Genomic DNA, 115,343 nt, shown 5'->3' with positions numbered 1-115,343 from the left:
ATGGGCCAAGGCCGCGCCGTTCGACGTGCTCGTGGTGGGGGGCGGCCCCGCAGGCGCTGCCGCTGCCGTCTACGCCGCACGCAAGGGCATTCGCACCGCCGTCGTCGCAGAGCGTTTCGGCGGGCAGGTCAACGATACGGTCGCCATCGAAAACTTCGTTTCCGTATTGGAAACCGACGGCGCCAAGTTTGCTGCGGCGCTAGAAGCGCACGTGCGTGCTTACGAGGTGCCGATCTTGCACATGCAGCGGGTGGAACGGCTCCTCGCCCCGGAACAGGACAAGGGCTTGATTGAGGTGGGCCTCTCCAGCGGCACGACCTTGCGCTCCCGCACCGTCATCCTCTGCCCCGGCGCACGCTGGCGCAACGTCAATGTTCCGGGCGAACAGAAGTACCGCAACAAAGGGGTGGCCTATTGCCCCCACTGCGACGGCCCGCTCTTTCGGGGCAAGCGCGTCGCGGTCATCGGTGGGGGCAACTCGGGGGTCGAAGCCGCCATCGACCTTGCCGGTATCACCGCGCACGTCACGCTGATCGAATTCGATACCCGACTCCGGGCAGACGCCGTGCTCGTGCAGAAACTCCAGAGCCTGCCCAACGTGGCGATACTGACCCACGCGCAAACCACCGAAATCACCGGGGACGGCAGCAAAGTCAACGGCCTGAGCTATCTCGATCGCAGCACGCAGGAAACACAACACGTCCCACTGGAAGGTGTCTTCGTGCAGATCGGGCTGGTGCCAAACACCGACTGGCTACGGGGAACCCTCGAACTCAGCCGCACAGGGGAAATCGTGGTCGACACACGCGGCCAGACTTCCCTTGCCGGTGTGTTCGCCGCCGGGGATGCCAGCACCTCCCCCTTCAAGCAGATCATCATCGCCACCGGAGACGGCGCCAAGGCAGCGCTCAGCGCGTTCGACTACCTGGTGAGGATGTAGCGCTCACTCCCCCGCATTCCCCACCGGATTGCGCAGGCGGATATGCAGCTCGCGCAACTGCACTTCCCCGACGGGAGAAGGCGCTTGCGTCAGCAGGCATTGCGCACGCTGGGTTTTGGGGAAGGCGATGACGTCACGGATCGATTCCGCCTGCGTCATCAGCGCAACGATGCGGTCTAGCCCAAAGGCCAGCCCGCCGTGCGGCGGGGCGCCGTATTGCAGCGCTTCGAGCAAAAAGCCGAATTTCTGCTGCGCTTCTTCCGGGGTGATCTGTAGGGCATCGAATACCTTCTTCTGCACGTCCGCACGGTGGATACGCACGGAGCCACCGCCCATCTCCCAGCCGTTGAGCACCATGTCGTACCCCTGCGAAAGGCAGCGTCCGGGGTCGGTCGTCATCCAATCCTCGTGCCCTTCCTTGGGGGCCGTGAAGGGGTGGTGTACTGCCCCCCAGCGGCGCGCTTCCTCGTCCCATTCGAACATGGGAAAGTCCACTACCCACAGCGGCGCCCAGCGGTCTTCGAAGAGGCCGTTTTCCCGCGCATACGCGCTGTGGCCGATCTTGACGCGCAATGCGCCCATCGCGTCGTTGGCCACCTTGGCCTTATCCGCACCGAAAAACAGCAGGTCGCCATTGCATGCCCCGCTGCGGCGCAGGATTTCGGTGATCGCACGGTCGTGCAGGTTTTTGACGATGGGGCTTTGCAGGCCGGGCCAGCGTTGCTCCCCACCTTGCGCAGCAACGTCGTTGACCTTGATCCACGCCAAGCCCTTGGCGCCGTAGATCTTGACGAATTCGCCATAGGCATCAATCTCCCCCCGCGACAGGCCCGCACCTTCGCGCGCACCGCCGGGAACGCGCAGCGCAACCACCCGCCCCCCAGGCAGGTTGGCCGCGCTGGCAAAGACCTTGAAGTCCACGTCGCGCATCACGTCGGTCAGCTCGGTCAATTCGAGCCGGACGCGCAGGTCGGGCTTGTCCGAACCATAGCGCCGCATCGCTTCCTCGTACTGCAGCACGGGGAAAGCGCCCAAATCCACCCCCAGGGCGGAACGGAATACCGTCGTGATCATCCCTTCGGCCAAAGCGCGGATGTCTTCCTCCCGCAAGAAAGAGGTTTCGATATCGATCTGCGTGAATTCGGGCTGCCGGTCTGCGCGCAAGTCTTCGTCACGAAAGCATTTGGTGATTTGGTAGTAGCGGTCGAAGCCCGCGACCATCAGCAATTGCTTGAAAAGCTGCGGCGACTGCGGCAGGGCAAAGAAATGCCCATCGTGTACGCGGCTGGGGACGAGGTAATCCCGCGCGCCTTCCGGGGTGCTTTTGGTGAGCATCGGCGTTTCGATGTCGAGAAAGCCATTCGCGTCGAGGTACTTGCGCGCCTCCATCGCAACGCGGTAGCGCAGGATCAGGTTCCGCTGCATGGGCGCGCGGCGCAGGTCGAGCACGCGGTGCGTCAGCCTCGTGGTTTCCGAAAGGTGCTCGTCGTCGATCTGGAACGGCGGCGTGACGGAAGGGTTCAGCACCGTCAATGCATGGCACAAGACTTCGATCTTGCCGCTGGCAAGCTGGTCATTGATCGTGCCTTCCGGGCGCAGGCGCACCGGGCCGGTGAGCACAATGCAGAACTCGTTGCGCAGCGATTGCGCCACAGCAAAGGCTTCGGCGCGGTCGGGGTCACAGACGACCTGCACCAGCCCTTCGCGGTCACGCAAGTCGATGAACACGACCCCCCCATGGTCACGACGGCGATGCACCCAGCCGCAAAGGGAAACGCTTTGCCCGGTCAAGGCTTCGGTGACCTGGCCGCAGTAGTGGGTACGCATGGACATATCAGTAACTCAACAAATAGCGCCGCTGACTGCGGCGGAAAGAAACGCGAAGAAAAGAAAAAGCAGAACAGGCCCGGTACCGACCGAACCACAATCAAGGAACAAACATCAAGGTGTAAACACAGGCTTGACCGGTACCGCCGGAGTCGTGACAGGCGCCACAGCACCCATCGACAGCACGTAGGTCAACGCCTCGTCGACACTCATTCGCAGTTCGATGACTTCGCTGCGTGCGACGACCAAAAAAAACCCGCTCGTCGGGTTCGGCGTGGTGGGAACGTAGACGCTGATCCGGTCGCTACCCAGATGATCAGCCACTTCCCCAGAGGGAACGCCAGTCTGGAAGGCAATCGTCCACACCCCTTCACGCGGATATTGCACGAGCAGCGCAGTCCGAAAAGCGTGACCATCCCCTGCAAACAGGGTATCCGACACCTTTTTGACGCTGTTATAGATCGTGCGGAAGATCGGGATGTGGGTGAACAGACGCTCCCACCGCGCCAGCCACCAGCGCCCGGCGACGTTGGACACCAGCGCCCCCGTCAGCAGCAGCGCGGAAAACACCAGCACCACCCCCAGCCCGGGAACATTGCGCCAGCGCTCCAGCTCCGCCGCCGTCACCGGTGCCACGACGGCCTGCAACACCGACAGCAGCCCACCAAAAATGGCATCCAGCATACCGACGAGCCACAGCAGGATCCAGATCGTGACCGCCAATGGCAGCCAAACGAGCAGGCCGGTCAGAAGATAGGTTTTGATAGGCACGCCAGGCTTTCAGCAATCATTGGGGACAAAAAAAACGGCGCGCACCTTGGGGATGCGCAGCCGTCGGGGGATCGAAAAACCGTGATGGAGGAAACGCCGGGGCCACTCAGGCCGCGCAGCACCCGCTGCAACAGCTTGGCGTGGCTTTGGCGTCTCCAGACGCAGCGGCAACCTCGCAAGCCGGAGCAGCCTCGCCCGCTTTGCCCGATTTACCCACGCAGCAGCCTTTGAAGTCCGTCGCATACCACCCCGTGCCCTTGAGCTGGAACCCGGCAGCGGTAGGCATCTTGCGCATCGCCGAAGCACCGCAGGCAGGGCAATCGACGAGGGGAGCGTCGGACATTTTCTGCAAAACGTCCTTGGCAAATCCACAGGATTCGCATTGGTAGGCGTAAATGGGCATGTTGTCCTCGTTATGTTGGGGAATGGGGGCAAAAACAGATGGATTTTAGGGGGCGGGTTGGTAGCGCTGCGCTCCAAGAACTCCTGCCAACCGCCTTCAGTCAGCACTTACTGTGCAAGTCGCGAAGCGGCTTCTCGAAGCTCCCCTCGCCCAGCGGGAGAGGGGCGGGGGGGTGAGGGCAACTGCCATGACTTTCCTGATTCAGGATGTCTGTGCATAGTCATGGCAGTGATTCCAGGTACGACTCTCAGGCTTGTTCGGTAGTCAGGGCCATATTCATGGCTGTGGCCCGGAAGCATCGCGCAACAACATCGCCCGGCTGTACTGCAAGAACTCACCCAGATGCTTTTCGATGATGCTGACAGTGATTGGCAGTTGCAATGCCTGATAGTCGTGTACGGCAATATTGCGGAACCCCACCATGCGTTGGAGGCATGCAGCCAACGCCGCGTCAATCCAGCCTGCCTGCGCCAACAGAGCAAACACATCGCGGGCGCTTTGCGGCACGCCCAGCTTTTCACGGCGAATCAGGTGTTGGCCCATGTCCAAAGCTGCTTCACACGCCCGCTGGATATTGAGGATGGCGGCATCCTGGCGGGTGTAATCGGTGGCAAAACCGGCCGGGTTGGCAGCATATTCCTCACGCGAGCGCGCCACACAGCGCTCGATCGTTGCGGCCTTGTTGATCAGCACATCATCAACCATACACCGTCCCCCGTTGTTGAATGTCCGCCAACAGCCCGGCGCGCGTAATGTCCAGTTCGGTCTTCTCGCTCAACACCGCCGCCTCGTACAGCGCCACCTGTGCATCGCGTGCCCACCAGCGCTGGCCGGTGGTGATGATCTGGTACTGCATCACCGTCGAGGCAGCGCGCAGGTCGAGCAGATCGACGGCATAGCCCGCCACATCGGTCAGTGTGCCCGCCAGATCAAACAGGGCCAACGAATCAGCATAGCCCGCCACCAGCACCGCCAGATCGAGGTCGCTGTCCGGCCCCGACGTACCCTGTATCCGGCTTCCGAAGGCGTATATCGCCAGTAGGTTCGGCAGGCGGGTTTGCAGGGCTTGGACGATGGCCTCGCGGTTCATGGTCCCGGGGCGAGTCACCATACCCACACCGACCCCAGCCTTGCCAGAGCCAGCGCAACGCCGATCACAAAGCCAATAAAGCCATAGAGCAAGGCGTGGAGGATGTGGTTGGTTTTTTTCTGTTCGGCGAGCAGGGCTTGCAGGTCGCGGGTGTAGCCGATGGGTTCGGGGCGTTGCAGGAATTCGCACAGCAGGCGGGGCAGGCGGGGGAGTAACGCTGCCCAGCGGGGGGCTTCGCAGCGCAGTTCGTCCCAGAGCTTTTCCGGCCCGACTTGCTGCACCATCCAACGCTCCAGAAAAGGCTTGGCCGTGCTCCACAAGTCGAGATCGGGGTCGAGCTGGCGGCCTAGCCCCTCGACGTTGAGCAGGGTTTTTTGCAGCAAAACGAACTGCGGCTGGATTTCGACGTGAAAGCGCCGCGATACCTGGAACAGGCGCATCAGCAAAACGCCCAGCGAAATTTCCTTGAGGGGCCGGTCAAACACAGGTTCGCAGACCGCACGGATCGCCGCTTCCAGCTCATCGACCCGGGTTTGGGGCGGAACCCAGCCGGATTCGATATGCAATTGGGCCACGCGCTTGTAGTCGCGCCGAAAGAAAGCCGTGAAGTTGTGGGCCAGGTACTCCTTGTCCACCTCGGTCAACGTGCCCATGATCCCGAAATCCAGCGCGATGTAGTGGCCAAAAGTCTGGGGTTCGAGGCTGACCTGAATATTGCCGGGGTGCATATCGGCATGAAAAAAACCATCCCGAAACACCTGCGTGAAAAAAATCGTCACCCCATCACGCGCCAGTTTGGCTACATCAACACCTGCCGTGCGCAGTCGCTGCACTTGGCTGATCGGCACCCCGCACATCCGTTCCATCACGATGACTTCCGGCGCGCAGTAGTCCCAGCACATCTCCGGGACAAGCACCAGCCCGAGGTCAGCCATGTTGCGGCGCAGTTGCGCTGCGCTGGCGGCTTCTCGAACCAAGTCGAGTTCGTCATGCAGATGCTTGTCGAATTCCGCGACGACCTCGCGAGGCTTGAGCCGCTTGCCGTCCGAAGACAGCGCCTCCACCCAGGCTGCCAGCATCCGAAGCAGGCGCAAATCCTTGTCGATGACCGGGAGCATGTTGGGGCGCAGCACTTTGACGGCGACGTCGCGCAGCCTGCCCTTGCGATCCTTGAGCACGGCGAAATGCACTTGTGCGATCGAAGCGCTCGCCACCGGGTCTCGCTCGAAGGACACAAAGATGTCCTCCAGCGATTTGCGGAAAGACCGCTCAATGACCCCCCGTGCCTCGTCGCTAGGGAACGGTGGCACCTGATCCTGGAGCTTGGCCAGCTCGTCAGCAATATCGAGCGGCAACAGATCCCTGCGTGTGGAAAGCACCTGCCCGAACTTGACGAAGATCGGCCCCAGGCATTCCAGCGCCAGGCGAATGCGTTGCCCACGCGGCGCGGAAAACTTGCGCCCCAGCCGGACCACGCGGGCCAGGGTCAGCAACCACGACTTGCCAAAGCCTGTCCAAACAAGCTCATCCAAGCCATAGCGCAACACCACCCAGAGGATGAACGCACCGCGCAGCATGCTGCGTTACCCCTTGTGCGGGGCCGCGTGCGGGGTACCAGCAAAGCCGGGCACACCCTGCACGCTTTGCACGAAAGCACGCAAACCTTGCCCCACTTCCCGCGCCAGGCCCACGACGTTGCGTGCGCAAGTGGGGCCAACCAGGCAAGAGAGGTCTTCCTCCGCATTCCATCGCAGTTGCCGAAAAGCCTCATGCACATCGGAAGCCAAGGCCACGTCGCCTTCGATGCGCAGCGAAGGCTTTTCTCGCCGCGCCACCGCGCATAACACTGCGGGGAGGGAAGGGTCAGCCAGCGTGAGGACAAGGTCGCTGCGCGTGGATTCGGGAACCCACTCGAACATCCCCGCTGTAGAGAGGGACACGGCCACGCGAAATGGCGGCCATTCCACCACCAGCACGCGCCCTGCATGACTACGCAGCCGCTCCGTTGCGACAGGGCAACCGCCCAGCACATGATTGACTGCGGCAATCACTTTGCGCTGCGCTTCCCCCACCAGCCATTCCGGGGGACGAGGCGCTTTATCGATCGCCTTGCGGGCCGTGCCGTCGAGGCGGTAAAGGAGGTCGGCGAACGCTCCGGAGCACAGGTTTTCGAAAGGGTTCATGGTCAACATCGAAAAAGGTTGGTAAAAAAATATGGAAGCGAAGGCAGTCGCGATGGCTGCGCTCACTGCATCGCCTGGAACCCGGCCAGCAACCAGCCTGCACCGGCCTGTTTGGCCATCGTCATCGTCCAGATCTCGCGAAACGGCACGGGGCCTGCTGCTGCATCTTCGCGGATCATTCCGGAAAACTCGACGCTCGCGCGGTATTCCTCCGATTCATCGCGAACACCAATCAGCCGCGCTTCCACAGCAACCACATCCGTAGCGCGGGGCTTACGGCGGTTGGCGCAGTCGGCCAAGGGAGGGCCGATTTCTTCCCGCATCGCCGGGGTCATCATGGCGCGCAGAGTGTCGGTGTCGCAACGATCCCATGCAGCCTGGAGGGAAAGATAATTTTTCTTGGCCAAGGCCAGAAATTCGGCGGTATCAAGGCCGCACGTCCGAAGGTCGCCCATTTGTTCCATACCGCCACCAGTCAGGCAGGCACACCCTGCATTGGAAGCACCGACGCTCACAAAGGCGGTGGTCGTCCGCTCCCAAGGTCGCGCCGACGCATCGTTGCCAACGTTCTCGCTACGGTAGGCATCGGGTGTGGGCACGTTGCGCTGCGCAGCATTGCCAAAGAACCTGGATTCGCCCCCGGCATTTCGCCCTACATGCCCCCCCACATTCCCCCCCATAGTGCCCGTATCGCTCCTATCGCCCGTCGTCCCCACAGCGCCGGATACCTGCGACATCCCGTCCCCATGGCCCTCGCTGGATGCATCGCGACGCTGCTTCCACCGCCAAAGTACCACCAAGTTGATCAGCAGCAGCAATAGCACTAGCACCACCAGCACTTGCCATCGCGCGGCACTGGCCTCGCTCCCATCGCCAAGGGCTACCTCCGTAGCCCACACCGGCACCGCGCTACACAACGCCCCCAGCCCGAACGCCACCATCGGCACACCCGCCCACCTGGTCCACGTATTCCACCTCGCCCACTTTGCCGCCGTAGCGTGTACCGACTCATTCATGCCTGCTCCCTGCTCCCTACGCCTTATGCCTTATCTCATTGCCGCGTCAACACTTGATTCCCACATGCACGGCAACGGTACCGAAACTGAGGTTATGGTAGTGCGCATGCCCAAAACCGCTGCGGTGCATCCGCTCCAGCAGCGCCTGCTGGTCAGGGTGCATCCGAATCGATTCCGCCAAATAGCGGTAGCTGGAAGCATCGTGCGCCACCCACTGCCCTAACCGGGGCAGCACCTGGAACGAATACCAGTCGTAGGCCTTGCGCAGCGGCGGCCACACGCGGGAAAACTCCAGCACCAGCAGCCTGCCCCCATCGCGCAGCACGCGGTGCATTTCCGCCAGCGCACGATCCGGATGCGTCATGTTGCGCAGTCCAAACGCGACGCAGACCACATCGAAATGGCCGGTGGCGAAAGGCAAGTTTTCCGCATCGCAGACCACGGTGGGCAGCCAATGGCCTGCATCCGTCAGCCGATCGCGGCCCAGTCGCAGCATCGATTCGTTGATGTCTGTATGGACCACCTGCCCGGACTGGCCCACCTTGTCTGCAAAGGCGCGGGTCAGATCCCCCGTGCCTGCGGCGATGTCGAGCACCCGTTCCCCCTCCTGCACTTGCGCCAGCATCACCGCGCACGCCTTCCACGCACGATGCAGCCCCAACGACATCAGGTCATTCATCAAGTCATAGCGGGTGGCTACCGAATCGAAAACCCCACGCACGTACCCTGCCTTGTCGCTGTCGCGCACGCGACGGAATCCGAAATGCGTATCTGCCATGGTTGTTTCCTATTGCTTGGCTTGCATCGCATCGTACAGGCATGGCCGCGACGAACGGGTGACGAATAGGTGACGAATAGGGGACGAATAGGCCAAGACAAGGCTACCTCGTACACGCAGCCCCTTCGACCACGATGATCGACTTGTCTTTCTTGGGCTTGGCTGTCTCCACGGGCTTAGCGGATTCTTCCTCCATCTCTTCTTGCACTTGCTCTTGCTTGCGTTCTTCTTCCTCCTCCTGTTCCGAAGTGGGTGCAACATCGGAAGCAGGAGTCGCCGAAGAAGTGTCTTCGACGTCGGGGGTCGACTGCTCCATGGCATAGCGCTCGGCAGCCTCTTCGGCAACGTTCTGGATGATCAGGGCCAACGGCGCTTCCGATTCATACACCTGCACGTCCAGCACTTTGTCGAATGCATCGACGAACGTGACCGCCTCGACCTCAGCCTGTTCGATGTCCTTGGGCGGGGTGCTGGCCACGGCCTGCGTGGGTGGAGGAGCCACCGTTCCTGTCTTGTCGGCATAGGCAACCCGCACGGCGTCGGTCGTCGCCCCCTTGCCTAGGGTAATCGTCCCCGGGGTGCTGACTGCAACGGCCCCGGCAACGGCAATGGCGCTGTTTTGCGTGTAGCTGTCCGCTGCGACCAAGGTGGCGGAACCTGTAGTGGAACGGATCGGGCCGTTGAGGGTCATATTGCCCGCACTGGTGCGGTCGGTGGCCGTCAACACGATGTCTTCGGTGGCCACCACCCCATCCGGTCCGATGGTCAGTGGGCTGTTCGCGGTCAATTGCACCCCGCCATCCTGGGTTTGCACCAAGGCAGTGGTCTGCACGGCGCCGATGTTGTCGACAACGATGTTGCCCGATGCCAGGTCGATGCCCTGGATGTCCAGCGGGCCATCGTGCGCAAGCACCACATCCCCCGGCCCGGTGACCCTCGCCTGGAACCCGCCGAAGCGGTTGCCCATGTTTGGCAACGAAATCCCGGTCCACGATTGGGCAAAGAGCAGCCCCGCCGTGGTCAGCGCGCCAACTTGGGTGATGCCCCCTTGCATCGCGGCCAGGTTGATCGACGCGCCGCGCATCTGCCCGACGACCAGGTTGCCAGCCCGTTGCTCGATGTCGATCGCCCCGGTGAGGTCAATCACCCCGCCCGTCTGCGCAAAGCTGCCCTGCACCGTCATCGACGCAGCGCCGGTCAGCGTTCCGCCTGTCTGGCTGTAACCGGTGGAGCTGATCGTCTGCGCGACGGTCAGGGTGCCCCCAGTCAATGACAACGTGCCCGCGCTATGCAGCGCATCAAGCTGCGTTCCAGAAGCCGTGGTATCAAACGTCACCCATGCCCCATCGGGGATGTACACCGACTTCACGTTGTTCGCATCGGGCAAGGCATCCCAGCGCGTGGGGTCGCTCCAGGCGCCTTCCCCGGCGCGCAGCCATGTCGCCATTTCGCGAATCTCGATGGTTGCGAGGTCGGTGAGGTCTTCGTTGGCCAAGGTGTAGTTCGCCGCGTCCTCGCCTGTCAGCCGAATGCCCGTGATAAACACGATCTTGTCCGCACCCGCATTGCGGTCAGGGAAGAGACCTTGCGCAACGCCTTGTTCGATAGAGACCTCGTCCCCCGCCAATACGCCTTCGACGACGGCAGCGGTGGTATCGACGAAGGCAGTCGTCGTTCCGTCGTATTCCTTGTCGATGGCATCCAGCCCGCGCACGCGAACGACAGAGGTCGGGCGGATGTCGGCGGTCGTCGTGACGGTATCGGAGGGGAGCACGTAGTTGGTCGCATCGTCGCCGGAAAGCGCAAGGCCGGAAATGACGACTGTTTTGCCCGAGCCTGCGTTCGGGTCCTCAAACACTGCTTGACCGTAGGTGAGGGAGACGGTGTCGCCTTCGACCACGCCCGTTGGCGTGGGTGACTGCGCCAGCTCCGCCTGGGTAGTTTGGTCGTAGGACTTGCTAGCCACCCGAATGTCCTCGACCGTCAACACCCTGGGAAGAATGTCGGCCACGATACCCGAGGGTTGTTCGAGCACATAGTTGGCAGCGTCTTCCCCTTCCAGAACCAGCCCTTCGATGACGACGGGTTTATTCGTCCCCGCGTTTTTGTCGACAAACACCGCTACCGGCGCACCGCCGAGCACGACCTGGTCTTCACCCAACGGCTGCACCACGGGTGTGACTGCCAGCGACGCAGTGGATGTGCCGTCGTAGGTTTTGTCTGCAATGACCAAGTCTGCAATGGGGAGGACTTTGGGGGTGATGTTGGCGGTCGCGGTGGCTAGGGTGGGCAGGGCGTAGTTGGCTGCATCGGTGCCAGTTAGCGCTAGGTCTGCCAGCGTCACCGTCTTGTTCGTCCCCGCATCCTTCGTGTCAAACGCCGCAGCGCCATGGGTAAAGGTGACTGCGTCTCCCTCCATCACCCCTGCCAGCGTGCCCGCGCTAACCACAGACGCCACCGTCGTGCGGTCGTATTCCTTGCTCTCCGCCGCAAAGCCCGTCAGCGCCAAGGACTTCGGCGTGATATCCGCCAAGTCTGTGACCAAACCAGGCAAGGCGTAGTTGGATGCATCCGTGCCAGTCAATGCCAGATCGGCCAGCGTCACCGTCTTGTTCGTCCCCGCGTCCTTGGTGTCGAATGCCGCCGCGCCATGGGTAAAGGTGACCGCGTCTCCCTCAATGACCCCTGCCAGCGTGCCCACGCTAACCACCGACGCCACCGTTGTGCGGTCGTATTCCTTGCTCTGTGCCGCAAAGCCAGTCAGTGCCAAAGACTTCGGCGTGATATCCGCCAAGTCGGTGACTGTGGCTGGCAAGGCGTAGTTGGATGCATCCGTTCCAGTCAATGCCAGATCGGCCAGCGTCACCGTCTTGTTCGTCCCCGCGTCCTTCGTATCAAACGCCGCCGTGCCATGGGTAAAGGTAACTGCATCTCCCTCCATCACCCCCGCCAGCGTGCCCGCACTAACCACCGCCGCCACCGTCGTGCGGTCGTATTCCTTGCTCTCCGCCGCATCCGTTCCGTCGTACACCTTGCTCGCGCTGCTTAGTCCACTTACCGTCACCGCCTTCGCAGTGATCCCTACCGTCTCGTCATCCGCGTGTCCCGTCAGCGTGTAGTTCCCAGATTCCGATCCCGTCAGGCTTAGTCCGCCAAACCGCACATACGTCGCATCCGCTACATCCTTGTCGTTGAACTTCCCTGTCGCCGTTCCAGTCAGGCTTACCTCGTCTCCAAGGTATGCCTTCCCATCACCGCTCGTCCCACTCCCCGCCGTGATCGCCGTTTGCAACGCAGCGCTTCCGTTTACCACCGCCGCATCCGTTCCGTCGTACACCTTGCTCGCGCTGCTTAGGCCACTTACCGTCACCGCCTTCGCCGTTATCACTCCCCCCTCAAAACTCGCCGTACTACCCAACCCATACCCATACACCAGCACAGCCCCATGCGTCACGACCGCCCCAATACCAGTCGCATCAATCCGCACGCTGGGCGCAGCGTTTTTGTTGGCATACGCAATGCTGCCGTTCAACGTCACCGTATCGCCATACACCCCCGTTGCCGTAAGGTTCATCCCGAAAACATCAGTTGTCCCGTCATAAATCTTGGTCGCTGAAACCCCAAGTACGGCTTCACCCAGCAACGGTGTCAGCGTTGGTGGGGCGTAGCTGTACAAAAACCCATTGCCTGGCGTGATGGCTTGTACCGCTGTGCTGCCAAAGGTGGCGTCGTACTGACGGAACGCTTCGATCCATTCCCCGGACGTGATGCTGTCAGGGTGGGCAGACCAAACCAGCCAACGACCTTCCTCATCAGTGAACAAAGAACTGGCGCCAGCTTGGTTAACGACGCTGTTCGTCCCTACCAAATTGATGGCATCGCCGGTGGCTGTGGTCGTGATCGTCGTCCCAGGGCGAAGCGTCAAGTCGCTGGCGCTGATGGAGAGCGACGCGGCACCTAGGTCATTGCTGCCACCCAAAGTGATGACGCCATCACTGGCGCCAGTCTTAACAATGGTTGCCGTGCTAACAGTGGTTGTCGTATTGGTCAGATGGAGCCAGCCAGGCAGTGTTCCTGCTGTGCCCAAAACTCCACTTCCGCCTATCGCACCGGGGCTGCTGGCGATTGGCATGGTCTGGTCATCCATGGTGCCGGGAATCATGTCTGGCCCCGGGCCGACGATCCCCACCGCATACCCTGCTACCCCGCCCACGCCCCCAGCGCCACCAACCCCCGCCATACCTACGGCTTGCGACATGCCCACATAGGCTGACAAATCGCCATTCGCAAGGAAATGCACCACGCCAGCATTGCCCCCGCCACCGCCGGCCCCCCCGCTGCCACCCACGCCACCGTTCAACCCAGGGTATGAACCCGGTGCGACTGGCGTCATACCGTTGTTATAGCCCGCCCCCCCCGTTCCCCCAGTTCCCCCAGTGCCCCCTTGCCCCCCCTGCGTATCCCACTGCACTTGAGCATTGGCCGCACCCAGGGCGATCGTGGCGCCTGACAGAGTGACGCTTCCAGCCGCCCCCCCACCGCCCCCATCGCCCCCAGCCCCCCCCTGGCTTGCCGGTGAAGTCAGCATGGAAGCAAGGTACCCCGCCCCCCCCTGACCACCCATCCCGCCATCGCCCCCTTTGGCGCTGAAAACGATGCCGCTGCCCGTCGATGCAATTGAACCGCCGGTGATTTGTATAGCGCCTGCCGCACCACCCGTACCGCCCTGACCGCCAACCATCACGGAAGCATCGCCCCCCTTGCCGCCCGCGCCCCCGTCGGTGCGCAACTGCACATTCGCTGAGAAGGTGATATCGCCGCTTGCCGTCAGCGTGATGTCCCCGCCAGGGTTGCCAGCGCCGCCTTCCATCCCATACGCCCCAGGTGCGCCCTGGTACCCCGATGCATCGATGTTTCCCGTAACGGAAATCGCAGGGGCCGATATCGCCACATCGCCGCCTCTTTGGCTGATGGCGACCACCGCCAACGCCTCCGAATTGGTCAGGCTGATGTCCCCGCTTGCAGTGTTGGTGGCCTGCACACTGTCGAATTGGTTGCTGGCATGAGTCAGCGTCGTTCCAGCACTTGATGAAGTCGTCAGCGCCGCCGTCGTCAGCGCCGCCGATTGGGCAATGCTGCCGTTGTCGGCATGCAGGGTGATCGACGGCGCGCTCAAGCTTCCCACCGTCAAAGTACCACTGGCCTGCTGGATGGCCAAAGCACCACCCAGCACCACGGAACCTGCGTTTTGACTGAAGCCAGCGTTGACATCAAGCGAACCCGAACCAGTGACCGCGCCACCCGTCAACGTCATGCTCTTGACCGCAGACGTGCCACCCAGTTGCAGACTGCCGCCGGACACCGTCAGCGCGCCGGTCGTTCCACCGTTCAGCGCCCCCTGCAAATCGATGCTGCCGCTGCCGGAAACCTGCAAGGTTCCACCCAGCGTCGTTGCTCCCAGAACATCGAGTGAACCGCCAGATACATTCAGGGCATTCGTATTGCCAATCGTCAAGGCTGCAATCGTGTCCGTTCCAGTACTGTGCGTCACCGCATAGCCAGAGCTAATCAATACCGAATTGCTACTCGTCGGCAAATTGCCATAGCTCCAATTGGCAGGCGTAGCCCAATCCAGATTACCGCCTGCATTCGTAAAAATGACTTCGCCAGGGTTGCTGGCATAAATCAAGCGTGCGACTTCCCCAGCAGCCAATCGATACCCCATATCAAAGTCTATGGGCCAGGTCGATGCGGCAGAAAATGTGCCTGTCGAAGAAGCCGCTGTCAAAACAACCATGGCATCGGCATTCGCTGGCGTATAGCCAGTCAACAAACTCGCTGTGGCTGCTCCATTGATGGTCAGGTTGCCGGATACGACCAGTTTGTCCGATAACCCCGCGCCCGTTCCACCCAAATCCAGCAGCAATTGCGATGTGGAACCCATCACTACATTTCCCGTGATGGTCAGCGTTCCCGCAGCTTCGGGCCCACCAGGCGAAATCGTTCCGGCGTTGGTCAAGGTTTTGCTTGAACCCACACTGACCGTTCCAACCCCTTGCAAAATTCCGTTACTGAGAATGTTTCCGCTGGCTTCGATAACAAAGGGATTTACACCAGTGACGTAATCGACCACTATGCCGTTCAAGGTCAGATCACCCGCTGTTAAGAGCTGGACATCGGCGCCATAACCGGTGGTGGCGCCACTGCCCGGTCTGGCGCTCAATTCCAGATTTCCGACCGTTCCGCTACCTGTCAACTTCAGGGTGATGGCCCCAGCATCGCCGCCTACACCTGTTTCATCCTTGGCTTCACCGCCCCAAGCTTTCAGTGAGGCCAGTGACTCCGTTGCTCCTACAACCCCAGCCCCCGCCGTGATGGTGATAGCCCCTGCGTTGCCGCCAAAACCGCCATCCCCGCCATCGGTGGCAATACCGCCCACAGTAGCTGTGGTGTTTGCCCACAAATCAACATGGCCACCCAAGCCACCGTTGCCTGTGACGATGCCAATACCGCCATTGCCACCCCGCACAGTAAGCTGCCCCGTGGCGACTACACCGCTGTTAGCTCTGACATCGACAACGCCTCCCCTGCCACCAACGCCGCCAGCGCTGGAATACACCCAGTTTTGATCTACAAAAATTGCCGCGCCATCGCCCCCTAGCCCGCCGTTAGCACTCATGGTGCCCAAAGCAATATTGCTGCCAACACCGGCAGTGATGGCAATGGTTCCCGCATCGCCGCCCCGGCCCCCGGGAATGTATGCATTGCTGCTGTACGCACCATCGCCACCGTCCACGGATACGGTTCCAAGGTGGGTGATATCTCCCCCTGTCGTCGCCAGCGTGGTGTGGATCGAAATCTTGCCGCCGCGACCACCTTCATTGCCATTCGCCAAGATGTCCAGCAAATAGCCTGTTTCACCCAGCGTGATGTCGCCGCCATTCCCAGTGGTATCCAGTGGTTCGGCTGCGCCTTGCAACGCACCCAAAGCTATTTCGATATTGCCAGCGTCGCTATAGCCACTGGAATCCAAAGTCTGGTTGGGGATACTGGGTACAACATCCACCGACCCATAGCGCGACAACAATATGATGCTTCCGCCTTTGTCACCTATTGCCGAAACATTGCCAGATACATTCAAATTGCCATCAGCTACTAATCGAATCTGGCCGCCTTGGCCAGATTCGTGATTCGCAGATATGTCTCCAGTAGTATTGATCTGGCCGGTGGTACTGGGATCGGGTGTATTCGGATTGATGGCGCGCAGAAGAATGTCGCCGCCATCAGTATTGACCGATGCATCCACTGCAATGTTTCCATCGGATGCACGCATGGAAATCCAGCCGGATGTAAACAAGCTTCCAGCTACGCTTGTGATAGTGATATTGGGCGCATCCAAAATGATGTTATTCCCACTGATCGAACTGGAAATTTCCAACTCGGTGGACGATTTTTCGATGTAATCCCCATTGGGCGCGGTATCCTGATAACTGGTATTTGATCCAATCAGGGTCAATGTGCTATAGCCTGTCTGGGCATACGATTGAAGCGTTGCATATGCAGTTCCTGTCGAATAGAGTAACACATTCCCGCCAACTCCACCAGAAGCCGAAGCGGAGATCATTCCGCTGCCAAGGGTGCCATTCAGGGCATACAACGACACTTCGCCGCCATTTCCGCCGTACCCCTGCACCGAAGCATTCACACCGTTAGTAAAGGAAATTCCTTCTGCAGAACGAACCTTGACCGTGCCAGCGTTACCAGCGGACATCGCGGCATTGGTATGGGTATCTATTCCGCCACTAGTGAATGTGATATGCCCCACATTAGCATACAAAGTGACATCGCCGCCACTTCCCGCCGAGATTTCGTTCGTCACGCTGGAGGTATTGATGCCGCCGGCATTGAGCGCAATCCCCATCCCCGCTTGCATGAAAACGTGGCCACCCATCGCATCCGGGCCATTGGCGCTGGCGTTTACGCTGGCAGTGGTGATATTGCCGCGCAAGGTATCCAGCCAGACATTGCCAACCAACCCACCGCTGTCTACTGGCGTGATGTGGGTATCGATGATCCCCGTGGAAATATCTGTCAGTGCATTAATTTCTACATTGCCTGAATAACTGATCCCCCCCCCCGTCGTTAAATTTCCAGTGTGAACGAACCCCGCATTGGCCGTCAATGCAATTTTTCCGCGATCCAATACCAAGGTATCCGTGAAGATATTTTCTGCCTCGATGGACCCGGCAATCACATTGACATTCGTTCCACCCAATCCGGCGATGTCGCCAAAACTGGCAAGACCACGCACCAGAAAAACGGGGTCCAGGTAGGTGTAATTCGTATAGTCGTAACCAGATTCCAACCACAATGCACCATTCACTGTCAGGTTCTGGGCATGCACCCGACCACCCACATCGATTCCGTGTGCAGACGAAATCGTTACATCCCTATTATCAGCGTGGATAGCACCTGATGCCCCTATCACGATGCCATAACTTGGACTGGTTGTAGCGGTGGTGGTTCCAGTAATCGTGACATCTCCAGTACCATTTGTTGAACCGGCTTCGATGATGCCAAGTAGCCATACAGCAGGATTGGCGAGGGGGCTGCTTGCTGCGGGAATATTGCCTGTTGCCGTGCCCAACAATTCCACATCACCACCAGCGCTGCGGATCGTGGAATACTGATCGATGGCAAGAGCTATGTTGTCGTAATCCATTAGTGGATTGCTGGAAGCCCCTGCTACACCATTCACCGTAATACTGCCTGCCCCCAGGCTTTCCAGCACGGTGTAGTCTTTTTCAGGTGTAGGAACACATAAATAATGAGTGCATACAGTGCTAGAAATTTGCACTCCCATATTATGGTCGCTGGCACTGCTCCCGGCAGTGCCTTGCAAGGACAACGCACCATCCCTTACGCGAAGCGTTGCACCAATCAGTTCGATGCCATGGTGCTCCGATGTTCCACTTCCGCCAATGCCAGTAATAGTCAAATTGCCGTTTCCAGCAGTTTCCAGAACAGGGCGGTGCAAGCAATATCCTGAGCACGAAGAGTAATCATACTCATACATCCCTTCAGCCAATACCCCAACATTGTGAGACCCTGTTCCGTCACCCCCTGTACCCTCAATGGTGATACTGCCTTCTTCATTGGCACGAATCTGCGTGGCCCCAGAGAGATACACCCCAACATTGAAATCTACCCCATCGCCCCCGGTTCCGGTAATTTTGATATTGCCATTGCCGTAGGTATCGACCGTAGAGTTATTGATCCAAACCCCGTGATTATTATCCCCGACAGATGCCAAAATACCACCGCCAGTTCCAGTAATCTCGATATCGCCTTCAGTGGTGTATAGCGTGCTGTGATCCAGAACAACCCCGTGTTTGTTACCCACACCAGCACCATCGGTGCCAGTGAACTCCATATTTCCCGTACCTGAGGAAAAGTAGGTGTATTTCGCAAAAATCCCAGTATACGCCCCACCACTTTCCAGAGTGTTGGAAATACCCGCCATCCCAGTACCCATAATGGTAATGGTGCCACCATGGGATTCCACGGTGACTTCATTAGAATAATTCCCTCCAAAACGAATGCCTTCATTGCCATCACTGTTTTCCCCGCCATATCCAGTCATCGTGATGTCGCCACCTTGGGTGGTCAGGGAAGTTCCAGCCCACATCATGATGCCGTATGCATGCATCAGGCTATCGCTATCCACCCCCTTACCGCGCAAAGTAATGCTGCCAGTTCCCGCATCGATACTGGCGTCAGAAGAAAGTTCGATGCCAGACACCGCAGCCCCATCGCTACGGCCCTGCGCATACCCCGTCCCGGCTACATTCCCACCAGCCAACAAGATATTTCCACCGTTGCTGGCAATCGTTGCTTCATAGCCCAACGAGATTATTCCCCCATTGGCGCCATCGGAATCCGAAATCAAGTTGACATGCAGCGGACCAGCCGTGGAGGAAATACTGGAAGCATTCCCCAACCTGACATCGTTGTGCGCTTTGGCGTTGAACGTGCCACTTTGGGTTCCCGTGTATTCGAAAACATTGTTGAGAACGATATCACCGCCCGTTCCCAGTGCTACCAAATCCAGATTCCTACTGGTGGAGATTTTCCCCGTCGTTGTAATGCTTCCCGTATTGCTGATACTCGTTTGCCCACCGCCAGTCTGGCTGATACCAGCAACCGTAAGCGGAACCGTATTGGTCAAGCTGATAGAGCCGCTTGCAGTATTGGTAGCCTGGAAACTGCTGACTTTGTTACCGGAGTTCGTAAGAGTCGTACCACTAATCGACGATGTGGTCAGCGCCGCAGTGGTTAGCGCCGCTGTTTGGGCAATGCTTCCAGCAGTCGCATGCAAAACAATTGCGCTACCCGCGCCACCTGTTAGCGCCGCATTGACTGCGATATTGTTGGCATAGACCGAAAGAGTGCCACTATTCCATTTCAGTGCATTGTTGAGAGAAATATCGCCGACTGCGCTGCCTGTGTCGGTAATGGTTTTGGTACCAACGGCTATATCGTAGCCATTCTGGTTGCTGTGCAACGTATTGGTAAATGTTGCAGTATAAGTTTCTGCACTCGTTCCGCCTTTCAGGGTTAGCCCCGTGATGGAACCGAAAATCTTGTTGGTGTCAGGTGTGGAAATATTGCTGGTGTAATCAGCGATATTATCCAAAGTTTGCGCCGTTCCGTCATATACCGGCGTATAGGACAGCCGAGTCAAAAAGCCTCGAAGCAAAGGTGCGGACTGCCCTTCGTAAATGCGCCATATGGCACTGCTGCCGCCGGTGTCGACGATGTCAAAACCAGCAAAGCTGGACATCTGTTGCATCGCAACAGATGTCAATGAGGTTCCGCCACTACTAAAAGATTGGGTAGATTTTTCTGTATCCCAATAACTGGATATGACATTATTGCTTCCCGCGTTGTCTCCAATCAATCCGCCGACAAACTTGTCACCTTCCCCTGTAAAACGTACTGTACCGACAGAATAGCTTTTCTCCATATTCCCGGAGGAAATATATCCAACCAGTCCACCTACGTTGGTATACGTTCCACTTGCGCCAGTTGCACTGACCGTTGCACTGGAATAGGTATTGCCAATCGTTCCCCCGCTAAATGACCCGACCAAACCCCCTATCGAATCAGGTGGGTTCCATCCTATAACACTCTGCGAATTTTCTACGCTTACCGATCCCGTACTGTATGACCGTTCAATATTTCCGGCGAGAGATGACCCAACCAAACCACCTAACGAATTGCCTTCGGCGCTGCTTTTGTCAATACCGCTAATATTTCCTGTCGCATAAGAATCAGCAATACTCCCCCAATTTGAACCTACCAATCCACCTAGATCAAATACTGTGTTGTCATTGGCGCTGACATGGGCTGAACTGCTCGAATTGAGAATTTTTCCAGTAGAATTATTGACACCAACCAACCCGCCCAATATGGGAGTTCCCAGGCTATTCGCAACTACACTGACATCGCCAGAACTATGAACATCGCGAATCACCCCATCGTTGATACCAGCCAAAATTCCCGACGCATATCCACCAACAACTATCGTTGCATTTGTTAGATTCAGATTTTCAACAGTCGCACCAATTCCTATTACGCCAAACAACCCGCTCGGATTCCCATATTGATTGACTGTCAACCCTGAAATGGTGTGATAGAGGCCATCAAATTTGCCAAAAAACCCCGAACCAACACCAACACTACCTACTGGTGTAAATCCATGTCCACTGTTCCATAACGTGCTATTGGAAGTAATACTGGCATCAATGTCCCAACCCAACGCATAGTTCCCATCCAGTTTGTTGGCCATTGCCTGCAAACCGCGTGTGCCGCCGGATTCCGCGCCTACGTCATTGACTAGCATCCATGCGATGACCGTACCGCCCGACACCTTGCCACCCGACATCGGAGCGGAATAGTCCGTGGGCGTGGGGTCGGTATATGCCACCGGGTTGTAATAAATATCGACCTGTCCCGCCCCGGCTGAGACGCGGCCATTCGCGCCAAACGTCACCGTTCCGCACCCTGTGGGTGCGTTGTATGCACAGTCCCCAAAAACATCCGCCCGCAATGCCACCTTCGCATCCGTGGCCGTGATCGGCTGATTGACGACCACATCGTGCCCGGATTGCAGGGTCACCGCCCCGCCATGGGTATCGAGCGCGCTCGCAACCGTCAGCGTTCCCGTCGCCGTGACAGAGACCGGGGCCGAGGAACCCGTAGCCAGATTCGTCCCGCCCAATTCGAGCAAACCGATATGCCCCAGATACACCCCGGTGGGTGTGGAACCTGCCGCGCCCAAGGTCAGCGACGTGGTGCCGTTCAGCCCATCGAATGTGCTAGTCATCAACGGGGAATCCGGCGTGCCGATCAACCCGTCTGCGCGCAAATCGATGGCATTGGCCGCCATCGTTCCAGTGCCCGTCAAGTTGCCAGCCGAATCGATGACGAGATGGCCTGACAAAGCAGTCAACGCCATATCGCCCACAACCAGATCGCCCACGGTCGATCGCACTGTGACGATGCCGGGGGTGGCTGGTGACGTAGCGCTGGTATCGATCTCGTAAAACCCCCGCACTGCGCCGGATTCGACGGTCATCGTCACATCGCCACCTTTGCCCGGGGTAGTCGTTCCTACGCCCCCGGCTGCATAAATCGAAACCCCCTCCACCACGCCAGCAAAGCCAACGAAATTCTTGGCGGTGAACGAAATCGCGCCGGCATTGCCGCCGGTCATCGTCCCGCCGCCTCCGGAAGCATCAATCCAGCTTGCCGTCGATCCTGACCTCGCAAGAATGATCGAGCCTTCGGGCGCACCGACCGTGATTGCGCCGCCATGCCCGCCGGTGACTGCTTGCGCGGGGAATGGTGCCCGGGCATACAAATCCCCAACCATGACGTTTCCATGCGTCGCAGAAAGGTGGATATCCCCAGCCTGCGCGGATGCTTCAACGCCATAAATGCCGGTGTCGATCTGCTCCGCCACCACAATGCCCTGCGTGGCGGTAACGGTGACATCGCCCCCCGCAGTTCCTGGACTCGACGCATCGATGGTGTCGATCAGCACCGTTCCACCATTGGCGGTCAAAGTGACATTGCCTGCGCTTCCCGACGTGACCGAGGTATCCAAATAGCCCTGGCTGGCATCAATGCCTTGCGTGGCGGTAACGCCCAAATCACCGTAGGTGTACACATCCCCCAGCACGACTTGCTTGCCTGTGATCGTGACACCGGGCACTGGCGTAGTTGCAGCGGACAAGCTGTTGAAGAGGTTCGAACCCAGCAAATTCACATTGCCAGTTGCGGTGATACCGATGGGCGCATTGGTATTGACATAGCCTTCCTCCATGTACAAGCCATGCGCTACGTCGATCGAAACCGTCCCACCCGTCCCTTTGGCCCCTGCTGGGGTACCCGTACCCCCATCTCCACCATGGTTATAGAAATAGAACAGGTTGCTGGTTCCCGTTGCGCCGTTGGCTTCGATCGTGACGTTGCCCCCCTGGCCGCCAGACTGGCCTACCCCCCCCACCGTCCCACCTTTCCCGCCATAGGTGTAGGCAGATTCCATATCGATAGTGCCCGCAGCATTCAGGGTCACATTGCCCCCATTCCAACCAGGACCATCGCTGCGATCCATGCCATAGGCATAAATCACTGGAACCACGATATTCCCGGTCGATGCGGTCAACTGCACCAAACCCGCATTACCCCCGGCAGGGGCAGGGATATGTGTATCGATGCAATGATTGGAATCGACGACCATCTCGATCCCGGCGCTGCCCCCCGCTGTCATCGTCACATTGCCGCCCAGCGTGATCAGCGACGCATCAATAGCTATTCCCCCCGCCGTCGCCGTCAACGTCACCCCCAACGGTGCTCCCGTCGTCAAAATCTCGGCATTGACGTTGACATTCCCCGCATCCGAAGTCAGCGTCAAAGTACTAGGCGTAGCACCAGTCTTGGTAATGGCCGAAGCCACCGTCACATCCCCCGTTGCCGCCAGCGAGAGGTCTGCGCTATCCAACAAAGTCGATACCTGCGTAGCGGTAATCTGGCTCACCACAGCGCCATATTCGCCCGACGTGAACCCCGCCGACACATCGTCCCCCGTCGTCGCATCCCCATTCACATCCGCCGTCACGCCAATCACGATGCTTGCCGGGTCGAGCAACAGCCCCCCCGTCTTGCCCATCGGCGCCCGCAAATCCACCCCACCACGAAAGTCGAGGTACTGCTTGCCGGAGACTTCGACCTGCCCGCCGTCGCCGCCCTGAGCGCCGCCCTGGGCTGTAATGCTGCCTGCGTAGGAGGTCACGCCATCCGCCCAGACGGCCACCGATCCGCCATCGCCCTGCTGCGTCGCCCCGGCGTGGATTTGCGCTCCTTGGGCAACGGTCGTTTGTTGGGCGTTATGCAGCGCGGGGTCTTTGCCCTGCCAGCCGCCGCCGATGCGCACTTCTCCCCCGCCCGCAGCGCCGCTGACATCGATTTGCGCCGTGGCATCGATCTGCACTGTGTCGCCGGTCACATGTACGGTGCCGCCGGTGTCGCTGGTTCCACTGGTATCGCCGGCGTTGCCGGTACTGGCGCTATTGCCGCTATTTCCGGTACCGTCAGAACGTTGTGCAGCAATGCTGCCCGCCACTTCGGCATGCTCCACGGCCCGGAGCACCACTTTGCCGCCTTCCACCCGCACGGCATTCGCCTGGATCGCCCCACTGTGCTGGAGCGTCGATGCGAACATGCCGACTGCATCACCTTGCAAAGTACCGAGGTTGCGCGCCTGGTCTTTCGGCGCTTGCACGACCATGTGGATGCCTTCCAGCCCCCGGCCGGTGATTTCGACCTGCTGCCCTGCGGCCAGGATCGTGCTGCCATTCGGTGCCTGCACCAGCGCGGGTTTTTGGACATCGACCTGCCCGCCGAGCAGCACCACATCGCCGCTACGCGCCAGCACCTGGCCGGATACCGCCACAGCCCCCGCCGTGGCGTTGGCCGCAGCGTTTGCATCACCAAAGCGCATCCGCGCAAGCATGGCGTCGGCGTCTTTCATCTGCATCGCAGACGCGGTAAACCCCGCTGTATCGACGACCGCGCCCGCGCCAACGGTGATCCCCGCCGGGTTGACGAGCACCAGGTGCCCGTTGCTGCCGAGCGTGCCAAAAATTTGCGAAGGGTTGGGGGTGACGACGCGGTTGATCGACGTGCTTCGCGCATCCGGCTGCTGGAAGTACGTCGTGCTGCCCTTGGGAATCGAAAAACCCTGCCAGTCGATGGCCGAGTGTTGAAGGCCCGGGCCGTTCTTGGTGACGACGGTGAGTTTGTTGCCCTGCGCCTGCAAGGTGGCCTGCCCCACGATGGGAACCGCCCCCGTGGGGTTGGCCATGACCGCGCCGGGAAGCCACCCCGCCACGACGGCCACCGCAACGGCCAGTGGCCGCATCCCCAGCACCCGCCACAGCCCTGCCAGTACTGCGCCTTTCCCCACGCTGGGCGCACCGCCCGCCGGGTTGGTCTCGAATTCGGCCACCGCCACCATAGCGCCCAAGGCGCGGTTCCAGACGGATCGATAAATGTGGTTCATGATGCGAACCCTTCCTTTTCTTGCCCAACGCTGCAAAGCGCGAACATTACGCTGACATTCCACACGAGACAACCCCCGGCATGCAAGGCAATGTCCCCATTACTGCAAACCCGCCCACGGCTGGTTACGGCATACCCTGATTTATCCCACAAAAAAAGCGGCCCGCAGCCGCTTTGACAACCAATAACTACCATGACTTTGCGCAGATGCCCCGTATCAGAAAAGTCATGGCAGTTTCCCTCACCCCCACCCTCTCCCAGAGGGAGAGGGAGCAAATACCTACGCGCTGAACTGGCCGTTTGCACTGGCTGTTACTCCCTCTCCCTCTGGGAGAGGGCTGGGGTGAGGGCCACCACCAACGCTGCGACCCCCCAACCTAACTTTCATGCCCGTTTTGCCACCCCAAATGATGAAATACGCCCTGGGAGCGCGGGTGTCCCACCCGCCAAATGCGGGCAAGATGCCCGCGCTCCCAAGAGTGGCGCTATGATTTTTGAGGTATTTCACGTTAAAACCGCGCCTGCAAATTCCAATGAATCTTCTGGTCGCCTGATCGGGGGACGGTCGATCCTGCTGTCTCCGGCTGGCTGCTGCCTTTGACGAGCACCCCCCAATCCAGGTTCACCGCATACGGCCCGTTGACGTAACGCAACCCCAGGCCCACGCTGGTGAGCTGGTCGTTGCGCAATTTGCTGGGGTTGACCTCTTCCGCGCGGTTGTGTACCCAGCCGGTATCGAAGAACCCAATCGTTCGCACGCCTTCCCACCATTCGGGGCTGGTCAATTCCACGCCGAAGCTGGCACCACTGTCGCCAGAGACGGGCCGCTCGTCGGTACCGCGTACCGAGGTGGTTCCGCCAATGCCAAACTGTTCGCCGGAAATCAGCGCGGTCGGGCTGTATTGCAACTGCCCTTTCGCGCTCCACAGCCAACCCTTGCTCAGCGCGGACATCAAATTCGCCCCGGCGCGCAGCGCCTTCCATCGGGTTTTCTGGACGCGGGGGTCTTCGGCCTGGTACGCCGCCAGACTGCCCGCATCGCCTTGGGAGGTGTTGAACGCCATGTCCACATTGAAGCCCCAGACCATGGCATCGGACTCCACCTTCGCGGTATAGCCCACCGTCAACGGCTTGCTCACCCGTTCCACCTGCCCGGGTAGAACGATTTTGTTGATCTTGGTAGGCGCAAAGGTTTTTTGATCCAACCCGACCGTCCAATAGCTTTTCCAGCCCCCAACGGGCGCGGCGTAGTAGCTGTAATTCAACCCCGCAGTGCGCCCGGCGCCCGTGCTGTGAAAGGTGCCAAAGCTACCGACCACATCCGATTCGGTATAGCTCAACCCCAGCACCCCACCGTAGGCATAGAACGGAATCCGGTAGTTCAGCCCAAGCTGCTGCACGTCCTTGCCACGTTCGAGCGAGGTGGTGAACGCCCCAGAAAACTGGTGATCGATACCAAAAAGATTCGCGTGGTTGCCTATCAAGGTATAGCGATCCTTGCCCGTCGCCTCGGTTCCCGTGTTCGTCAACCCCGCAGCCAGACCCCAGGATCGGCTTTCCTTGACCAGCAGCTTGACGTCGATCTTGTCTGCTTCTTCCGACTCCTTCAGCGACACCTGCATCTGCTTGCCGGGGTTTTCGTTGCTGATGGCGGTTTGCACAGACAGCTTGGTGAAGTTCGGCACCGCGCCGGATTGCAATTCGGGAACGCTGGCGCGGATATTGGCCTCGCTGTACTGCTGGTTGCCTTCGACCGTGACCTTGCCGATCACGAACTTGACGATGACGAGCTTGACCCGCCCGCCCAAATCTTGCGGCGGCAGCGCGACGCGGTGCAAGGGGTAGCCGCGCTCTTTCATCGCCGCCTCGAACGTCGCCGTGGCCTGCTGCAAGGTCAGCAACGTCGCCTGCTCGCTGACGAAGGGCGCCATGATCCGCTCCGATTCGGCGACGGGGATCGGGTTGTCGCCTTCCACGTCGTACCCCAAGATACGGAACTTCGCCGTCGCCCCCGTCGGCTGCGCCAACGCGGGTTCTTCGGGGGCGGCAGCCCCCTGCGGTGCGGATACCGCTGCGGTAGGCGGCGCAACAGGGCTGGGAGCGACGGGTTGCGCGGAAATGTTCTGCGCCTGCGCAGCCCAGGGAAGCGCCCCCAGGAACAGGGCAAGAGTGCAAAGGGAAGATCGATTCATGGTCGTCCTACGTCAAAAAAACTGGGGAAAAACAAAGCCCCTACCGGCATTGGTTGCTGGATGGCTTGTTGACCTCGCTCAACACCGTGTAGAGCATCGGGTTGGCCTGGTTCGGCATCGGCACTTTGTCGAACTGGATGAACAGCGGCGTGACTGCCGGGCGGCCAGTGTTGCCGCTTGCCCCTGCAAACCCCGTCTCCCCGCGCCCCAGGTGGAGCTTTTGCTCGGTCTTGGAAATGACTTCGATATGCCCGTCACGCACGTAGACGAACAACCCTTCGTCTTCAGCCTTCACGTCCCCACTCGTAAACAATTGTTTGAGATCGACGGGCACCTTGTCGGGCCTCGGGATGCTCTCCAGCGTCGGGGCAGTCAGTGGCTTATGGTGATCGCGGCCTATCTGCACCCCCTGCCCCACTTGCAGCACATGCGCTGCATCCATGCCCACGGGCCGTACTTCTACCGTGCCCTGCCACGCATAGAAGTTGCACAGCGGGTCTTTCGATTGTGCTGTGTCCGGGCATTCCAAATCCAACCCCGTTCCACGGATGCCGATCGTCGCGGTCGGCGTCTTGAACTGGACACTTTTTTGGTTGGCTTTGCCAATCAGCCCCGTCAATGCACGCAGCGAACCCCGCACGAGCGAGACGAGGAAATTCCCCTCTTGCGGGTTCTTTTCGTCGTAGACAAAGCTTTCCACCCGGAACCGCGTGTTCCCGCCCAGCGTCATCCGGCTGTCATCCCGAAACACCAGCACCGCACGGCCATCGGCGCCCGTTACCAGCGTGTCCCCTGCATACACGCTGGCGCCTTCCACCACGACCCGCTGCTTTCCGCTGGCATCCACCGCGTGGAGCGTTCCCGTCGCCGTCACCACCTTGGCGCTGGCGTGAACGTGGTTGGGCCGGGCCGACACCTTCACTTGCGCGGATTCCTCGCGGCATTCCGCGCCGCACAGCCGTGCGTCGAAGTCCGTTCCGCGTATGCCGACCGTCGCCGTCGCCGTTCGCACCCTGGCTGCATTGGGCGCGTTTTTGCTGATCAGCCCGGTGATGGCGCGGAACCCCCCGCGCAGCAATTGCATCACCATGCCGTTTTCGGCATTGCCTTCGCGGTACTGGTATTTCTGCACCACCATTTCGGTGTTGGGCCGCAGCGTCATCCTCGTTCCATCTTCCATACGGATGATGGCCGCCGCGCCGTCGGAAGTCGTCAGCCGGTCGCCTTCGCTCAACGCCATGCCCTTACCCAGCGTGCGCGGCGTTTGCTCCTTCGTCTGCGCAAAACCGACCCCGCGCGCGAACTCCACCACGCCAGCCGGGGTGGCTGGCGCAGCTTGCGGCACAGCAGTCGCCGCAATTGCCAGCATTGGCAACGCCGCGATGCACCCTGCCAGCCCGCGCAGCGTGCTGCGTAGTCGGCTGTCCCACTTGCTTTCCAGCTTAGTTAGCGCGTGCATGTTGCCCCCTCTACCACGATGATGGATTTGTCTTTTTTGGGTTTGGCCGGGCCACTGGGTGGGGCCTCGTCAGGTTGCGCATCGTGCAGTGCGCGTTCTTCGTCTTGCAGCGCGGGTTCCCCATCGCCCTGCATCACCGGGCGTTCCTCCCCGGGCTGCCTGGGGTCATCCGGCCCCAAGGGCGGCCCCAACAGCGGATCAAATCCTTCGGCCAACTCCGGCATGGCGCGCCCCATCGCAAAGTCTTCTGCAGCCAGCATCGCCAATTGCTCGGTCAACACCGCCAAGGGAGCCATCGGCTGGAAGACCTGCATATCGAGCACGTCGCGGAAATGGTCGGTGAACGTAACCGTCTCCGCCTGGGCTTGTTCCACCGCCGGCGTAATCACCGAAGCCTGTTGCGATGGTGGCGGAGTGACCACGACCCCGGCCTGTACATAGCTGACGAGCTTCGCATCCGTCATGGCCAGCGGCCCGAAGGTCATGGCCCCCTGCGCGCTGACCCGCACCGCCGATGCAGCAGATACCGCGCTGTTCTGCGTATAACTGGCCGCCGCATCGAGCACGACGGAACCGAGTAGCGAACGCACCGGGCCATTGATGCGGATGTCGCCCGCACTGGTGGTATTCGTCGCAGTCAGCGTGATGTCCCCGCTCGCTTGCAGCCCACCTGTGCCAATCGTCAAGGGGCTGTTGGCAACGATCTGCACGCTGCCCGCACGGGCCTGCACTTCCTCGTCGCCAGTGCGCACGCCCCCGGTGTTCTTCACGACGATGTCGCCACGCTGGGTGCGTACCGTTCCGAGTTCGACGATCCCCTGGCTGGTCAGCATGATGTCCCCGGCGCCCGTCACCACAGCATCGAAGCTGCGGAGTTGGTTGCCGGCATGGGTGAGCGTGACACCATCGGCAGACGTGGTACTGACTCGCCCCGTGATCGCCACCGCGCCGGACTGGGCAATGCCGCCTTGCGGGGCGCGCAGCGTCAGGCTTTGGCCTTGCACGGCGCCAACGGTCAAATTGCCCCGCGCCTGTTCGATGACGATGGCACCCTCGGCAACCAGTGCCCCGCTTTGCACGTACTGCCCGCTGGGAGCCTGCAACGTGATCGCATGGGCTTGAATGTCCCCCACGCTCAAGTCACCCAAGAGCTGGCGAATGGCGACATCGCCCTCGACGTCGATGCTGCCGCCTTGCTGGACGAAATCCCCCGTGATCGTGACCGAGGCATTGCCCATCAACACACCGCCTGTCTGGCGGTAGTCGGCGGTAGCCAGGCTTTGCGCCACCGTCAGGTTCCCGCCCTGGAGCAGCAGGGTGCCTTGGCTGTCGATCGATTCCAGGCTCGTCGCGGTGGTGCTGCCGTCAAAAATCACCGTCGCCCCGACGGGAATGACGACTTCCCGCACATTGGCGCCATCGGGCAGCACTTCCCCTTCCCACTGGGTGGGGTCGTTCCACGAACCATTGCCCGTTCCCGTCCAGACGGCGGTATCCCGGGGGGTGATATCCGCAGTAAGCGTGACGGCCGAGTAATCCACTTCGTAGTTGGTGGCATCCGCGCCAGCCAGTTCGACAGTGGTCAGGCTGACGGGCTTGCCCTGCCCGGCGTTTTTGTCGAGGAAGTTGCCCACCACTGCCAAGATGCCCACATCATCACCGCCCAACAATCCGTTGATATCGGGCTGTTCTGCGGCAATAGCGGCTTGTGTCGATCCGTCGTAGTCCTTGCTCTGCGCCACCAGGCCGCCGGTGAGTACCAGCGTGGCTTTGTCGATATTGGCAGTGGTGGTGACCGGTTCTTCGGCCAGGACGTAGTTCGCTGCGTCCGGCTGCGTCAAGGCTAGGCCTGTCAAGGTAACGACTTTGCCTTGGCCTGCATCCTTGCTCTCAAACTCTGCGCCGTCGTAGGCAAAAGCCACCTCGTCGCCTTCCAGCACCCCGCTCAACGCCCCGGTGTTCGTGATGTGCGCTGCGGCGCTGCGGTCGTAGACCTTATTCGCTACGGCAAATCCTGCCAAGGTTACGGTGCGGGGTGTGATGTCGGCCAAGGCCGTGGGCGTGCCTTCGAGCACGTAGTTGCTGGCGTCTTCCCCTGCCAACGCGAGGCCGGTAAAGGTCACTGTCTTGGACGCGCCCACGTCCTTGGTATCAAAGTGGGCTACGCCGCCGGAGATCGCCACGGCGTCGCCTTCGATCACTCCTTGCAAGGTACCGGTCGTGGTCACTTCCGCAGCGGTGGTGCGGTCGTAGACCTTGCTGGCAGCGGCAAATCCTTCCAGGGCCACGGTGCGGGGGGTGATGTCGGCCAAGGCCGAAGGCGTGCCTTCGAGCACGTAGTTGCTGGCGTCGTCTCCCTCCAGCGCGAAGTTGGTAAGCGTAACGGTTTTGGACTTGCCTGCGTCTTTGGTGTCGAAATAGGCGGTACCGCTGGAGACTGACACGGTGTCGCCTTCCAGCACTCCGCTCAACGCACCGGCGCTAGTCACTTCGGCATCGGTAGTGCGGTCGTACACCTTGCTCGCTGCGGCAAAGCCTTCGAGCTTTAGCGTGCGCTGCGTGATGTCAGCGTGGGTGGTTAGCGTTCCGGCTTCGACTTGGTAGTTCCCGGCATCTGCTCCATCCAGCATGATGTCGCTTAGCGTCACCGTCTTCGCCGTGCCTGCGTCTTTGGTCTCAAAGCGGGCTACGCCGCCGGAGACTGTTACTGCGTCGCCTTCCAGCACCCCGCTTAACGCACCGGCGCTGGTCACTTCGGCATCGGTAGTGCGGTCGTATACCTTGCTGGCTGCGGCAAAGCCTTCGAGCTTTAGCGTGCGTTGCGTGATGTCGGCTTGGGTAGTCAGCGTTCCGGCTTCGCCGACTTCGATGTGGTAGTTCCCGGCATCCGCTCCATCCAGCATCACGTCGCTTAACGTTACCGTCTTGCCCGTGCCTGCGTCTTTGGTATCAAAGCGGGCTACGCCGCCGGAAACTGTTACCGCGTCGCCTTCCAGCACGCCACTCAACGCCCCGGCGCTGGTCACTTCGGCATCGGTGGTGCGGTCGTATACCTTGCTGACTGCGGCAAAGCCTTCCAGCTTTAGCGTGCGCTGCGTGATGTCAGCGTGGGTGGTTAGCGTTCCGGCTTCGATTTGGTAGTTCTCGGCATCCGCTCCATCCAACATCACGTCGCCTAACGTCACCACCTTCGCCGTGCCTGCGTCTTTGTTCTCAAAGCGGGCTACGCCGCCGGAAACCGTCACCGCATCGCCTTCCAGCACCCCACTCAATGCCCCGGCGCTCGCCAGTTCGGCATCGGTAGTGCGGTCGTACACCTTGCTCGCTGCGGCAAAGCCTTCGAGCTTTAGCGTGCGTTGCGTGATGTCGGCTTGGGTGGTCAGCGTTCCGGCTTCGATGTGGTAGTTCTCGGCATCCGCTCCATCCAGCATCACGTCGCTGAGCGTCACCACCTTGGCCGTGCCTGCGTCTTTGTTCTCAAAGCGGGCTACGCCGCCGGACACCGTCACCACATCGCCTTCGATCACCCCGCTCAACGCCCCGGCGCTGGTCACTTCGGCATCGGTAGTGCGGTCGTACACCTTGCTTGCTGCGACAAAGCCTTCCAGCTTCACCGTGCGGGGGGTGATGTCGGCATGAGTGGTCAGCGTCCCGGCTTCGATGTGATAGTTCCCCGCATCCGCTCCATCCAGCATCACGTCGCTGAGCGTTACCGCCTTGGCCGTGCCTGCATCTTTGTTCTCAAAGCGGGCTACGCCGCCGGAAACTGTTACCGCGTCGCCTTCCAGCACGCCACTCAACGCCCCGGCGCTAGTCACTTCGGCATCGCTGGTGCGGTCGTAGACCTTGCTCGCTGCGGCAAAGCCTTCGAGCGTTAGCGTGCGTTGCGTGATGTCGGCTTGGGTGGTTAGCGTCTCCGTATCGACGAGGTAGTTCCCTGCATCCGCTCCATCCAGCATCACGTCCCTTAGCGTTACCGTCTTCGCCGTGCCTACATCTTTGGTATCAAAGCGAGCTACACCGCCGGAAACCGTCACCACATCGCCTTCGAGCACCCCACTCAATGCCCCGGCGCTCGCCAGTTCGGCATCAGTGGTGCGGTCATACACCTTGCTGGCTGCGGCAAAGCCTTCCAGCTTTAGCGTGCGCTGCGTGATGTCGGCGTGGGTGGTTAGCGTCTCCGTATCGACGAGGTAGTTCCCTGCATCCGCTCCATCCAGCATCACGTCGCTAAGCGTTACCGTCTTCGCCGTGCCTGCGTCTTTGCTCTCAAAGCGGGCTACGCCGCCGGACACTGTTACCGCGTCGCCTTGGAGCACCCCGCTTAACGCACCGGCGCTGGTCACTTCGGCATCGGTAGTGCGGTCGTACACCTTGCTGGCTGCGGCAAAGCCTTCCAGTTTTAGCGTGCGTTGCGTGATGTCGGCTTGGGTAGTCAGCGTTCCGGCTTCGCCGACTTCGATGTGGTAGTTCCCGGCATCCGCTCCATCCAGCATCACGTCGCTTAACGTTACCGTCTTGCCCGTGCCTGCGTCTTTGTTCTCAAAGCGGGCTACGCCGCCGGAAACCGTCACCGCATCGCCTTCCAGCACCCCACTCAATGCCCCGGCGCTCGCCAGTTCGGCATCGGTAGTGCGGTCGTACACCTTGCTCGCTGCGGCAAAGCCTTCGAGCTTTAGCGTGCGCTGCGTGATGTCGGCTTGGGTAGTCAGCGTTTCCGTATCGACGAGGTAGTTCTCGGCATCCGCTCCATCCAACATCACGTCGCCTAACGTCACCACCTTCGCCGTGCCTGCGTCTTTGTTCTCAAAGCGGGCTACGCCGCCGGACACCGTCACCGCGTCGCCTTCCAGCACGCCACTCAACGCACCGGTGCTCGTCACTTCGGCATTGATGGTGCGGTCGTACACCTTGCTGGCTGCGGCAAAGCCTTCGAGCTTTAGCGTGCGTTGCGTGATGTCGGCTTGGGTAGTCAGCGTTCCGGCTTCGCCGACTTCGATGTGGTAGTTCCCCGCATCCGCTCCATCCAGCATCACGTCGCTTAACGTTACCGTCTTGCCCGTGCCTGCGTCTTTGGTATCAAAGCGGGCTACGCCGCCGGAAACTGTTACCGCGTCGCCTTCCAGCACCCCGCTCAACGCACCGGTGCTGGTCACTTCGGCATCGGTGGTGCGGTCATAGACCTTACTGGCTGCTGCAAAGCCTTCAAGCTTTAGCGTGCGCTGCGTGATGTCAGCGTGGGTGGTCAATGTCTCCACATCAACCACATAGTTCTCGGCATCCGCTCCATCCAACATCACGTCGCCTAACGTCACCGTCTTGCCCGTGCCTGCGTCTTTGTTCTCAAAGCGGGCTACGCCGCCGGCAATCTCCACGTCGTCGCCTTCCAGCACGCCGTAGAACCAGCCATCAACGACGACTGCATCAGTAGTCCCGTCGTACACCTTGCTTTGCACCGCAAAGTCTTCCAGCGTCACTGTGGCGGGCAGAATATTCCCCGCCAGAGTGAGCGTTTCGGGCAATACGTCTGCGGGGAGCACGTAGTTCCCGGCGTCGTTCCCCTGCAAACCTACGCCTGTAACGGTGACGACCTTGTTCGTCCCGGCGTTTTTGTCCGCATACGTTGCGCTCTCCACTTTCGGGGCGACCTCGTCGCCATCGACGAACCCGGCGACCTGCAATGTTCCCGCCCGCAACACCGCGATCGTCGTTCCGTCGTACACCTTGTCCGCCACGTCGAGGCGCCCGGTCACAGTCAGCATCTTGGGGGCAATGGTGAGCGCGCCACCCTGAATGTCATAGCCCTGCTGATCGGAATACGCAGCGTATGTTCCCGCGTTGCGCCCACTGGCCGCAGTAATGTGATCGTAGGTAGCGCCCGTTTGCACGGCGCCGTCGTAGGTCAGCGTTACGTCAGACAGCGTCAGCGGCCGCAAAAAGCCCGCGAGCAACGGCGCAGTCTGCCCTTCATAGATGCGCCATAACGCAGCGCTGCCCGCCGTGGCGGCAATGGCGCTGGGAACCTCGTCGTTCCACGCGGCATAGCTGGCCATGGCGTGCAACGAAGGGGTATCCAGCCCCTCCCCTGCCGCAGAGACCTCGGTGCCCGCTGCATCGATAGCCCAGAAACTGGCGCGTACCGTGCCCGTATCGCTGCCGACCAGCCCACCGCCTTGCGTGGTTCCCGCCGCGTAGCTATGGGCGATAGCGCCCGTGTTGGAACCAACCAGCCCACCCAGCAGGACATCGGTAACGACCTGCGCATCCGTGGCAACCCCGACGGTCGCATAGCTATGGTCGATGCTGCCTGTGTTGGTGCCAACCAGCCCCCCGCCACTGGGGCCACCAGCGCCTTCCCCAGCGCCAGTTTCCACAACACCCGCCACGCGCACCGCGCCAGTGGCATAGCTTTGCGCGATGGCTCCGGCATGGACGCCAACCAATGCGCCCACATGCGTACCGCCAACGATGGCAGCATCAACCAGGCCCAGATTGCGGATCACCGCCCCTGCCGCAGTCGCGCCAAACATGCCGACGTCTGCTGCATCGGCACGCTGGATATGCAGCCCGCGCACGACGTGGTAGCCGCCGTCGAACGCCCCCGCAAAGGGAGTTTGCGCACTGCCCAGCGGCTGAAAGCCCGCCCCGGCGTTCCATGTCGCGGTGGCTTGGGCATCCAAGTCCTGCGTAAGCGCGAAGGAGCGGTCGGGCATCGTCCCCACCCCCTGCAAGCCGTACAGATCCGCCAATTGGTAGGGGGATTCCACGGTGCCCGCGCCGCCCAGAGCACGCAGGAAGGTGCCGCCAGTGATCGAAAAAGCCCCTACCTCAAAGCGTGGAAGCGCGGTGCCCACCTGTGCCCAGTCCCCCCCCGCCAAGGTGAAAGCCCCGGCTGTGACATCGACCGCTTGCGCCTGCACAGCGCCTGCAACCGTCAGGGTGCCCCCGCTATGCAACGCGACATCCGCGCCACGGTCGCCTGCGATGGCGGTGATCCCGCCTTCCAGCACAAGATCGCCCGCCACGTCAAGCAACACGGCGCCACTGCTTCCCCACGCAGCAGTTTCGGTAGCACCCACCCCACCAGCCCCCCCCATGGCGCGCACGACACCGACCTTGCTGGCCAGTAGCGACGCCACATCGCCAGCGCCCGCAGCAGGTGGCGATGCAGCCGGATCCCAATTTTGCGAACGGGCCGTGATCGCAATCTCCCCTCCATGCCCGCCCGGGAAGACGCGCGTGCCCTCCATATCCGCCCCACCAATCCCCCCGACGGTGTCGATGCTGCCTACCGTGACCGCGCCTTCCGCATCGAGCATCACCGTCGCACCGTTGCCGCCACGGTTGGCAGGGCTGTCCGCGCCCCGGCCGTCGATGGCCCCGATGGCAATGCTGCCCACTTCCGCCCGCAGCGTGATATCGCCTGCGTCGCCTGTCGATGTCGTCGAAACCTGGCCCAGCGCAATGCCTTGCAGCCCCGTCGCCGTCAGGTGGAGCACCCCGCCGTTCGTCCGAATGGCCGATTCGCTGCCGCCGGTGATGCCCATGGCAGACAGCTCGACGCTGCCCTGCGCGCGAACCAGCGTGAGTGCGTCGATGGCGCCGTTGTTGGCCACGCGCACTGCGCCCGCTTCGTTGTCAATGACCCCAACCGACAGCAGCCCCCGGTTGGCGAAGTCGATCGTTCCAGAACCCGTGTTATGCGCCTGGAATGCCCGCACTTGGTTGAGGTCGTGGGTAAACGTGGCCCCGTCGGCAGAAGACGTCGACAGCCCCCCGGCAACGACCGGCGCGCTTTGGGTGATCGCACCGGTCTGCGAAGCCAAGGACACATCCCCGTTCGCGCTGACCGTTCCAGACAAAGACAGCCCGCCGATGTTGGAAACCGTGATGGCCCCGGCGGGGTTTTGGAGTCCCTGGATATGGACCAATGTGCCTTGGCGGTTGTAGATGATGATGTCCGACTGCCCTTCAACGCCTACATTGCTGGACGCAGCGATGGCGCCAAAAGCGTTGTCGCCGGTGAACGAGGCACCGCCCACCGCAGCGAACTGCAAGGTTCCCGCCACAAGCTGCGATGGCGCCGCAATGGCACCGCCAGCGCGGATGTCGAGCATCGCTGGGGTCGACACCACTTGCCCCGAACCCTGCCCCAGCAACGCGCTGCCGGAGATGGTTCCAAAGGCCGACACAGGCTCGCTGCCCGCGTGGACCGTTTCGATATAGCCGCCTTCTCCGTTGGGGGTGTAGGTCGTCGAAGGCAGATGGTCCAGGCTGAAATCCGCCCGCTCCATCAAGGCCGATGGCAGCACGGTGCCCATGCCGTTCGAGATGCCGATGGTTACGTCCCCAGCGAAAGTGCTGTTGACCGCATCACCGTAATGGAACTGGATGCTGCCATCCGGGCGCAGCACCGATTCGAAGATGGCAGCCGGAGCACTGGCATTGACCGGGTACCCGTACCGGGCCACATCCCATACCACCGAGAAATTGCCCGCACTGGGGGCGATGCGGATGTCCTTGCCAGCGTTGGCCTGAAGCACCCAGTCGTTCCACGCCGGGGCTATCGCCTTCATCCCGGCAAGATCGGCTACCGAATCGCCATAGGAACCTGTGCCCACATCGAAGGTGATCAGCCCGTTGGTGGTAATGAATGCCTTGGTGTATTCGGTACCAAAGTAGGTGAAGGCAAAAGGAAGCTGGTATTCGAAATAGGTGTCGTCGATCCATCCACCACTGCCCAGCCCAAGCAAATTTACCCCGCCAGGGGCTTCCAGCACGATGCTGCCAGAAGACTGCACCCCCCCTTGCAGGGTGATGGAATCGCCACGCAGGCGAATGCTGTGTTGTGCGGCCGGTTCCATGGCGTTGGTCACCACGCCGGAATCCTGCCGCAGTACACCACCTTCTGCCCGCAATTCCAGCGTGCCTGTGGCATGCACATCGCCCAGCAATGTCATTCCTTGCGCACTGGTCACTGCCAGGTTTCCACCGGCGTTGGCGAGGTTGATGACGGTCAAGTTGTTCCCGCTGTGCAGGGAGACCATTCCTGCTCCGGTATTGCTTGCACGCAGCGAAGCAAAGCGGTTGCCGGTGTCGTCGAGCACGATGCCATCGCGTGCGCCTGCCTCCAGCGTGCCTTGCAACTCCAGCGGCGCGTGCTGGGTAATCTGCCCCAGCGGCGCAGCAAGAGCCAGCGACGCAGCGCGAATGCTGCCCACATCCAAGTCGCCCTCGGACTGCGCGATCTGCACGGCCCCATCGACAGCAATCACCCCGCCGCTGTGCTGGAAGCTGCGCGTGACGGTCAGCGATCCCGCCCCTTCGATGCTGCCACCCGTTTGCCGCAAATCGCCCCACCGGGCGCTCGTTCCTCCCACGTGCAGCGTCCCGGCATCGACTTGCAGCACCCCGGTTCCCATCAACAGCCCACTGGCGGTGACTTGGCCCCCTTGCAGCCGCAAATCGCCCTCGAACAGGGAAGTCCCATCGGTAGCCAGCAGGGAAAGGCTGCCCCCTTCGACGATGCGCAAGTGGTTGTTCGCAGCCGTGGAAATGCCTTGGATGCGTTGCTCGGTGGACAGGGACGCTTCGACGCCCGCCACCAGCCCCATTTGCACCCAGCTTCCTTCGCCGGGCAAGGCATTGCCCGTCCAGTTCAGGGGGTTTTCCCAGGTGGTGTTCAGCCCGGCGCCGCCGTCCCAACACACGCCGGTACAGGATATGCCGGTGTGCGTCAGCCGGTACGTCGTTCCCACGATGGCGCCGTTCACGCCGCTGGGAACGGCCAGGGTCTCGAAGCCGCCTATCGCGCTGCCTGCCTGGATCAGATCAAAGCTCTGTTCGTTCCACGCTGTGCCAGGCATCGTGGTGGTCTGCAATGTCCCTGCCAAGGTGGCCTCCCCGGACACTTGCAACACGTCGGATTCCGGCGCGGTCACCGTGCCGCCCAGGTCAGCCTGCAACACGGAACCGGTGCCGAGTTGCAAGTCCCCGTCGATCAACAAGGCCCCCAGCCTGCCCGTACCACCGGGGTCCAGCGTGCCATCGTTGCGCATACCCGCTTCCCCGCTGCCCACATCGATCTTGCCGATGCCGGAGAGATACCCCACGTTATGCAGCCCTTGGGGAGCGACGATGTCCAGCGTCTGCGCATGCACGCCATACGCCAATTCCAGCGGGCTGGCGCTAACGCCGAGATGCAGTGCGGTGGCCTCAATCGGCGTCTCAATCTGCAAGGCGGCGGCATCGAGCGTCAATTGCCCCAACCCGGTGGGGACGGCACGAACGGTCAGGGTACCTTGACTTACAAAAGCCATGTGGTTGGCTTGGAAAGTCCCCGCGCCACCAGGAACGGACAGCGTGGCCACGTCTACCCAGCTTGCGTCCCCCAGCACCAGGGATTCGGTGTAGTTGTACGGAGCAAAGCGCAGGAAGGATTCGACACCCCCCACCCCTTCCGACGCCTGGGCAACGATGGTCTTGCTTGCCGTGACATCGACCGGATGATCCGTCGTGAACTCGATGATCGGGGCACGCAAATCGTCTTCGATATGGAGCTGCGGCGCGGACAGGTGGATGGCCTGCATCCCTTCCGGCGCCGTATGCATCGTGATGCCGCTGCCGCTGGCGAAATACAACGCCGCTGCCTGGAAAGCGCCACCGCCACCCAGCCCGGACAGCGCTAACCCATCGACCAGCCCGCCAGCGCCGATCTCCAGCGCACGAGTCTGGGTGTACATCTGAAAGCCGATATCCCCCCAAAACGCGTCATTGCTTCCGTCCGTGGCACGCACCGTCTTGCCTTCGGCCACGGTCAATGTGTCTGCCTGGATGCCGATGTGCTGGACCTGCACGTCACCCTGGATAGCGACCAGCGGAGCGAAGAGCGATAGACGTTCCATCCCGCTGGGAGCGGCCTCAATGGTCAGTGCCGATTCGCTCTGATACTGCACGCCTTGCGCTTGGTAGCTGCCTGCGCCGCCTGGCAGGGAGACTTTGGCGGCTTCCGCCGCAGTGACGACGAGCGGGGCGTTTTTGGTGAACGGCGCAAAGGTGACGGTACCCTCCTCCCCGTACTCTGGCCTGCCGGAAGCAGTCACCGTAGCGCCCGCAGCCACCGTCGGCGCCGTATCCGAATGCAGTTCGATGTAACGGGCTTCGACGTTGGCAGCGATGTCGATGCGCGGCGCCAACAGCCCGAGCTTGATCTCCGTACCCAATTGCAAATCTGCGGCGATGTCCAGCTCCAGCGGAGAGTGGATCATCGCGACGGGCGCCTGGAACCGGCCCGTACCGCCGGGTGCAGACAGCAACGTCCCACTGATCAACCCACCCGTTCCCACCCGCACGGGGGCCTGCGCAGAGTGCGAAGTCAGCATCAGCGCACCCCAGCCTGCATCGGAACCCAACCCGGCCACAACGCTACCGCCCTCTCCCAGCACAATGGGCGAATCCGCGTGCAATTCGATGGATTGCGAACGAACCTGGCCCAGGATCGACAAGCCCGGCGCATCCAGCACCAGCCCTTGCTGCGCAAGGACGTTGCCTGCGACGATCGTGTCTTCCACCTGCTTGGCGACGAAGTACCTTGCAGCAGTGATGCTGCCGCCATCTTGGTGGAAGCTGCCATCGACGACCAGCGAATCGTCCGCGACGATGCTCCCGCCGGTGACAGTCAAGGCCGAAGCCATCGACGCCTGCTGCAGCCGCAGCGTGCCCCCGGATACCTGTACCACGCCCCCTTGTTGCGCATCGAATTGGCCAGAGAAGGTCGCGGTACCCGTTCCCGATACCCCCAGAGTGCCACGCACCGTCGCGCCCTCGGTGACGGTAAGCGAACCGCCGGAAATATTGAGCGCGTTGTCCGCATCGATCCGCAAGCCTGCAATGCTGTGCTCCCCCGCCGTGTGCGCCACGGCTACCCCAGTACTGAGCAAGGCAGTTTCACTGGCCGTGGGGAGCGCGCCGGTGCTCCAGTTGCCGGGGGTGGACCAATCCAGCGTGTCGGCAGCATTGGTGAACGTCACCGTTCCCGGTTCGCCGCTGTAGATGAGCCTTGCGGTTTCGCCAGTCGCAAGGCGATACCCAACCTGAAACTGCGTGGGCAAGCTGGTGGTATCGGCGAAAGTGCCGCTGGATGTGCCTGTCGAGGTCAGGATAGGCAGTGCGTCTCCCAGCACCAGGGGGTGCTCCGACGGCAGGCTGACGCGCAGCGCACCGCCCAACGCCACAGTGCCTGTGACGCGAAGCCGGTCGTAGGCTCCGACCTCAGCGCCCATGGCATCGATGTCGAGCACCGACCCTTCCGCAAGCTGAAGGTTCCCGGTGATCGCCAAGGCGCCTGTGGTTCGGGCTGTCCCTGGTGCAATCGTTCCGACATTGACGAGGGTTTGCCCAGTGCCCACGCTGACCGTCCCCATACCCTGCATGGTTCCTTCGTTGGTGAAGGCGGTGGCGCTTAACGTAGCCGATGCATCGACCTGCACCGTGCCTTGCTGGGTCAGCGGCGCGGTCAGCCCGAGCGCCCCGCTGGCCACGTGGATCATTCCCGTGTTCTGCACGCTCGCGCTGACGGTAGAAGTGCCTGTTCCGGCGCTTTTGCCGAAGGTGCCGGTATTGACGACCGATCCACCCGTCCCGGCAAACCCGGTGTCGTCGTCGAACAGGAATGTGCCCGCGTTGTGGAGAACCCCGCCGTTTTGGATCGTCAGCTTGCCGACGTAGTAGCCTTTTTCGTGGTGGATCGTTCCGTAGTTTTCCAGCGTGCGTTCGAGCACGGGCTGGGTCGTCGCGTATTCGACGGTATGGATCGTTCCATCGGCAACGGGGGCATCGACGACTGTCTTGCCTATACCCGCCATCGTCCCGCTCGACCAGTAGAAACCTTCGGTGGCATGGAGATCGCCTTCGCCGTCGAGCCTGCCGCCCGTTTGCCGGTAGTTCGACACGGCAAAGCCGTCAGCGCCCACCGTCAGGGTTCCCCCGGCCACATCGAGCGTCCCCGTTCCCGCAAGGGTGCCCGTGGCTATGCCACTGCCAGACGTGACGGCCAAGCGCCCGGTCAGGATGGTTCCGTCGCCGCTATGCCCAAACCCTGCGGCAGCGTATATCGTTCCGCTATCGATTTGGAGGATCCCTCCATCGTTCTGGATTGCCGCGCTGACCGATGATGTCCCTGACCCTCCGCTTTTGCCGAACGTGCCGGTGTTGACGATGGAACCGCCGGTTCCAGAAATGCCGGTATCCGCAGTAAAGAAGTAATAGCCCCGGTTATCGAGCACGCCGTTGTCGTTGATCACGAGACTGCTGGCGTAGTACTCCTTGTCGTGGTGGATCGTTCCCCAGTTTTGCAGTGTGCGCGACAACACCGGCTGCAAGGTGGAATAGGGGGAAGTTTGGATATGCCCGTCGATCACTGTGTCGCGAACAATGGTTTTGCCCGCTCCGGTCATCGTTCCACTAGACCAGAAAAAACCTGCGTAGGCGGATAGATCACCGGCGCCGTCCAGCGTTCCGCCTGTCTGGCGGTACCCCGGAACGTCGAAGCCTTCGGCGCCAACGGTCAAGCCACCGCCTGCAAGCTCCAGCGTTCCCGATCCTTGCAAATCCCCAGTCGCCGTACTGCTGCCTGCGGCAATGACCAGATGCCCATCCAGCCAGCCCGAACCGGTGTGCGAAAAGCCCGCAGTGCCTTGCACCTTGCCGGTATCGACCTGGATCGTTCCGCCTTGGTTGGTGATCGTCGCGCTGACGTTGGAGACCCCGGTTCCTGCGCTCTTGCCAAAGATGCCGGTGTTGACGATCTCGCCTCCCGCCCCGGAAATGCTTGTGTCGGCATCGAACCAGTACGCGCCTTGGTTGTCGAGCTTGCCGCCTTGGTTGATGACGAGACTGCCGTTGTAATAAGCCCCCTTATGAACAATCGTTCCCAGGTTTTGCAGGGTGCGGGTGAGCACCGGCTGCGCAACACCGTATTCCGAAGTCAGGATGATTCCAGCATCGACATCCTCGGCAACGATCGTCCTGCCCGTTCCATCCATCGTCCCGCTCGACCAATAGAAGCCGGTGGTGGCGGTCAGGTTTCCTTCGCCGTTCAGGGTACCCCCAGTCTGTTTGTAGGTGGGCACTTCCAACCCGGACGCGCCCATCGTCAACGTTGCGTTGGACGCCACTTCGAGCGTCCCCATGCCATTGAGCTTGCCGGAAGCTACCCCGCTACCGCCAGATATGGCGAGGTGGCCGTCAAGCGTGCCTGCCCCCGTGTGGGAAAACCCGGCTGCCGCACGAATCTTTCCGGTATCGACCACAAAGGATCCACCATCGCTTTGTAATTCGGCAGTCAGGACGGAATCTCCGGTTCCGCCCTTCTTGCCCAACAACCCCGTATTGCGGATAACGCCGCCCGTTCCCGCAATGCCTGTGTCGGCAACGAACCAGTATTCCCCTTGGTTGTCGAGCACGCCACCTTCGTTGATGGTGAGACTGCTGGCGTAGTACTCCTTCTCGTGGTGAATGGTTCCCAGGTTGTGCAAGGTGCGGGTCAACACGGGTTGGGTCACGCCATATGGCGATGTCAACACCACGCCGTTGTCCACCGTCGCCGCCACGGTTGTGTGTCCCGTTCCCGTCATCGTTCCGCTCGACCACGAAAACGCCCCATTCACTTGCAGTGCGCCCGCCCCGGCGAGGGTGCCACCAGACTGGGTGTAGGAATGGATCGACGAAGCCCCTTCGACGTTCAGCGTACCGCCCTGGAGGGCGATTGCGCCGGTCGTTCCACCATGCACTGGGCCTTGGAGCGTGGCAGTGCCTGCGGTGACGGTGAGTGTTCCGCCCAGGCTGGTCGAACCCGTAACGGTGAGCGCACCGCCGGAGACCTTGAGCGAATTGCCGTTGGCGATGGCAAGCGCAGCGATGGTGTCCGTTCCGCTGGAGTGCGTGACCGCCAGCCCGGAATAGATATACGCTGCATCCTGCTCTCCCGGCAATTGGCCCGTGCTCCAGTTGCCAGGGGTCGCCCAATTCAGCCCGCCACTGGCATTGGTGAAAACGACCGCACTGCCGTCGATTGGATAGATCAACCGCGCTGCTTCGCCGGTGTACAGCCCGTACCCAACCTCGAACCCGGACAACACGGTGGAAGCATCGAAAGTGCCGATGGATGCGCCCGTGGCAGCCAGCATCGGGAATGCATCGGTGTTCTGGGGAACGTACCCCGGCATGAGGGACACCGCCACCGTTCCGGCCAGGGTGACGTCGCCAGCAACATCAAGGACGTCGGAGCGGGGTTCTTCCTGCGATCCCACATCGACCTGCAAATGGGAGGTAGCACCCAGCAACACATCGCCCTGCACATGGAGCGAGCCTACGTTCCCCTCGCCAGCCGGGGCGATGGTGCCTTCGTTACGCAGCGCGGCATCCCCGGTACCGACGACGATGGTGCCCGCGCCGGAGAGGATGCCTTGGTTCGTCCATCCCTCTGCTTTGGTCAGCGTGGCGCCCGCAGCAATGTCTACCGTGCCCATGTGCGTGAAGCTGCCGCGCAACGCCAGGGTTCCCGCTTGTACCGACAACGTAGCCGAGTCTTCCACATGCAATGCGCCGTCGATCGCCCATCCCTGTGCGATGGAGAGCCACGCACCACCCAGCACTTCCACCACGCTCCCGGATGCCGCCCCGGCATCTGCCACGTCGATCTCTATCGTGCCGGAAGATGCGCGCAGCGTGCCGTAGTGATAGAAATGGTCAACGGCAATGCGCAGGATGTCGCCGGTATCGTTGTCGATGAGACCGTAATTGGTCCACCGACTGCCCTCAAAAGGATCAGCGCGCAATGCGCCGCTGCCTTGTACCGTCACCCCTTCCCCAATCGTGACGCCGGTTCCCTTCGCGACCAGGGAACCAGTGTGCGCCAACGTGGCTGCGCTGGCCCCTTCGGCAAGATGGATCGCGACATCGGCAGCACTGCCGGGCTGGTCGCTCCACAGGTACACGGTGTTGCCGCCCGTATCGAACTGGATCCCTTCGGCCAGCGCCAACCCGCCTTCGATGTGCAGCGCTTCGCCGCCGATGTGTACGTCGCTGCCAATGGCCAGATGGCGCAAGGATCCCGAAAGGCTGGTCAGCGCCAACTGCGAACCCGTCGCCGCAACCAAGGTGCCATTGGCCAGCTTGCCTGCGAGGGAATAGTCGCCAGCCAGCGTGGTGAACCCGCCTTGGTTGTCGATGGTTCCCGCAAGGCTGCTGCCCGCCCCACCGGCATGCATCGTGACATGCAGGGGGTTTCCCGGCGTTCCGGCGACGGTGACTTCGGGATGCAGGGTGATCTTGCCCCCGGCGAGCATCGACAGGGTGCGCGCTGCCCCGCCCTCGGCACGATAGATCGAGGACTCGATATCGATATCTTGCGAAGCTGACAGGGTGACATCGTTGTCGGGCAGCAAGGCTTCGATCGCGCCGCTGGTGATGACGCTGTCCGCCTCGGGATACGTTTCTGCGGTACCAAGCTGCGCGGGGTCGCTGAGGTCATCCCCCACAGCGCCGTTGCCGTCGATGTCCGGCAAGTCGGCACGGATACGGATGTGGACGGGGTCGAGCAAGACTTGGCCGACTTGGCCTTGGGGCGCACTCGTATCGATCTTGGCGCGGAATTCGAGCACCCCTTTGCCGGAAGTCTCGACCTTGCCGCCGTCGCCGCCCGTTGCGCCGCCGCGTGCGGAGATGGTTCCGAATGCACGGGTGTGGCCATCGGACCAAACGACGACGGTGCCGCCATTGCCGTTCTGCGTGGCATCCGCACGCAACACGGCCTGGGCGCCGACATCGGTAGTCTGCGCGTTGGGAACGGCCGGGTTCTTGCCTTGCCAATCGCCACCGACGCGGATCGTCCCGCCGCCATGGGTGCCGGACGCATCGACAGTCGCTTGGTCTGCGAGCACGACGCGCGAACCCAGTACATCAACCTTGCCACCGTGGGCGCCCTTCGCGTCGATACGCCCTGCCCCATCAATCACCGCATCGCCCAGGGCGCGCAGCACCACCCTGCCCCCATCCTGTGCGACGGTGTAGGCAGTGATTTGGCCGCTGTGGCGAAGCGTCCCGGCAAAAATGCCAACGGCGTTGCCTGCCAAAATCCCCAGATTGAGCGCTCGATCTTGTGGAGCTTGGACATGGAGGACGATGCCTTCCAGCCCTCTTGCAGTGATCTCGATCTGTTGACCTGCCGCAAGAACCGCCGAACCGTTGGGAGCCTGAATCAGCGCCCCCGGCGCGGTGGAAACATCGCTACCCAATAGAAATACGTCGCCACTGCGTGCAAGCACGTTGCCCGCGACAGAGACCGTGCCGGCCATCTGCCCACCCCACTGCGCTGCATCGCCGAATCGCAGGCGCCCCTGCAACAGGTCGGCATCGGTCATACGCATGGCGGCAGCAGTGAATCCCGCCGTATCGACGACAGCGCCAGCGCCAACGGCAATGCCAGCGGGATTGACCAAGACGAGCCGCCCATTGCTCCCCAGCGTGCCAAAAATCTGCGATGGGGTGGCGGTGACGACGCGGTTGATCGACGTACTCAACGCATTGGGTTGCTGGAAAAAAGTTGTGTGCCCCGCTGGGATCGAAAACCGCTGCCAGTCGATGGCCGAATAGCCCAAGCCAGGGCCATTGCGAGTCGTCACCGTGAGGCGATTGCCCTGCGCTTGCAACGTGGCCGAACCCACCACGGGCACTGCGCCGCTGGGATTGGCCCACGCGGGCTGTGCAAGCCAGCACGCCAAGGCTGCTGCTGCGAAGGGCCGCAAAACGGGCCACGATGGCCAGCGTTGCGGAGCGCTCGGAGCCGAGGAAGCCGCTCCCCCCGCACGAATGTGGCTGCGCTCGATTTCCGCAACAGCCACCATTGCTCCCAAAGCCTGGTTCCATACAGTGCGATAGACATGGTTGAGGGGGGATCGTCTACGCATGGGACACCTCCGCCAGACGGCAGGAAAAAAAGGGGAAACAACCGTTTAGCGAAGATTAGCACAGCGTTACCACACCTCGGATACGCATGCAAGTAGGCCAAAACGCGCTTGGACTTTGCTGCTACAAAAAAAGAGGCAATGAGGGGGGAACGGTGCGAATGGTGCATTTCGACCATGCAAGAAAAAAAACACCGCAGCGTGCATCGATTCCAGCGGGATTTTTCATGCATAATCGTGGGCTTCGTTTTCACATGCTCGTTCATTGTGGAAATGAAGCCCGTCCTACCTACTGTGGCGGTGTGTCGGCAATCATGAGCAACCATGAATTTGTCAGCACATACGCCATGCAACAGGCCCAAAACTGACTGGCATCGCATCGACAAGGCAGCCAGAACAAGTTGGGAAGACAAGCCATGATTCAAGTAGAAACTCGACTCCAAGTCGCCGACAACACTGGCGCAAAGTCCGTGCAGTGCATCAAAGTGCTCGGCGGATCCAAGCGCAGGTATGCCAGCATTGGGGACATCATCAAAGTCAGCATCAAAGAAGCAGCTCCGCGTGGCCGTGTCAAAAAAGGTGACGTGTACAGCGCAGTCATCGTTCGCACTGCCAAGGGAATCCGTCGCGGTGACGGCTCGCTGATTCGCTTCGATGGCAATGCAGCCGTCTTGCTGAATACCAAATTGGAACCTATCGGAACTCGGATCTTCGGACCAGTTACGCGGGAATTGCGCACCGAGCGGTTCATGAAAATCGTTTCACTCGCTCCTGAAGTCATTTGAGGATCGCTACCGATGAACAAGATACGAACAGGAGACGAAGTCATCGTCTTGACTGGCATCGACAAAGGAAAAATTGGACGAGTGCTTGCGCGTGTAGACGATTCCTATTTGGTCGTAGACGGTGTAAGCCAGGTACTTCGGCATGAACGCCCCGATCCGCATCGGGAAAAAGAAGGAGGGATTCACTCCAAAACCATGCCGATCCACCAAAGCAATGTCGCAATCTTCAATGCTGGAACCGGCAAAGCAGACAAAGTGAAAATCCGCATCCTGGAAAGTGGTCAACGTGTGCGCGCATACAAGTCCACTGGCGAGGAAATTGCTAGGAGTGAACAATGACATCGGCAAGATTTCAACTGCTGTACCGGGAAAAAATCGTCCCTGAGCTGATGGCCAAGTTCCAGTACAAGTCCATGATGGAAGTACCGCGGCTCACCAAAATCACCTTGAACATGGGTGTCGGTGAGGCTGTGTCAGACAAAAAAGTGATGGAAAACGCAGTCAGCGACTTGACCAAGATTGCAGGCCAAAAGCCAATCGTGACCAAGTCCAAGAAAGCCATCGCTGGGTTCAAGATCCGAGAAGACTACCCAGTCGGGTGCAAAGTGACCTTGCGGGGAACGCGGATGTACGAATTCCTCGACCGCTTTGTTACCGTCGCCCTCCCTCGGGTACGGGACTTCCGTGGAATATCTGGAAGAGCCTTTGATGGCAGGGGAAACTACAACGTTGGTGTCAAGGAACAAATCATTTTTCCTGAGGTCGAATACGACAAGGTAGATGTTTTGCGTGGTTTAGACATCAGCATTACTACGACGGCCAAATCGGACGAAGAGTGCAAAGCCCTCCTCTCCGGCTTCCGTTTTCCGTTCAAGAACTGAGGTGTTTTGTGGCAAAAAAATCGCTGATAGAGCGTGAGCTCAAGAGAGATCGATTGGTAGCAAAGTTTTCAAAAAAATATGCAGAATGGAAGCAAATTCTTTCTGATACCAGTCAAAGCGAAGAAAATCAGTTGAAAGCGCGTAGTGCATTACAGCAAATGCCCAGAAATGCCAATCCCACCAGGCAACGGAATCGCTGCGGAATTACAGGCCGCCCTCGTGGCACCTTCGCACAGTTCAAGCTGGCTCGCGCTAAAATCCGCGAGATGGCTTTCGCCGGGGAAATTCCCGGCATGATCAAAGCCAGTTGGTGAATCGAGGAGTCTAATCCATGAGTATGAGCGACCCCATCGCCGACTTGTTGACACGCATCCGCAATGCGCAAGCTGTCGCCAAGCCCACCGTGACGGTGCCTTCCTCCAAATTGAAGATTGCTATCCTGAAAGTGCTCATTGAGGAAGGGTATATTGACGGATATCAGCTTCTTGCGCCCACACCAGGCCAAGGGGGTTCCACTATTGAGATCGTCCTTAAGTATTATGCGGGCAAGCCAGTGATAGATCGAATAGAACGTGTCAGTCGGCCTGGGTTGCGTGTATACCGTGGTTCTCAGGCGATCCCCACCGTTCTGAACGGACTTGGAATAGCTATTGTGACTACCCCCAAGGGCGTCATGACCGACAGGAAAGCTCGCTCCTGCGGTTTAGGCGGTGAAATCCTCTGCTATGTCGCATGAGACTAGGGTACAAATATGTCTAGAGTAGGAAAACTGCCTGTACGAATTCCCACAGGTGTGGAAGTCACCTTGACTTCGGAGACCATCACCGTTCGTGGCCCACTTGGAGTGCTCAGCCAGACTCTGCACCCTGATGTGCTGGTGTCGTTGGTAAACAAAGGTGAGTCCCAAGTTGCTGGGGAAGCCGAGTTTCAACATATCTGTTGTAAGCACAATCCGCCTAAGGGCGCGATGGCAACGAATACAGCCATGGTTGGAACACTACGTCAACTCATCCAAAACATGGCAACTGGTGTGCATGTTGGATTCGAGAAAAAACTACAACTGGTTGGTACAGGCTACAAAGCGCAAGCGCAAGGTACCAAACTGACGCTCACAGTGGGTTATTCCCACCCTGTAGAGATGGATATGCCTGCTGGAATCAGTGTAGCCACTCCCACACCTACAGATATTATTGTCAAGGGATCCAACCGACAAGTAGTAGGGCAGATTGCTGCGGAAATTCGCTTGGTACGTCCGCCAGAGCCATACAAAGGTAAAGGTATACGGTACGCAAATGAACAAATAGTCATCAAAGAAGTGAAGAAAAAATAAGGGTTTCCCATGAAAGATGACCAAAAAAATAAACGCTTGCAACGTGCAAAGCAAACTCGCAAGCGCATTGCTGAGCAGTCAGTAGTGCGGTTGTGCGTACATCGATCCAATTGCCATATTTATGCATCGTTGATTTCTGCTGATGGAACCAAGGTTTTGAGCTCGGCATCGACTGTGGAACCGGAAGTTCGCAAAATGTTGTCAGATGGCATTCATTCTGCTCATAGTTCCGCTACCGACCTTATTCAGGAAGGTGCAGAAGCTACAGGGAATACGACAAAAACGCCCAAGCGCCCAGGGGGCACCGTGCATGGCGCCAAGATCGTAGGCACCCGCATTGCTGAAAGAGCATTACAGGCGGGTATCAATAAAGTGGCTTTTGACCGATCTGGGTATGCCTACCACGGAAGAGTCAAAGAATTGGCTGAAGCTGCACGACAAGCCGGTCTACAGTTCTGAGTTGGGAGAGATTTGTGTCTAAGATTCAAGCAAAACTGCCCAATAAAGTCGAAGGGCCTGAAGATGGTATGCGCGAAAAGATGATTGCCATCAATCGCGTGACTAAAGTTGTCAAAGGTGGCCGTGTGCTCGCATTTGCAGCATTGACCGTCGTTGGCGATGGAGATGGGTCTGTGGGGATGGGCAAAGGCAAGTCGAAAGAAGTTCCGCTTGCTGTACAAAAAGCCATGGAAGAAGCGCGAAAAAATCAGCGCAAAGTTTCCATTAAGAACGGTACTATTCATCACAAGGTATTTGGTCAGCACGGCGCTTCCAGAGTGATGATGAGTCCAGCCCCAAAGGGTACGGGCATCATAGCAGGTGGTCCGATGCGATCGGTATTTGAAGTGATGGGAATTACGGACATTGTGGCAAAGAGCCATGGTTCGACAAATCCCTACAACCTCGTCCGTGCAACACTCGATGCATTAAGCAAGGTTCATAGCCCTGCTGAAATTGCAGCGAAGCGTGGTAAGTCCATTGATGAAATCATGGCCGCATAATATTGGTACCCAAGTCACGAAATAGTGCAAAGATGGTAAGTGCCCCTTTGCGTATGTGGCTGGAACGAAATGCAAATTCAGTCTAGAGTACAGACATGTTAAAAGTAAAGTTGGTTCGTAGCGTCATCGGTTGCAGAGCCGATCACCGTGCAACCGTGCGTGGATTGGGCTTGCGCAAACTGCAAAGCACCAAGGTACTACAAGATACGCCGTCAATACGTGGAATGATTGAAACTGTTCGGTATTTGATTAAAGTGGAAGAGGTGAAATCGTGAAGCTCCATGATTTGCAGCCGTCTGATGGGTCTCGTCCTTCCCGCAAAAGAGTGGGAAGAGGAATCGGAAGTGGTTTCGGTAAAACTGCAGGCAGAGGTCACAAAGGACAAAAATCGCGTGCAGGTGGATACCACAAGGTTGGTTTTGAAGGTGGACAAATGCCTTTGTACAGAAGGCTGCCAAAGCGTGGATTCCGATCCTCGTTACTGGCCACCAATGCCGAAGTGACTATTGGAATGATTGATTCACTATCCTACACAGAGATTGACGTAGCAACTCTCCAAAGAGAGGGATTGGTACGGCGCAACGCCAAGGTTGTCAAAGTCATCATGTCAGGAACGACGACAAAGCGATTGCATTTTCGAGGTATAGCTGCATCTGCTGCCGTCCGCATTCTTGTTGAATCGTTTGGTGGAACTTTTCAGTAAATACAAAGAATGCCTTTGCCAGGGTAATGATGCTGCATCGGTACAATTGATGTAGCACGTTATCTCTGGAGTAATCCTGACTAATACTTGCAGGCATATTGTTCGTGAACGTTACACCCAGTACAGGGCTCAGTAAAAATAAATACGGTGACTTGAAAAAGCGCCTGTATTTCTTGCTGATGGCACTCGTTGTCTACCGCATCGGTGCCCACATACCGGTGCCTGGGATAGATCCAGTGCAACTACAGCGTTTTTTCCAGGATCAGCAAGGTGGCATCCTGGGAATGTTTAATATGTTCTCTGGAGGTGCGCTCTCGAGGTTCACCATTTTTGCATTGGGTATCATGCCGTATATTTCGGCATCGATCATTATGCAGTTAATGGGATATGTGGTTCCAGCAGTGGAGCAGCTTCGAAAAGAAGGTGAGTCTGGTAGAAGGAAAATCACTCAGTACACACGTTATGGCACGCTTGGGTTGGCAATTTTTCAAGCATGGGGTATAGCGGTAGCGCTGCAAAGTTCCCCAGGCCTCGTTGTCTCTCCAGGCGCTGCTTTCCAGTTTACAGCAGTAGTCACTTTATCTGCTGGCACCATTTTCTTGATGTGGTTGGGTGAACAGATTACCGAAAGGGGTTTAGGTAATGGTATATCCATACTGATTTTCTCTGGAATTGCTGCTGGATTGCCCAATGCCATAGGTGGATTGCTGGAGTTAGTTCGTACTGGCGCAATGTCAATACTGGCTTCCATGTTTATTATTGGTCTGGTATTGGTGGTCACGTATTTTGTTGTATTTGTTGAGAGAGGGCAGAGAAAGATATTGGTGCATTACGCACGCAAGCAGGTTGGAAATAAAGTTTTTGGTGGTAAGGCATCGCATTTGCCTCTGAAGTTAAATATGTCTGGGGTCATCCCTCCCATATTTGCTTCATCAATCATATTATTACCTGCAACTGTCGTAGGATGGTTTAGCGCAGGTGAATCTATGAATTGGTTGAAAAATATTGCTGGCGCACTGACACCTGGGCAACCTGTCTATGTTGCACTGTATGCTGCAGCGATCATTTTCTTCTGTTTTTTCTATACCGCGCTGGTGTTCAACTCCAAAGAAACCGCTGACAACTTGAAGCGAAGTGGAGCTTTCATTCCTGGGATTCGTCCTGGTGAGCAAACTATGCGCTACATTGATAAAATTCTGTTGCGGTTGACTTTTGCTGGTGCAATATACATCACGTTAATCTGTTTATTGCCAGAGTTTCTTATTCTCAAGTACAACGTACCCTTCTATTTTGGTGGTACTTCATTATTAATCATTGTTGTAGTAACCATGGACTTCATGGCACAGGTGCAGAATTATCTGCTTACCCAACAATATGAATCGCTACTGAAAAAAGCCAACTTTAAAGGGGTGTGACGCGGATGGCAAAGAATGATGTGATTCAAATGCAAGGGGAAATTCTTGAAAATCTTCCCAATGCAACGTTTCGTGTCAAACTAGAAAATGGTCACATTGTCTTAGGTCATATTTCAGGAAAAATGCGGATGCATTACATAAGAATATTGCCAGGAGATAAGGTGACTGTAGAGTTGACACCTTATGATCTTTCTAAGGCGAGAATTGTTTTCAGGTCAAAATAGATTGTAATTAATGTATTGGAGTAGTTATGAAAGTTGCAGCATCTGTAAAAAAGATTTGTAGGAATTGTAAAATTATCAAACGAAAAGGGGTTGTACGTGTCATTTGCAAAGAAGTACGCCACAAACAGCGTCAAGGATAATTGTGTGATTATCTTGGTGTTCACATAGTTTTCACAGTACATTCCTGGCAATAATACTGATCGGGAACAAATTTCAATCTTTCATTAAGCAAAGTTAGACTTTTCACAGTAAGCAAGGTTTATCACGATGGCACGGATTGCTGGAATCAATATTCCCCCACATCAGCATGCAGAGATTGGCTTGACGGCCATCTATGGCATTGGTCGCAGTAGGGCACAAGTTATTTGTGATCTCTGTGAAATTCCCTATTCGCGAAAAGTGAGGGATCTCACGGATTCTGAATTAGAGAAACTCCGTGACCAGGTAGTCAAATTTACTATCGAGGGTGATTTGCGTCGTGAAACTGCGATGAATATCAAGCGATTGCAAGATATTGGGTGCTATCGCGGTTTTCGTCACCGTAGAGGATTGCCTGTACGAGGACAAAGAACGAGAACGAATGCCAGAACTCGAAAAGGTCCGAGAAAAGCTGCTGCTGCACTCAAAAAGTAAACTGAGGTGAGACCCATGGCTAAAGCTCAATCACACAATCCGGCGCAGAGAGTTCGTAAGAAAGTACGAAAAAATGTTACTGAAGGCATTGCGCATGTTCATGCCTCGTTTAACAACACTATAGTTACCATTGCCGACAGGCAAGGTAATGCTTTATCCTGGGCTTCTTCAGGTGGACAGGGCTTCAAAGGGTCTAGAAAATCGACGCCCTTTGCAGCGCAAGTTGCATCCGAGGCGGCAGGTAGAGCAGCGATGGAACAAGGCATCAAGGCTTTGGATGTAGAGATCAAAGGACCTGGACCAGGGAGAGAATCATCGGTTCGTGCGCTGGCGGCCCTCGGTATTAAAATCAGCTCGATTTCGGATGTCACACCAGTTCCTCACAATGGGTGTAGGCCTCAGAAAAGGCGCCGTATCTAAAGTTCACAGTAACAACTTGGCGTTACATCTTGCAGAAAATCGTTGTAGCAAGAAAAACCAAGTGCATGTGTTCCTATATATTGTTGAAAAGGACTGACAAGTGGCAAGATACATTGGCCCGGTAGCAAAGTTGTCCCGCCGTGAAGGCACGGATCTATTTTTAAAAAGTGCGCGCCGGTCGATTCACGACAAGGCGAAGATGAATTCCAAGCCAGGTCAACATGGCAGAATTTCCGGTGCAAGAACCTCTGATTATGGTCAGCAGCTTCGTGAGAAGCAGAAGGTCAAGCGGATGTACGGATTGCTGGAAAAGCAATTTCGGATGTATTTTCTGGAAGCAAGTCGTCGCAAAGGCAATACAGGGCTTAACCTTTTGACTATACTTGAATCCAGGCTCGATAATGTTGTTTATAGAATGGGTTTCGGTTCCACGAGAGCAGAAGCCAGACAATTGGTCTCACATCGCGCTATTGAGCTTAATGGTACAAAAGCAACGATTCCATCCATGCTCGTTAAGCCAGGCGATGTCGTGTCGGTTCGTCAAAAATCAGCCAAGCAGACCAGAATTTCGGAAGCTCTGCAATTAGCGCAACAGGTAGGGTGGCCTTCCTGGGTGGATGTACAACCAGATAAATTGACCGGCACATTCAAAAGTGTTCCAGAGCGGGATGAATTTGCTTCTGATGTGAATGAGTCCCTGATTGTGGAGTTGTATTCCCGGTAATATTTCAGGGAACCCATAGTCCTATATAGCATTTGGACGATGGGTCATTCTCCGTGGAACTACCAGGTCGTTTAGAATGAATGTGCTGGTACGTTGAGAGGAATTTTCATGCTCAGTAGTTTGTTGAAACCAAAGTCTATTGCCATCGAGCAAATATCCAAGGTAAGGGCCAAGGTAACGCTGGAGCCCTTTGAGCGTGGTTATGGGCATACATTAGGGAATGCACTGCGTAGAATTCTATTGTCTTCGATGACTGGATATGCACCGACTGAAGTAACCATAGCAGGTGTATTGCATGAGTTCTCTGCAATTGATGGTGTCCATGAAGATGTCGTCAATATTTTGCTGAATCTCAAAGGTGTAGTGTTTAAACTGCATGGTCGTAATGAAGTAACTTTGGTGCTTCGGAAAGATACAGACGGAGAAATTACGGCTGCGGACATTGTTCTTCCCCATGATGTCGAAGTACTCAACCCTGAGCATGTCATAGCGCATTTGGCTACAGGGGGGAAGATCGACATGCAGATTAAAGTACAGTCTGGCCGTGGATATGTTCCGGGAAATGTACGTCATTGGGGGGAAGAAAGTGCCCGCTCGATAGGTCATATTGTTTTAGATGCATCGTATTCTCCAGTCCGCAAGGTGAGTTATACAGTGGAGAGTGCTCGTGTAGAACAACGCACAGATCTCGATAAACTCATTCTTGATATTGAAACAAACGGGATCATCACTGCTGAAGAAGCAATTCGCAGTTCGGCCAAGATTCTCATCGATCAGCTTGCTGTTTTTGCACAACTTGATGGTGCTGATGTAGATGCGCTGGTTTCTTCTTCATCACGTTCGTCGACCCAATTTGATCCTATACTTTTGCGTCCGGTTGATGAGTTGGAACTCACAGTTCGTTCTGCAAATTGCCTCAAAGCAGAAAATATTTACTACATTGGTGATCTGATTCAGAGATCGGAGAGTGAGTTGCTGAAAATGCCCAATTTGGGGCGGAAGTCACTCAACGAAATCAAGGAGATTCTCGCATCCAAGGGATTGACGCTTGGAGTCAAGCTAGAGAATTGGCCACCGGTTTCTTTGGATAAGCGCTGAGCAAATCACCTTATATGTTTTTATTTATCAAATCAAACACTTTTGAAAAAACGTTTGATTTGGCTTGCACTTTTTCATTTAGTTTTTACTTTTAGCTGGATTCTCCCATGCGTCACGCCCACGGACTTCGCAAACTGAATCGCACTTCCGCGCACAGGAAGGCACTGCTCAAAAATCTGATGAATGCATTGATCGAGCACCATGCAATTCGTACGACCCTGCCGAAAGCCAAGGAGCTACGCCGAGTCATTGAGCCTATGGTTACTCTTGCCAAGAAACCTACTGTACATAACCGCAGAACAGCTTTTGCAAGGTTGCGCTCGCGTGCTTCGGTAGTAGAGTTGTTTGACAAATTGGGGCCGTTTTTTTTGCACCGCCCAGGCGGGTATACGCGCATTTACAAGTTGGAGTGCCGTCTAGGTGATGCAGCGCCTATGGCTTTGATTGAGTTTGTAGGAAGAGAGCAAATGAGTCAGCTTCAACATCAAGATGGTGATAGTACCGAGAAAAATGGTATCGCTGTGGGTACGTCCACAGTAGACTTGGTCAAGTAGTGCGCATATAAGCAGTTTGTATTGGTTGGATCTGTCATACAAACTTCAACAAAAAATTTTGTCAAATTCGATGGGCATGATTGATGTGCATACACCACGCTACAAGCTCTGTAAGAGTTTTTTTCGTGTAGAATCTTAGAAATTGGCGCGCGGTGGAGCAGTCTGGTAGCTCGTTGGGCTCATAACCCAGAGGTCGGAGGTTCAAATCCTCCCCGCGCAACCAGCCCAATGAGTAGGGCCAGCAGTTTCATAACACTGCTGGCCCTTTTTTTATGCCCCCAATTTCCACAGTTTCTTACACCTGTCGCCCATTTCCAATACCTGCCATGACTTTGCACAGACGCCCTGAATCAGAAAAGTCATAGCAGCCTCCCTCTCCCACCAGCCCTTCTTCCCCCACCGCACCCGCCCCCTATGTCACAGTAGATGTCCGATAAATTGAGTAGCCCGGGGGCGGAGAAGGACACCGAGATGACGAGATACAGCCTGGAATTTCAGGAACAGATAGCACGCAAGATGATGCCACCGAACAGCCAAAGCATTGCGAAGATCAGCCAAGAGACGGGCGTTTCAGCGCCCACCTTGTACGCATGGCGGAATCGATACCGATCACAAGGTCACGTAGTACCCGCGAAGCCAGAAGACCCGCAAGGCTGGGACTGGAAAGCGAAGGCGGCTGCGGTGCTGAAGACGGTGGCGATGAACGAGGCGGAGAAGTCCGAGTACTGCCGACAAAATGGGCTGTACCCAGAGCACCTACAGGCATGGGAGCAGGTGTTTGAAGAGGCGGACAGTATGCGAGGCCCTGTCAATGCAGGGGATATTGGAGCGGAGCGCAAGAAGGTCAGGCACCTGGAAAAGGAGCTGAAGCGCAAGGACAAAGCATTGGCGGAGGCGGCTGCACTGCTGGTGCTGTCAAAAAAAGTCCAGGCCATCTGGGGCAGCAAAGAGGAAGACTGATCACCTCGGAGCTGAAACAGATGGCCATAGACCTGATCAAGGAAGCGTGCCAGCAAGGAGCACGTGAGAGCCGAGCCTGCGCAGTGCTGGAGATAACGTGCCGTACCCTTCGGCGATGGCGGGAACAGTTGCGCAAAGAGGGAGTGCTTAGCGACCGACGCATGGAAGCGGCGCAGGAGCGCATTCATCCCCAAGCGTTGACGGCAGAGGAGAAGCAGGAGGTACTGGATGTGTGCAACAGCGCGGAATTTGGGAGCCTGCCGCCGTCGCAGATCGTTCCGATACTGGCGGATCGTGGGAGGTATCTTGCATCGGAATCGACGTTTTATCGAGTGCTGAGGGAAGCAGGGCAGTGCAACCGACGAGGTCGAGCGCGGGCACCGAAGCAGACGCAGCGGCCACAGGCATGGGAGGCAAGTAGCCCGAATCGTGTGTGGACGTGGGACATCACGTACATGCCGACACTGGTGAAAGGGGAGTTCTACCGGCTGTACATGGCTGTGGACGTATACAGCCGGAAGATCATGGGCTGGGAAGTGCATTGTGAGGAAACGGCACAGCACGCTGCGATCCTGATCGAGAAGGCGTGCATGGTGCATGAGATCACGCGGGAACAACTGGTGCTGCACTCGGACAACGGAAGCCCGATGAAAGGAGTGACGATGCTGGGTATGTTGCAGAAGCTGGGGGTGATGCCATCATTCAGCCGCCCATCGGTGAGCGATGACAACCCGTACTCGGAGAGTTTGTTTCGGACGATGAAGTACTGCCCGAAATATCCAGCCAAGCCATTTGAGACGTTGGATCAAGCGCGGGAGTGGGTACTGGGATTTGTGACCTGGTACAACAACGAACACCGGCACAGCGGGATACGGTTCGTCACGCCAGAGCAAAGGCACCGGCGGATGGACCAGGAGCTGCTCGCAACCCGCAGCAAGGTGTATGAACAAGCCAAGGCGGCCAGACCACAACGGTGGAAGAGCCGAGCGGTGCGGAATTGGTCACCTGTTGGAACAGTGTGGCTGAATCCACCCAAAGAACATCGGGCGCTCCTCAGAAGCGAGAGTGCCTGAGTGAAAAAAGCGGACATCTTTCTTGACAAACACCGCCCGCACAACTCCTACCCTCCTGCCAAGAAGGGGCATACATCAGTCCAGCAATGCTGCAAGCCTGCCATCGCAACGCTGTACGCGAATCTCCCCATCGAATGCGGCTTCCAGGGCTTGATGCGTACTGCGCGCAGCACTCGCGCCGCTATGCAATACCTGCCCTGCACCGAGCACGATCATCGAATGCGAACGCAAGGCCACGCTCAGCTCGTGCAGCACACTGACGACGCTCACACCCCGTGCTACCAGGCTCTCCACCCACTGAATCCAGCGCCGCTGCTGATGGTGATCCAGATGCACCAACGGTTCGTCTAGCAGCACCAAGTCTGTGCCTGCGGCCTGCACCCGTGCCAGCAATACCCGTTGCTGCTCCCCGCGCGAGAGTGCATACATCCCTTTGTCGCGCCATTCCCAGGTCTGTGTGGCGCACATCGCCATTTCCACTGCCTCCCTATCGGCTGCTGTGGGTACTGACCACCAGCCGATGTAGGGTGTTCGGCCCAGCATCACGACATCGTAGGCATGCATTGCCAGGGGAATCGGCTCGTCCTGTCCCATCCAGGAAAGCCGCAGGGCACGCTCCCGATCGGGAATGTCTCGCAGTTCCTCCCCGCGCAACTGCACCTGCCCACGATACGGCAGCAGCCCTGCCAGCACGCGCAGCAAAGTGGACTTGCCCGCGCCATTCCGTCCCACGATCACCGTCCATTGCCCTGCGGGGATCGTGAGATGGACTCCCTGCAAGATGATCCTGCTGCCACGCCTGCACTCCATCCCCTCGATCGCCATCACATGGGATTCACCAGCGATCACAGTGCGCCCCTGCCTGTGCTCTTGCCGAGATGGAGAACTCCCAGAAGGTAGCACCCACCCAGAAAGGCCGTGACCACGCCCACTGGCCACTCGCTGGGCACTGCCACACAGCGCGCCAGCAAATCCGTCCAAGCCAACAACACCCCCCCTGCCAGGCTGGAAAGCACCGCCAACGCCGCATGGCGCACCGGCACAACGCTGCGCACCATGTGTGCGGCAGCCAGCCCCACAAAGGCAATGATCCCCGTTTGGGCCACGGCTGTCCCCGTAGTCAGGCCCAAGATCAGAATCAAGACGACCCGCACTTGGCTCACTGGCAGCCCCAGACTCCGGGCGGTGTCTTCGCCCATCCCCAAGGCATCGAGCGCCAGGCCCGTGGACACAACGACCGCGATAGCGCAAGCCCAGACGATCATCATCAGCACGACCCCTACCCATCCGACCAGTGCCGTGCTGCCCAACAAATAGGTCTGCACATACGCCAACAACCCCGGATGCCGCAGCGTGACCATCGATACCACAGCCCCCAGTACCGTACTCACCACCACGCCAGCCAGCAGCAGTCGCAAAGTGTCCTGCACACCAGCGGCCAGAGCTACCGTCAGCAATACAGCGATGACACCCCCCAAAAATGCAGCGCCAGTCACCCCCAAGGCTGGCGCCCATTCGCTGAGGACTGGGGACATGCCGAAAGTACTCAAAACCAGCACGACCCCCAAGGCTGCTCCCGAAGCGCTGCCCAACAGATAGGGATCTGCCAGGGGATTGCGGAACAACCCCTGTGCCACCATGCCCGCCAAGCCCAGCAAGGCCCCGGCAAGCCAGGCACCCATCGTGCGGGGAAGCCGAATCTCCCAGACGATCTGCCGCGTGAAGGGGTCGTCCCACCAGGTCGCCCCACCTTGCCAGCCCTCCACGCCCACGACGACAGCCAGTGCGAAAGCCACGATGGTGCCAGCCACCAACGCCACCGCCAGTGCATGGCATCGCAACCCATGTCTAGCACTTCCTTGCATAAATCTTGCTACTTTCAAAGCGTTGGGAATCTTGCATGACGTCGTTGCAAATGCTCGCAATAGCATGGCTATTGCTGCGCTTTGCGCCTCATCCTGCAAGCCCCCAACGCTTTTCGGAGTAACGCAGACTTATGCAAGGAAGCACTAGCGCCGACATTGGCTTCGGGTAGTGGCAAGCGTGGCATCGTCGGCCAGTGTACGCAAGGCATTCGTGGCAGATTCATGGGCTACCAAGGCTACCCTGACCCTCCCCACCCGCTGTGTGGCGCAGCAGGCACCTTGCCAACACCTGCGCTCCCTCTCCCAACCGGGGACCAGGGCGCACCACGACATCGAGGTCTTCCCCAGTCAGCGTACACACCCTGTTTTTCCCCACGGCGCGCATGCGTCGCCAACCTGGCCTATCCCCCAGATTGCCTAGGCTGCGGTACCCCAGAATCAGCACATCAGGATCCGCCCGCAATACATATTCCGGGTTGAGTTTGGGAAAGGCACCGAGCTTGGCAGGAACGATGTTGTCGACCCCCAGCAAAGTCAGGGTCTCGCCAATGAAGGATGCCTCCCCCGCTGCGAAGCCCGACGGATCGACCTCCAGATACACGCGCTGAGGGCGCTTCCATTCGGGCAAAGCGTTTTTTGCATCGCGCACGGCAGACTGCATCGCAGCCCACACCCGCTCGGCGTGTGGTACACCGAGCACCGAACCCAATACCTGCAACACACGATGCACGTCCCGATGTGTTTGCGGATCGAATGCCAGCACCCGCAACCCCAATGTTTCCAGCCGATTCGCCACCAAGGCGACCGGAGATACGAGCACCAAGTCTGGACGTTGCCCGACGATGGCTTCGGGGTCCGGGAATCGTCCATTGCCCACACGCTGCAAGGTACGCGCCGACTCCGGAAAGTTCGAATCCTGATCGACGGCGACCAGACGATGGCAGGCGCCGAGAGCACATACAGTTTCCGTTAAGGCTGGCAACAGGCTGACGATACGAACCGGCGGATGCGGGACATCGACCAGCACACCACGATCGTCCCGCACCTCCACAGCCAGCACTGGCCAGCCTACTATCGCCAAGGTCAGTACAAAAAGGACCATTCGCCATCGTTCGCCCCTTCCTGCCATGCCCCCACAAAGCCTTGGCAAGCTCCACCCATCCTCAACGTGGCAAAGTCCCCTACGCACAAGCGCGGCACAATCCTCTAGCACTTTCACCCTGCCCTGCTCCATCGCATTGGCCCCTCTTTCCACCACAACGCATTGCTTCACCATGTTTCCATCCCCGTCTTTCCTACGCCTGCCCGACTTTCTGATCCCCACACCACTGGGCAAAATTCTCGGGGTGTTTCCCACCTACCCTGGCACCCTGTTCTTGGTGACCGCCCTCAATACCGTCTTGGCCAGACACCTACCACGTGATGTGACGCAAGCCCTGCAGGGCAGACCCTTGCGCATTGGTGTCGATGACGCTCGGTGGGTCTTCGATTTTCAGTGGCTGGATCATCGATTCGTTCCGTGCCCTGCTGGCGGCAAGGTGGATTTGACGATCCGTGCCAGTCTGGGGCACTTCCTCCAGCTCGCGTTACGTCAGGAAGATCCGGATACCCTCTTTTTCCGCCGACACCTTTCGATGGAGGGAGATACCGAGCTGGGGTTGCTGGTCAAAAACACCCTTGATGCACTCGACCTCCCCCTATGGCGTCCGCAATGGTCACCTCGGCACTGCATGCCCTGCGAAGCCAAGCATCCGCATTAGCCTTTCCACCAGCCTAGAACCAACTTCAGTAGGCAGGCGAGCCGAAGCAGTGTGCGTGGCGCCGGAGCGCAGGAACCGGAATGTACTGACAGTACATGAGGATTTCGAGCACCGCCACCGCGTGCAATGCGATGGCGCAGCCCTACTGGAATAGGTTCCTAGCAACAATCCAGAACCGGCATGCAGGCCGGGAACACGACGTACCGCCCTGCTGGGCAGGATGTCCAACCAGTGTTCATTTTTCGATGGATCTCCATCCCCCCTGTTCCCCAGACTCTGCCTTGCACCTGATCGTGGCCATCACGGGCGCGAGCGGAGCCGTGTACGGGCAGCGATTGCTGCAAGTGCTGCACGGCATGACAGGAGTACACACGCACCTCGTCGTATCCGAACCCGGTTGGATGACAGTACAACAGGAACTCGGCATGTCCCGGGAATCCCTGCTCGCCCTCGCAAATACCGTGCATGGCGTGCAGGATGTGGGCGCCAGCATCGCCAGTGGGTCCTTTCCCTGCCACGGCATGGTGGTGGCTCCCTGTTCCATGCGTACCCTTAGCGCCATCGCGATGTCCAGTTGCGACAACCTCATCACCCGGGCGGCAGACGTGACCCTCAAGGAACGGCGCCGCCTTGTGCTGATGGTGCGGGAAGCCCCCCTGCACCTCGGACACCTGCGCAATATGGTGAGCGTCACGGAAATGGGAGGCATCGTTTTCCCGCCCATGCCCGCGTTCTACCACTGCCCCAGCTCTATCGACGAACTGGTCGGGCACTCGGTCGAACGGGTATTGGCGCTGTTGGGGCTGGCGACTGCCCGTCCCTGGCGCCCCCAGATTCGCTGACTTCTCTGATTCTTCTGATTCTTTTTTTGTCCTGCAATGTCCTACCGCGATCTGCGCAGCTTTCTGACTCAGCTTGAAGAATGTGGAGGGCTGCGGCGCATCTCCCAGCCTGTCTCCCCGCATCTGGAAATGACGGCGGTATGCGCACTGGCGCTCCACAAAGACGGCCCTGCCCTGGTTTTTGAACGACCCACGGGGTTTGATATCCCTGTCGTGGGCAATCTTTTTGGCAGCACGCACCGCATCGCCATGGCCATGGGCGTGCGGGACATGCGCGAGCTACGCCAATGGGGGCAAGCGCTGGCCGACCTCAAGGAACCCACGGCGCCGCATGGATGGAAGGAATGGCTCTCGGCGCATTCCCTCGTGAAAAGCCTATGGAACATGGCTCCCAAGGAAGTACGCACTGCGCCTTGCCACGAAGTGATTCGGGAAGGCGCGGATGTCGATCTGGGCCAGTTGCCCATCCAGCACTGCTGGCCCGGGGATGTCGCCCCTCTGATCACCTGGGGCTTGGTCGTCACACGCGGCCCGCACAAGGCTCGACAAAACCTGGGGGTATACCGCCAGCAAGTCCTCGACCGCAACCATCTCATCCTGCGCTGGCTTCCGCATCGCGGCGGTGCACTCGACTTCCGCGAACACGCTGCCCTCCATCCTGGCGTGCCTTACCCTGTCTGCGTGGTGCTGGGTGCAGACCCCGCAACCACTTTGGCAGCGGTCACGCCCATCCCGGATTCCCTGTCCGAATACCAATTCGCCGGCCTGCTACGAGGCAGCCGCACCGAAGTCGTCGATGCCATCGGCTGCCCGCTCCAGGTTCCTGCATGGGCGGAAATCGTGCTGGAAGGCCACATCGCCGCTGACCCCACGCACCCTACCGGCTTTGCCCATGCGCTCGAAGGCCCTTATGGCGACCATACCGGCTACTACAACGAGCAGGACTGGTTCCCGGTGCTGACGGTGGAACGGATGACAACCCGTCGCGAGCCGATCTACCACTCCACCTACACCGGCAAACCCCCCGACGAGCCGGCCATGCTGGCCCTGGCGCTCAACGAGGTATTCATCCCCCTGCTGCAACGCCAATTCCCGGAGATCACGGACTTCTTTCTCCCACCGGAAGGATGCAGCTACCGCCTTGCCGTGGTACAGATTCGCAAGTCCTACCCCGGCCACGCACGGCGAATCATGTTCGGAATCTGGGGAACCCTGCGGCAATTCCTGTACACGAAATTCATCGTCGTCGTCGATGAAGATATCGACCCCCGTACCTGGAAAGAAGTCGTATGGGCCATCACCACGAGGGTCGACCCGGCACGGGATGTCCAACTCGTCGAACACACTCCCATTGACTACCTGGACTTTGCCTCCCCGGTCAGTGGACTCGGGAGCAAGATGGGCATCGACGCAACCAACAAATGGCCGGGGGAAACAGCCCGCGAATGGGGAAAGCCGCTCGCCATGCCGCAGGACGTTGCCGATAAGGCACGTGCGATATGGGATGCGCTCCTGCGTTGAGGGAATGCGGGTTGCACTCCATTCCATGCCTATCCAAGCCTCATGGCGCAGCCAGATAGTCACTCGCTAGAATCTTTGCCATGACTGACCCTTCCCCGCCCGGTCGAGGCAAGTCGCAAAGCGCTATCGAGGCTGAATCCGTCGCAGTGACGGAGCCAAGGCGCAAGACTGTTGCGCCACCGCCGATGTACCAGGTCGTCCTGCTCAATGACGACTACACGCCGATGGAATTCGTCGTCGTCGTACTACAGGAACTGTTTTGCAAGGATCTGGAAACGGCCACCCGCATCATGCTGCAGGTGCATAACGAAGGGCGTGGCGTATGCGGCATCTACCCCTACGACATCGCTGCAACCAAAGTGGAACAGGTTTTGTCGATTGCCCGACAGTCTGGGCATCCGCTACAGTGCCTCTGTGAGCCTACGGACAGCTAACCCGCCCTTGAAGTGCATAGTTGGCGCTTTCTACAGCGATGCTGACTGGGCATCTTTGCAGATGGCCAGCCTTTGCATAGATTGGTTCCGTAGCCTTGCGTACGCATTTTTTATTTGTTCGAGGTTTTCATGATCGCCCAAGAATTGGAAGTCAGCCTGCACATGGCATTTGTCGAAGCACGCAGACAAAGGCACCAGTACATCACCGTCGAACACCTGTTGCTGGCTTTGCTGGACAACCCCAGCGCTTCCGAAGTGCTGCGTGCGTGTTCTGCCAATATCGATGATCTGCGCCTTTCGCTTGCAACGTTCATCCACGACAATACCCCGCAAATCCCCACTAGCGAGGATGCCGATACCCAGCCCACGCTGGGGTTTCAGCGCGTCATCCAGCGCGCCATCATGCATGTGCAGTCCGTCGGGAATGGCAAGAAGGAGGTGCTCGGCGCGAACGTGCTCGTCGCCATCTTCGGGGAAAAAGATTCCCACTCCGTCTACTACCTGCATCAGCAGGGGGTGACGCGCATCGACGTCGTCAATTACATTGCCCACGGCATCCGCAAAACCGAGACGGGCGACGCACCCAAAGCGGCCGATAGCCCGACCGACCAAGAAGAAGCTCCGAGCGATAAGGCCGATAAGGCAACTGCGCTGGATCAATTCACTCTGCACCTCAACCAGCTCGCCCGCGACGGGAAGATCGACCCCCTGATAGGACGTGACCAGGAAGTGGAGCGGGTCATCCAGACTCTTTGTCGGCGCCGCAAAAACAACCCCCTGCTCGTCGGCGAGGCTGGGGTAGGCAAAACCGCCATCGTCGAAGGCTTGGCCTGGCGTATCGTCCAAAAAAACGTGCCGGAAGTGCTGGCAGACGCGAATGTTTATGCACTCGATATCGGCGCTCTCCTTGCCGGCACCAAATACCGGGGCGACTTTGAGCAGCGGCTAAAGAGCGTGCTCAAGACCATCAAGGACAGACCCAATTCCGTACTATTCATCGACGAGATTCATACCCTTATTGGCGCTGGAGCCGCATCGGGCGGCACCCTTGATGCTTCCAATCTGCTCAAGCCCGCGCTGAGCACGGGCCAGCTCAAATGCGTGGGTGCGACCACGTTCAAGGAATTCCGGGGGATTTTCGAGAAAGACTCCGCACTGGCCCGGCGCTTTCAGCGGGTGGAAGTCGGTGAACCAACCGTAGAGCAAACCATCGAAATCCTCAAAGGGCTGAAATCCCGCTTTGAGGAACACCATAGCGTGCGCTACGCGGCCATTGCACTGCAATCGGCTGCGGAACTGAGCGCCAAATTCATCAATGATCGCCACCTCCCCGACAAAGCCATCGACGTCATCGACGAAGCCGGAGCTGCCCAGCGCATCCTGGCCCCTTCCAAGCGCAAGAAAATTATTGGCAAAGCGGAAATCGAAGAGATCGTCGCAAAGATTGCGCGCATTCCCCCCGCCAGCGTCTCCCAGGACGACCGTAGCAAGCTGCGCACCCTGGAACGCGACCTCAAAAACGTCATCTTCGGCCAAGACAAAGCCGTGGACATGCTGGCATCGTCGGTCAAGATGGCCCGCTCCGGTCTGGGCAAAGCAGACAAACCCATCGGCGCCTTCCTGTTCACGGGGCCTACCGGGGTGGGCAAGACCGAAGCTGCGCGACAGCTTGCGCTCATCCTCGGCATCGAACTCATCCGGTTCGACATGAGCGAATACATGGAGCAGCACGCTGTGAGCCGCTTGATCGGCGCGCCCCCCGGCTACGTGGGGTTTGACCAGGGTGGGTTGCTGACCGAATCCATCACGAAAAAACCGCACTGCGTGCTGTTATTGGACGAAATCGAAAAAGCCCATCCGGCCATTTTCAACGTCCTGCTGCAAGTGATGGATTACGGTGTCTTGACGGACAACAATGGGCGCAAGGCTGACTTCCGCAACGTGATCCTCATCATGACGACCAATGCAGGCGCCGAAACCATGAACCGCGCTGCCATCGGGTTCACGGGCAAGCGGGAGGCTGGCGACGAGATGATCGACATCAAGCGTGCATTCACCCCGGAATTTCGCAATCGGCTCGATGCCATCGTCAGCTTCAAGCCCTTGGACGAAAACGTGGTGCTGCGCGTAGTCGACAAATTCCTGCTGCAACTCGAAGCGCAATTGGCAGACAAAAAAGTCGAGGTCACATTCACGGACGCCCTGCGCAAACACCTTGCGAAGAAAGGCTTCGATCCACTGATGGGAGCACGCCCTATGCAGCGGCTGATCCAGGAAACCATCCGCAAGGCCCTGGCCGACGAATTGCTCTTTGGCCGCCTAGCCGATGGTGGGCGCGTGACTGTGGACGCGGACGAGCAGGATATGGACCAGGTGAAGCTCGATATCCAGCCTTTGCTGAAGACCAAGCTCAGCAAATCCGAAACACCCGAGCTGGACGATACGGTCGCTACACCGGGTTGAGGCGCGGGGTGAAGCAGGGAACCCTGCACCCATCCCATTGCACCCCGTTGTAGGAGCGACGCAAGTCGCGATGGCGCGATGCCCAATCACCCCCAATCGCCGCAGTCAGCCCTAGTCGCCCTAATTGCTTATGGCGGCTAACCGAGGCAAGCTTATCGGGAATGCCCCAGCCCTGCCAACACTTCAGCCAGCACCTCACGATGCAAGGGCTTGACGAAAGACCCCAGCAATTGGATCCCGGCGGCAGAGGCCAAATCGCGTGCCATCGATAGGGTTTCAATGTTGACACCGCTGACCAACACGACCCCGCCCCGGTATTTCCGTGCGGCCAAGGCAGACATGAATTCGATGCCATCCATATCGGGCATGAATACGTCACAAATCATCAAATCCGGCTGATGTGCCAGCGTGGACAAGGTTTGCAGCGCGCTCAATCCGCTATCGGCCATGCGCACATCCGTGACCCCCTGCGCAACGAGCATCTCTTTGAGCACATCGCGACTGAATTCATCATCGTCAACCAACAACACGCTTAAAGCAGTACCCACAACTCACGCTCCAAGAAAAAACCAATATCACCACCGGAATTGACCACCGATCCATCCCACTCGACACACTAGCCATTGTTCCACACCGCCGCAGCCATTATCCGGCGCGCCCTTCAGCGAATCCACAACCGCAAGCCATCCCACGCACGGCCCAACAATCCCGCTTCCTCGACCGCATGCAATGCAACGAGCGGAATTCCCAACTGAAATTCTTCATTGCGCCCCGTACTGCGTACCTGCAACGTGGCAATCTGCTGCCCTTTGACAATCGGCGCCACCAACGGATCTTTGCGTAGCACCTGGGTAGCTAGTTGCGATTGCGATCCAGCAGGTACCGCCACGACGATCGCAGTAGTCGACCCCAACGCAACCTGGGAATCCTTTCCTTTCCAGACGGCAGGTGTAACCACAGGCTGATTGGCATCAAACAGGCGCACTGGCTGGAATGCTGCATACCCCCAATTCAACAATTTTTGCGATTCATTGGCCCGTGCTGCCTCGCTGCTGGCACCGACGACGATCGACAACAGCCTGCGCCCCTGAGGCCAGTTTCCCTTTGCGACTGGCCGACGCGCCGTGGCAATCATGCAATATCCTGCTGCCTGGGTGTAACCCGTCTTGAGTCCATCGACGGTCGGGTCGCGAAACAGCAAAAGATTGCGATTCCTATCGTTGGCGGCGGGAGTACCAGGGTAGTGGTACTTCTGTATTGCGTAGAAAGGGAAGTACTGCGGAAAGTCTTGGATCAACCGGGTTGCCAACACGGCCAGATCGCGGACAGTGGTGGTATGCCCCGGCGTGGTCAATCCTTCGGGATTCATAAAGGCCGTGGAACGCATCCCCAACGACTTGGCTTGCTCATTCATCAACGCGACAAATCGCTCCACACTGCCCGCAACGCCTTCTGCCAACACCACCGCAGCATCGTTGCCACTTTGGACGATCATGCCCTTGAGCAAGTCTTCCACAGGAACCCGTGCTCCAGGCACGACGAACATGCGAGACCCCGGCATCTGCCACGCCCGCTCACTGACCGGATACACATCCTGCAGACGAATGGTTCCCACCCGCAATGCATCGAAAACCAGGTATGCCGTCATGAGCTTGGTTAGCGACGCAGGCTCTACCGGCGCTTCGGGGTTCCGGGCTGCCAAAACCTGCCCGTTGGCCGTCAGATCCAACAACAAATAGGAACGGGCGGCAATCTCCGGGGAAGTCGGCCCTAGTGCTGCCGCAGAGGACAACACGCACCACGCCAGCAGCCCGGCCAGCAGCCGTCTCGCAGCATTCGTCATGGCCACTGCTCAGCGCAGATCTTGCGCGAGGAGGGCGATGATCCGCTGGGCATCTTCCATGGCGGCTGACGAACCATCCGCACGCAACACGGAAACCACACAGCGTTGCGATTCGGCAGCGACGACGATTTGGTACTGCTGCGGTTCGGGTTGCAGGGGCTTGGAACGGAACAGGCTCCCGAAAAACCCAGCATCCTTCCCCTCAGCCTTGGGCGCCACATACCGGACGTAGTAAATCCCCTTTGCTCGGTCACGATCTTCAACGGTGAAATTGGTGCGATCCAGTGTCAACCCCACCCGACGCCACGCCTTGTCAAAGTCTTCATCCATCTCCAACACCACGGCGCCTTCCGCATCGCGAACCCGCACTCCACCCTGTTTTGCGATGACCTCAGGCGTCAAAGCTGTTTGCGCCTGCTCTGCCGACATCCCCAACCGCACCATGAAGCGACGCAGAAACTCCGCTTCCAGCTCCGGATCGGCAGCACGGGGTTGCCAGACGGTTTGGTCCTTTTGCGCGGTGCTATAGACCTCGACCATGCCACGGTGCGTGATGAAGATGTCCGTTCCCCCCTGCGGATTGGCTTCTAGCCTAGTACGGAATCGGTCACGCTCTCCTGTCGAATACAGCCCATCAAGCACTTTTCCGAGTGCATTGCGCAGGAAATCTTGGGGAAGTTTGGCGCGGTTTTCGGCCCAATCGGTTTCCATGATCCCCAGATCAGGACGATCCGTCACCAGCACAAAACCGTGCTCCTGCCAAAAATCCTTGAGGTCATCCCACAACTTGTTTGCAGGCAGCGCCACGGAAAGCCAGCGTTGGCTACCCTCCCGCCCCATCCGCACCGTACCAAGGTCCAAGGCGCCCACAGGCGCCTGCGGGGCAGAAGCCCGGCCTGCAAGAAAGCCTGTGGCCGTGACAGCCGCCCCCCCAACGACATAGGGTGTCCGGGTAGAAGGGCGGGTCAAATCGGGCGGCACCTCCAGCGGTGGCGCCTGCGTGGCACTGCGATAGTCCACCTTGTCGGTTTGCAACGCCGAACATGCCGACAACACGGCGATACACACAACATGGATACCCAACACAAACAACCGTATGAACACAGCCTACCTTCGATGATCAATAAAAGAAATAGGGAACGCAGTGGAACAGACAACCAGACCGTGGCAACACGGCGCTGTCTCGTCAGAGCAGATCCAACCCGCGCAGCACGTCTTCCAACACGTCTTGGTGGGTGCGATGCAGCGGCGACAACGGCAGCCTCAGCGCCGCCCCACACAACCCAAGACGAGACATCGCCCACTTGACGGGGATGGGATTGGGTTCCAGAAACAACGCACGGTGCAAAGGCAAAAGCCGATACTGCAATGCCATGGCGCGGCGCACATCGCCGGACATGGCCGCATCGCACAACTGCGACATCAGAGCGGGGACGACATTGGCCGTCACGCTGATGTTGCCATGCCCTCCACACAGCATCAACGCCACGGCAGTGGGGTCGTCGCCCGACAACACGGCAAAACCCTCCGGAGCATCACGCAGCAGCCATTGGGCACGCTCGAGATTCCCCGATGCCTCTTTGATCCCCACTACCCCCGGCACCTGCGCAAGGCGCAATACTGTATCGATCGACAGCTCCGCTACAGTCCTGCCAGGCACGTTGTAGAGGTAGAGGGGAAGATCGACGGCCTCCGCAATGGTGCGGAAGTGCTGGTATAGCCCTTCCTGCGTCGGCTTGTTGTAGTACGGAACGACCTGCAGATGGCAATCTGCCCCCACCTCTTTGGCATAGCGGGCCAATTCAATGGCTTCCGCAGTGCAATTGGAGCCACAACCAGCCATGACACCCACCCTGCCCGCCGCCTGCGCGACTGCGACGCGAATCACCTCGCAATGCTCTTCGACACGTACAGTGGGAGATTCGCCAGTGGTTCCGACGACGCCGATGCAGCGGGTGCCTTGCTCTACATGCCAGTCGATGAGCCGCCGCAACGCAGCGTAATCGACCCCACCGTCATCAAGCATCGGGGTGACCATTGCGACGATGCTGCCAAAAACCTTCGCGGGAGAAGACGCCATAGTATTACCACAGGGAGGTCAACAAGTGCGAACCATTGTAGCGATGGCTTTTCCGAGATCGGAGCGAATCTGTTCCCGGCTGTGCTCTGAAGGAAGAAGACTTTCCTTTCCTTCGTAACGCGGCCATTTTTCATACTCGGTTTTTCTTCATTGCATCCGCGCTCATAATACATTGCCAATAAAATTATGAAATTCCTCGACGTCAAAACAGACTATGCGTTCAAAAAAGTTTTTGGTAGCGATAACTCCAAAAACATTCTGTTGAGCTTTCTCAATTCCTTAGATTTGTTTCATGATCAAGGATTTATCGAAGACTTGACTATCGTCGATCCCTACCAGATCCCGCTGATCCAGGGAATGAAAGATACCTTTGTCGATGTGCGGGCCACGTTGTCCAACGACACGTCGGTCATCATCGAAATGCAGGTATTGAATGTGCCAGGATTTGAACAGCGCGTGCTCTACAACGCCGCAAAGGCGTACTCCACGCAACTGATCAAGGGGGAACATTATCACCTGCTCAATCCTGTGGTCGCCCTGACTATCACGGACTTTGTGATGTTTGAAGACTACAGCGAATATTTGAGCACGTTCCAACTGATTGAAAAAGACCGGCTCGTGCAGTACAACGGCGATATCGAGCTTGTCTTCATCGAACTACCCAAGTTTCACAAAACAGAATCTGAACTGGTCGATATCGTGGATAAATGGATTTATTTCATTCAAAACGCAGGCAGCCTGGCCTACATTCCAGAAACACTCGGACAATTGCCTGCATTCTCGCAAGCCTTCACCATTGCCAACGAGGCTGGATTGTCCCAAGAAGAACTGGCCATGCAAAGCAAGCGCAAAGATTTCATCATCCTGCAAAAAGACTCCATCGCCTTAGCACATGCAAATGGGATCAGAGAAGGCAAGGTGGAAGGGATCCAAGAAGGTAAAGAAGAAGGGATAAAAATAGGAAAAGAAGAAGGGATAAAAATAGGAAAAGAAGAAGGGAAGACCGAAGGAAAATGGGAAGCGAAGCTCGAAGTCGCGCAACGCTTATTGCAACACGGGATGCCCTTGCAACAAGTTGCCGAAGTGGTCGGGTTGCAAGTCGAGCAACTTTCGCAATACATGCAGACGAACGACTAGGTTTTTATTTTGTTATTTTGGCTTTTTTGCACTATATATCCACGATTGATTTTCCGAGCAACTATCCAGAACCAACCTTTCACCTAGATTCCTCAGTCGACTGCTTGGGCGAAGAGAGTTTCAGGATGGCTTCGAGAAGCTGCTTGGTTACTTACACAATAATGAAGATGGGGCAATTTTGTATACGCTCTATCTCTATTGCATCCTGGCTTATCATACATCTCCAGTCATATTATGAAATTCCTCGACGTCAAAACAGACTATGCGTTCAAAAAAGTTTTTGGTAGCGATAACTCCAAAAACATTCTGTTGAGCTTTCTCAATTCCTTGGATTTGTTTCATGATCAAGGATTTATCGAAGACTTGACTATCGTCGACCCCTACCAGATCCCGCTGATCCAGGGAATGAAAGATACCTTTGTCGATGTGCGGGCCACGTTGTCCAACGGCACGTCGGTCATCATCGAAATGCAGGTATTGAATGTGCCAGGATTTGAACAGCGCGTGCTCTACAACGCCGCAAAGGCGTACTCCACGCAACTGATCAAGGGGGAACATTATCACCTGCTCAATCCTGTGGTCGCCCTGACTATCACGGACTTTGTGATGTTTGAAGACTACAGCGAATATTTGAGCACGTTCCAATTGATTGAAAAAGACCGGCTCGTGCAGTACAACGGCGATATCGAGCTTGTCTTCATCGAACTACCCAAGTTTCACAAAACAGAATCTGAACTGGTCGATATCGTGGATAAATGGATTTATTTCATTCAAAACGCAGGCAGCCTGGCCTACATTCCAGAAACACTCGGACAATTGCCTGCATTCTCGCAAGCCTTCACCATTGCCAACGAGGCTGGATTGTCCCAAGAAGAACTGGCCATGCAAAGCAAGCGCAAAGATTTCATCATCCTGCAAAAAGACTCCATCGCCTTGGCACATGCAAATGGGATCAGAGAAGGCAAGGTGGAAGGGATCCAAGAAGGTAAAGAAGAAGGGATAAAAATAGGAAAAGAAGAAGGGATAAAAATAGGAAAAGAAGAAGGAAAAATCGAAGGGAAGACCGAAGGAAAATGGGAAGCGAAGCTCGAAGTCGCGCAACGCTTATTGCAACACGGGATGCCCTTGCAACAAGTTGCCGAAGTGGTCGGGTTGCAAGTCGAGAAACTTTCGCAATACATGCAGACGAACGACTAGGTTTTTTGTTTTTTGTTTCTGGCAATGGATAATTGACCATTACCACCCCATCCACAATCGATTTTGCGATGAACACGCTGCGCCTACACCCCGGAAAAGAACGTTCGCTCCAGCGCAAACACCCTTGGATTTTTGCCTCCGCCATTGCGCGTGGTGATGCCGGGATGGGCGAAACGGTGCGCGTCGTAGCCCACGATGGGCGTTTCCTCGCATGGGCGGCATACAGCCCACATTCGCAGATTCGCGCCAGGGTATGGAGCTTCGACGAATCCGCCCGCATCGACGCGCCCTATTTCCCTACGCTGTGCCAACACGCCATCACTGCCCGGCAACGGCTGGGCATCGACAGCGAAAGTGATGCTGTGCGCCTGATTCACGGCGAATCGGATGGACTGCCCGGGCTGGTCGTCGACCGCTACGGCAGCGTGCTCGTCGCGCAGTTCCTTTCGGCAGGCGCCGAGCGATGGAAAGACGCCATTGCCGACGCACTGCTCGCATCAACAGGGCTGCATGACCTATACGAACGCAGCGACACCAGCAACCGCGCCCTGGAAGGCCTGCCACCCTGCACCGGATGGTTGCGTGGGGGCACGGGGACGACCCACGTGATTCGAGAACACGGCTGGACGATGGCCCTGGACATCGCCACCGGGCACAAGACGGGGTACTACATCGACCAGCGCAACAACCGCCTTCGCTTCGCCCAATACGCCCGGCTGCGCGGATTCGACGACGTGCTCAACACCTACTGCTACACCGGCGGGTTCACCGTTGCTGCGCTACACGGGGGCGCACGGCACGTGACCTCGGTCGACTCCAGCGGCGAAGCGCTCGCACTGGCACAGGACAACATTCGCCGCAACAGCTTTGCGGAAGACCGCTGCACATGGATCGAGGCAGACGTCAACACCACGATGCGCCGGTTCCTTGATGCCAGGCGCCGGTTTGACGCCATCGTCCTCGACCCCCCGAAGTTCGCCCCCACAGTGCGCCACGCCGACAAAGCCGCACGGGCCTACAAGGATATCCACCGCATCGCCTTCCAGCTCCTGCGCCCCCAGGGCGTGCTGTTCGGCTTCAGTTGCTCCAGCGGCATCGGCGTCGAGCTGTTCCACAAGATCGTCGCCAGCGCCAGCGCCGATGCTGGTGTCGAATGCCTGATCGTCGAACGTCTGGGCGCTGGGGCCGATCACCCCATCAGCACGGCCTTTCCCGAAGGGGAATACCTCAAAGGGCTAGTGCTGATTCGCCGGGACTGAAGCCCCAGGTTCTTGGCACCGTAGCGCAACGATTGGTATTTGATTAGTATTTGTTACTTCCATGGCGGTGTTCGCCACGCAGCTATTCGCCCCCTCGAAACCAAAGCATCACGACTTGCAAAGCAGAATTTTCTATTTCAAAACTAATATCAATCACCGTATTAACAAATATATGACGTGCAGCCTGTGCTGATATAGTCAACATTCCCTCAACCACTTCCCCTTCTACGCTGTGACGAAACAAAATCAGACCATGTCGATTCGGCACTATCCCCTGGCCGTTATGCTTTGGCTATATTGTACGGCCTGTAATGCCGCATCCCCAGGGCAGGCTGCATCCTCGGGAAATTCTGCAGACGTATTGACGGGACGAACATTCGTGTATTGCTTCAACCCCGCCTGGCGCCCCTATGACTATGCCGACAGCGGTCAACAAAAGGGTATTTTTGGAGATTATCTGCAATTATTCGCTGAGCGGCTCGGAATTCACGTTGTACCCCATCAGACTCTCACATGGACAGATGCGCTAGATGCCGTCAAACGTGGCGACTGCGACTTCCTCGTTGGCGCAGTGAAAACTGCTGAGCGGGAACAATACCTCGACTTTACGGTGCCTTATTTCGACATGGTTCACGTTTTGATCGCTAAACCGGATCGACCATTCATCGGTTCATTGAGCAGCCTTTCCGGAAAGACCATTTCCGGGCCAAAGAGCGGTGCAATCATGCAGTGGATCGCTCGCGATTATCCGAGCATCCGGCAGAAATACGTCGAAACTGCCAATGAATCAATGGATACGATCATGGCTGACCGGGTATATGCTCATGTGACACCTCTCGATGCGCTGGTTAGCGATTATGGTTGGCTGTTGCGAAACCTAAAAATTATTGGCAAGCTGGACTATGCTTATCCGATTTCCATTGCAGTGCGCAAGGATTTACCAGACCTGAAAAATGCATTCGATACTGCAATCGTCTCGCTCTCGCATGACGATCGATCAGCAATTTCAAAACGCTGGACGACATTCACATTTGTCGAGGAAATCGATTACACACTTATCTGGCAGGTACTGGGCGTGACAATGTTATTGCTCGCATCATTTGCCTTCTGGAATCATCACTTGCGGCAAGAAGTTGCCAAGCGCAAGGAACTAGAGATCCAGTTGCTTGAACGCACAGAAAATCTATCTGAGGCACTCAATTTCAATGAAAGCATGCTGATCAACTCACCAATTCCGATTGGTGTCTATGTCGAAAGTGGCCAATGCGTCTTGGCTAATGAGGCTTATGCCAAATTTGTTGGGGCAACACGTGAAGACTTACTGGCGCAGAATTTCTACGATATTTCCTCGTGGAAAGTATCAAGTCTGCTTGGCGATTGCCTGACCGCCCTAAAACTTCAGGAGCCACAACAGCGAGAAGCGCATCTCGTCACTACATTTGGAAAAAACGTGTGGTTTGAGTACCGAATTCTGCCCAGTCATCTGAAAGGCGAAGTTCATTTATTGATTCAGTTTTTCGACTTGACGGAACGAAAACGCCTGGAAGATGATTTAAGGCATTTGGCATTCCATGACCCCCTCACGCGGCTCCCCAACCGCCGCCTGCTGCTAGACCGGCTTACACAAGCGCTGTATCTTGGTAAGCGTGAAAACAACTATTTGGCAGTGTTATTTATCGACCTGAACAAGTTTAAACAATTGAATGACAACTACGGCCACGATACAGGCGATCAGATGCTGGTCGAAGTTGCCAACCGATTGCAAAGTATTGTCCGTCAATCAGACACTGTAGCCCGGCTCGGTGGTGATGAGTTTATTGTGCTGCTCTCAAGACTGAGCACCGACGCGGAGCAGGCTGCTCAGTATGCAAAATCTTTTGTCGAGAAGATTCACAGCGCTTTGAATTCGGATTACGTACTGGGCAATGTCCACCATCATGGGTCAGCCAGCGTTGGAATCAAGTTGTTTCTCGGTGGCGACATGGACCCCGATCAGATTCTCAAGGAAGCTGATTCCGCCATGTATGAGATAAAAAAAGGCCTACTGCAGTAACACTGCCCGTGCGGCAATGTCGAGACACGTCTGCAAGTTTGAACCCAGATAGTCCATGAGGCGCACCTTCGGTGCTGTTTGCGGGCATGAGGCGCATGGGCGGCCATTTTTGCCCTTCTTCGTTGTTCCTAGCTCCAGCTATGAACGCCTTACATGGACGTCGCACTCATGGACGTCGCACTCAGCCCAAAACTGCCTCGCCACTGCATCCACCTGCCCTGCAAACCCTCATGGACTATCTGGGTTGAAGAAAACATGTCGCAAAAAATGGATGTTGCTTTGGCAGTATTGAGAAGATCGCATCACACGAACGAATGCCACCCCGCGATTGGCGGCTCTGGTTCGTGATTGATACACTTCTTCTATCTCCGGCTATCTCTCCATAACCTATTGAGCAGTTACAAAATTATCATTTAATCTGTACATACCACGCATTCCACCTATAGTTTGCCGAAGTCCATAGACGGGGGGAAGCATGTGGCATGAGAACTATATTTTGAATTTTATAATATTCCTCGTTCCATTTTCATTCACAATACTATATGTTCCATTTAAATGCTTCACCAGCATTTTAACGATAGTAAGCCCAAACCCGGGTAATTTGTTTTTCATAACACTTTCATCCATACCAATACCATTATCCTGAATAACAATAATTACCGTATTATCAATTTTATCAATAGAGACAGAAACTACGCCTTTGTCACGGCCTTTGAATGCGTATTTGATAATATTAGTCAAAAGCTCATTGATAATAATTCCGATAGAAATTGCTTTATTGGAATTGATTTCAAAATTTGCAATATATCTTTCAATGGTGATATTATTTTTTAAAATAAATACCGCAACAAATGAATCAATAAGGTTTTCCGTATAACTGCGAATTGGTATTTCATTATAATCATCTGTCATCAATAGATTATCGTACAGAATGCGCATACTTTGCACACGAGAAATAGCATCCTGAAGTGCGAGGGACACTTCAGAATTCGCCGTTGACCCTGCCTGAAATGATAAAAGATTTTCAATACTGGCAATATTGTTTTTGACACGGTGATGGACTTCTCTCAACAGAATCTCTTTTTCGCAGAGTTGTTTTTGTATTTCTTCCTCTGCGTTCTTCTGCTCGGTAATGTCGGTCAGCACTACGCGGCAGACCGTCGCGCCATCTTCCGACTGGGTAGCCGTTGCAGTCAAATGAGCCCAAAATAGCGCACCGTCCGACTGGACCAGCCGCAGTTCGCATTCCTGATGTTCGCCCTTTTCAAAGAGCTTCTTACGGTGCAGGTAGTAGATGTCTTGGTCTTCCTTGAAGATAAAGCGGGAAAGCGGTTGCTTTACCATCGCGCCGCAAGACACGCCCAGCAGCGTGGCTGCCGTGAGGTTGGCCTCCAGAATCAGTCCCTTTTCGGACAGCGTGCAGTACCCCACCGGGGCCAGGTCATAGAGGTCGTAATAGCGCGCCCGCCCAGCTTCGATCTCTGTCTGTGCCCTGCGCAGCTCCTCGTTTTGCATCTCCAGCTCAATCTGATGCACCCGCAATTCGTGGAACACCCGCTGAATTTCTTCGGGGGCTTGCGGGGACTGGATGGTCGACTCGATCGACCGGGCTTGCTCCTCGGCCTGTTGGCGCATCGCTGCGGCATCGCCGGGCGTCTGCCCGGATTTTTCCCTTTTGTCTAGCATGGCTTTTCCTCGTGTTGATGGATTTCTGCGGGGGGCTCCCCGCCTTGCTGCCCGGTGACATCTAGGGATGCGCAAGTAAGGCCGACAACCGAGCCGGCTGCATCGCGCAACGGTTCGATTGTGAGGTCATACACCAAGGCTTTGCCATCAACAGTCATCAATACTTTTTGCCGCAGGCCTTTTCCGCTGTCCAGCACCTGTTGCTTGAGGGCCGTCAATACGGCGGCATCCTCTACAGACAAAAGATCGGCGTCGGTTTTGCCGATGATCTGTTCCCCCTTCAATCCGAGGTTGGGGTTATGAATCCAGGTATAGCGCAGCCCCACGTCTTGATTGCTCAAGGTGATCGTCGTACTCTGGAGGACGACCCGCAGCCTTTCTTCGTTCGACCACAGCACATCTTGCAGTTTTCGCGCCGTCGTGATGTCTACAAAGGTGAGCACCGCGCCCTCAATGACGTTGTCCATGGTGCGGTAGGGCAGGATGCGCATAAGGTACCACCGGCCCTCGGCGGTCTGCACTTCAGCCTCCCTGGGAATCAGGGTATCGAGCACCGCCTTGATATCCGCTATCAGCGTGCCGTAGCCGGGCAGGTTGGAAACAATGTGGCCCACCGGCCTGCCGATGTCGCTCTGAATCAGGTTGATGATTTTCGTGGCGGCGGGGGTGAAGCGCAAAAGGCGCACTTGGTGGTCCACGAAAACCGTGGCGATGCCGGTTCCGGCCAGCAGGTTGCTCATGTCATTGATGGCCCGCGACAAGTCGGCCACCTTGGTTTGCAACTCGGCGTTGACCGTGGCCAGCTCCTCATTGACCGATTGCAGCTCCTCCTTGGAAGTCTCCAGCTCCTCATTGGTGGATTGCAGTTCCTCGTTCACCGACTGCATCTCTTCGTTGGAGGATTTCAGCTCTTCGTTGGAGGTCTCCAGTTCTTCGTTGGCGGTCTGGAGATACTCCTCCTTGGCCCGCAGCTCCTGCTTAAGCCCGGCGATGCGAGCGTCGGCATCATCAACGGTCGTCGGTTCTTCCAATGACGGTTTGCCGACTGGCCCCTGGATGACCGGTTCCTGTGTCGGTTCCAAAATCACCAGATACAGCCGGGGCTGGGGTAACGCTGTACTTCGACCAGGCTCGGTGCAAGCCGGGGCAACGGCCACCGGGCGAACCGTCAGGTTCACGGCGGTAAATTCACCGTTGGTCTTGACGCGCAAACCCTGGCAGCACACTGTGTCCCCGGTCGCCATGGCTTTGTGCAGGGCAATGGTCAGGTCGTTCCGCAATCCTTCCCGGGCCATTTTCAGAATGTTGTTGGGGCCGCTCTCACCTGGGGCAGGCTCCAGATACATGCCGGTGCGGCCATGGAGATAAAAAATGTCGCCCTGCGCGTTGACCAGCACTCCGGCCTGCACCACCTGCTGCAACAAAGCCTGTTCGGTCAGCTCGCGCAGCGGTAGTTTTTTGCTGGCAGTCGGCTGCTTCCCGACGGTCTGCGGCGTCGCCGCATCAACGACCATCATGGGCTGCAGCAACCGGCCTAGTCCTGCGCGCCGGGAGCCAAGAAAGTCTTCCTTGCGCTGAAATATCTTCTGCTTGCGATCCAGGGTGGCAAAGAGACCGCCGAACTCGCTCACGGTTTCCGAAGTCCCCAGAAAGAGATACCTGCCGGGGTTCATGGCATAGTGAAACAGCGGGATCAGCTTTTTCTGCAACTCCCCGTCCAGATAAATCAGCAGGTTGCGACAACTGATCAGGTCGAGCTTGGAAAAGGGAGGGTCCTTGATGACATTCTGCTCGGCAAAAACCAGCAAGTCGCGGATGCTTTTGTGTACCCGGTAGGCACCGCCGCCCGGCTCGATCGTGAAAAAACGCGCCAGTCGTTCCGGCGTAAGGTCGGCGGCTATGGATGCCGGATAGATGCCGACGCGGGCCACGGCAACGGCGTGGCTGTCGATGTCGGTGGCAAAGACCTGCACGTCGAAGCACTGTTTTAGCGCCTCCTGGCGCTCGGCCAGCAAAATTGCCAGGGAATATGCCTCCTCGCCGGTGGAACAGCCCGGCACCCAGACGCGAATGGCGTCGTCAGCGCCCTTGCCGGCAAAGAGCTTGGGGATGACTTGCCCCTCCAGGGCCTTGAATGCTTCGGGGTCGCGGAAGAAATTCGTTACGCCGATCAACATGTCGCGAAACAGCGCATCCACTTCCTCGGGTGTCTGCTGGACGAACTTGGCGTAGCTGTCCATGCTGACCAACTGATGCACAGCCATGCGCCGTTCGATGCGCCGCTGAATCGTGGAAGGCTTGTACTGGGAAAAGTCGTGGCCAGTCTGGGCGCGCAGATGGACAAAGATTTTTTTCAGCGCGCTCTCCACCCGGGGCGTCGGGGTCGCGGGCCGGGGCGGCTTGCCGAAGGCATGGGTCGCATAAGCGATAAGCTGGGCGGGCATTTCGGTCGGCGGCAGTTCGTAATCCACCAGGCCCGTAGCGATGGCGCTGCGCGGCATGCCGTCATATTCGGTGGATTCCGGGTTCTGGGCCATGACCATGCCACCCTCGCCTTTGATGGACCGCAAGCCCAAGGTTCCGTCACTGCCAGTGCCAGAGAGCACCACGCCAATGGCTCGCTCGTGCTGGTCCTGCGCCAGCGACCGGAAAAAGAAATCGATGGGCATGCGCTGGCCGTGCGGTGCCACAGGCTTCAGCAGTTGCAGTGCGCCGTTCAAAAACGCCATATCGAAATTGGGCGGGATGATGTAGGCGCAGTTGATCCGAACTGGCATGCCGTCCTCGACCTCGAAAGCCTGCATGCGGGTGTAGCGCCGGATCAAGTCGGTGAGGATGCTCTTGTGGTCCGGAGCCAGGTGCTGCACCAGCACAAAAGCCATCCCCGGTTCGGTATCCGCAGGCATGCCGGAAAAGAATGCCTCAAAAGCTGCCAGCCCCCCAGCCGAAGCCCCGATGCCCACAATGGGAAAGGCATCTCTATGCGATGTTGGTTCTTCTATATCAGATGCAACAGTTGTTTTGACTGGGGCAGTTTTTATCTTTTTCATACACGGCATCACTATAGAATTAATACTTGCATCCATCAAACGACTGCACGAATCAATGCCTTCTCTCAATAAGTTCTTTTACTGGCAGAGGGAGTAATTCACGGAGCTTGCTACTAATCATCTCCTCGCGTCGTTGCCAAATAATTCCAAGATAGATAACCACAAGGCCAATGACTGTCAGGATGAATGGGAATATCATGCTGTTCTTAAATACACTGTAGGCCAAATGCCCAAGATAGCCCGCTGCGCCCAGACCACCGAACACCGCAAAAACCCTGCGCGAAAGCATTGCACCTACAGCGATCAATAGGAGGTTTATGCATAAATAAACAAATTTATTGAATTCACTGTCTGAGTGCATCATCGATAATCCGCCCCAGAATGCAATAACACCAAACAAATAAAGCCAAAATGCATAATCCTTGTCATGCCGGGTCCGAATATCCACCCAGAAAGCGAGAAGTACGATCAGCAAGCCACACCACAGCGAAACGAATTTGCGCAACTCCCACCTCAAGTCTGTGTCACCGAACAGAAAGGGAGTCAAATCCATACTGATGTACCAGAGCGTTACTGCAATGGGCATGACCAAAAACGGCAAGCGATAGCGCGACAGCATGACCACGCCGCTCACCAGCGTGGCGAGTTCCATCAATATCCACCGCCAGTCAATATGCGTGTGGTACTCACGAAAAACTTTCCCTTCGGCCCACCAGCCCAGTGCGGATTGCAGACCATATACCGCCAAGGGTGTGAGGACGACAACAAAGGTAGCCATGATGCCTGCTGGAACTAGCAAGCGGCTGCGGTACAAAAAAAACTCAGTGAGCCACAGGCCCGCACCAGCATAGGCAAGCGCAATAAAAAATAAGCCCCATCCACCGAAGCGTTCCCACCCGAGCGTCATAAATATGCTCATTGCACCAATGGCAATCAAACCACCAAGGTAGTAAAGAACGTGTGTAAAGCTAAAACTTGGCGTATCCTTTCCTCGCTCAGCCAGAAACTGCCATAGCTGTTCCGCCTGCTGCTCGCTGAGCAGACCGTTTTCGGTTGCATCTTTCAGGAGGCTACGGTGTAGTTCCATGCCAACTCCTAACGTTTCATTCACTGCAAAAGTTGGTTTGCAGTCACCTTCCACGCACGTACATCCACTTGTACAATGCAATGGCTTGCAGGCATGATTGCCCCAAAAAACTGAATTTATTTTTATAGAATCTTTTCTACTGAATTTGGACTCTTTTGTTCATCAGTAGATAACGATTTCTTTTGCAGTTTTTCTGTTTTTTTCTTTTTCTTGTCTAATTCTCGTTGACGTTTCTCAAATTGGTAGTTTGGTTTGATGGCCATAATTATTTATTAGTTTTGTAAAACTCTTATGATAAAATGTTATTGATAAATTGCACGAAAATTGTATTATTTTCTATAAATTATTGAGGCAGCTTCCCGTTTTTAATCTTCATCTGTTTTCTTTCTGGTCATTTTGACTTCTGATCGGAGAAATTTCTCTTTCAGTCGGCGTTGCTTGGATGCAAACGTTGGTTTCGTCGGACGGCGCGGTCTTGGTGTATGCATCGCATCCGCAATAATTTTTTCTAGTCTTACAATTGCATTGATCCTATTATTTTCTTGATTTCTGGATGTTTGCGCTTTGATTATCAATATTCCATCTTTACTAACTCTCTTTCCCGGAAGCGCAAGCAACTTTTCTTTTACTTCCTCTGGCAGCGAAGATGCTGTAATATCAAATCGAAGTTGAACCGCACTAGAAACCTTATTTACATTTTGACCACCTGGCCCTTGAGCGCGAATGGCCGTAAATTCGATTTCATGTACTGGAACTACTGAGGGCATTTTTTCCTAGAAATGGATACCGATAGAACGTTGGTTGTAATGACATTTATATTTGTATTAATATTTTTGTAACGAATGCCAAAGACTTCCGCGTCGCAAGCGAGCCGCACGCTGTCCGGGTTGCGGGGTACGGCAACTGCGTGCCATGATCGAGGGTCGAATCTTTTCCGCCACCCTCGCGTGCGAGGGGATCATGACTATCGTAACCGTAGGCATGGACGTGACCAAAAACGTCACTGTTGCGCATGGTGTGGACGAAACTGGCCAAGCTGTGCTGATGCGCCCCCAGGTTACGCACGCCAAGCTGCTTGATCTCATTGCCAATGTGCCCACCAGCCTGATTAGCCTGGAAGCCTGCGCGGTGCCCACCACGGGGCCAGGCAGTGTGCCAAGTTCGGTCACACCTGCGCATTGATGGCCCCGAAATTCTTTGCCCCGTGCCGCATAAACGGCAAAAACACCTGGAAGACCTGCCCGTCTGGTACACGTGGTCAGCGACGCACACAGTGCATGGACCCGCTTGAACCCAGATAGTCCATGAGGGTTTGCAGGGCAGGTGGATGCAGTGGCGAGGCAGTTTTGGCCTGACTGAGGCGTGCATAGCTTGCGCTATGAACAACGAAGAAGAGCAAAAATGGCCGCCAATGCGCCGCCTACACGCAAACAGCACCGAAGGTGCGCCTCATGGACTATCTGGGTTGAATATCGGTTTGATCAAGCAGACTGGAAAACGGCTCCAGCCCCGCTACGCTCGCCAATTTGTCGGGCTTGTCAACGTGCTTGAACAGTGCCCACTTATCACTTTCATCAGATGCCACCTCGCCATTATTGAGGAGATAATTTTCCCAAAGTACTGTACTCATCATTTCCTCCTGATAGCTCACATAAAGAGTAACCGTCGGCGGTCATCCACGTCGATCGTTGCTACTGCCGCTCTGTCGCCGCCGTCCGTCTGACTTGCATACCGCATCGTAGACATTTTTCTGACATTCTAAGCAAATTTCACATTGTGATAAATATGCCTTACCATCGAAATCGCTGAAAGGAAAGGCCAGCTCCTCGTCTCCGAATGCGCAGTCTATCGTCAAGTTGAGGCACTGACGCTGCTTTTTGCGCAGGTCGCTTCAAATGTAGTGGTAGCCATCACTTCATGGGTTGACGGATGATTGTTTTCCATTTCGTTGGATCGGTGCGTCGTATATCACTTAGGTAAATCTCATGGTGCTTCCCAGCTCGGCCTGTTCGTGCGTCGATAAAACCATGGAGGCGCTCTATCGTTGGCCCTTCTTCCGAAAATGGCCCAATGTGAAGAACTTGGGCGCACAAACCTTCCGAAAACTTTTCCATCCGAAGTTTTCCGATAGCCGGAAGGCCTTTCTTGATCTTGACCTCGGAAATAGCAGCCTCAATGACTACATCTTCCACGAAGTACGGCTGCATAATCATCATTGTCCATTTCCACATTTTCTTGTCGTTGGTACTAAACGCAGACATGTCATCTGCCCACCAAAGCCCCTCGAGTGGCATGACTGCGTAGTCCATTCCTTGTGCCCCCTTTTTCACAATGAACTTTGCCGTGTAGGAAACAGAGAATAGAGCTTCCACTGCCTGGGCATATTCTTGTGATGTGTTGGGATCACCTTCACCATCGACCATGAGGAACTGGAAGGTTGGTACCTCAACCTGAACCACTTCCTTTACGGATGGTTGGTAAAGATGCTTTAGTTCTTTCTTGATATCAATCTTCTGCACGGATGCTCCTGATGATGGCTAATCGGGATAGGGAAAAACCTCGCAGCTCCCTCCTCCCACACCACCGGAAGAACGGGTCACGTATCCGGGGGTTCGATGAATGGTAACATAGTTTAGTCGAACATACAGGGGGACATCGTCTGAGCATGTCTGAGAAGAACCTGAATTCTGATTATTGTTTAGTAATTTTCTATATCTGCAAATTTTTTGCGAATTGTCAGAATACCGTCAAGGTTGGCGAAAAATAGTTCGATCAACCGGGGATCGAAATGCCGTCCACTTTGTTCACGAAACAATGCATATATATCCTCGTCACGCCAAGCAGGTTTGTAGACCCTCGCACTACCCAGGGCATCAAAAACATCGGCAACCGCAGTAATGCGGCCATAAATGTGAATCTGCTCGCCAACCAAACCTACTGGATATCCACTTCCATCGAACTTTTCGTGATGTTGGTGGGCCACTATGGCAGCGGCCTTCAGAAGTTTCCGACTGCTATGGCATAGCATCTCATAACCGATGCTGGCGTGAGTCTTCATCACTGCAAATTCCTCGGAACTCAGTCGACCCGGCTTGTTGAGGATGGCATCAGGAATGGCAACCTTTCCAATGTCATGCATCGGACTGACTTGTTTTAGAAGCTCCGCCTGGTCAATACTCAGGTTATATGCCTTGGCCAGTAGGCAGGAGTATTCAGCAACCCGCTTAACATGATTTCCTGTCTCTTTGCTACGCGACTCACCAATGGCTCCCATGGTGAATATGACTTCCCTCTGGGTCTGTTCTAGTTCTTGATGAAGTTGTTGGATGTGGGCTGCATTCCCCTTGAGATTGGCAGCCATGTCATTGATTCGCTCTCCCAATACCCCCAACTCGTCGCAAGAATGCACAGTGACATTGACGTCGAAGTCACCTGCGGCAATGCGGTCAGTTGCTGCCCTGGCTTGCAACAACGGAACCTGGAACAACCTAGAAAATATGCCTGTAATTTTTGTTCCGGTGACAATAATAAATATAATAAATATCAATATATAAGCATACTGCGCATCAGAAATAATTTGATGATTACTATCTATCCAAGCAATGATCCAGCCGAGAAAAATGATCGGCGCTACCGAAAAACCAAGATGGTAGATACGGAATTTTGCATGGATCGATGGTTGGAACTGGTCTTTATAATATTCAAGCCGGTTTTGAAAAATTTTTGGTATCCAATAGGTACGATTCAAGTACTCAAACAAAAAATAACCAATTGCCATCGAGATGAATGAAATACCAAAAACCCCAAAATTTCCCAACAAGATGTCGCGAAAAGGAAGATGCGGAGCAACGATCCACAGGAGAATCACACCCTGGAAAAAACTCGAAAGCCAGCCGAAGATCGTGATGAAAACGAAATACAGTGGAAAATCCAAGATCTTGCCACGATACGTGTCAACCGTAGCTTTTGCTCGAAACAATGGTGCCACGTATAGCATATACAGGCAAGCTGTACTGCCAAATGGGATAACTAGCAACCATAGCTGATAGTTATCCAGCAATAAAGCTACTTCCGGATTAGCAGGAAACAGTGAGGCGTAAATCGCAAGCAGCGCTCCAGCCATATTCGCTGCAAACCCGGAGAATAGTGAGAGCAGAATGATCCGGCTCCGAAACTCTGGGATAGGTTTATCAGATATTGTGGTGCAGTGGGCGTCTATCATGTACGAAACACCTCAATGTCTTGGATACGAGCTGATTCTTCTTCCGCGTCTGACGGAATTCCTTGTTAAAGAAGAAATATAGCGCCATACTCGATAAATCGATCACAGTCCTTTTTCAACTAACTTCTCAATAAGTTATGGAAAAATTGCAGTAGTGTATTAGGCACGAATGCCCGTCGCCAATCGCAGAATGGCATTAGTTCGTGTGATGCGATCTTCCAAATACCGCCAAAATGAAATCCCTTGTTTGCGACAAGTTTTCGTCAAACTTGCAAACGTGTCTCGACATTGTCGCCCAAGGTCGCTACGGGTTCCACCACTCACTTTTCGTTTTTTTTTTACAATCCCGAATATTGGCTTCGCTTCCATTTTTATGTATCGGTATTTCCTGTTTATTAATTTTTATCCACTGTCAAGCCTATATATTTTGCAATTTGCCGTAGTAATATTTGCGATATTTCATTCCCTGAATGACATGGCACCGTGGTACACATTCCATTAGTGGATCAAAACTTTTGGTGCGAACCGCGTTGCCGAACTTCGGAAAAACCCAATGCTGCAAGCAGTGCGATGAATTCGCGAGGCTTGAGAATAGGAAAATTTCCCATCTGTTGCACGCCACAACAACATTTTGTTTTCCGACAAATTCGGATTCCAACATAGGTTCGCCATCCTCCAGCAACATGGCAACGACTTCCTGGAGTTTTTTGTGTAGTTCCTCCAAGGTTTCCGCCTGTGTATGTGCTCCTGGAAATCCTGGAATAAAGCCGACGCGCTGTAGCGCACCCGCTGGCACGAATGGGTTAGGGCGCATGGTACGGGCCAAGAAACCGTACCCCATCGAAGTGAATGAGGTGAGATGGTGCATCCGCCACCCACACCTCCGTTTCCCATGCAATTTCTCCAAGGTAGCGCCCCATAACGGAACGATTCGGAAAGGCAGTCACAAAAACCAGCCCAGCCTTGGAACCGGCGAAAAGCTTGGCGAGTTCAGCATGGCGCTTCCCATCGACTGGCCCGTGACTGGTGACGGACTCCAACAACAGCAGCCAATTTTTCTCGGTGAAATACAAAACTACATCGGGCATCTTGCCATGCACGTCCACTTCCACTCCCAGCTCGGCCAGCAATGCGGCATCAAAGTACCCCCACTTTTCCCCAGTGTCCCCTGCATAGACCAGCACGCTACCCGGTGCAAAGCGGGGCGCAAAGTCCTCCATGATGGCCCGGATCAACTCGCTATGTTCACCCGGACTGAGGGTGATGGTCTTACCCGGTGCAATCGCCACCGGGATGCGATGCTGTTCGCGCTCTTTGGCGTACTTGGCGACAAGTGTTGCACGCTCGGCCAAGTAGGCGATGAGGTTGTCGTGCCACTGCAGCGTGCCAAAGCTGCGCAACAACTTCAGCGCTGCTGGTTCCATCTGATACACCGCTTTCGGGCTATTCACCGGGCGGTCGGGCTTGTCCGGGTTGTAGAGGGCCACGCCCGCATCGCAGAACTGGTGCATGGTCTGGCGTCGGAACGTCTCGCGGGTATTCGGCGCGTATTCCTTGCCATAGTGCTCCCGAACCCAATCCATGATTGGCGTGATGCCAAGAAGCGGGTTCTCTGCCTGTGACCATGGTTTGCCCGGCGTAAGGTTTAGCAAGGCCAGCAAAGCGAAGGCGGATCGCTCGTTTTGCTGCGCCCGGGGTAGGCCAAGAGAAACAATCATCTGGTGGGCGGCCTTGATGTAGTCCCTGATCTTGTCAGTCATGCAATCAGTTTCCGGAATTGTTCGTCAATCATGTCTTGTGTAATTTCGCTGTGTTGTTGGACCCATTTGCCCAAATCGATGAGCGCCTCACGACTTGGATACTTCATCAGCATAAGGTCGGTTGCATTGACCTGCGTATGACCGTTGAAGCGCCGGAAGCTGTCGTCCACGGCAGTAGTGTTGAGATACATAGCTAACCCTCTTGCCAGCAATGCAGGCAAGCCACGTTTATTTTCGTGAAAAAGGTTGATGTGATTCTCAAAACCCAGCACGGTATGGTTGCCAAAAGCCGATGGATCGACCACGCTTGCCACCACACGTCGCTTTTCTTCCTTGGATGAAAACCGGCGTACTACGCAATAAAAACCATTGGGATACAGCCACTTTTCTGTCACATCATTGCGCAAAATCGCATTCGGCTTCTTCAAGCCTGGCACGGGCCATACTACCCCAGTGATACCCAAGTGGCCGGGATAAACCAAAGGAACGGCGCCTTCTTCTGGCATATCCCGCAAATGCTCTTTCAGACGAAAATCCACCACAGGCCCGGTTGATACCTTGATACCCAAATGGGCCAGCGTGTAGCGCACGGCAGGTGATAACTCGATGGCGCTTTTCTCTAGCGACGTAGGTACATGGATGAATCGTTCCGAATCGTCCGGGAATACGATCCGGTCGAACGAGTGTTCGTGGGAAACAAGGTCGGTGAAGCTGTCGTCCGTCGAAGTGGTGATCGTTACTGGCCCAGGCTTTCCGCCTCGCTCCAGTCGAATGATGATGTTTTCTTGGAGTACCTCGTCATCCTGGAAAGCCTTGTTGCGCGACTCGAAAAGATGAATGTGGCGAATGGCCGCACGCTCAAGGATGAAATCGCGGAACGGGCGGTAGTACGGCCCATTGCAAAAGCTGCGCGGGATGATTGCGACGATTTGGCCGCCTGGTGCAGCCTGTGCTACGGCTAGTGCGACAAAGGCCGAATACAGATTCACTGTCTCAATACCAACCGTGCGCAATGCCAGCCGATGGGCTGAATCGGAATTGATCTTCTTATATGGCGGATTCAGAATCGCGTGGGTATATTGTGGCATCACTGAAGCAAAAAAACTACCAGCAATTGCTTCCGTTGCAGCATGAATAAAATCTTCCACTCGAATTACTGCGGAAAACTCTGGCCGGTTTTGATGCCGATGTAAAGTATTTTGCAAATAAATTTTCAGGGAATCGTCAATTTCAAACGCATCCAATTCCACGCGATGAAAATGAAAGCCGCCCAACTGCCACCTTTCTAAAAATGCATCAGAAAGAGAACCAATCCCAGCCCCGGCATCGAGTAAGCGGCAATTACCATAGGCATCAGGGAAAAGGCTGGCCATAAACATGGCAATCTTGGATGGTGTAAAAAACTGGCCAAACTGTGACTTTTTGTTTGACTCAATCTTTTTGGACACCTCCAATCTTGTCTGTTCGATTGTCAATACTCTCACGTCTTCTTCTTTACCTTCTAACGTTGAAGAAAACCGACCGCCAGGTAACCGTTTACGCACTGCTGCAATTTCTTGCATTTCCTGCTCCAAGCGCTTTTTGAAGGTTTGCCATTGCAAGATAGACTACAAATCATACTTCATTGTATAAGTATTTCTCAGAATGACAGAAGCCCTCATGCCCCGTGCTGACCACATGCAAAACGGCTGGTTAGGATGTCGGCTGAATGGCTTTGTTAGGCCAATTTGCTTCCACAGTGAAAGACTGCCCAAGAATTTTGAAGTGCGTAAATTCATTTTTTCTTAATTTGCTACGAATTTCTTCAAAAGATTCTACTACATCTTCTGCATATAGCCGTTCACCACAGTGAAGACATACTTCGGCAGTTACTATCATAGAAACCGTATTGCCACCGTTTCTCAAGAGTTTCTCCACCTTTTTATTTACTAATTCACCATTACAGACAGGACATTTTTCAAATGGTTTCATGTTTTCACCCTAATTTTCCAGTCAATCCAGCGCTTTGGATCTGGACGATACACTGTAAGTAACACAACCCATAAATTATCTGGATTGTAACCCCATACACTATGAATAGGTTCTCCAGTAAAATTTTTACCAAATACAAGACAGCTTGGGTATGGCCTGTCATTTGGATAATCTTCAATAATTTCACCCTTTATTACTGAGTAATAAATTTCATCGAACGCCAAATCATCATTTACCGCTTCTTCATCAGCGTGATCTGTTATGCGAACTAGACTTCTTTGGATTGCAACAATAATATCAGTAATATTCATTATTTACGAAACATATTTACTTAATTTGCGTTATTATCCAAAATAGCGCAAAAGTTCTAGAGCATATTATCGATGTTCGCATTCGTCCACTTTGCACAAGCGTCGTCACATTTATCTTACGCAGATATCTACAGTCTATGGCTTGCGGCAAGCGGATAAAGATATTTGTTTGTGACTCGTATTAGATAAGACATCCCATCGTCCTTGTATTTTCCAAGCCAGTTCAGCCAGCGAATCTGCTCTTGGCTTAATTTTTCAGAAATATCCTTTACCTCCAAAAAATGCAATACACCGTCGGCAAACCCTACGATATCAGGGAGTCCGTTGGGTCCTGATTTGCATAACTCACAAATCAATTCATTTTTAAGCTCGCTGGGAACGAATCTATCAATCAAGTCAATTCTTGCTAGCGTCTCTTGGTAATAATATGTTTTACCATACAGACAGACTCCATTTGCATACCCAGAACAACCATTGATTTCTGTAAAGTTAAATTTACGGATTTTTGTGTAATTTCCGCATACTGGACATTTTTTTGGCGGAATGAATGATTTGTAACTTTCCTGCTCAAGCGCCAATTGTTGCAGTACACCAGCCCATGTTGTCGCGCCCACTCTGCAAGCTATTTCGTAAAGTGGTTTCTTGAACGGTATATTCCTGTTAGAAAACCAAAATTCCAAATATTTATTTGCCCATTGCTGCTGACAAACTTTTTCTGCTTGTCCACGAGTGTTGTGATAGGCTTCGTCATAGATAATAATCTCCGAATAAAGCTGCGCATTCACAATGCTATCCACTACTCCATGAGTTTCAATCTAGAGGATATCCTGCATCAGTCTGAAATTCTACGCATGAGCCAGTTTCGAAATGGACATCGAATCAGCATCAGGTAGACCATGCCAGCCAGCTCGACTTTCCAATGCTTTTCACTGATGTATCCATCCTCAATCCCGTCAGCACAATCAACCATCAATGCAAGCTCCAGCGCAGCACAGCCACGTATGCTGGAATTTTCCCCATCACTCCCCCTCCCCATCCCCCCCCACCGGCGCATGCACTCCCATATGCGCCGCTTGTTGTGCATGGATCTCCCTTTGCCGCGCTGTATCCGGCAGCAATGTCCGCACTACAACAAAAAATATCGGCACAAATACTACCGCCAGTGTTGTCCCCGCAATGATTCCGCCAATTACTCCGGTGCCAATGGCACGCTGGCTTGCGGAACCGGCTCCCGTCGCCAAAGCCAATGGCAGTACGCCGAGCGTGAATGCCAGCGATGTCATCACGATCGGGCGGAATCGCAGGTGCGCGGCTTCCAGCGCCGCTGTGATCACCGCCTTGCCTTGGGCGTGCAAGTCTTTTGCAAATTCAATGATCAGAATCGCGTTTTTGGCGGATAGGCCGATGATCGTCACCAGCCCCACCTGAAAGTACACGTCATTCGTATACCCGCGCAGCAAGGTCGCCAGAATCACCCCGAATACCCCCAGCGGGACGACCAGCACCACCGCAACGGGGATGCTCCAGCTTTCGTACAGCGCAGCCAAGCACAAAAACACCGATAGCACCGCAAACCCGTACAGCAATGCCGCTTGCGATCCGGCCACTTTTTCCTCGCGCGAGGTGCCCGTCCACTCAATCCCCATCCCCTCCGGCAGTTGCGCGGCCAGTCGTTCCATCTCCGCCATCGCATCGCCCGTGCTGTAGCCCGCAGCAGCCTGCCCGCTGATTCGCATCGCCGGGTAGCCGTTGTACCGCACCGCCTGCATCATCCCCGTCACCCACTTCGTCGTCGCCACCGATGACAACGGCACCAATTGCCCAGAACGGTTGGGAACGTGGAACCGCAACACGTCTTCCCCCTGCATCCGCGCCAGCGCATCGGCTTGCACGATCACCCGCTGCATCCGCCCCGCGTTCGGAAAGTCGTTGACGTAGCTCGACCCCAGCAGTGCCGATAGCGTGGCATGTAGGGTGTCGATGTCCACCCCCAGCGCACCCGCTTTGTCCCGGTCGATGTCGATCTGCAACTGCGGCGCGTCTTCCAGCCCGTCGGAGCGCACATGCATCACCAGTTTGCTTGACCCTGCCAATTCCTGCAGCCGGTTGCGTGCGCTCAGCAGCGCATCGTGCCCCCGCCCGCCCCGGTCCTGCAAGCGCAGGCTGAACCCGGACGACGACCCCAGCTCCGGTATCGGCGGCGGGTTCAGCGGGAAGATCGACGCATCGCGAATGTCGGCCAGCGCCCCAAACGCCCGCCCCGCCAGCGATTGCGACGAGTTCTCCGATCCCGGGCGCTGCGCCCAGTCCTTGAGCGTGACAAACGCCAGCGCGGCGTTCTGCCCCTGCCCCGAAAAGCTATACCCCAGCACCGTCACGATCCCTTCCACCTGCGGCTGTTCGAGCATGTACTTCTCGACCCGCTCGATCACCGCCAACGCACGCTCCTTCGTCGCCCCGGCAGGCAGTTGCACGTTGACGAGCACGTTGCCCTGGTCTTCGTCCGGCAGAAAGGCCGAGGGCAGGCGGTGGTACATCCACCATGCAGCAATGGCGATGGCCAGGTACACCGCCAACGTCCGCCCCGCACGCGGGAACAACCGCGCAACGCCCCGTTCATACGACCGCGCCACCCGCGAAAAACCCCGGTTGAACCGCCCGAAGAACCCGCTGCGCGCCAGATGGTGCCCCGCCTGCACGGGCTGCAACAGCGACGCGCACAACGCCGGCGTAAACGACAACGCCAAAAACGCCGAAATCGCGATCGACACCCCCATCACGGCAGAAAACTGCCGGTAGATATTCCCCATCGACCCCTGAAAAAATGCCAGCGGAACGAAGACCGAAATCAGCACCACCGTTACCCCCACCACAGCGCCGGAAATCTGCCCCATCGCCTTGCGCGTGGCTTCCGGCGGCGGCAGTCCTTCCTCGCTCATGATCCGCTCGACGTTCTCGACAACAACGATCGCGTCATCAACGACGATGCCGATCACCAGCACCATCGCGAACATCGTCAAAACATTGATCGAAAAACCCATCCCCAGCAACGCCGTACACGTTCCCAGCAGGGTGATGGGAACGACCAGCGTGGGGATCAGCGTATAGCGCCAGTTCTGCAAAAACAGAAACATCACCAGAAACACCAGCGCAACCGCCTCGACCAGCGTGTGCAGCACCTGCTGCAGCGAGGTGGCCACGAAGCGCGAGCTGTCGTAGGGAATCGACCAGCGCACCCCTTGCGGAAAGTAGGCTTGCAATGCGGTCATCCGCTCCCGCACGGCCTGCGCCGTCGCCAGCGCGTTGCCGCTGGGGGCAAGCTGTACGCCAATCCCCACGGAAGGCTGCCCATTCAGCCGCGCCGATGTTGCATACGCCTGCGCGCCCAGCTCGACACGCGCCACATCCCGCAGCCGAATGTGCGAGCCATCCGGGTTCGCCCGCAGCACGATGCGTTCAAACTGCTCCACATCGCCAAGCTGCCCGACCACGACGACTGCCGCAGCCGTGCCTTGCCCGGCCAAGGCGGGCAGAGCGCCGACTTCCCCCGCAGGCACCTGGACGTTTTGGGCGCGAATCGCCGCCAACACCTCCGCCATCGATAGCCGCAGCCCGACGAGCTTGGCGGGGTCGATCCACACCCGCATCGCCCGCTCTGTGCCGAAAAGCTGTGCCTGCCCCACGCCGGGAAGGCGCTGCAACTCGGGCACGATGCTGCGCGCTGCGTAGTCGCCGAGCGCAACGGGATCGACGGCAGGGTTGTCCGAAGACAGGATCGTGAACAGTAGGAAATTGCCACGCGCCTTGTCCACCCGCACCCCTTGCTGGGTCACTGCACTCGGCAGTCGCGGGGTTGCGCGGGCAAGGCGGTTTTGCACATCCACCTGCGCCAGGTCGGCATTCGTGCCGGGTTGAAAGCTCAGCGTGATGCTGCCGGTTCCATTGGCCTGCGCGGCAGATTCCATATACACCAGCCCCGGCGCGCCGTTCATTTCCTGCTCGATGATCGACAGTACGCTGTCGTCGAGCGTTTTGGCCGAGGCACCGGGGTAGGTTGCGGAGACGACGATCGTCGCCGGTGCCACGGGCGGATATTGCGCAATCGGCAACTGGGTGATGGACACCGTCCCCGCCACCAGCAGGAACAAAGCGATGACCCACGCGAAGATGGGCCGGTCGATAAAGAAGTGGGCCATGCGCTTACCCTCCCGCCGATGCGGAAGACGCAGGCCGCGTTACCGCCGCCGGTGCCGATGAGGGTGCCGATGAGGGTGCCGATGCCGACGCCGCCTTCCAGGGAACGGGCTGGACGACCGTCGCCCCGCGCAGTTTCTGGAAGCCGTCGACGACGACTTGCTCCCCTGCCCGCACTCCCTCGCGCACGATCCATTGCCCTGCGTGCTGTCCATCGGTACGGTCAATGCGCACCGTGCGCTGCGACACCTTGCCATCCTGCGCGACGACCATCACGGTATCGCCCTGTGGCGAGCGCGTCACCGCCTGCTGGGGGAGCAAAAACACGCCGCGCAACATCTCCCGTTCTCGCTGCACCCGCACATACATCCCAGGCAGCAACACCCCTTGCGGATTGGGGACGACGGCACGCAGGGCCACTTGGCCATTGCCGGGGTCTACGGCAGCCTCCGCAAAAAGCAGCCGGGCCTGGTACGCGCTTCCGTCTTCCAACAGCACACGTACCTCTTGCCCGGAACCGGGGGCAGAGCGCCCCACCATCCCCGGCACGGCAGCATCGGAAAAATCGACATACAGGGGGTCGATTTGCTGGATCAGCGCAAGCGGGGTGGCGTCCCCCTGCCCAACAAGCGCTCCCTCCGTCACCAACGCCCTACCGATGCGCCCCGCAATCGGCGCCGTGATGTGCGCGTAGCCAAGCTGAATGCGTGCGGTTTCCACGGCGGCACGTGCCAGGGCGACATCCGCAACGGCCTGATCGCGGGCGGATTCGACAGTGATCCGGTCTTGCTCGCTCACCACCCGAGCTTGGGACAAAGCGCTGTAGCGGACATGCCGCGCACTCGCCTGCACAAGGTTGGCCTGTGCCTTGGCCAAGGTGGCCTGCGCACTCGCCAGCGTTGCGCGGTAAAGGCTATCGTCCAAGTCGAAAAGCGCTTGGCCTGCGCGCACATCGCCGCCTTCGACGAAATGCCGACGCTCTACGATCCCAGCCACGCGCGCGCGCACCTGCGCCGTTCGCGAAGCCTGCAAGCGGCCAGATAGCTCGACCGTGGCCCCCACATCGACGGGCGCCAGCGCAAGCACCCCAACTTCGACGGGATGCCCGCCACCCCCACCCTGCTCAGGTCCCGTTCCCTGCGAACACGCCAGCAGAAACGCTGCGGCGCAAGGCGCGATGCTCCAGCGGAACCGTTCCCATACCCACCGAGATGCCATTCCATACCCCTTACCTGTGCCTAGCCGTGACGATCCGCACAACCCTTTGCCCTGCATGCCGTATCTCCAAAAAATGCCAAAAAAAGCCCGTACAAAGCGGGCACACTGCCCTCACAAGGGCTACGCGAGAACGAAAAAACCGATGGCTACAATGATTTGAAAGAGTTCCTAATAGCTCTCTATCTAGTTCTCTATCTTTTGCTGTGCGGGCTGTCTACTGCTCTACGCTCCACATCCGGAATGGCTGATGCCACTGTCGCTGATAGTGATGGTTCTCAGAATCACTGGAATCACTGGAATATATCCCCCAGTTTTTCCCCCAGCTTTTTCACTGTTTTCTCGCTGTTTTTGTGCGATACGTCGTACCTCTGTCAAGATGTCTGCGGGGGTTTTGGGCTGCGGATATTTCTGGCGCCCGTCATGCGCAAATGCCTTTTTCCAGGCATCGGCTGTTACTGCAGGGAGCATGGAATCCATGTGTAGTCACCACACCGGCTCCGGTGCTGCAGTCCCGCTCCCACTGAAGTTCGCCGCGCCTACTGCGCGCCCGACAACAGGGTCATACCCATGACTTCCCCTACCCTGGATCGCGTACTGGATGCCGTGTTGCGCATCGACGCAGACCTTGGTGTCAAGTTCGTTTCGGAACAAGGACAACGGTGGCTGGGATGCACCGACCCAGCACAACCGGCGCCGATCCCCCGCACGTTCCTCGACATCCTCCACAAGGACGATGCCGAAGTGTTTTTGGCAGCCTGCCATGGCACGCCCGATTACTTCACCTGCGATGTGCGCGCAGTGCGGCAAGGGCAGGAATCCTGGATCAATGTTCGGGGCTACCAGCTTCCCGGTATCCAGCAGTACGCCTTGTGCATCATCGACATCTCTGCCTGGAAGGCGGATGAGTCCGCACTGCGGCACGCCGCCGAGCACGATGCACTGACCGGGCTACCCAACCGGGTTTTTTTGCGCAAGACCGTTGACCAATACATCCAGGCTGGGTGTCCGCTGTTCTCGCTGGCCATGCTCGACCTCGACGGGTTCAAGACGATCAACGACTCTTTCGGGCACACCGTGGGCGACGCCGTACTCGTCGAAACGGCCAAACGCCTGCGCAAAGCCATCCGCCCCAATGACCTACTCGCCCGGCTTGGTGGGGACGAGTTCGTTTTGTTCATGAATGGAAAAACCGCCGACGATGCCAAGGCGGCCATGCAGGACATCCTGTTCGCCATCGCACGTCCCTACGACACCTCTCCGCACAGCGCCTACATGGGCGTGAGCATCGGCGTCGCGGAATATCCCCGGCACGGCAGCGACTACTCCATGCTGCTCAAAAATGCCGACAACGCGATGTACCAGTCCAAAGGCGAGGGGAAAAACCGCATCAGCATCTTCCTTCGCCCCCCGGAAAGCGTGGACTTTTCGATCCGCGCAGCCATCCACACGGGGATCGAAGAAGGCGAGTTCTTCATGGAGTTCCAGCCGCAATTCGATGTGCATCGCCGCCTTATCGGCGCCGAAGCGCTGATGCGATGGAAAAGCCGCACCTTCGGGCGGGTTGCGCCAGACCAATTCATCCGCATTGCCGAAGAATCAGGTCTCATGCCCTTCCTGGGCAGATGGGCGCTTCGCTACGCATGCCACCACTTGCGGGAATTCCGCAAACACATGCCGTCATTCGTCATGTCCGTCAATGTCTCGCCACTACAGTTCGAGGAAGCGTCTTTTGACGACAGCGTGCTCGAAGTCGTTGCGGAAACGGGGATCGACCCCGCTTTCCTGATCTTGGAAATCACCGAATCGACCCTGATGCATAGCAAAGAAAAGACGCAGCTCGCGTTGGAGCGGCTGTGCAAGCAGGGAATCCAGTTTTCCATCGACGATTTCGGTACCGGCTTCTCCAGTCTGGCGTATCTGACCCGCCTGCCTGTCACGAGCATCAAGATCGACAAATCCTTCGTCCGGGCCATCGAACCCCCGTCGTACCCTGGTGGCGCAAACCGCAAGCTCATTGCGGCGATGGTGAACCTCGCACACAGCATCGATCTGCTGATCGTTGCCGAAGGCATTGAAGATGAAGAGCAATTCGGCTTCATCCGGGGCGTTGGATGCAACCTCTTTCAGGGATACCTACTCGGCAAGCCTATGCCTGCCCCCCAGCTCCAAGCGCTGCTGCAAAACCGGCCCAAGGGGGTGGCATGAACAACGCCGTGCTCGACAAGCTCTATGCGGAGATGAACCAGTCCCGTGGCGTCCCGGCCCTGGAAAGCACCGTGATGTCGATCCTGGGTTCCTTGCACAACATCCGTGTACAACCGGATCACATGGCGGGGAAGATCGTGCAAGACTTTGCACTGACCCAAAAGGTGTTGCGCCTGGCCAATTCCCCCATGTATGGCCCTTTTGCTCCAGAAACCTCGTCGGTCACGAACGCCGTGCGCGTCCTCGGGTCAGACGCGCTGTTGCATGTAGTGCTCAACACCTCAATGGCCACGAACGAGGAGATGCAACAGCGGGAATGCCTGGCCAAAATCCTGATGGCTTCCGACCTGGCGCGCAACCTCTGTGCCCAGCGTGCCGAAGCTGTCTCCATCGCCACCCTGATGGTCGATCTGGGCAACCTGATGACCACCACCTTCCTCCCGGAAGAAAGTGCGCTCGTACACCAAAAAGTTGTTTCGGGCGCAGAGCAGGATGTTGCAGCCATCGACGTGCTTGGCATGACCCACCAGCAAGTGGGCATTGAAGTAGCGCGTCACTGGGGGTACCCCCGGTCGATCGTCTCGATCATCGACGGTACCGGAGACCCCACCCTGGTCGGTGTGGCGCGGTTTTCCAACGAAGCCTCCTCGCTGATCCGCGACGGGAGAACCAGCGAGGTACATCACCTCGTCAAGCGTTTGGAGCTTCCCGGCATCGACAAATCTTCGGTCCTAGGATGGATCGACCGCAAGCTCGACGAAGGCACCCTGACCGACCGCCGCTCCCGCTCCGTGACCAGGGAATCCCAGCTCGAACAGCTCCACAAGGATGTGCAGCAATCAGAATGGACAAGCATGGAATCGCTCGCCGGCGCCATCTTTGCCGGGCTGCACCAAATTCTGCACTCCGCGCACTGCTTGCTGTTCACCAAAATGCGTTCGGGCGATTTCCGTATCTGTTATGGGTACGGCAAAGGCATCGACGAGCTACGCAGCAAAATTCGCATTGCGACGACCGAACACCATACGACGGCGTTCCACGCGGTCATCCGCAACAACGTCGATATCTCGATTGCGGACGTCACCAAGCTCAAGCCCAGCGCCCTGCCCGACGGCTACACAACCCTGCTCCCCGAGATTCGCCGTTTCGTCATCCTGCCCATCGCGAACAAATCCGTCTCCGGGCTGATGTACTGCGACTGGGATGGAACGAACACCATCGGCCAAGCCGATCTGGTCGTGGTGCGCAAGCTGCGCAATCTGTTCCTGCCGTTCTTCCCCGCCTGACTTTTCATAGAGCCTATTGCCCTCGCCTAGCGGCAAAGGGTGGTGCTTCGTCAAGTGCAGGTGAGGGCTGCCGTGCATCGGCAAACATCGGCCTGCCGAAATACAAGGTTCCATGTCGGCGCACCCCATGTTGCCTATTCCGGTGTGGTACCTGCTTTGGTACAAACACGCACTCCCACCGTACACGTACAGATTGCCCCACCATGTCCTGCCGCCTGCTCACCCTTCTAGCCCTGCTCACTCCCCAAAAGCCGCTGACCATCGCATTGGGCTGGGTGGCGCGATGGCGTGCCGGGAAGTTGTCCACCGCGTTGATCCGATGGTTTGTCCAGCGCTATCAGGTCGATATGACGCAGGCACAGCATCCTGACCTTTCCCACTACGCCTGCTTCAACGATTTCTTCACCAGGGCACTGCGCCCCGAAGCACGTCCCCTCGCGCCTACAGGGCTGCTGTGCCCGGTGGACGGCACGGTCAGCCAATGCGGGCGCATCGAAGGCCGCACGATCCTCCAAGCCAAAGGCCACCTGTACGACAGCAAGGCGCTACTGGCAGGAGACCGCGCGCTGGCAACGCAGTTCGAAAACGGGTTCTTCGCCACCCTGTACCTCAGCCCACGCGACTACCACCGCATCCACATGCCCTGCGATGGCCGTCTGACCCGAATGATCCATGTGCCTGGGCGGCTGTATTCGGTCAACCCTGCCACCGCCGAGTGCATTCCCAGCCTTTTTGCGCACAACGAACGTGTCGTCTGCGTCTTTGAAGGCGAACGCGGAACCTTTGCGATGGTGCTTGTCGGCGCGACGATCGTCGGCAGCATCGCCACGGTCTGGCACGGCGTGGTTAATCCCATCCGGCCCGGCACCGTGCGCCAGTGGCACTACCCCAAGCCCACGGTCACACTGCGCCGGGGGGAAGAAATGGGCCGATTCCTGCTCGGCTCGACGGTCATCGTCTTGTTCCCCGCCGTGCCCCTGCAATTCCCCGGGGCATGGCAGCCGGGGCGCCCCGTTCGCATGGGGGAAGTCCTAGCCACCGTTGGGAACCAGTGATCCCCCTACGCATCCTCACGTCACCACAGGCAATGCATCACACCAGGTGATGTAGCGCAGAGGATCGGTTCGCGACGCGCGCAGCCCAGCAGCGATCTCCTCCCTGGCTTGCTGATTCACCGGTGATAGCGCCGAACCACCCCGACGACGACGCCCCAGACACGCAGCTCCGCCCCATCACGCAAGGCAATCGGGGGGTACGCGGGGTTTTCCGGGCGCAGCTCGATCTTGTCCGAACGCCAGTACAGGCGTTTGATCGTGTACTCGCCATCGACCACCGCGACGATGATGTCGTCGTGCCGGGGAGAGAGAGACCGATCCACGACAACTTTGTCCCCCTCCTCAATCCCCGCCCCGCGCATCGAATCCCCGCGCACCGAAAAAACGAAGGTGGCCGGCGGGTTGTGAACGAGGTACGCATGGAGATCGAGTTCTTCCTCCACGTAGTCCTCCGCCGGAGAGGAAAACCCTGCCCGGAGCCGGTGCGACAACCACCGCAACCCGCGTGCCCGAACAGCCCGAACTGCCAACCCTGACGGCCTATGGCCCAAAATGTGTGCTTTGCAATGCATGGTAGTACTGTATTTTTGTACAGTATAACCATGCATCACAGCGTACTTTTCCGCACGCAGCCCCGCCCCCTAACTGCTTGCAGGCCGTACCCACTCCATGCCAGGCTTGCCGTACCAATAGCCGTTGCAGGGCCTTCCACCCATCAGCGTGGTGACTTCTTCCATCGCATCCACAACAGGGGTGTTCCCGTCGATCACCGTGCGGAACAATTCGACGATGCGCAAGGTGTGCTGGGATTGCGGGCTGACGCGCACCGCATGAACCCCCATCGCACGCAGTTGCATGCATTCGCCGAGCAGGGAGTGGACGTGGTCGGATTGCGTCTGGATGCCGTTGAGTACGAGAAAGGGCGCATCCTCCCTGGTACGGACGAGCAGCCCGTCCGGGTGGTCGATGCAGCGAAAACGGCAATCGTCCTTGGGCACGTCGTAGTGGCGTGCGGTGAAGCAGCGTGCAGAAAACGCCAGCGGCAAGCGGCCAAACGCAAAGACTTCAGTCTGCACCGTCGCCCCCCCTTCGGACAACACCAAGGCCAAATCGGCCTGCCCCATTTCCAGGGGAACCACCCAGCGCTGCGCTCCCGCCCGCACCATCCATTGCAGCGTCGGCAGGTTGTAGATGTTCAGATGCGGCCCGGCGACGAAAGGGCCTTGGCCATGCAGGCAGCCCACCGCGCCCATATCGTTGGCTTCGACCAGAAACACCCCGTTTTCGACGACCTTGCGCATCGCCGCAACGTCGGACCCAGACTCCAGCAACACCTGGGTCGATAGGACAACTTCCTTGCCCGCCTGCCGCAATTCCTGCGCCAGCGCAAGCCAGTCCGCCAGCCGCAACTCGTGGCGCCGCGAGCAGACGGCCTCCCCCAGGTAGACGATGTCCACGCAAGACTGGGCGACGGCTGCATAGAAACGCAACACGTCCTGGCGCGGCCAGTAGTACAGCAGCGGGCCTAGTGCGATATGCATGGGTCGCTCTACTGGTTGCGTTATCGATGGAGCTATCGGTCGCTGCATGAGAGGTGTATCGGTCGATCCTGCATCGCCTATTTCCACGGGCGGTGGTACGCGCCCAGGGTGTGCTGCTGGCCTTCGGCAACGCGATCGAGCGCAGCCACCCACTCGGGCCGGGGTGCATACCGCGCAGGGTTGCGCACACAGTCATCGATAGCAGCGCGCCAAACGGCTGCCACCTGCGCCACATAGGCCGGGCTGCGCTGGCGGCCTTCCACCTTGATGGCGCGCACCCCGATACGCAGCAATTCCGGCAGCAATGCCAAGGTGTTCAGGCTTGTCGGCTCTTCAATGGCGTAGACATTGCGCTCCCCCTCCACATCGAAACGGCCCTTGCACAGGGTGGGGTAGCCTGCGCTTTCCCCTGGCGCGTAGCGGTCGATCAGCACACCGTTGAGGCGCGACTCCCTCCCCTGTTCCGTCTCGATCCAACGCACTGCCTTGGCGGGGGAACATACGCCGTGGGTATTGGGGGCCTCCCCCGTCACATACGAGGACAGGGCGCAGCGGCCTTCGACCATCACGCACAGGCTCCCGAATCCAAAAATCTCGATCTCGACGGCGGTTTTGTCGAGCACCTGTTCGACTTGCACGATCGAGAGCACCCGGGGCAACACCGCGCGCGCCACGCCAAAGTGCCTGCGGTACAGCTCGATGGCCTCGTAGTTTGTGGCCGACCCCTGCACGGACAGGTGCAAACGCAGTTGTGGATGGCGCCGCGCTGCGTATTCCATCAGCCCCGGATCCGCCAAGATGATGGCATCGACGCCCCGCGCCGCAGCCTGATCCACCGCGTCCTGCCACACCTGCACTGCCCGGGCCTGCGGGTAGGTGTTGAGCGTCACAAAGACCTTGCAGCCGCGTTCTTGCGCATACCGCAAGCCTGCTGTCATCGACGCCGCGTCGAAATTCAACCCCGCGAAATTGCGTGCGTTGGTGGCGTCTCGAAAGCCTAGATACACGGCATCCGCCCCGGCATCCACCGCTGCTTTCAGCGCGGGCAAACTGCCTGCGGGACATACGAGTTCGATGGGCACGGCAGCAACGCGCCTATGGCCCGCTTGCGAATCGGCTGAAAAGGTCATCCTCTATTCTTTTGGTAGCGCCTGCACGGCACCCCCGGCAGCGCGGGAATTCTATCGACGGGGTTTGGGGAACTGCATAGAGCGGAAGGTAAGATCGTTGTCACATTTCTGCCGTGGTGGGCTTGCCCTTTGCAGCAACTCCCACCCCGCGCTCCTTCAGCGCCCGCACCATGTAGCGGGCTTTTCTTTGCTGATTTGCCCATTCCCTCGTTCCCCGCACCATGCCCCAACGTACAGACCTTCACAGCATCCTCGTCCTGGGCGCAGGCCCCATCGTCATCGGGCAAGCCTGCGAGTTTGATTACTCCGGGGTGCAAGCATGCAAGGCGCTGCGTGAAGACGGGTACCGCATCGTTCTGATCAACAGCAACCCGGCGACGATCATGACCGACCCAGATACGGCCGACGCGATCTACATTGAGCCGATCACCTGGAAAACGGTCGAGAAGATCATCGCCAAAGAACGACCCGACGCGATTCTGCCGACGATGGGGGGCCAGACTGCACTCAACTGCGCGATGGATCTTTGGCACAACGGGGTGCTCGACGCCTACACCGGCGCTGCCACAGGCCGCCCGATCGAACTGATCGGCGCCACCCCCGATGCCATCGACAAAGCCGAAGACCGCCAGCGTTTCAAAGAAGCGATGACGCAAATCGGCCTGGAGTCTGCGCGGTCGGGCATTGCGTACTCCCTCGAAGAAGCGTGGGCCGTGCAAAAAACCGTGGGGTTTCCCGTCGTCATCCGCCCCAGCTTCACGCTCGGGGGTACCGGTGGCGGCATTGCCTACAACCCTGAAGAATTCGAGGAAATTTGCAAGCGCGGCCTTGATGCCTCCCCGACCCACGAACTGCTGATCGAAGAGTCGTTGCTCGGGTGGAAAGAGTTCGAAATGGAGGTGGTTCGTGACAAGGCGGACAACTGCATCATCGTCTGCTCGATCGAAAACCTCGACCCCATGGGGGTACACACCGGGGACTCGATCACGGTCGCCCCCGCACAGACCCTCACCGACAAGGAATACCAGCTCCTGCGCAATGCATCAATGGCCGTGCTGCGCGTCATCGGCGTCGATACGGGCGGTTCGAATGTGCAGTTTGCAATCCACCCCCAAACCGGTCGGATGGTCGTCATTGAAATGAACCCGCGCGTCAGCCGCTCCAGCGCATTGGCTTCCAAAGCGACGGGCTTTCCTATCGCCAAAGTGGCAGCCAGGCTGGCGGTGGGCTACACCCTTGATGAACTGCGCAACGACATCACCGGCGGCGCAACGCCCGCCAGTTTCGAGCCGACCATCGACTATGTGGTCACCAAAATCCCGCGTTTCGCGTTCGAAAAATTCCCTACGGCAGACCGTCGACTCACCACGCAGATGAAAAGCGTGGGGGAAGTCATGGCCATCGGCCGCACATTCCAGGAATCGTTCCAGAAAGCCTTGCGCGGGCTGGAAGTCGGCGTCGACGGGATGAACGAAAAAACCCAGGACCCCGAAGTGCTCGAACGCGAACTCGGCGAACCCGGCCCCGAGCGCATCTGGTACGTGGGGGACGCCTTTGCATGCGGCTGGAGCGTCGACCGGGTACACGAGCTGACGAGCATTGACAGGTGGTTTCTCGTGCAGATCGAGCAGATCGTCCGCATCGAGCTGGAAATCGAGCGCCTGCCCAGGCCTGCCGTAGGTACTGCGCTGGACGCCATCGACGCAGCTACTTTGCGTGCGCTCAAAAAGAAAGGGTTTTCGGACAGACGCCTGGCACGGCAGTTCGGCACGACCGAGGCCGCCGTGCGTGCGCGCCGCCACGCTTTGGGGGTGCGCCCCGTTTTCAAGCGCGTCGACACCTGCGCTGCGGAGTTCGCCACCCACACCGCCTACCTGTATTCGACCTACGAGGCCGAAGGCGCCGAATGTGAGGCGGCACCGAGTGACCGCCCCAAGATCTTGGTGCTCGGCGGCGGACCGAACCGCATTGGGCAAGGCATCGAATTCGACTACTGCTGCGTCCACGCCGCGCTCTCGCTGCGCGAAGACGGCTACGAGACGATCATGGTCAATTGCAACCCTGAGACCGTATCCACCGACTACGACACCTCGGACCGCCTGTACTTCGAGCCGCTCACGCTGGAAGACGTGCTCGCGATCGTCGACCGCGAAAAGCCCACGGGCGTGATCGTCCAATTCGGTGGACAAACCCCCCTCAAACTCGCCCTGGCTTTGGAAGCCAACAGCGTGCAGATCATCGGAACCAGCCCAGACATGATCGACGCAGCCGAAGACCGGGAACGCTTCCAACAATTGCTCCACGGGTTGCAACTGCGCCAGCCACCCAACGCGACGGCCCGCAACGAAGACGAAGCGCTGCGCAAGGCTGCCGACCTGGGTTACCCCCTGGTGGTGCGCCCCAGCTATGTGCTGGGTGGCAGGGCGATGGAAATCGTCCACGAACCCGCAGACCTGGTGCGGTATATGCACGAGGCGGTCAAGGTGTCCCACGATTCCCCCGTGCTGCTCGACCGCTTCCTCAACGACGCCATCGAATGCGACGTGGATTGCGTGCGGGACAACACCGGACATGTGTACATCGGCGGGGTGATGGAGCACATTGAGCAGGCGGGCGTGCATAGCGGGGATTCCGCATGCTCGCTGCCTCCGTACAGTCTGGCTGCGAATACAGTGGCCGAGCTGCGCCGCCAAACTGCCGCCATGGCCGAGGCATTGCATGTCGTCGGGCTGATGAACGTGCAATTCGCCATCCAGCGTCAAGACAATGAGGACGTGATCTTCGTGCTCGAAGTCAACCCCCGCGCATCCCGCACGGTGCCTTTCGTCAGCAAGGCGACAGGCGTGCAACTGGCCAAAGTTGCCGCACGCTGCATGGTGGGGCAATCTCTGCGCTCCCAAGGCATCCAGCACGAGGTCGTTCCACCGTACTACAGCGTCAAGGAAGCCGTGTTCCCCTTCGTTCGCTTTCCGGGCATCGACCCGATCCTGGGGCCGGAGATGAAATCCACCGGGGAAGTCATGGGCGTAGGCATGACCTTCGGCGAGGCTTTCGTCAAATCCCAACTCGGTGCCGGTTCGCTTCTACCCAAGCCATTGACTGCGGATGGCACCCCAACAGGCAAGGTGTTTTTGTCCGTCAAGCAAGGGGACAAGCAACGGGCCGTTGGCGTGGCGCGTGAGCTGGTTTCCCTGGGTTTTGCCATCATCGCATCCCGTGGCACTGCATCGGTACTGCGGGATGCAGGGGTACCGTGTCAGGTGGTCAACAAGGTTGCAGAAGGCCGACCCCACATCGTCGACATGATCAAGAATGGCGGCATCATCCTGGTCATCAACACGGTGGAAGAACGCCGCAATGCCATCGCCGATTCGCGGCGCATTCGCACTTCCGCTCTGGCCGCACGCATTACCACCTTCACAACTATCGCAGGGGCTGAAGCTGCCGTCGAAGGGATGAAATACATGGATCGGCTGGACGTGGTATCGATCCAGACTTTGCATGCGATGCTGGGTACTGCGGCCCATGTCGTGGACACCACCACCAGCCCCTGATATCCCTGTGGCGCACATTCCCCGCAATCCTGATTGGTATAGCAAGCCTATGGGCTGCCATGCACGGGAATGGCACACCACCACAATACGCACCCGCCTTCCACGTACCCGCCTCATAACACACAGTGTGGACATCCAGTGTTTTTTGTATGGAGAGTAAGCAATGCGAACGATGAAAGTATCGACCCGACTCGTGATTCTGATCGGTGTGCTGTCCTCTTTGTTGGTCGTCGTCGGTGGCGTGGGACTATGGAGCATCCACCGTTCCAATCTGGAAATCAAAGCGCTGCATGACCGTGCCATGCTGCCTGCATTGATGGCTGACGAACTGATCGACATCCTCGTGCAAAACCGCTTGCAGATTCTTTTGGCCTTCCAGCACGCCCCCGGCAACCCCCTGCAAACCATCCACAACCACCCTGCCAGCCTTCATACGGACGCCATCAAAGCCAACCGCGTCGCAGCCAACAAAATTTTTGCCGCTCTGCCGCCCCTTACCAGTGATGCGGACGATATGGCCTTGCTGCATGCCAGCCAACGCAGCCGCGCTTTGTGGCGAGACAAGCTCGATCAAGTGGTTGCGGCCATCGGTCGTGGGGATTATTCCCCGGCAGTCATGGCCGCTTTTCTGCGTGCCGGCCGAGAGGAAGGAGAAATGTCGGTGCGCGACATGCGCGCATACCGCGATCACCAGGTGGAGCAAGCAAAACAAGCCTACGAAAACGCGCAAACGCGCTACCACGTTGCGCTGAGCTCCTTCCTCGTGGCAACCATCGGTGGCCTGCTGCTCGCTTTCTCCATCGGTGGCGCCACGATTCGCACCTTGCGCCAGCAACTCGGCGGAGAACCAGGAGACGCTGCGACAGTCGCCGAACTCGTCGGTTCCGGCGATCTATGTCATCCCATCGAAGTGCGTGGTGGGGACACGCATAGCCTGATGGCTCAGCTCCAAGCTATGCAGCAAAGCCTGGGTCGTGTGGTACTGGATGTGCGACATGCCTCTGAACACGTGGCCACCGCCAGCGCGGAAATTGCCTCCGCCAACCACGATCTCAGCCTGCGTACCGAGCGTCAGGCCAGCGCCCTGGAGCACACGGCTTCATCGATGGAGCAGCTCAGTGCCACGGTCAGGCAGAACGCGGACAACGCCCACCACGCGGATGAACTGGCGCAACACGCTGCCGCCACAGCACTCCGGGGCGGGACAGTGGTGGATCGAATGGTGGCAACGATGGAGAAGATCCAGGTTTCATCGCAGAAGATCCTGGACATCATCGGCGTCATCGACGGGATCGCTTTTCAGACCAATATTCTGGCTCTCAATGCGGCAGTGGAGGCAGCGCGCGCTGGAGAGCAAGGCCGTGGCTTCGCCGTCGTGGCCAGCGAGGTGCGATCCTTGGCTGGCCGCTCTGCACAAGCTGCCAAAGAAATCAAGCACCTGATCAGTACCAGCGTTGAGTTCGTCGACCACGGATCCACCCTCGTCCACGAGGCAGGCGACTCCATGAGGCAGATTGTCGAGAGCATCCGCCACGTCACGGAACTCGTGGGCAAGATCAGCACGGCCAATCAGGAACAAAGCACGGGTGTCAGCCAAGTGGGTGAATCCGTCGCGCAAATCGACCAGACTACCCAACAGAACGCGGCACTGGTCGAGGAAATGGCCGCAGCCGCCAGCAGCCTGCATGCCCAAGCGCAGGATTTGCTGCGCACCATGGCCGTATTTCAGCTCCCGGCCGAATCCACCGCTCTAGCACGCCCCGTGCAGCCGCATAACCCCTGAGCAGAGCTCCACATAGTCGGTCTTGCTGTGCAAACTGCAAGCCGCTGCATGTGTATAACCAACATGCATAACCAGCACCAGCCTGGAGGTACCCACCCCTCCCAGGCATCAAGAGTGATGGGGTGCTGCGCGCCCCCCTCAGCGCTTGATCCAATCCTTATGGATATCCGGGACATCTTCAATCAATTGCACTGTCACCGGATGTTGGGGGGAAAGGGCCACAGCGTCAGGTTCTCCAGCCTCGACGATCCTCCCTTCGTGCATGATGAATATCTGGTCACTGACGTAGTAAGCCAGACCAATGTCGTGGGTAACAAAGACAATGGTCATCCCCAGCTCCTGCTTCAATTTCATCAGGTAGTCAAGGATATTGGCACGCACGCAGGCGTCCACCATCGAAGTCGGCTCATCCGCGACAAGCACTTTTGGGCGCAAAGCAAAGATGCGTGCCAATAGCATCCGCTGCATTTGCCCCCCAGAGAGTTCAAAAGGATATTTGCCTTCAATCTCCGCAGGCTGCACATTGACGGCACGCAACGCAGCATCGACCCGATCTTCAATTTCCGATTTGGACAGTTTGTTTTGAAGAATGCCGAAAGCATCCTTCAACTGCGAACGGATCGTGAAAAACTGGTTGAAACAGCTAAAAGGATCCTGAAAAACCGACTGCACCTCATTCCAATGCATGTGTTGGTTGGTGATCGGCAGGCCTCTGTAGAAAAATTCGCCCGCAGTCGGGACATACAAGCCCAACATGATCTTGGCCAGTACGCTCTTGCCACAACCGGAGCCGCCAACGACAGAAACAATGGCTCCATCGGCAATATCGAAACTGACTTCCCGCACGGCGCGACATATCTTCTTGCCGTGCCCGAAGGTCATCGACACATTGCGGGCAGAAAAAACCGGAACTTCCATCGGGGTATCGCCACGTTGCACACTCTGTACCCCATTGGGCACGGCATTCGACACATTACTACTCTGCATACTACTCTGCATAGCTGCACCTCACCTCACGGCCTGCGACCATGCGGATCGTCTGAGTCTGGAGTTTGCATTCCGGCCTTGCACTTGGGCAGCGGTCGGCAAAACGGCAACCGCTGATCGGCTTGGCGAGATTGGGGGGCGCTCCTTCGATAGCCACGGGCTTTTTCTGGCGCTGGCCTGCCTCTGCACTGAGCATCGCACCCATGAGCGCCTTGGTGTAAGGATGTCGAGGATCAAAAACGATTTGCTCTGTCGTTCCCTTTTCGACAATTTCCCCCGCGTACATGATGGCAATGTTGTTGGCCACATGGCGCAGCAAAGGCAGCTCGTGGGTGATGAAAATCATCGTGGAAAAAATCCCCTTGTCGAGCAAGTCGAAGATCATGCGGATCACCACCTTCTGCGTGCTGACATCCAAGGCCGACGTAGGCTCATCGGCAATGACCATCTCCGGATTGAGCAGTGTGGAAATGCCGATGACCGAGCGCTGCCGTTCCCCCGCAGTGAGCTGGATGGGGAAGGAATTCAGCACGCGCTCGGTATCCATGCCGAACAAATCAAAGCGTTCGTGCAAGCGCTGGTAAATCGCCTTGCGATCCGAACCAGCATCCTCATGCGCAGCGATGACGTCTGCCGCAATGTCCTTGACTTTGCGCGTCGGGTTGAGTGCGTTGAACGCCCCCTGCGGAATCATCGAAACCTTGCGCGACAGCACATTGGCGCGCACGTCTTCCGGGGTACGGTGCATCAGCGATTCGCCATTGACGCGCACATCGCCGGAAGTAAGCTGCAAGGGAGGGATGAATAGCCCCATCAGCCCATTGACGATGGTGGACTTGCCGCAACCGGATTCCCCGGCTATCCCAAGAATCTCCCCCTTCTCCATCGTGAAGGAGACGTCGGAGACTGCATGCACCTTGCCCCCAAAACGGGTCAAATAATGCAGACTAAGGTGTTCGACTTCAAACGTGGGCATCAAGTGCTCCTACCTGCGCAGGCGGGGGTTGAAGACCCCCTCCATGGAGGTGTTGACCAGATACAGCGCAAACACGATCAAGGTGATGAAGATCGAAGCGGGGAAAAATGCCCACCACACCCCATCACCGAGCGCGCCGTTGTTTTTGGCATCGTTGAGGATCACCCCCAACGACTGCGTATCGAGCGGGCCTAGCCCGATCATCGAAATGGCTGCTTCCGACAAGATGCCCGAGGCAATCTGCAGGATAAAGACCATGAACACATAAGAAAGCAGATACGGAAGGATGTGCTTGATGAGAATGACTAGTGTCCGGTCGCCATTCATTCGTGCGAGAGAAATGTGGTCGCGGCTCTTGAGCGCGGAAGACTGCGCACGCACCGCACGTGCCGACCATGTCCACGTCGTCAGCCCAATGATGAGACCGATAAGCGTGAGCGAGCGCCCCGTCGAAATGCTGGCACTGATCAGAATCAGCACGACGAACGAAGGAATCACAATGAAAAGGTTCGTGATGGAGTTGAGGGCATCGTCGATCCACCCCCCTTTGAAACCGCCATAGACCCCCAACAAGGTTCCCAGCGCGGTCGCGATGGTCCCGGCGAGCAGGCCGACATACAGGGAAGAGCGTAGCCCCATGATGAGCAAAGACACGTAATCCCGCCCCATGTTGTCCGTACCCAAGAGCAACGTGATTTCTGAAGACGCGCCCGTCCCAGGATCGACCCACACCCCTACGGTTCCCGGTGCAGCGTAGGAACCGGCAACCTGATGCATCTGCACGGGATACACCAGCGGGCCAACCACAGCAATCAGAATGGTACCGAGAAACAAAACCATTCCGATGACAAACATCGGAGTTCCCAGAAGGTTGCGAAAAATCTTCATATCAGTTCGCGCCCCCCAACTGCATCCCTGCTTTCACCCGAGGATCGAGGAAGCCGATGAGGATATCCACAGTGAAATTGGCCAACAGCACGCTCACCGTCACCAACAAGGTACATCCCTGAATCATGGGGTAGTCGTTGTTTTGGATCGCGCTCAGCATGGCCATGCCCAACCCAGGGTAAGAAAAAATCATTTCCGTAATCAACGCGCCGCCAATCATCGTCCCGATCGACAATGCCAACCCGGTCAACTGCGGCAACATCGCATTGCGGAACAAATACATCAATATCTTATGCTCCTTGAGCCCCAGCCATTTCGCATACTTGATGTAGTCCGTACCCAATTCGTAAATACCCATTGATCGCATTCCAATTGCCTGCCCACCAGCAAGAATCAGAAAAATCGAAAAGAAAGGCAATACATAATGGTATGCGGCAGACATGAAGAACGCCATGCTGAAACCGGGAACCAGCTCGTTCGAATACCCCCCCATCGCGGGCAACCATCCCAATACGACGGAAAAGTAGTACACCAGCAGCATCCCAAAAACGAAAAAGGGGAAAGAACTGATAAGCAAAGCCAGCGGAAAGAACACCCGATCAAATGCGCCACGGCGGTACGCCGCCAAGGCCCCGAGCAGATTGCCGATGATCCACCCAAAGATGATCGTCGGCAACTGTAGTGCCAAGGTCCATGGCACTGCCTCCAGAATGACATCGACGACCTTCTTGGGATATTTCTGGAAAGATGTTCCCAAATCCCCTTGGAAACTCATCGACAAATAGTTCCAGAACTGCTGAAGGCTGGAAGCAGGCAGAGGCTTGCCTTTTTCATCCCGAAGGATGTCTCCAGACGCATCCGTACGCACCAGTCCAAACTCCTTGAGGTATGCCTCCTCCTGCTCCCGCACTGCCTCCTGCGAGGAGGTGGTGACCTTGCCCATCATGATGTCCACGGGGTTTCCCGAGCCGAGACGAGGCAAGAAGAAATTGATGGTGACCGCGACGAGGAACGTCAGAAAGTACCACCCCCCACGCTGCAGGATGTAGCGGAGCGTTGGCTGGTTTTTGAGCATACGGATCCCTTCCCCTCAAACTACTGGACTATTTGACGGGCTGCAACTGCCAGAGCGCCTGGGTTGCCGCGCCAATCCAGGGGAGCAACGGGGGGGCGAAAGGATTCTGCTCGTTCTGCCAACCCGTCCAGTGCCGGGTGCTGTACTCATAAAACTGCTCGGGGAGGTAGCACAAGGGCAACGCGGGTTGATCCTGCATGAAGATGGTGTTGAGCTCGGTATACGCAGCTTTGAGCGCCACGTCATCGGTCATGTTCGGGATCGCACGCAACAGCTCATCGACCCTGGGGTTGTAACCCTTGGACTGCGGATTGTTATACCGACCCTGGTTTTCATTCATCTTGCCACTTCCGGGAGATACCCAATTCCGCGACGACATCAGTGCCTCGAACCGACTCCACGGTAACGAAGGCGTTACTTGCGATGCAGGCTTGTGCATGATCAGGTCGAAATCGCCCGTGGGCAAAGCCGGCCAATACAGGCTGGCATCCACAAAACCTTCCCGCACATCAATCCCGGCGGCGCGCATGCCTTTGACGGCGAGGGATACCATGGCTTCCCAGTCCGACCACCCAGCGGGGGATTTGACGAAGAGGGTCGGCACACGCTCGCCTTTGGCGTTGACCATGTGGTCGAGCGTGCCATCCGGTTTGAACACCGACTTATATCCAGAAGCCTCCAACAATTTCTTGGCATCTTCGAGAGCGTGGGCCGCCCCGACAGATCGGACTGCTTCCTCGTCGTAGTACTTTCCTTCGACGCCAAACGGTAGGATGGCCCCCGGTTTGACGCCGGGGCTGTATCCAGAAACCGCCAATTCCTGGATGGCCTTGTAATCAATGGCATGCGCCATCGCGCGCCGGAAATTGCGGTCATCCAGCGGCGGCTTCGTCGTGTTGATCAGCAACATGGGTACGGCGCCCGGCAAAAAATAAGGCGCCTTGTCTTGCCAGGTATGAACCTTGTCGCCTTTCTTGAGCCAAATCCGGGGAATGAAAGTCTGTGATGCATCCAAATCCCCCTTCTGCAATGCAATGGCAAAAGCGTCGTTGCTCTTGTAAATGGGATGGATGATGTACTCGGGAACCGGCGCCTTGCCTTGGTGAAGCGCAGCATTGCCCCAGTAGTCCGCACGTCGCTGAAGGACGATCTTTTCATTGGAATAGGCATGCAAGGTATAGGGGCCAGATACCACGGGGGCTTTGTCGATCTTGAGTTTGAGCACTTCCGTCAGGTCGCGCTTGCCTGCCACCATGGGTTCGAAAATATGCGATGGAACGATCCGGATCGCCTGCAGGATGTCCATCACCATCAGAGGGTTGTTCCTGCCTGCCTTATTGACGACGAAAGTCAACCGCTCTGCCTTGGCTCCCCCCTCTTCCACGGTGTCCACCTTGATGTCGGAGATGTAATCCAACACGTAGGCAGTCGACGCTCCCTTGAAGCGCTTACCCAATTGGTAGATGAACTTCACGTCCGTCGCGGTCACGGGTTTGCCATCGTTCCACTTGGCCTGGGGATGCAACACGACCTGCACCCCTTCCGTCGACTGGCTGACGAGCCGACCCAGCAAAGGCTCGACCTGCCCGGTGAGCGTGTTGTACGCAAGCAGGGGCTCGTACATCAGGTTGAAACGATCATTGACAGGCCATGCAGGCCAGTCCGCCAGAGGGTTGAAAGAATTGGGATCACCCCACTGGGAACCCGCAAGGTATAACGTCTTGCTGCGAGGAAACCCGCCAGCAGACTCTTCGGCCGGTCCAGGGGGACTGGAACTCCCACCTCGACAGCCGCCAAGGATCGCAAGTGCAGCAAACACCAAAGAAACACCAATCGTCGGCAGCTTCATCCAGTTCATCGCATCCTCGCTGAAAAAGGAAAAACGAGCATTCTACAGAGCAGCCTTTTTTGGCGCCCCTAGTCCCATGTCTACCCCAGTACATCGCTGGGCTTGCCTCAGCCCCCCCATAGTCCCATTGCTTTGCGGGACGGGGTTTGCGGATTTGACGCTGTATCGCGAGAGGAGCGAGGGTGATGCCGACATCAGGCACCCACCCGAATTGGCGCTACGTGGCTTCGAGCGCCAGCAGCTCCTGCACAGTTTGCCTGCGGCGGATCAGCCTGGGATGCCCCCCTTCGATCAACACTTCTGCGGCAAGCGGGCGCGTGTTGTAGTTGGAGGACATCGACGCACCGTAGGCGCCTGTGTCGTGCAGCACCAGCCAGTCGCCCACCTCGACGATGGGTAAGGGACGCTCCAACAGCTTGCCGTGGGCATCCTGGGTGAACACATCGCCAGACTCGCACAGCGGGCCGGCAACGACGGTATCGTGCAGCGCACCGGTTGCGAACGTGCCGTCTGGACGCACGATGCTGATTTCATGGTGGCTACCGTACATGCACGGGCGAACCAAATCGTTGAACCCGGCATCGACCAGCACATAAAACTTGTTCCCCATCCTCTTGGTCGCCAGCACCTGCGCGACAAGCACCCCCGCCTGCGCAACGAGAAAACGCCCGGGTTCGATTTCCAGAGTGATCGGCTGACCCAGCAAGGACACCAAGCGATTGCGCGCAGTATTCCACAGGGAGTGGTAGTGCTGTACATCGACAGCAACTTCATGATTGCAATAGGGAATCGACAACCCGCCGCCAGCGGAAATGGCTTTGATCCGCAAGCCTTTGCCAATAACGATCCGGGCAGCCTCTGTCATCGCAGCACTCACACGCTGCAAATGCGCATAGTCCACACCGGAACCGATGTGCATGTGCAGCCCCCACAACGCCAGACCGCTGGAGAGCAACATGTCGCAGGCCCTGGGCAGGTCGGTATGCCAGATGCCGTGCTTGCTGTTTTCGC

The 115,343-nt window shown here is 57.5% G+C and carries 82 protein-coding genes and 1 tRNA gene (2 of these 83 only partly in view); 37 read left to right on the top strand and 46 right to left on the bottom strand.

What is annotated here, in order from left to right:
• Positions 1 to 940, top strand: partial view of an alkyl hydroperoxide reductase subunit F gene (ahpF, locus tag CENROD_RS00925; protein WP_022771174.1) — the 3' portion only. 614 nt of this gene lie to the left of the window's left edge; 940 of the gene's 1,554 nt are visible here — the last part of the coding sequence; its start codon lies off the left edge, out of view; the stop codon is at positions 938 to 940.
• Between the two features lie 3 nt (positions 941 to 943).
• On the opposite strand, the gene aspS is transcribed toward ahpF, so the two are convergent.
• The 13 genes from aspS to CENROD_RS00835 all read right to left on the bottom strand — a co-directional run bounded on the left by aspS (position 944) and on the right by CENROD_RS00835 (position 46,252).
• Entirely contained in the window at positions 944 to 2,773 is a 1,830-nt protein-coding gene (gene aspS, locus CENROD_RS00920) for an aspartate--tRNA ligase (RefSeq protein WP_022771173.1), read from the bottom strand.
• 108 nt (positions 2,774 to 2,881) lie between these two features.
• On the bottom strand, positions 2,882 to 3,532 hold the full coding sequence (locus CENROD_RS00915; RefSeq protein ID WP_238551866.1) for a DUF502 domain-containing protein: 651 nt from the start codon (positions 3,530 to 3,532) through the stop codon (positions 2,882 to 2,884).
• Between the two features lie 112 nt (positions 3,533 to 3,644).
• Positions 3,645 to 3,941: an FmdB family zinc ribbon protein gene (locus CENROD_RS00910; protein ID WP_022771171.1), complete on the bottom strand. Its 297-nt coding sequence runs from the start codon at positions 3,939 to 3,941 to the stop codon at positions 3,645 to 3,647.
• 276 nt (positions 3,942 to 4,217) lie between these two features.
• Positions 4,218 to 4,646, bottom strand: coding sequence for a type VII toxin-antitoxin system HepT family RNase toxin (gene hepT / locus CENROD_RS00905; RefSeq protein WP_022771170.1), 429 nt, complete (start codon positions 4,644 to 4,646; stop codon positions 4,218 to 4,220).
• Positions 4,639 to 5,052: a type VII toxin-antitoxin system MntA family adenylyltransferase antitoxin gene (gene mntA / locus CENROD_RS00900; RefSeq protein WP_238551796.1), complete on the bottom strand. Its 414-nt coding sequence runs from the start codon at positions 5,050 to 5,052 to the stop codon at positions 4,639 to 4,641. The genes hepT and mntA overlap by 8 nt, the downstream gene beginning before the upstream one ends.
• Positions 5,046 to 6,608: a ubiquinone biosynthesis regulatory protein kinase UbiB gene (ubiB, locus tag CENROD_RS00895; RefSeq protein ID WP_022771168.1), complete on the bottom strand. Its 1,563-nt coding sequence runs from the start codon at positions 6,606 to 6,608 to the stop codon at positions 5,046 to 5,048. Before ubiB ends, mntA begins: the two co-directional genes overlap by 7 nt.
• Before the next feature lie 6 nt (positions 6,609 to 6,614).
• Complete coding sequence (locus CENROD_RS00890) at positions 6,615 to 7,214, bottom strand: hypothetical protein (protein WP_151194556.1); 600 nt, start codon at positions 7,212 to 7,214, stop codon at positions 6,615 to 6,617.
• A gap of 62 nt (positions 7,215 to 7,276) precedes the next feature.
• Complete coding sequence (locus CENROD_RS12255; protein WP_022771166.1) at positions 7,277 to 8,230, bottom strand: Tim44 domain-containing protein; 954 nt, start codon at positions 8,228 to 8,230, stop codon at positions 7,277 to 7,279.
• A gap of 46 nt (positions 8,231 to 8,276) precedes the next feature.
• Positions 8,277 to 9,008 carry a class I SAM-dependent methyltransferase gene (locus CENROD_RS00880; protein WP_022771165.1) on the bottom strand — a complete coding sequence of 244 codons (732 nt, stop codon included), beginning with the start codon at positions 9,006 to 9,008 and terminating at the stop codon, positions 8,277 to 8,279.
• A 103-nt stretch (positions 9,009 to 9,111) separates the two neighbouring features.
• Entirely contained in the window at positions 9,112 to 24,636 is a 15,525-nt protein-coding gene (locus CENROD_RS00875) for a YDG domain-containing protein (protein ID WP_022771164.1), read from the bottom strand.
• Between the two features lie 508 nt (positions 24,637 to 25,144).
• Positions 25,145 to 26,827: a ShlB/FhaC/HecB family hemolysin secretion/activation protein gene (locus CENROD_RS00850; protein ID WP_022771163.1), complete on the bottom strand. Its 1,683-nt coding sequence runs from the start codon at positions 26,825 to 26,827 to the stop codon at positions 25,145 to 25,147.
• 40 nt (positions 26,828 to 26,867) lie between these two features.
• Positions 26,868 to 28,286 carry a FecR family protein gene (locus CENROD_RS12250; RefSeq protein WP_022771162.1) on the bottom strand — a complete coding sequence of 473 codons (1,419 nt, stop codon included), beginning with the start codon at positions 28,284 to 28,286 and terminating at the stop codon, positions 26,868 to 26,870.
• Entirely contained in the window at positions 28,274 to 46,252 is a 17,979-nt protein-coding gene (locus CENROD_RS00835; RefSeq protein WP_022771161.1) for a YDG domain-containing protein, read from the bottom strand. The genes CENROD_RS12250 and CENROD_RS00835 overlap by 13 nt, the downstream gene beginning before the upstream one ends.
• Before the next feature lie 86 nt (positions 46,253 to 46,338).
• On the opposite strand from CENROD_RS00835, the gene CENROD_RS00830 reads away from it, so the two are divergent.
• The 21 genes from CENROD_RS00830 to CENROD_RS00740 all read left to right on the top strand — a co-directional run bounded on the left by CENROD_RS00830 (position 46,339) and on the right by CENROD_RS00740 (position 58,050).
• Positions 46,339 to 46,617 (top strand): hypothetical protein, encoded by a 279-nt coding sequence (locus CENROD_RS00830; protein ID WP_022771160.1) that lies wholly within the window; start codon positions 46,339 to 46,341, stop codon positions 46,615 to 46,617.
• Between the two features lie 48 nt (positions 46,618 to 46,665).
• Positions 46,666 to 47,034 carry a 50S ribosomal protein L14 gene (rplN, locus tag CENROD_RS00825; protein ID WP_022771159.1) on the top strand — a complete coding sequence of 123 codons (369 nt, stop codon included), beginning with the start codon at positions 46,666 to 46,668 and terminating at the stop codon, positions 47,032 to 47,034.
• Between the two features lie 12 nt (positions 47,035 to 47,046).
• Entirely contained in the window at positions 47,047 to 47,373 is a 327-nt protein-coding gene (gene rplX / locus CENROD_RS00820) for a 50S ribosomal protein L24 (RefSeq protein ID WP_022771158.1), read from the top strand.
• On the top strand, positions 47,370 to 47,915 hold the full coding sequence (rplE, locus tag CENROD_RS00815; RefSeq protein WP_022771157.1) for a 50S ribosomal protein L5: 546 nt from the start codon (positions 47,370 to 47,372) through the stop codon (positions 47,913 to 47,915). The genes rplX and rplE overlap by 4 nt, the downstream gene beginning before the upstream one ends.
• A gap of 8 nt (positions 47,916 to 47,923) precedes the next feature.
• A complete protein-coding gene (gene rpsN / locus CENROD_RS00810; RefSeq protein ID WP_022771156.1) occupies positions 47,924 to 48,229 on the top strand; it encodes a 30S ribosomal protein S14 in 306 nt (101 codons plus the stop codon).
• 17 nt (positions 48,230 to 48,246) lie between these two features.
• Positions 48,247 to 48,651 (top strand): 30S ribosomal protein S8, encoded by a 405-nt coding sequence (rpsH, locus tag CENROD_RS00805; RefSeq protein WP_022771155.1) that lies wholly within the window; start codon positions 48,247 to 48,249, stop codon positions 48,649 to 48,651.
• A gap of 15 nt (positions 48,652 to 48,666) precedes the next feature.
• Entirely contained in the window at positions 48,667 to 49,245 is a 579-nt protein-coding gene (rplF, locus tag CENROD_RS00800; protein ID WP_022771154.1) for a 50S ribosomal protein L6, read from the top strand.
• A 9-nt stretch (positions 49,246 to 49,254) separates the two neighbouring features.
• Positions 49,255 to 49,704 (top strand): 50S ribosomal protein L18, encoded by a 450-nt coding sequence (gene rplR, locus CENROD_RS00795; RefSeq protein ID WP_022771153.1) that lies wholly within the window; start codon positions 49,255 to 49,257, stop codon positions 49,702 to 49,704.
• 14 nt (positions 49,705 to 49,718) lie between these two features.
• Positions 49,719 to 50,246, top strand: a complete 528-nt coding sequence (gene rpsE / locus CENROD_RS00790; protein WP_022771152.1) for a 30S ribosomal protein S5 — start codon at positions 49,719 to 49,721, stop codon at positions 50,244 to 50,246.
• 95 nt (positions 50,247 to 50,341) lie between these two features.
• Complete coding sequence (gene rpmD / locus CENROD_RS12900; RefSeq protein WP_022771151.1) at positions 50,342 to 50,521, top strand: 50S ribosomal protein L30; 180 nt, start codon at positions 50,342 to 50,344, stop codon at positions 50,519 to 50,521.
• Positions 50,518 to 50,949, top strand: coding sequence for a 50S ribosomal protein L15 (rplO, locus tag CENROD_RS00785; protein ID WP_022771150.1), 432 nt, complete (start codon positions 50,518 to 50,520; stop codon positions 50,947 to 50,949). The genes rpmD and rplO overlap by 4 nt, the downstream gene beginning before the upstream one ends.
• A gap of 104 nt (positions 50,950 to 51,053) precedes the next feature.
• Entirely contained in the window at positions 51,054 to 52,364 is a 1,311-nt protein-coding gene (gene secY / locus CENROD_RS00780; protein WP_022771149.1) for a preprotein translocase subunit SecY, read from the top strand.
• A 5-nt stretch (positions 52,365 to 52,369) separates the two neighbouring features.
• The gene (infA, locus tag CENROD_RS12895; protein WP_022771148.1) at positions 52,370 to 52,588 is read left to right on the top strand and encodes a translation initiation factor IF-1; all 219 of its coding nucleotides are present in this window, start codon (positions 52,370 to 52,372) and stop codon (positions 52,586 to 52,588) included.
• 26 nt (positions 52,589 to 52,614) lie between these two features.
• Positions 52,615 to 52,728 carry a 50S ribosomal protein L36 gene (rpmJ, locus tag CENROD_RS12890; RefSeq protein WP_081699775.1) on the top strand — a complete coding sequence of 38 codons (114 nt, stop codon included), beginning with the start codon at positions 52,615 to 52,617 and terminating at the stop codon, positions 52,726 to 52,728.
• 127 nt (positions 52,729 to 52,855) lie between these two features.
• Positions 52,856 to 53,221 (top strand): 30S ribosomal protein S13, encoded by a 366-nt coding sequence (gene rpsM / locus CENROD_RS00775; RefSeq protein WP_022771147.1) that lies wholly within the window; start codon positions 52,856 to 52,858, stop codon positions 53,219 to 53,221.
• A 15-nt stretch (positions 53,222 to 53,236) separates the two neighbouring features.
• Entirely contained in the window at positions 53,237 to 53,641 is a 405-nt protein-coding gene (gene rpsK / locus CENROD_RS00770; RefSeq protein WP_022771146.1) for a 30S ribosomal protein S11, read from the top strand.
• Positions 53,642 to 53,741: 100 nt separating this feature from the next.
• Positions 53,742 to 54,365: a 30S ribosomal protein S4 gene (gene rpsD / locus CENROD_RS00765; protein ID WP_022771145.1), complete on the top strand. Its 624-nt coding sequence runs from the start codon at positions 53,742 to 53,744 to the stop codon at positions 54,363 to 54,365.
• Between the two features lie 108 nt (positions 54,366 to 54,473).
• Positions 54,474 to 55,463, top strand: a complete 990-nt coding sequence (locus tag CENROD_RS00760) for a DNA-directed RNA polymerase subunit alpha (protein ID WP_022771144.1) — start codon at positions 54,474 to 54,476, stop codon at positions 55,461 to 55,463.
• Between the two features lie 107 nt (positions 55,464 to 55,570).
• Positions 55,571 to 56,017, top strand: a complete 447-nt coding sequence (gene rplQ, locus CENROD_RS00755; protein WP_022771143.1) for a 50S ribosomal protein L17 — start codon at positions 55,571 to 55,573, stop codon at positions 56,015 to 56,017.
• 146 nt (positions 56,018 to 56,163) lie between these two features.
• A tRNA-Met gene (locus CENROD_RS00750) sits at positions 56,164 to 56,240 on the top strand.
• A 203-nt stretch (positions 56,241 to 56,443) separates the two neighbouring features.
• A protein-coding gene (locus tag CENROD_RS00740; protein ID WP_420795891.1) for an IS3 family transposase occupies positions 56,444 to 58,050 on the top strand; the annotation gives its coding sequence in 2 pieces (ribosomal slippage) (positions 56,444 to 56,942 and positions 56,942 to 58,050; 1,608 coding nt in all).
• Between the two features lie 75 nt (positions 58,051 to 58,125).
• Here CENROD_RS00740 and CENROD_RS00735 read toward each other — a convergent pair.
• The 3 genes from CENROD_RS00735 to CENROD_RS00725 form a co-directional block, all read right to left on the bottom strand.
• Positions 58,126 to 58,899, bottom strand: a complete 774-nt coding sequence (locus CENROD_RS00735; RefSeq protein WP_238551795.1) for an ABC transporter ATP-binding protein — start codon at positions 58,897 to 58,899, stop codon at positions 58,126 to 58,128.
• Complete coding sequence (locus tag CENROD_RS00730) at positions 58,896 to 59,915, bottom strand: FecCD family ABC transporter permease (RefSeq protein WP_022771139.1); 1,020 nt, start codon at positions 59,913 to 59,915, stop codon at positions 58,896 to 58,898. Before CENROD_RS00730 ends, CENROD_RS00735 begins: the two co-directional genes overlap by 4 nt.
• A 220-nt stretch (positions 59,916 to 60,135) precedes the next feature.
• On the bottom strand, positions 60,136 to 61,017 hold the full coding sequence (locus tag CENROD_RS00725) for an ABC transporter substrate-binding protein (protein ID WP_041193152.1): 882 nt from the start codon (positions 61,015 to 61,017) through the stop codon (positions 60,136 to 60,138).
• 172 nt (positions 61,018 to 61,189) lie between these two features.
• On the opposite strand from CENROD_RS00725, the gene ubiT reads away from it, so the two are divergent.
• From ubiT to clpA, 5 genes are all read left to right on the top strand, one after another.
• Positions 61,190 to 61,675 carry a ubiquinone anaerobic biosynthesis accessory factor UbiT gene (gene ubiT, locus CENROD_RS00720; protein ID WP_022771137.1) on the top strand — a complete coding sequence of 162 codons (486 nt, stop codon included), beginning with the start codon at positions 61,190 to 61,192 and terminating at the stop codon, positions 61,673 to 61,675.
• Positions 61,676 to 61,920: 245 nt separating this feature from the next.
• Entirely contained in the window at positions 61,921 to 62,517 is a 597-nt protein-coding gene (locus CENROD_RS00715) for a UbiX family flavin prenyltransferase (protein WP_022771136.1), read from the top strand.
• A gap of 36 nt (positions 62,518 to 62,553) precedes the next feature.
• On the top strand, positions 62,554 to 64,038 hold the full coding sequence (locus tag CENROD_RS00710; RefSeq protein ID WP_022771135.1) for a UbiD family decarboxylase: 1,485 nt from the start codon (positions 62,554 to 62,556) through the stop codon (positions 64,036 to 64,038).
• 80 nt (positions 64,039 to 64,118) lie between these two features.
• Positions 64,119 to 64,472: an ATP-dependent Clp protease adapter ClpS gene (clpS, locus tag CENROD_RS00705; RefSeq protein WP_022771134.1), complete on the top strand. Its 354-nt coding sequence runs from the start codon at positions 64,119 to 64,121 to the stop codon at positions 64,470 to 64,472.
• A 129-nt stretch (positions 64,473 to 64,601) separates the two neighbouring features.
• On the top strand, positions 64,602 to 66,935 hold the full coding sequence (gene clpA, locus CENROD_RS00700; protein WP_022771133.1) for an ATP-dependent Clp protease ATP-binding subunit ClpA: 2,334 nt from the start codon (positions 64,602 to 64,604) through the stop codon (positions 66,933 to 66,935).
• 152 nt (positions 66,936 to 67,087) lie between these two features.
• On the opposite strand, the gene CENROD_RS00695 is transcribed toward clpA, so the two are convergent.
• The 4 genes from CENROD_RS00695 to dapA form a co-directional block, all read right to left on the bottom strand.
• Positions 67,088 to 67,483 carry a response regulator gene (locus tag CENROD_RS00695; RefSeq protein WP_022771132.1) on the bottom strand — a complete coding sequence of 132 codons (396 nt, stop codon included), beginning with the start codon at positions 67,481 to 67,483 and terminating at the stop codon, positions 67,088 to 67,090.
• Between the two features lie 113 nt (positions 67,484 to 67,596).
• Positions 67,597 to 68,778: a D-alanyl-D-alanine carboxypeptidase family protein gene (locus CENROD_RS00690; protein WP_022771131.1), complete on the bottom strand. Its 1,182-nt coding sequence runs from the start codon at positions 68,776 to 68,778 to the stop codon at positions 67,597 to 67,599.
• A 9-nt stretch (positions 68,779 to 68,787) separates the two neighbouring features.
• Positions 68,788 to 69,882 (bottom strand): outer membrane protein assembly factor BamC, encoded by a 1,095-nt coding sequence (gene bamC, locus CENROD_RS00685; protein WP_041193151.1) that lies wholly within the window; start codon positions 69,880 to 69,882, stop codon positions 68,788 to 68,790.
• Positions 69,883 to 69,964: 82 nt separating this feature from the next.
• The gene (gene dapA, locus CENROD_RS00680) at positions 69,965 to 70,858 is read right to left on the bottom strand and encodes a 4-hydroxy-tetrahydrodipicolinate synthase (RefSeq protein ID WP_022771129.1); all 894 of its coding nucleotides are present in this window, start codon (positions 70,856 to 70,858) and stop codon (positions 69,965 to 69,967) included.
• A gap of 186 nt (positions 70,859 to 71,044) precedes the next feature.
• On the opposite strand from dapA, the gene CENROD_RS00675 reads away from it, so the two are divergent.
• From CENROD_RS00675 to CENROD_RS12245, 4 genes are all read left to right on the top strand, one after another.
• Positions 71,045 to 71,995 carry an Rpn family recombination-promoting nuclease/putative transposase gene (locus CENROD_RS00675; RefSeq protein ID WP_022771128.1) on the top strand — a complete coding sequence of 317 codons (951 nt, stop codon included), beginning with the start codon at positions 71,045 to 71,047 and terminating at the stop codon, positions 71,993 to 71,995.
• Positions 71,996 to 72,229: 234 nt separating this feature from the next.
• Complete coding sequence (locus CENROD_RS00670; protein WP_022771127.1) at positions 72,230 to 73,192, top strand: Rpn family recombination-promoting nuclease/putative transposase; 963 nt, start codon at positions 72,230 to 72,232, stop codon at positions 73,190 to 73,192.
• A 68-nt stretch (positions 73,193 to 73,260) separates the two neighbouring features.
• Positions 73,261 to 74,451: a class I SAM-dependent rRNA methyltransferase gene (locus CENROD_RS00665; RefSeq protein WP_022771126.1), complete on the top strand. Its 1,191-nt coding sequence runs from the start codon at positions 73,261 to 73,263 to the stop codon at positions 74,449 to 74,451.
• 232 nt (positions 74,452 to 74,683) lie between these two features.
• Positions 74,684 to 76,504 (top strand): diguanylate cyclase domain-containing protein, encoded by a 1,821-nt coding sequence (locus CENROD_RS12245; RefSeq protein ID WP_081699774.1) that lies wholly within the window; start codon positions 74,684 to 74,686, stop codon positions 76,502 to 76,504.
• Positions 76,505 to 76,993: 489 nt separating this feature from the next.
• On the opposite strand, the gene CENROD_RS12240 is transcribed toward CENROD_RS12245, so the two are convergent.
• The 5 genes from CENROD_RS12240 to arfB all read right to left on the bottom strand — a co-directional run bounded on the left by CENROD_RS12240 (position 76,994) and on the right by arfB (position 83,094).
• Complete coding sequence (locus CENROD_RS12240) at positions 76,994 to 78,190, bottom strand: sensor histidine kinase (protein WP_022771124.1); 1,197 nt, start codon at positions 78,188 to 78,190, stop codon at positions 76,994 to 76,996.
• Positions 78,184 to 81,192, bottom strand: coding sequence for a chemotaxis protein CheB (locus tag CENROD_RS00650; protein ID WP_274518161.1), 3,009 nt, complete (start codon positions 81,190 to 81,192; stop codon positions 78,184 to 78,186). Before CENROD_RS00650 ends, CENROD_RS12240 begins: the two co-directional genes overlap by 7 nt.
• A gap of 100 nt (positions 81,193 to 81,292) precedes the next feature.
• Complete coding sequence (locus tag CENROD_RS00645; protein ID WP_022771122.1) at positions 81,293 to 82,327, bottom strand: hypothetical protein; 1,035 nt, start codon at positions 82,325 to 82,327, stop codon at positions 81,293 to 81,295.
• Between the two features lie 122 nt (positions 82,328 to 82,449).
• Positions 82,450 to 82,590 carry a hypothetical protein gene (locus tag CENROD_RS14200; RefSeq protein ID WP_022771121.1) on the bottom strand — a complete coding sequence of 47 codons (141 nt, stop codon included), beginning with the start codon at positions 82,588 to 82,590 and terminating at the stop codon, positions 82,450 to 82,452.
• Positions 82,591 to 82,692: 102 nt separating this feature from the next.
• Positions 82,693 to 83,094: an alternative ribosome rescue aminoacyl-tRNA hydrolase ArfB gene (gene arfB, locus CENROD_RS12885; protein WP_022771120.1), complete on the bottom strand. Its 402-nt coding sequence runs from the start codon at positions 83,092 to 83,094 to the stop codon at positions 82,693 to 82,695.
• Positions 83,095 to 83,287: 193 nt separating this feature from the next.
• On the opposite strand from arfB, the gene CENROD_RS00640 reads away from it, so the two are divergent.
• Positions 83,288 to 83,509, top strand: a complete 222-nt coding sequence (locus tag CENROD_RS00640) for a hypothetical protein (protein ID WP_151194554.1) — start codon at positions 83,288 to 83,290, stop codon at positions 83,507 to 83,509.
• Between the two features lie 274 nt (positions 83,510 to 83,783).
• On the opposite strand, the gene CENROD_RS14450 is transcribed toward CENROD_RS00640, so the two are convergent.
• The 12 genes from CENROD_RS14450 to CENROD_RS13405 form a co-directional block, all read right to left on the bottom strand.
• Positions 83,784 to 83,912 carry a hypothetical protein gene (locus CENROD_RS14450; RefSeq protein ID WP_274518146.1) on the bottom strand — a complete coding sequence of 43 codons (129 nt, stop codon included), beginning with the start codon at positions 83,910 to 83,912 and terminating at the stop codon, positions 83,784 to 83,786.
• A 325-nt stretch (positions 83,913 to 84,237) separates the two neighbouring features.
• Positions 84,238 to 84,846: a GyrI-like domain-containing protein gene (locus tag CENROD_RS00630; RefSeq protein WP_022771116.1), complete on the bottom strand. Its 609-nt coding sequence runs from the start codon at positions 84,844 to 84,846 to the stop codon at positions 84,238 to 84,240.
• 179 nt (positions 84,847 to 85,025) lie between these two features.
• On the bottom strand, positions 85,026 to 86,450 hold the full coding sequence (locus tag CENROD_RS12235; protein ID WP_202961167.1) for an HD domain-containing phosphohydrolase: 1,425 nt from the start codon (positions 86,448 to 86,450) through the stop codon (positions 85,026 to 85,028).
• 517 nt (positions 86,451 to 86,967) lie between these two features.
• Complete coding sequence (locus CENROD_RS14625) at positions 86,968 to 87,363, bottom strand: type II toxin-antitoxin system HicB family antitoxin (protein WP_238551793.1); 396 nt, start codon at positions 87,361 to 87,363, stop codon at positions 86,968 to 86,970.
• Positions 87,353 to 88,309: a BsuBI/PstI family type II restriction endonuclease gene (locus tag CENROD_RS00615; RefSeq protein WP_022771111.1), complete on the bottom strand. Its 957-nt coding sequence runs from the start codon at positions 88,307 to 88,309 to the stop codon at positions 87,353 to 87,355. The genes CENROD_RS14625 and CENROD_RS00615 overlap by 11 nt, the downstream gene beginning before the upstream one ends.
• Positions 88,306 to 89,910: an Eco57I restriction-modification methylase domain-containing protein gene (locus CENROD_RS00610; RefSeq protein WP_202961165.1), complete on the bottom strand. Its 1,605-nt coding sequence runs from the start codon at positions 89,908 to 89,910 to the stop codon at positions 88,306 to 88,308. The genes CENROD_RS00615 and CENROD_RS00610 overlap by 4 nt, the downstream gene beginning before the upstream one ends.
• 91 nt (positions 89,911 to 90,001) lie before the next feature.
• A complete protein-coding gene (locus tag CENROD_RS12875; RefSeq protein ID WP_022771109.1) occupies positions 90,002 to 90,280 on the bottom strand; it encodes a YgiT-type zinc finger protein in 279 nt (92 codons plus the stop codon).
• Positions 90,277 to 90,591, bottom strand: a complete 315-nt coding sequence (locus CENROD_RS12870; RefSeq protein ID WP_022771108.1) for a DUF4258 domain-containing protein — start codon at positions 90,589 to 90,591, stop codon at positions 90,277 to 90,279. Before CENROD_RS12870 ends, CENROD_RS12875 begins: the two co-directional genes overlap by 4 nt.
• A 128-nt stretch (positions 90,592 to 90,719) precedes the next feature.
• A complete protein-coding gene (locus CENROD_RS13410; protein WP_151194553.1) occupies positions 90,720 to 91,376 on the bottom strand; it encodes a VRR-NUC domain-containing protein in 657 nt (218 codons plus the stop codon).
• A 234-nt stretch (positions 91,377 to 91,610) separates the two neighbouring features.
• Positions 91,611 to 94,787: an efflux RND transporter permease subunit gene (locus tag CENROD_RS00595; RefSeq protein ID WP_022771105.1), complete on the bottom strand. Its 3,177-nt coding sequence runs from the start codon at positions 94,785 to 94,787 to the stop codon at positions 91,611 to 91,613.
• A 4-nt stretch (positions 94,788 to 94,791) separates the two neighbouring features.
• A complete protein-coding gene (locus CENROD_RS00590; RefSeq protein WP_051360259.1) occupies positions 94,792 to 96,003 on the bottom strand; it encodes an efflux RND transporter periplasmic adaptor subunit in 1,212 nt (403 codons plus the stop codon).
• Between the two features lie 222 nt (positions 96,004 to 96,225).
• Positions 96,226 to 96,480 (bottom strand): hypothetical protein, encoded by a 255-nt coding sequence (locus CENROD_RS13405; protein WP_022771103.1) that lies wholly within the window; start codon positions 96,478 to 96,480, stop codon positions 96,226 to 96,228.
• Positions 96,481 to 96,570: 90 nt separating this feature from the next.
• On the opposite strand from CENROD_RS13405, the gene CENROD_RS00585 reads away from it, so the two are divergent.
• The 3 genes from CENROD_RS00585 to asd all read left to right on the top strand — a co-directional run bounded on the left by CENROD_RS00585 (position 96,571) and on the right by asd (position 100,549).
• A complete protein-coding gene (locus tag CENROD_RS00585; RefSeq protein WP_022771102.1) occupies positions 96,571 to 98,208 on the top strand; it encodes a putative bifunctional diguanylate cyclase/phosphodiesterase in 1,638 nt (545 codons plus the stop codon).
• Positions 98,205 to 99,494, top strand: a complete 1,290-nt coding sequence (locus tag CENROD_RS00580) for an HDOD domain-containing protein (RefSeq protein ID WP_022771101.1) — start codon at positions 98,205 to 98,207, stop codon at positions 99,492 to 99,494. The genes CENROD_RS00585 and CENROD_RS00580 overlap by 4 nt, the downstream gene beginning before the upstream one ends.
• Positions 99,495 to 99,697: 203 nt before the next feature.
• Entirely contained in the window at positions 99,698 to 100,549 is an 852-nt protein-coding gene (gene asd, locus CENROD_RS00575; RefSeq protein ID WP_022771100.1) for an archaetidylserine decarboxylase, read from the top strand.
• 116 nt (positions 100,550 to 100,665) lie between these two features.
• Here asd and CENROD_RS00570 read toward each other — a convergent pair whose 3' ends face one another.
• The 3 genes from CENROD_RS00570 to ubiU all read right to left on the bottom strand — a co-directional run bounded on the left by CENROD_RS00570 (position 100,666) and on the right by ubiU (position 103,220).
• A complete protein-coding gene (locus tag CENROD_RS00570) occupies positions 100,666 to 101,079 on the bottom strand; it encodes a LexA family protein (RefSeq protein ID WP_051360258.1) in 414 nt (137 codons plus the stop codon).
• A gap of 111 nt (positions 101,080 to 101,190) precedes the next feature.
• Complete coding sequence (locus tag CENROD_RS00565) at positions 101,191 to 102,090, bottom strand: U32 family peptidase (protein ID WP_022771098.1); 900 nt, start codon at positions 102,088 to 102,090, stop codon at positions 101,191 to 101,193.
• A 77-nt stretch (positions 102,091 to 102,167) separates the two neighbouring features.
• Positions 102,168 to 103,220: a ubiquinone anaerobic biosynthesis protein UbiU gene (gene ubiU, locus CENROD_RS00560; RefSeq protein WP_022771097.1), complete on the bottom strand. Its 1,053-nt coding sequence runs from the start codon at positions 103,218 to 103,220 to the stop codon at positions 102,168 to 102,170.
• A 221-nt stretch (positions 103,221 to 103,441) separates the two neighbouring features.
• On the opposite strand from ubiU, the gene carB reads away from it, so the two are divergent.
• Together carB and CENROD_RS14445 are read left to right on the top strand one after the other, a co-directional pair.
• On the top strand, positions 103,442 to 106,774 hold the full coding sequence (carB, locus tag CENROD_RS00555) for a carbamoyl-phosphate synthase large subunit (RefSeq protein WP_022771096.1): 3,333 nt from the start codon (positions 103,442 to 103,444) through the stop codon (positions 106,772 to 106,774).
• 163 nt (positions 106,775 to 106,937) lie between these two features.
• Positions 106,938 to 108,557, top strand: coding sequence for a methyl-accepting chemotaxis protein (locus CENROD_RS14445; RefSeq protein WP_022771095.1), 1,620 nt, complete (start codon positions 106,938 to 106,940; stop codon positions 108,555 to 108,557).
• A 138-nt stretch (positions 108,558 to 108,695) separates the two neighbouring features.
• Here the strand turns inward: CENROD_RS14445 and CENROD_RS00545 are convergent, their stop codons facing one another.
• The 6 genes from CENROD_RS00545 to lysA all read right to left on the bottom strand — a co-directional run.
• On the bottom strand, positions 108,696 to 109,544 hold the full coding sequence (locus tag CENROD_RS00545; RefSeq protein WP_202961164.1) for an ABC transporter ATP-binding protein: 849 nt from the start codon (positions 109,542 to 109,544) through the stop codon (positions 108,696 to 108,698).
• A gap of 1 nt (position 109,545) precedes the next feature.
• Entirely contained in the window at positions 109,546 to 110,520 is a 975-nt protein-coding gene (locus tag CENROD_RS00540) for an ABC transporter ATP-binding protein (RefSeq protein ID WP_022771093.1), read from the bottom strand.
• Positions 110,521 to 110,529: 9 nt separating this feature from the next.
• Positions 110,530 to 111,375 (bottom strand): ABC transporter permease, encoded by an 846-nt coding sequence (locus CENROD_RS00535; RefSeq protein WP_022771092.1) that lies wholly within the window; start codon positions 111,373 to 111,375, stop codon positions 110,530 to 110,532.
• Between the two features lie 34 nt (positions 111,376 to 111,409).
• A complete protein-coding gene (locus CENROD_RS00530) occupies positions 111,410 to 112,483 on the bottom strand; it encodes an ABC transporter permease (protein WP_022771091.1) in 1,074 nt (357 codons plus the stop codon).
• 28 nt (positions 112,484 to 112,511) lie between these two features.
• Positions 112,512 to 114,107, bottom strand: coding sequence for an ABC transporter substrate-binding protein (locus CENROD_RS00525; RefSeq protein ID WP_238551792.1), 1,596 nt, complete (start codon positions 114,105 to 114,107; stop codon positions 112,512 to 112,514).
• 442 nt (positions 114,108 to 114,549) lie between these two features.
• On the bottom strand, positions 114,550 to 115,343 hold the 3' portion of the coding sequence (gene lysA / locus CENROD_RS00520; protein WP_041193682.1) for a diaminopimelate decarboxylase. It continues 463 nt past the right edge of the window; the window shows 794 of its 1,257 coding nt (coding positions 464-1,257); its start codon lies off the right edge, out of view; it ends in the stop codon at positions 114,550 to 114,552.

This window comes from Candidatus Symbiobacter mobilis CR, assembly GCF_000477435.1.
Classification (GTDB): Bacteria; Pseudomonadota; Gammaproteobacteria; order Burkholderiales; family Burkholderiaceae_C; genus Rhodoferax; species Rhodoferax mobilis.
The sequence above is the reverse complement of the archived record's forward strand: the minus strand, read 5'-3'. Positions and strand labels throughout refer to the sequence as shown.

Bases quoted from the DNA above. Each gene is read 5' to 3' on its own strand.
- CENROD_RS00595 (WP_022771105.1), bottom strand. From the start codon at position 94,787: ATGGCCCACTTCTTTATCGACCGGCCCATCTTCGCGTGGGTCATCGCT.
- CENROD_RS00590 (WP_051360259.1), bottom strand. From the start codon at position 96,003: ATGGCATCTCGGTGGGTATGGGAACGGTTCCGCTGGAGCATCGCGCCT.
- clpS (WP_022771134.1), top strand. From the start codon at position 64,119: ATGACTGACCCTTCCCCGCCCGGTCGAGGCAAGTCGCAAAGCGCTATC.
- CENROD_RS00645 (WP_022771122.1), bottom strand. From the start codon at position 82,327: ATGGAACTACACCGTAGCCTCCTGAAAGATGCAACCGAAAACGGTCTG.
- CENROD_RS00725 (WP_041193152.1), bottom strand. From the start codon at position 61,017: ATGGTCCTTTTTGTACTGACCTTGGCGATAGTAGGCTGGCCAGTGCTG.
- infA (WP_022771148.1), top strand. From the start codon at position 52,370: ATGGCAAAGAATGATGTGATTCAAATGCAAGGGGAAATTCTTGAAAAT.
- CENROD_RS12250 (WP_022771162.1), bottom strand. From the start codon at position 28,286: ATGCACGCGCTAACTAAGCTGGAAAGCAAGTGGGACAGCCGACTACGC.
- CENROD_RS00715 (WP_022771136.1), top strand. From the start codon at position 61,921: ATGGATCTCCATCCCCCCTGTTCCCCAGACTCTGCCTTGCACCTGATC.
- CENROD_RS00535 (WP_022771092.1), bottom strand. From the start codon at position 111,375: ATGTTTGTCATCGGAATGGTTTTGTTTCTCGGTACCATTCTGATTGCT.
- CENROD_RS00850 (WP_022771163.1), bottom strand. From the start codon at position 26,827: ATGAATCGATCTTCCCTTTGCACTCTTGCCCTGTTCCTGGGGGCGCTT.
- ubiB (WP_022771168.1), bottom strand. From the start codon at position 6,608: ATGCTGCGCGGTGCGTTCATCCTCTGGGTGGTGTTGCGCTATGGCTTG.
- rplX (WP_022771158.1), top strand. From the start codon at position 47,047: ATGAACAAGATACGAACAGGAGACGAAGTCATCGTCTTGACTGGCATC.
- CENROD_RS00910 (WP_022771171.1), bottom strand. From the start codon at position 3,941: ATGCCCATTTACGCCTACCAATGCGAATCCTGTGGATTTGCCAAGGAC.
- CENROD_RS14445 (WP_022771095.1), top strand. From the start codon at position 106,938: ATGCGAACGATGAAAGTATCGACCCGACTCGTGATTCTGATCGGTGTG.
- CENROD_RS00880 (WP_022771165.1), bottom strand. From the start codon at position 9,008: ATGGCAGATACGCATTTCGGATTCCGTCGCGTGCGCGACAGCGACAAG.
- CENROD_RS14200 (WP_022771121.1), bottom strand. From the start codon at position 82,590: ATGGCCATCAAACCAAACTACCAATTTGAGAAACGTCAACGAGAATTA.
- asd (WP_022771100.1), top strand. From the start codon at position 99,698: ATGTCCTGCCGCCTGCTCACCCTTCTAGCCCTGCTCACTCCCCAAAAG.
- mntA (WP_238551796.1), bottom strand. From the start codon at position 5,052: ATGGTGACTCGCCCCGGGACCATGAACCGCGAGGCCATCGTCCAAGCC.
- CENROD_RS00545 (WP_202961164.1), bottom strand. From the start codon at position 109,544: ATGCAGAGTAGTAATGTGTCGAATGCCGTGCCCAATGGGGTACAGAGT.
- carB (WP_022771096.1), top strand. From the start codon at position 103,442: ATGCCCCAACGTACAGACCTTCACAGCATCCTCGTCCTGGGCGCAGGC.
- CENROD_RS00835 (WP_022771161.1), bottom strand. From the start codon at position 46,252: ATGCGTAGACGATCCCCCCTCAACCATGTCTATCGCACTGTATGGAAC.
- CENROD_RS12875 (WP_022771109.1), bottom strand. From the start codon at position 90,280: ATGAAACCATTTGAAAAATGTCCTGTCTGTAATGGTGAATTAGTAAAT.
- CENROD_RS00670 (WP_022771127.1), top strand. From the start codon at position 72,230: ATGAAATTCCTCGACGTCAAAACAGACTATGCGTTCAAAAAAGTTTTT.
- CENROD_RS13405 (WP_022771103.1), bottom strand. From the start codon at position 96,480: ATGGATTCCATGCTCCCTGCAGTAACAGCCGATGCCTGGAAAAAGGCA.
- CENROD_RS00585 (WP_022771102.1), top strand. From the start codon at position 96,571: ATGACTTCCCCTACCCTGGATCGCGTACTGGATGCCGTGTTGCGCATC.
- arfB (WP_022771120.1), bottom strand. From the start codon at position 83,094: ATGCCCTCAGTAGTTCCAGTACATGAAATCGAATTTACGGCCATTCGC.
- CENROD_RS00760 (WP_022771144.1), top strand. From the start codon at position 54,474: ATGCTCAGTAGTTTGTTGAAACCAAAGTCTATTGCCATCGAGCAAATA.
- CENROD_RS00525 (WP_238551792.1), bottom strand. From the start codon at position 114,107: ATGTACGAGCCCCTGCTTGCGTACAACACGCTCACCGGGCAGGTCGAG.
- rpsH (WP_022771155.1), top strand. From the start codon at position 48,247: ATGAGTATGAGCGACCCCATCGCCGACTTGTTGACACGCATCCGCAAT.
- CENROD_RS00640 (WP_151194554.1), top strand. From the start codon at position 83,288: ATGACTATCGTAACCGTAGGCATGGACGTGACCAAAAACGTCACTGTT.
- rpmJ (WP_081699775.1), top strand. From the start codon at position 52,615: ATGAAAGTTGCAGCATCTGTAAAAAAGATTTGTAGGAATTGTAAAATT.
- CENROD_RS00730 (WP_022771139.1), bottom strand. From the start codon at position 59,915: ATGCAAGGAAGTGCTAGACATGGGTTGCGATGCCATGCACTGGCGGTG.
- CENROD_RS12870 (WP_022771108.1), bottom strand. From the start codon at position 90,591: ATGAATATTACTGATATTATTGTTGCAATCCAAAGAAGTCTAGTTCGC.
- CENROD_RS00540 (WP_022771093.1), bottom strand. From the start codon at position 110,520: ATGCCCACGTTTGAAGTCGAACACCTTAGTCTGCATTATTTGACCCGT.
- rplR (WP_022771153.1), top strand. From the start codon at position 49,255: ATGAAAGATGACCAAAAAAATAAACGCTTGCAACGTGCAAAGCAAACT.
- CENROD_RS12255 (WP_022771166.1), bottom strand. From the start codon at position 8,230: ATGAATGAGTCGGTACACGCTACGGCGGCAAAGTGGGCGAGGTGGAAT.
- CENROD_RS00565 (WP_022771098.1), bottom strand. From the start codon at position 102,090: ATGCATATCGCACTAGGCCCGCTGCTGTACTACTGGCCGCGCCAGGAC.
- hepT (WP_022771170.1), bottom strand. From the start codon at position 4,646: ATGGTTGATGATGTGCTGATCAACAAGGCCGCAACGATCGAGCGCTGT.
- CENROD_RS00530 (WP_022771091.1), bottom strand. From the start codon at position 112,483: ATGCTCAAAAACCAGCCAACGCTCCGCTACATCCTGCAGCGTGGGGGG.
- rplE (WP_022771157.1), top strand. From the start codon at position 47,370: ATGACATCGGCAAGATTTCAACTGCTGTACCGGGAAAAAATCGTCCCT.
- dapA (WP_022771129.1), bottom strand. From the start codon at position 70,858: ATGGCGTCTTCTCCCGCGAAGGTTTTTGGCAGCATCGTCGCAATGGTC.
- rpsM (WP_022771147.1), top strand. From the start codon at position 52,856: ATGGCACGGATTGCTGGAATCAATATTCCCCCACATCAGCATGCAGAG.
- rplF (WP_022771154.1), top strand. From the start codon at position 48,667: ATGTCTAGAGTAGGAAAACTGCCTGTACGAATTCCCACAGGTGTGGAA.
- CENROD_RS00615 (WP_022771111.1), bottom strand. From the start codon at position 88,309: ATGACTGACAAGATCAGGGACTACATCAAGGCCGCCCACCAGATGATT.
- rplQ (WP_022771143.1), top strand. From the start codon at position 55,571: ATGCGTCACGCCCACGGACTTCGCAAACTGAATCGCACTTCCGCGCAC.
- CENROD_RS14625 (WP_238551793.1), bottom strand. From the start codon at position 87,363: ATGCGCCCTAACCCATTCGTGCCAGCGGGTGCGCTACAGCGCGTCGGC.
- rplN (WP_022771159.1), top strand. From the start codon at position 46,666: ATGATTCAAGTAGAAACTCGACTCCAAGTCGCCGACAACACTGGCGCA.
- CENROD_RS00890 (WP_151194556.1), bottom strand. From the start codon at position 7,214: ATGAACCCTTTCGAAAACCTGTGCTCCGGAGCGTTCGCCGACCTCCTT.
- CENROD_RS00710 (WP_022771135.1), top strand. From the start codon at position 62,554: ATGTCCTACCGCGATCTGCGCAGCTTTCTGACTCAGCTTGAAGAATGT.
- CENROD_RS12240 (WP_022771124.1), bottom strand. From the start codon at position 78,190: ATGCTAGACAAAAGGGAAAAATCCGGGCAGACGCCCGGCGATGCCGCA.
- CENROD_RS00830 (WP_022771160.1), top strand. From the start codon at position 46,339: ATGCAAGTAGGCCAAAACGCGCTTGGACTTTGCTGCTACAAAAAAAGA.
- CENROD_RS00690 (WP_022771131.1), bottom strand. From the start codon at position 68,778: ATGACGAATGCTGCGAGACGGCTGCTGGCCGGGCTGCTGGCGTGGTGC.
- ubiU (WP_022771097.1), bottom strand. From the start codon at position 103,220: ATGACCTTTTCAGCCGATTCGCAAGCGGGCCATAGGCGCGTTGCTGCC.
- ubiT (WP_022771137.1), top strand. From the start codon at position 61,190: ATGTTTCCATCCCCGTCTTTCCTACGCCTGCCCGACTTTCTGATCCCC.
- aspS (WP_022771173.1), bottom strand. From the start codon at position 2,773: ATGTCCATGCGTACCCACTACTGCGGCCAGGTCACCGAAGCCTTGACC.
- rpsK (WP_022771146.1), top strand. From the start codon at position 53,237: ATGGCTAAAGCTCAATCACACAATCCGGCGCAGAGAGTTCGTAAGAAA.
- CENROD_RS00665 (WP_022771126.1), top strand. From the start codon at position 73,261: ATGAACACGCTGCGCCTACACCCCGGAAAAGAACGTTCGCTCCAGCGC.
- CENROD_RS00580 (WP_022771101.1), top strand. From the start codon at position 98,205: ATGAACAACGCCGTGCTCGACAAGCTCTATGCGGAGATGAACCAGTCC.
- CENROD_RS00675 (WP_022771128.1), top strand. From the start codon at position 71,045: ATGAAATTCCTCGACGTCAAAACAGACTATGCGTTCAAAAAAGTTTTT.
- clpA (WP_022771133.1), top strand. From the start codon at position 64,602: ATGATCGCCCAAGAATTGGAAGTCAGCCTGCACATGGCATTTGTCGAA.
- rpmD (WP_022771151.1), top strand. From the start codon at position 50,342: ATGTTAAAAGTAAAGTTGGTTCGTAGCGTCATCGGTTGCAGAGCCGAT.
- CENROD_RS12235 (WP_202961167.1), bottom strand. From the start codon at position 86,450: ATGGCTGGAGCGCTGCTTGCGATTTACGCCTCACTGTTTCCTGCTAAT.
- CENROD_RS00875 (WP_022771164.1), bottom strand. From the start codon at position 24,636: ATGAACCACATTTATCGATCCGTCTGGAACCGCGCCTTGGGCGCTATG.